Below are 94338 nucleotides of genomic sequence, written 5' to 3'. Positions count from 1 at the left end.
ATGTCGTCGTCGCTGACCTGCGGCTCGTTGCCACCACCACGGGCGGTCGCGGCGCCGGCCGGCTGCACCTGCTCGCCGTCGCGGTCACGGCCGCGGCGGCGGTCCCGGAACCGGCTGCGGCGCCCGCGCCGGCCGGTGCCGTCGTCGTCGCCGTCGTCCTCGGCCTGGTTGAAGCTGCCGCGCTGGTTGCGGTCGCCGGCGGCGCGGTCGCCGCGGTCGCCGCCGCTGTTGCGGTCGGTGCGCTCCGCGGTCCGCTCGCCGGTGCGCTCGGCCCGGTCGTTGCGCTCGGCCCGCTCACCACGCTCGGTGCGCTCGCCGCGTTCGGCGCGCTCACCACGCTCGGCCCGCTCCGGGCGCTCGGCCCGCTCCGGACGCTCGGCGCGCTCGGCCGCGCGTTCGGTGCGCTCGGCGCGCTCAGGACGCTCGGTCCGCTCGGCGCGCTCAGGACGCTCGGCGCGCTCCACCCGCTCGGCGGTGCGCTCGGCCCGGGCGCTCCGGGTGCGGGCCGGACGCTCGGCGGCCTCGGCGGCGGGCTCTGCGGTCGGCTCGGCGGCCTGCTCCACGGCGGCGGGAGCGGCGGGGGCCTCGGCGGCCGACGCGGCCGACGCGGTCGCCCGCGGCTCCGGCGGCCCGGCGGCCCTGGTGGCCCGGCGAGGGGAACGGGCAACAGGAGCCTCAGCCGCGCCCTGCGTGGCGGACGGCCAGTCCTGCTCCGACGGCTCGGCGGTCCGCGCCTCGGCCCGGGCGGCCCGGGCGGGGGCGGCCGTGGCGGCAGGGGCAGCCGAAGTGGTGGCAGCGGCGGCGGGGCGCGACTCGCCGGCCTGACGCTCCTGGATGGCCGTCACCAGCTCACCCTTGCGCATCCGCGCGGTGCCGGAGATGCCCAACGAGGCGGCCAGGCTCTGCAGCTCAGGCAGCAGCATGCCGGACAACCCGGTGCCTGAGCGGCGCCGACGCGTCGCCCCGGCCTCGGCGCCGTCGGCCTCGACCGCGGCGCGGTCGCTCGAGACATCCGACGTGACGTCGGTGGTGTCGCTCAATGGATTCCTTCCCTCGTTAGGCCGGGATGCCCGGAGACGAGACACGGTGGCCGGGCGGCCCGGGGGCTCCCGCCTCGCTGCGATCGAGCGGAGCGGGAGGTGTTGCAGCGCTGTGCGGGTGAGCCGGGCGCCACCATCTGCGGCCTGGCCCAGCCGTGCGCGCGCGACCACATGAGACGCGGGTTGGCGGCCGGGCGTGCGCAAGGGGTGCCACGGAAATCGGAGCACGCCGCCCCGCATGAGATCGCCGCACGGAGCGGCTGCGTAGGACTAGAGAGTAATCAACTCACCTAGCCAGCGGCAACAGGGTCCCGATCGGCGTGTTCCAGCGTACCCCACACCAGGTCAACCCCGACGAGGGCACCCACCAGATCGACATCGAGCGGCAATACCCGCCAACCCGGCGACGGCGACGGCGCCCAGCCGCCCGTGGCGAGGGCCAGGACGCTCGGGCCGGCGCCGGAGATGACGGCCGCGACGCCCGCTTTCCTCAGCGTCGCGACCAGCTCGGCGCTGCCGGGCATGGACGGTGCCCGATACCCCTGGTGCAGCCGGTCCTCGGTCGCCACGAACAGGTGCGACGGATCGACGGTGATCGCATGGACGAGCAGCGCGGCCCGGCCGGCGTTGAGCGCGGCGTCCGCGTGCGGCACGGTCGCCGGGAGCGCGGCCCTGGCGACCTCGGTCAGCCCGCGCTCCTGCGGCACGAACACGTAGGGGCGGATCGAGGCGGCGGGATCCACCCGTACCGCCGCCGCACCCGAATCCTCGGTCCAGGCGATCGTCATGCCGCCCAGCAGGCACGGCGCCACGTTGTCCGGGTGCCCTTCGAGCTCTGCGGCGATCCGGAGCAGGTCATGGCCGCCGAGCCGCTCGGCACCGTCGCTCACGAGGGCGCGGGCCAGGGTCACCCCGGCCACGATCGCGGCCGAGGACGAGCCCATCCCGCGCGCCTGCGGGATGTGGTTGCGGCAGCGCAGGGCCAGCCCGGCGGGCCGCTCCCCCAGCTCGTCGAACACCCGCCGCATGGCCCGCACGACCAGGTGGCTCTCGTCGCCCGGCAGGTCGCCGGCGCCCTCGCCGATGACCTCGACGGTCACCCCGTCGCCGGCGACGCGCGCCTCGACCTCGTCGTGCAGCGACAGTGCCAGCCCGAGCGCGTCGAAGCCGGGTCCGAGGTTCGCGCTCGTCGCGGGCACGCGGACGGTGACCGGGGTGGACAGCAGAGCCATACGGATAATGAGATCACGGCTTCCGGACGGGCCCCTAAGGTGGGCCGGTGCCGCCCACATTGTCGATCCTGGCCCGCAACCGCGACTTCCGCCGCCTGTTCTCCGCCGACCTGATCGGGCTCGGCGCCGACTGGTTCGTGCAGATCCCGCTGCTCTCACTCCTGTTGCAGCTGACCGGCTCCGGGCTCTGGGGCGCGCTGATCCTCGCCGCGGACGTCGGTGTCATCGCGCTGCTGCAGCCCTACGCGGGGGTGATCGCCGACCGCTTCGACCGGCGCCGGATCCTCATCACCGCCGAGGTCGCGATGGCCGTCGCCACCCTCGCGCTGCTGGTCGTGCGGACCGCGGCGACGGCGTGGCTGGCGGTGCTCGCCGTCGCGGTGATCGCCGTGGCGAAGGCGTTCTTCGTGCCGGCCGCCTCCGCCGCCCTGCCGAACGTGGTCGACGCCGAGGACCTGCCCGCGGCCAACGCGCTGTCCGGCTCGGCGTGGGGCACGATGCTGGTCGTCGGCGCCTCGCTGGGCGGGATCGCGTCGGCGGTGTTCGGCCCGTACTGGTGCTTCGCCGTCTCCAGCGCGCTGTGCTTCCTGGCTTCGGCGCAGGTCGCCCGGGTCCGCCGTCCGCTGCAGGCCGCCCGGCCGGCGGTCCGGCCGGAGATCGGCGAGGCGGTGCGATACATCCGCAGGCACCCGAGGGTCGCCTCGCTGGTCACGGTCAAGGCCGCGGTCGGGCTGGGCAACGGCGTGCTGACCACGTTTCCGCTGCTCGCCGCCCTGTACGGGGTAGGCCCGCTCGGCGTGGGACTGCTGTTCGCGGCACGCGGGCTGGGCGCGCTGATCGGCCCGTTCGTGCTGCGCCGGGTGCTCACCCACCCGTCGTGGCTGCTGCCGGGCCTGGCGGTGTCGATGTCGGTGTACGGCCTGACGTACCTCGCCGTCAGCACCTCCCCCTGGTTTCCGCTGGTCCTGGTCGGGGTGACCGTCGCGCACCTGGCCGCCGGCGGCAACTGGATGATGTCCAACTTCGCGCTGCAGACCGAGGTCCCGGACGCGCTGCGCGGCCGGGTCTTCGCCACCGACGTCATGCTCGCCCTGCTCGCGGTCGGGGCGTCCCAGCTGATCGTCGGCGCGTTCGTCGACCGCGTCGACCCACGCCTGCTGATCGCGGTCTGCGGCGCTGTGACGCTCGTCTACGCGATCGGATGGGCGGCGGTCACTGTGTTCGGGCGCCGTGCGCTATCGTAGTGATATCACTCCGATAGCTACTTCGTTTGGGAGGCTGTCATGGAAAGACGAGCGTTTCGCGCGCCCGGGTTCCTGATCCTGCTCGTCCTGCTCGCGCTGATCGGCGGGGTGGTCGCCGTCGTGGCCGGACAGCCCGAGGACACCGCCGGCGTGCTCGTCGCGCTCACGGTCACCCTTGCCGTGCTGCTCATGACGGGCTTCACCGTCGTCAACCCGAACGAGTCCCGGGTCGTGCAGTTCTTCGGCCGCTACATCGGCACCATCCAGACCGCCGGATTCCACTGGACCGTGCCGTTCAGCTCGAAGCGCCGCGTCTCCCTGCGCGTGCGCAACTTCGAGACGGCCCGGCTGAAGGTCTCCGACGCCGACGGCAACCCGGTGGAGATCGCCGCCGTGGTCGTCTGGCGCGTCGTGGACACGTTCAAGGCGTCCTTCGGCGTCGACGACCACATCTCCTACGTCGCCGTCCAGGCCGAGGCCGCCGTGCGGCACCTGGCGACGAGCTACCCGTACGAGTCGCACGACGACGGCCGGACCAGCCTCCGCGAGGGCACCGTCGTCAGCGAGGAGCTGACGACCGAGCTCGGCGAACGCGCCGTCCTCGCCGGCGTCGAGATCCTCGAGTCGCGGATCACGCACCTCGCGTACGCCCCGGAGATCGCCCAGGCCATGCTCGCCCGCCAGCAGGCCAGCGCGATCGTCGGTGCCCGCTTCAAGATCGTCGAGGGCGCCGTCGGTATGGTGCAGAGCGCCCTGGACCGCCTGCGCGAGCTGGAGGTCGTCGAGCTCGACGAGGAGCGCAAGGCCCAGATGGTGGCGAACCTGCTCGTCGTGCTCTGCGGCGACCGCAACGTCCAGCCGGTCGTCAACACCGGCTCGCTGTACAGCTGAGGTCTGTGGCCGTGGCCGAACGCAAGAAGCTGCTCCTGCGCCTCGACCCGCAGGTCTACGACGCGGTCGCCCGGTGGGCCGCTGACGACCTGCGCAGCGTGAACGCGCAGATCGAGTTCGCGCTGCGACTCGCCCTGCGCCAGGCCGGCCGTGCCCCCCGCCCCTCTGCCGCCTCCCCCGACGCCACCGACGCCACTGACCCGGCCGACTTCCCGGACTCCGACGAGGACCCCGCCTCCAGTTGACCTTGGAGACTTTGACTCGCTCTGACCAGTCAAAGTCTCCAAGGTCATCGCGGCGGGCAGGGCGGGCGCGGGTAGCAGTTGACCTTGGACACTTTGACACCCTGGGGCCTGACAAAGTGTCCAAGGTCAACGTGGGCCAAGGTCAACGTGGGCCAGCGCTCGGCCCCGCCCAGCCCCGCGCCACAGCGACCGTCGCGTCACGGCCGCAGGTCGTGTCGCGGCCGTCCACGGCCGCGGGCTTGTTCACGACCGAAGGTCGTGGCTGCGCGACTGTTCGCGGACCTGCCAGGGCCAGGGCCAGCGAAAGCTGGGCCCCGGCCCGGTGTCTGGCGGGAGCGACGGTCCGCACCACCGCGGACCCGAGCCTGCCAAATCGGAAGCAGCAGTCCGGACCGTCACAGGCCCGGGCCGCAACATCAGGCCAGATCGAGCGCCTTCGCTGCGGCGAGCGCGTCGGCGGGGATCGTCGTCGGCGCGGGTGCCGTCGAGATCGCCCACTCGGGGTCCTTCAGCCCGTGACCGGTGACGGTGCAGACGATCGTCTGCCCATGCTCGATGAGCCCCTGGCCGCTCGCCTGCAGCAGGCCCGCGACGGAGGCCGCGCTGCCGAGCTCGACGAAGACGCCGACGGAGCGGGCGAGCAGCCGGTACGCCTGCAGGATGTCGCGGTCGGTCACCGCCTGGATGACGCCGCCGGACTCGTCGCGGGCGTCGACGGCCTTGGTCCAGGAGGCGGGGTTGCCGATGCGGATGGCGGTGGCGATCGTCGAGGGTTCGCGGACGACGGCGCCGTTGACGATGGGGGCGGCGCCGGAGGCCTGGAAGCCGAACATGCGCGGGCGGCGGGTGGCGTTGCCGGCCGTGAAGTCCTCCTGGTAGCCCATCCAGTAGGCGCTGATGTTGCCGGCGTTGCCGACCGGGAGGCAGTGGATGTGCGGGGCGTCGCCGAGCCCGGCGACGATCTCGAAGGCGGCGGTCTTCTGGCCCTCGAGACGGTCGGGGTTGACCGAGTTGACCAGGGAGACCGGGAAGTCGAGGGAGAGCTTCGACGCGAGGGCCAGGCAGTCGTCGAAGTTGCCGGAGACCTGCAGGAGGCGGGCGCCGTGGACGAGGGCCTGGGCCAGCTTGCCGAGGGCGATCTTGCCGGTGGGGACGAGGACGGCGCAGGTGATGCCGGCGCGGGCGGCGTACGCGGCGGCGGAGGCCGACGTATTGCCGGTGGAGGCGCAGATGATCGCCTTCGCGCCCTCCTCGACGGCCTTGGAGACGGCGACGGTCATGCCGCGGTCCTTGAAGGAGCCGGTCGGGTTCGCGCCCTCGACCTTGAGGTACACGTCGCAGCCCGTGCGGGCGGACAGCTCCGGCGCCGGCAGCAGGGGCGTGTTGCCCTCGTGCAGGGTCACCACCGGGGTCTGCGGTCCGACCGGTAACCGGTCCCGGAACTCTTCGATCAATCCACGCCACATGGCGCTACTCCCCTTCGACACGCAGGACGCTCGCCACGGCGCGAACGATGTCCAGGGCCCGCAGCTCGGCGACGGTGGCCGCGAGGGCGCGGTCCGCGGCGGCGTGCGTGACGATGACCAGCACGGCCTGGTTGCCGCGGCCCGACTGGTGCACGGTCGCGATGCTGACCCCGTGCTTGGCGAAGACGCCCGCGACGGCGGCGAGCACGCCGGCCTTGTCCGCGACGTCCAGCGAGATGTGATACCGGGTCAGTGCGTCGCCGATCGGGCGGATCGGCAGGTCGGCATACGCGGATTCCGATGCGGCGTGGGTACCGGCGAGCCGGTTGCGCGACACGGCGACGAGGTCGCCCAGCACCGCGCTGGCGGTGGGGGCGCCGCCCGCGCCACGGCCGTAGAACATGAGCTGACCGGCGGCCTCGGCCTCGACGAAGACGGCGTTGAACGCGTCGCCGACGCCCGCGAGGGGGTGCGTGCGCGGGATCATCGCCGGGTGCACGCGCACCGAGACCGCGTCGTCCTGCTTGGTGGCGATGCACAGCAGCTTGATCGTGCAGCCCATGGCCTTGGCGCTGGCCATGTCGGCGGCGGTGACCTCGGTGATGCCCTCGCGGTGCACGTCGGCGGCGGTGACCCGGGTGTGGAACGCCATGGACGCCAGGATCGCGGCCTTGGCGGCGGCGTCGAAGCCCTCGACGTCGGCGGTCGGGTCGGCTTCGGCGTAGCCCAGCGCGGTGGCCTCCTCGAGGGCCTCGGCGAAACCTGCGCCGGTGCTGTCCATCGAGGACAGGATGAAGTTGGTGGTGCCGTTGACGATGCCGGTGACGCGGGTGATGCGGTCGCCGTGCAGCGAGTCGCGCAGGGGGCGCAGCAGCGGGATCGCGCCCGCGACGGACGCCTCGTAGTACAGGTCGGTGCCGGCCTCGGCGGCGGCCTTGTGCAGCGTCGCGCCGTCCTCGCCGAGCAGCGCCTTGTTGGCCGTGACGACGCTCTTGCCGGCGCGCAGCGCCTCGAGCAGCCAGGTGCGGGCCGGTTCGATGCCGCCGACGACCTCGACGACCACGTCGACGTCGTCGCGTTTGACCAGGCCGAGCGCGTCGGTGGTGAACAGCGCCGGGTCGATCGGCAGGTCACGGGCCCGGCCGGCGCGGCGCACGGCGACGCCGACGAGCTCCAGCGGCGCGCCGATGCGGGCCGTCAGGTCCCGCTCGTGCTCGTGGAGCAGCCGGACGACCTCCGCGCCGACCGTCCCGCAGCCAAGCAGCGCCACCTTCACACTCATGGTCACCCCACGTCCAGTTTGAGCAGGTCGTCCTCGGTCTCCCGGCGGACGATGACCCGCGACTCCCCGTCAACCACCGCCACCACCGGCGGACGGGGGACGTGGTTGTAGTTGCTCGCCATGCTGCGGCAGTAGGCGCCCGTGCCCGGCACCGCAAGAAGATCTCCGGCGCGAACGTCGGCCGGCAGGAACTCATCCTTCACGATGATGTCCCCGGCCTCGCAATGTTTTCCCACCACGCGGGCGAGAATCGGCGGTTCGGTGGAGGCCCGGCCGGCCAGGGTCGCCGAATACGCGGCGTCGTAGAGCGCGGTGCGGATGTTGTCGCTCATGCCGCCGTCGACGGAGACGTACGTGCGGATGCCGTCGACGTCCTTGACCGTGCCGACCTCGTACAGGGTGAACATCGCCGGACCCACGATCGCCCGGCCCGGCTCGATCGACAGGTGCGGCACGCTGAGCTGCAGCGCCGCGCATTCCTGCTTGACGATCCGCATCAGGTCCGTGGCCAGGTCCCGCGGCTCCGCCGGGGTGTCCTGCGTGGTGTACGCGATGCCGAACCCGCCGCCGAGGTCCAGCTCGGGCAGCTCGATGCCGTGCTTGTCGTGGATGGCGGCCTGCAGCTGCAGGAGCCGGCGGGCGGAGACCTCGAAGCCGGACGTGTCGAAGATCTGCGAGCCGATGTGGGAGTGCAGGCCGCGCAGTTCGAGTGCCTGTTCGGTGATGATCCTGTCGACCGCGGCGGCCGCGGCGCCGCCGGAGAGGGAGAAGCCGAACTTCTGGTCCTCGTGGGCGGTGGCGATGTACTCGTGGGTGTGCGCCTCGACGCCGACGGTGACCCGGACCATGACCTTCGGCCTGGTGCCTGTCTGCTTGGCGATCGTGGTCAGGCGGTCGATCTCGTCGAAGGAGTCGACGATGATCCGGCCCACCCCGGCCTCGACGGCCCTGGTGAGCTCGGCGACCGACTTGTTGTTGCCGTGCAGGCCGATGCGCTCCGGCGGCATGCCGCCCCGCAGCGCGACGGCAAGCTCGCCGCCGGTGCACACGTCCAGGGACAGGCCCTCCTCGACGAGGATCCTGACGATGTGGGTGGCGATGAAGGCCTTGCCGGCGTAGAAGACCTCGGCGCCGCCGAAGGCCTCCTTGAACGCCCTGCAGCGGCTTCTGAAGTCTTCCTCGTCGAGGACGTACGCGGGGGTGCCGTGCTGTTCGGCGATTTTCCGGATATTCACCCCGCCGACGGCCATTTCGCCACCTGCTGTGCGCTCGACCGTTCTGGGCCAGAGCTGGGGCACGAGGGCGTTGACGTCCTGCGGGGTGCGCAGCCAGGAGGGGCCGCTGAAGCCCAGGTCCCCGTGCAGCGCTCCGGCCTCATGTGCACGCATTTGCTTACATCCGTTCCGGTGCTGAGACGCCGAGCAGGTCGAGCCCGTTGACGATGACCTGGCGCGTCGCGTCGTTGAGCCACAGCCGCGCCCGGTTGGTCTCCGTGATGGGCTCGTCGCCCTGCGGCAACACCCGGCAGTTGTCGTAGAAGCGGTGGTAGGACCCCGCGAGCTCCTCCAGATAGCGTGCCACGCGATGCGGCTCGCGCAGCTCCGCGGCCGTGGCGACCACCGCCGGGAAGTCACCGAGCGCCTTGAGCAGGTCGAGCTCCTTGTCGTGGACCAGCAGCCCCGGCTCATAGGTGTCGGTGCGGTGCAGCCCGAGCTCGGCCGCGTTGCGGGCGACGGAGGCGGTGCGTGCGCCGACGTACTGGACGTAGAAGACCGGGTTGTCGTTCTTCTGCCGCGTGATCACCTCGATGTCGAGGGTGAGCGGCGAGTCGGTCGAGGAGCGGGCGAGGGAATACCGCGCGGCGTCGACCCCGACGACCTCGATCAGCTCGTCGAGCGTGATCAGCGTGCCGGCGCGCTTGCTGAGCCGGACCGGCTCGCCACCGCGCAGCAGGCTGACCAGCTGGCCGATCAGCACCTCGATGTTCTTCTCCGGGTCGTCGCCGGCGCAGGCCGCGATCGCCTTCAACCGCCCGATGTATCCGTGGTGGTCGGCGCCGAGCATGTAGATGCAGCGGTCGAAGCCCCGCTCACGCTTGTTGATGTAGTACGCGGCGTCGGCGGCGAAATACGTCTTCTCGCCGTTGGACCGGATCAGCACCCGGTCCTTGTCGTCGCCGAACTCGGTGGTGCGCAGCCAGATCGCGCCGTCGGCCTCGAAGATGTGGCCCTGCTTGCGCAGCTCGTCGAGGGCGTGCTCGACCGCGCCGCCGTCGTGCAGGGTCTTCTCGGAGAACCAGACGTCGAAGTGGACGCCGAACCGCTCCAGGCTGTCCTGCATCTCCTTGAGCATGGCCTTGTAGCCCTCGCCCTGGAACGCGATTGCCTGCTCTTCCTGGCTTTTGCTCGTAATATCCGGATTTTCCGTGGTGATTTTTCGTGCAATGTCCTGAATATACTCGCCCGGATACCCGTCCGGCGGCGTCGGCTGGTTGTTGGCCGCGGCCTTCACCGACTCGCCGAAGCGGGCCATCTGCACGCCGGCGTCGTTGATGTAGTGCTCGCGGGTCACCTCGGCGCCGGCCGCCGACAGGATCCGGCCGAGCGCGTCGCCGACCGCCGCCCAGCGGGTGTGCCCCAGGTGGACCGGCCCCGTGGGGTTCGCCGAGACGAACTCCAGGTTGACCTTCTCCTTGGCGAGGGTGTCGCTGCGCCCATACGCCCGGCCGGCCGTCACCACGATCCGCGCCAGCTCACCGGCCGCGGCCGCCGACAACCGGATGTTGAGAAACCCGGGCCCGGCGATCTCCACGGCATCGATCCCGGGAGTTTCCTGCAAGTTTTTCGCGACCGCCGTGGCGAGCTCGCGCGGGTTCAGCCCGACCTTCTTGCCCAACTGCAGGGCGATATTCGACGCATAGTCACCATGCTCCGGGTTTCGCGGTCGCTCCACGCTGGTCGTCGCAGGAAGAACGGACGCGTCGAGGTCACGCTCAGTAAGCGCCGCCCGGGCGGCTTCGAGGACTGCTACGGCGAGTTCAGCGGGAGTCACCGACAAATGTTATCGGGGGTAGACTCCGGTACTTGGCGGCGGCCCGTTCTGCTGGTCACAATGCGGGACGGCCGCTCCGGCGGTGTTCACCGACCCCGCGTCCCGCCCGACCCCCCGACCGTTGACCAGACGAGGCCCGATGAGCGAGCACAACGCTGAGCGTTGCGAGGCGACGACATGAGCATGAGCACCCAGCACGGCGGCGGCAACCGCAAGCCGTCGACCAAGCCCGTGGCCGGCGCCAAGCCGAAGCAGGGCGGCGACGAGGAGCCCTTGGATCTCGACGAGACCACCTCCGACGAGGCCTCGGCCGCGGCCGAGGAGGAGGACGCGCCGGTCTCGCTCGGCAAGCCGAAGGCGAGCCCCCGCAAGTCCGCCCCGGCGCGCAAGACCGCCCCGGCCGGGAAGCGCCCCGCCGGCCGCCCGGCCGCGCGCAAGGTCGCCCCGGTGAAGGTGAAGCAGGGCGCCGCATGGGGCCCGATCATCCTGTTCTCGGTGGTCGGCCTGCTGGCCCTCGGCATCGTGGGCTTCGCCGTCTACCAGGTCAACGAGAACGGTCTCACCGTCCAGCAGCGCGCCGATCGCATCGACGGCATCAAGGACTTCCGCAAGATCAACAAGGCCTACACCGAAGAGCGCAGCCACGTCTGGGGTCAGCAGAAGTACGACCTGAGCATCGCGAACCCCCCGGTCTCCGGCAACCACAACCAGAACTGGCAGCGCTGCCTCGGCGACGTGTACACCGCACCGATCGCCACCGAGCACGCCCTGCACGCGATGGAGCACGGTTCGGTCTGGATCACCTACCAGCCCAACCTGCCGGCCGACCAGGTCGAAGCGCTCGCGAAGAAGGTCCGCGGCAAGGACTTCCTGATGATGAGCCCCTACGAGGGCCAGGCCAAGCCGATCTCCCTGCAGGCCTGGGGCTACCAGCTGCAGGTCGACAAGGCCAGCGACGCCCGCGTCGACGAGTTCATCAAGGCGCTCCGCCAGAACGCCAGCCTCGAGCCCGGCACCCCCTGCTCCAGCGGTGACATCATCACCGAGACCGGCACCGTGCCGCGCGACCTCGGCAAGGACGCCACCCAGCAGCAGCCGGGCACGGGCGGCTGAGCACCGACCCATGTTCGGACAACTCACGGCGCGGGCACGCCTGACCCTGGGCGTGCTCGCCGCCGTTCTCCTCCTCGCCGTGGGCGTCTCCGTCGGATACCTCATCCCGACCCTGCGCGCCCCCGGCGAGGACTCCGTCGACGCCGGCTTCGCCCGCGACATGAGCGTCCACCACGCTCAGGCGGTCGAGATGGCCATGTTCGCGTACCGCCTCGGCTCCACCGACGACATCCGCACCCTGGGCTACGACATGGCCACCAGCCAGCAGTGGCAGATCGGCCAGATGCAGACCTGGCTGACCCACTGGCACCTGTCCCCCAACACGGACAACGCCCCGATGTCCTGGATGCCCGACGGCAAGAACGCCCTCCAGCCGGACGGCCGCATGCCCGGCATGGCCTCCCAGGACGAGCTCAAGAAGCTGAAGTCCGCCACCGGCAAGGACTTCGACACCATGTGGTGCCAGCTCATGCTCCGCCACCACCTGGGCGGCATCCACATGTCAGAGACCGCCGCCGAGAAGGCCTCCACCACCGAGGTCCGCGACGGCGCCGAGAAGATGCGGGTGTCCCAGCAGTACGACATCACCGCCCTCACCGAGAAGCTCAAGGACCTCGGCGCCGAACCCCTCCCCTCCTGACTCAGGCGCCACAGCGGATCTGTTATTCTTTGCGAGGCCGCAAGGCCCCCGTAGCTCAGGGGATAGAGCACCGCCCTCCGGAGGCGGGGGCGCAGGTTCGAATCCTGCCGGGGGCACACTTCTTGAAGTGGCTCTGATCAGCAAAAACGAAGCCCTTGACCAGCATTTCTGTGGTCAAGGGCTTCGCTCGTATGTCCGGCTGTCACCGGCTTAATCTCGCCATGATCGGCGGTCCGCCCCCAATACGCCCCCAAGCGGGGGCGGCCCTGGGGAGGTCAGTAGCCCAGCGCTGCGCTGACCCGTCGACGGAGGATCTCCGTGCCTTTGTCGAGGCAGGAGGCATAGATCCGGAACAGGATCTCCACCGACTGGCCGGCCCACAGAGCGACGTCGGTGGGCGGCACGCCACCGTTGAGCCACGTCGAGACGGCCGCGTGCCGCAGGTCGTAGGGACGCTTTGCCAGAGGCGTCTCCAGGATCTCCGGAGGGAACACGTACTCGCGGGCCAAGCGCCAGGTCGTGGTGATGGTTCGCTTGGGCAGCTCGTTGCGGTTGCGCTCGCCGACGAACAGCCGGCCGCCGGCCCCGGTGCCGAACTCGTCCAGGTGCCAGTGGATGAGCGCGGTCAGCTCGGGCGGGCACGGCGCGATACGCCGCTCCCCCACCTCGCGTTGCTTGAGTTGCCGTCGGTCGCGGTTCTCGCCGCTGTCCGTCCATTCCTTGCCCGCGTGCGGTTCGGCCTCGCCGAATTCGAACTCGCCCCACCCCTCTTTCGGGAGATGAAGATTCGAGCGCTTGAGTGCAACGGCTTCCTCGGGCCGCATTCCGGCGAAGTACAGGCATCCGAAAAATGCGGCCAGGTGAGCACCGGCCGGAACTTTGTCTCGCACCGCGTTGATGAGCGTCCGTGCCTGAACCGGGTTCGGGACCGCGCGTCGATCGACCACCTGAACAGGCTTTGGCGGCTTCCATTTCAGCGCCGGAATGGGGTTCGCGTCCAAGAGCCTGAGTTCGACGGCGTACTCAACGCTCGTGTTGAGAATCTTCCGGCGACGGCTGATGACGCTGGGCGCGGCGGCCTGGCCGTCGAGACGGACCGCAAGCGAGTTCAGCAGTGGCCGGAGCACCTTCGGATCGGCGAGCGCGGACACCGGTCGGGTATTGCGGCTAACCCACTTCAGGGCGTCGGCCACGTCCTGAGGCTTCTCCTCGGCGCCGCGTTGTTGCGTGTTGAACGCCCACCGGCTGAGCGCCTTGCGGATCAACTTATCGTTGGGCTTACCCCGGGTCGTGGTGAACAGCGCGGGCGTGATCGCCGTCATCGCCTCCGCATGCGTCCGGCGGGTGGTGGCTGCGACGTGCGGCCACTTCATGTCCACGAACTTGCAGGCGAACTCGTACCAGGACATCGTGTCGTTCCTGAGCGACGACACCGGACGGCCGGATGCGATATCGAACGCCTCACCCTTGCGGGCCGCCGTCACCAGTTCGGACCGGAAGCTCTCGGCGAGCGCCGCCGTCTTGAACGGCTCCTTCCGGCGCCGGCCGTCGACCACCCAGACCACCTTGTACGTGGTCGTCTCGGTGCCCTTGTAGACGTCGATTGCCCAGATCCGTACGTCGAAGGTGGTCTTCATCAGGCGGCCACGTCCTCAAGCGATTCGAGCCAACGGTCGAGTTCTGCGCGCCGGACGCGGAGGTCACCGTTCGGGAGCTTCACGCACGGGGGCGCCTTCCGCTTGGCACGCCAGTCGTAGAAGGTCGAGCGGGACACGCCCAGCTCGGCGCAGACGTCCGGGATGGTGAGCAGTCCGCGGCCGGCGCGGGCACTGAGGTTCGTGGGCATCGGCAGTTCCCCCGTTGCGATGTCGGCCGGTTGGGTAGTGGCGCGGCGGTCGGCACGGGCCGTGACAGAACTGCCAGAACTGACAGAACGTCGGCCGGTCGTGGGTTGTGTCGGTTGTGGCAGTTCTGTCAGTGGGGTCAAGCGGCCCGCCGGTGCGCGTCGAGGGCGTGGACGGTGCCGGCCGGCCGGTGCACGTCGGGGTGGACGAGGTAGCTCGGCGAAGGTGGCCGGCCGCCTTTGGCTGACCGGGCCGGCGGGTCGAGCTGCCGGACGTAGCCATGCGCGTCCAGCACGCCGAGCGGTCCGTCGAGGTCGGCAACGTTGGCGAATTGGGCACTCTTGACGGCGCGGTACAGGTCCCGCTTGGTGAAGGCCGTCGTCCCGGTGCGCTCGATCCAGCCGAGGATCGTTTCCGCGTTGCGAGTGGTGGGGTCGGCACCCATGTCATCGAAGGCGGCCAGGGCGTGGGCGGCGTAGTACTCGCCGATGAGCGCAGCGCGGTCGAGGGTGGCGGCGTCGATCGGTTTGCCCCAGCCGTCACGGAGGTGCTCGCCGAGGTGAATCAGCCCAGCGATACGGACCACGGCGCCGGTGTACTTGCTCCCCCAGTCCACGATGTGTCCCCAAGGACCGCCGGGACGGAGCCGAGGCTCCACCGCCCGTTGGATGTCGAGCACACGAGCGTTCGCGTCCGGGGTAAGCGGCAGGACCGCCGGGTCGGTCCAGTCGGCGAGGGTGAGGACGAGCGTGGTCAGGTTCGCCGCGTACGTCGCCGCGACCGACGCCGGAACCGGGTCGACATCGACGTTGCGCCAGCCGACCGTGTTCACGGGGACCGCGAACAGGAGTCGGGCGAGGAGACCGAGGCCACGGAAGCCCGGCATCTGGGCAATGTCGCGGAGGATCTCGGGCTGCACGGCCAGGCCGAGGGTGAGCGCAGGCCGGTCTACGTGGTTGGCGTCGCGAGACAGCCGGCCGACGCGCATCATGTCGCCGGCGTGCCCCTTGAGGAACACCTCCAGGTTGGGCGTCCCGGAGTACCGGCCAGCGATGGTGGCGAAGATGCCACCTTCCGGGGAGAGCACAGCGAGCCGGCCACCTTGGGCAGCGAGCAGCGCGGCGGCGGTCTCGCTGGTGATGTCGTCGGCGACGAGCTGCGGCAGCGCCGGAACGATCACCTCTGCGGCTTCCTGCGCAGCGGCGGAGGCCTCAGCGAGCAGCGCCCCGCGATCGTCGGAACTGGCGGCGGCGTTGGCCGCGCGTTCGGCCGTCTTGCCCGCGACCTTCGCCGCCAACTCGGCCTCCACGATCGCCGGCCGAGCGAGTTCCACCAGTCGACGTTCCGCGTCCAGCAGCGGACCGATCATCGCAGCGAACACCGCCGACTTCCGGGAACCCGGCGGGAGCACGACGACCGTGTACAGGTTCGTCGGCTCACGCCACGAGCCGCGCACCTCCACCTCGGCCCGTCCGCCGGCAGCGGTCGACAGCGCGGCCAGGGCGATCGAGCCGGCGGCGTCGACCGGGGTCTGGGTGAACTCGGCGACGGCGAACGCCATGTCGGCCACCCAGCCCGGCAGTGCCTCGGCCGGGAACGCCGGCAGGTGCCGGCCGGTGCCGAGCGGGATCAGCGTTGGCCAACCCCCGCCGGTCGCGGTGTCGAGCATGCTGCGGCCGGCGGCCACCACGTCGGCCACGTCGGCGCCCGACGTGGCGAGCTGGGCCAGTTGCGCGCCCAGCTCGACCACCTGTCGGCGCCGGGCGTGGTCGGCGACGATGCCCGCGTAGTGGCTGGCGTTCGCGGCGCTGGGCGTGGCCTGCATGAGGGTGTGCAGGTAGGCGGCGCCGCCGACCTTGCCCAAGTCGCCGCTCTCGGTGAGGTACGCGGCGATCGTGATCGGGTCGACCGGTTGCCCGGCGGCGTGTCGGTCGATGAGGATCTGCCACAGCACGGCGTGCGCCGGGCGGTGGAAGTCCTCCGGGTTGAGCGTGGCGGCCAGGTCACCGACGACGTGCGGGGCAAGCAGTGCGGCGCCGAGGACGGCTTGCTCGGCCGCGTGGTCGTGCGTTTGTCGGGTCACGTTGGCGACTCCTCTCAGTCGAAGGGCTAGGCGACGCGGCGGGCCGGGCGGGCGCTGGCGTACCCGGCGCGGGACAGGACGGTGTCGAGATCGTTCGTCAGGGCCACGAGTTGTTGCCTGGCAACGGGTTCCGCGCTGGCGAGCGCGACGGTGAGGCGGACCTCGGCGTGTTCGCGGCCGTCGCTGCCCTGGACTCGGGTCAGGACGACGCGGCCGAGGCCGGGAGCGTCGAGGGTGACCGGCTGAGCGCGGTGCTCGCCGAACCCGCATCGGTGCCCGCCAGCGCACCACTCCGGGTGCTCACCGGGCCGCCGGCTCATCGGGTGCCCTGGCGGTGTTCGCTGCGCAGGTACTCGTACACGCGGCGGCCGATTCGGACGCGTCGGCCGGTGCCGTCGCAGCGAGGGCAGAGCCGGAACATGCGCCGGAAGAACGGGTTGCGGAGCTTGCCGGTGCCCTTGCACCGGCGGCAGTTGCCGAACGGAAAGGCGGCGCAGGCCAGGACGTACAACAGTGCGTAACCGGCGATGGCGAGGGTGGCTAGCAGGGCGAGGGAGTCCACGAAACGCCTCCACGGAGCAGTTTGAGGGCATGAGGGGTCGGCGCTGCTAGGTACTAGCGCGCTGATCAGGTGCTGGATTGAGTGCTAGCGGGGGTGCTAGGTCTAGCAACGCGGGCTGCTAGACCTAGCAGCGATTCAGGCGGCTTGATCCCCGCGTCGCCGGTTACGATCGGCTACCGCGTCCGCGATTGCGGACCGCTCCAAGCCGCGCCGGTTGGCGGATTTGCCGGTGTCGGGGTCGCTGCCCCACACCTGCGACGTGCTGATGCCGTACGGCTTGAGCGCCGCGCTGAGCTGCTCCCGCGTGAGGTCGCCGTAGACGTCGGGCCGCAGCCCGGCCAGCCGGGTCACGAGGGTTTCCGTCCAGACCTTCGGCTCGTCGGCGCGGATCACGGCGAGCGTGTCCTCCAAGACCGTCTCCCGCCGGACCGTTGTGGCCTCGGCCGGTTGGACGGTCAACGTGCCGGCGGCCTGCCGGGCGGCATAGGCCCGTGCAGCGAGCTTCTCCACGGTCGGGCCGTCGAGGTAGAACGTCCTCACGATCTGCGCCTCGTCGGCCGCGCCGACCAGGTACCCCACGCCCTTGTCCTTCTTGGCGAACATGGTGGCCCGGATGCCGTTGCGGTAGCTGGACGTGCCCAGGACCATGTCGTTCTCCAGTTGGCCCATTACCCGCAGGCAGTACCGCGTCCCGACGTTCGCCGAGACACCCGTGGGAAGGCTCTTGGCGTCCGGGCGTTGGGTGGCGAGCAACAGGATCACGCCCAGGGCACGGCCGAGTTTGATGATCTTCTCGGCGAGTTCGCCGGCCTCCTTGCCGAACTCCGGATGCGCGAACAACTCCTGACACTCATCGAACCCAGCCACGAGCCAGTGCAGGCCCTTGATCCGGCGGGCCAGTTCGGGGGTGACCTTGTTGTCCGGGCAGACGTCCTTCGGCAGACCCTTGATGATCGCCGCGCGTTTCTGGCACTCCGCCCGCAGTTCCCGTAGCGCGATGAGGCCAGCCTCGGCGGTGTCGTCGTCGGCGCCGGATGCGTACCGTGTGCAGACCTTGGCGAGAGTGTCCAGGCCGCCGGTGCCCTTGAACTCGAACCCCCACAGTTCGGCGATCGGGTCCAGGGCGGTGACGAGCATCGGCAGTTGGATCGCGGCGGTCTTGCCGTAGCCGGGGATCGAGCCGATCAGGACGTTGGTGTACGGCAACTCCAGGTGTACGAGCCGGCCGCGTGGGTCGGTGCCGAACGGGAACGGTTTGGACATGTCCACCGTGGCCGCCTTCAGCAGCGGCCACACCGGCTGACGGGACGCGGCCATCGGCTCGTCGCCGACCCACAGCACGATCCGGGACGGGCTGATGTCCGCGTTGCCTTCCGGCCAGACGCACCCGAGGGGACGGCCGAGACCGGACGCGAGCTTGTCCCGCCGATCCATGACCTCGCCGACGGTCACGCCGGGCGGGAGGTCGGCGTCGGCGCGCCAGCCGGGTCCGTCGCGGGTAATCGGCGCCGGGAACCCGATCGCCCTCGGGTTCTTTGCCAGGGCCTGGTTGATCCCGGCAACGCCGAGGACAGACAGCGCCCGGACCACAATGTCCGACGTGAGCGCCGCAACCCGAGGCCGGACCACCGCCGTGTCCAGCAACGGCCGATCAGCGGGCGCGCCGGCCACACCGAACACGACGACCGCGACCGTGGTCACGGCCCACGTCCACCACTGCGGCCCGGCCGCCAGCGCGGCGGCGCCGATCAGTAGCCCAACGAGGACGAACACGGCGACGATCCCGCGCCACCGCACCCGCCGATCCCGCTGCCGGGACAACTTGAGGTATGCCTCGGCGTCTTCGGTACGGACGGTGGCCTGGCGGACGGCTTCGCCTTCCAGGTCGAACAGCCAGCGGAAGAACCCGCCGATGGCCTTGACCAGCCCGACCGGCGACCGGAACGCGAGCTTCAGCGCGTACTTCGGCAGCCGCAGCGCGTGGTACGCCGCGACGTGTCCGACGTAGCCGGTGACCCATTGCAGCGTGTACAGCAGCTCGGCGCGCGACCGCAGCCACCCGGGCAGCACCGGCCGGCGCTCACCACGTCGCATCGTCGTGCCGAACCGCGGCTTGTCCTGCGCGGCGGGCGAGTCGACCAGGGTCGGGCTGTCGTCATCGAGCGGGAGCTGTACGACGTCGGCGAGTTCTTCTTCGTGTCGTTGCCAGTCGATTGGGGGTTGTTGGGGGTCTTCGCTGTGCATGATGAGGGTTCCTCCATGTGAGGGGCCGGAGCGCGGCCGAAGGTTCCTAGGCCAAGGGGCCGCGCTCCGGGCAGAGCTACAGGTGACGACTCGTCGCGTAGATCGCTGATCGCATGCCGCGCACGGGGGTCATGCGGCTTGGAGGGTCGGCGCGGGCGGTGTCGACACGCTGTCGACAGCCTGTCGACGGTGGCGCTTCACGGTCGCCTCACTCAGCCCCAGCCGAGCTGCGATCGTTGCGTCGCTTGCCTTCGGGCTCCGGGCGACCGCCGAGGCGACTCGCGCAGCAGCCGACGGCTGACGCTTCGGCGCTGGCTTCTGAACCACCTGTACAGGCTCGACGGCCGGCGGTGCGGGTGCTTCTACCTCTGGCGTCTGCTCGATCGGCGGGATCGGGTCGATCTCCACAATCGGCGTCCGCACATCGACCGGCGGCGTCTCGGCAGTGGTCCGCCGTGCGCCGGTGGCGATGAGCGCGCCGGTCGCCATGACCATCAGCCCGTCGACCGCGAACGGGCCGAGGAACACGGTCAGGTCGTCTTCGCCGTAGTGCGCCAGCAGACCGGACAGGTGCCGGTACGACACCAGCGCCGCGACCGCCGCGACCGGCAGCAGCCCGAGGAACCGCAGCGCGGCCCACCGCTTGCCGTTCGGCCACGCGACCCGTGCCAGCACCTCGACGGCGACGAACACCGCGAGCGGCCAGAACACCGCACCGGCGACCGCGCCGACCTCCGGCGTCCAGTCGGCGTCACTGCCAGCTGGCGGGACGAAGGAATGCGCGACGTTCGCCGCGACGGATACGACGCCACCCAGTGCCGCACCCGCGTACGCCCAACCACGTCCGGACTTCGTCATGCCGCCACCGCCTGCACGGTCGCGCCAGCAGCCCGCAGCTTGAGCAGCTCCCGCATGACCCGCGCCTCGGCGCGGCGCACCCGATGCCAGTCGATGACGGTCGGGCCGGGCTCAGCCGTGATCAGCAGGATCTCGGCCTGTACCAGGTCAATCTCCGCGTCGATCAGGTCCGACTCTCGCTCGATCTCGGCGAGATCCTCAGCAGTGGGCTCGACCCACTCTTCGGAGTACCTCACAACCATCTCCCTCATGTTGACTCACTTGGCTAGGCAAGTGCCGTGAGATGAAGGTAGATGCACTTGGCTAGACAGGTCAAGAGTTGAGATCGAAGTTTTCTAGTCTGGCTAGCCAGGCTGTACAGTTTGGCCATGCCAGACGACCTGGACTACCTTGGCGAACTCGACCCCGACGACTCCACCGGCGCCGCAAACCAGATCGCACGCCAACTCCGTGCAGCGATCCTGACCAAGCGCCTCTCGCCCGGCGAGAAGCTCCCCTCACAGCCGGACCTGTCCAAGCACTACGGCGTCGCCCGCGAGACCGTGAAGCGCGCCCTCGACTCGCTGCGCGGCGAGCGGCTCATCGTGTCCAGGCAGGGCAGCGGCGTGTTCGTCCGCGCGCAGACCCAACGCCCAGTCGAGCTGCGCCCGCACCTGGAAGCGGCTTTCGAGAACCAAGACGTCCGGATCGACTTCGCAGGCTTCTCAGGCGAGACCCTGCAAGGCGCGCTCGCCGAAGTCCTCGACCGCGTTCGCGCCGGCCAGCTCGCCCCGAAGACCATCGCCATCCGCGTCCTGGTCTCCGACATGGGCGTCCCCCAGGCACTGCCGGCCCGAGCTGAGACCGGCGCCGATGACCCGATCGTCCGAGAACGAGCGGAGCGCATCGCGCACCGCTCCCTCGACGGCATCGTCGACCAGGTCCACGAACTCGGCGACCTCGGCCTGGTCCAGACCGCCACCGTGCAGGTACGCCTGCACTCCGCATCGCCGCTCTTCAAGCTGTACGTCATCAACGACAGCGAAGTGTTCTTCGGCTTCTACCCAGTCACCGAACGGACCGTCGCCTACAAGGGCGAACCGATCGCCATCTATGACCTCATGGGCAAGGACGTCCCGCTCTTCAACTACGCCGTCAGCGAGGAAGACACCTCCCACGGCACCCAGTTCGTAGCAGCGTCCAAGCAGTGGTTCGACTCCATCTGGGACAGTATCGGCAGGGAGTACCAAGGATGACCAGCGACCTCCGCGTGCTCCTGGACCGCAGCCGCGCCATCCTCCTCGACTTCGACGGCCCCGTGTGCAGCATCTTCGGCGGCTACCCCGCCCCGATGATCGCCGCCGAGCTGCTGAACCTGCTTGACAGTCGTGGGGTGGAGGTCGGCAACGACATCCGTATCGAGACGGATCCGATGGAGGTGCTCCGCTGGTCCGCGACGCTCGGAAAGCCGGAACTCACTCGCGAGGTCGAAGACGCGCTGTGCCGCGCCGAGCTGCTCGCCGCAGACTCGGCCATCCCTGAGCCGTACGGCCGCGAGGTCATCGTCGCAGCTCGCGAGGCCGGCAAGCCGGTTGCGATCGTCAGCAACAACTCCGCCGGCGCGATCGAGGCGTACCTGGACGCGCACCGCCTCAGGCAGCACATCGCCTATATCGCCGGCCGCGCCCACGCCCAGCCCGACCGGATGAAGCCGAACCCGGAGCCGATCTGGCGAGCCACCACCGCGGTCGAGGTCCAGTCCGCGGAGTCCGTGCTGATCGGCGACTCACTGTTCGACATCGAGGGTGCCCAGAACGCCGGTGTGCCGGTCATCGCCTACGCCAACAAGCCACCCAAGGTGCAGCGCTTCACCGACGCTCACGCCGACATCGTGCTGACCAGCATGGGCGACATTGCCGCCGCCCTGCTGCCATCAACTCGCCAGTGGTAGACGCTCGACCTCACTCGACCGGGCATCACGAATCGCGTCGGTGACCTGAACTACCAGGTGCAGCGCTTGGTCCAGGGTGATGTCATGCGGCAAATCCGCCCCTGATCGCGTCACAAACGTGATGCCGATTAGCGACCGCTCTCCGCCCAACAGCCGCTCGACGTTCACCCCACAGCCGGCGCGATCATCAAACGGCACCGTGCACTCCGGCGCAGACTCGGCAAGCACCATTTCACTGTCGTCGAGGCGTTCCATCAGCACTCCTTCGCGCGCCCAGCCGGCGGGACCGCCGGTATCCAACCAAGAAACCGCCGGTCCAGCCCGGGCAGCTCGGCAACGCCGAGATCCTCGGTCGCCTCGGCGTACCGCACCGTCATCAGCGTCAGCGGGACCTCGGGCGCGTCCGCGAACTTCGCCACCAACTGCCGGCGCTGCGTCTGGCACGGCCACGCCCCGCCGCAGCGCCGGCAGACCCAGGTGGGCCGCTCCGGCAGATGGACCATCGTGCGCACGTCGTTGTCTCGCTCCAGCCGAGACGCCAGCAACCGACCATGCGCAGCCGTAGCAGCAGCCAACCGCAGCGCCCCGCGAACGGCATCGAGTGGCTGACCACCTGCGCCGAAGCGCACCTGCCTACGCCCGTCATCAACGACCAGGACCACGTCACCGCCCAGCCGCAACGACTCGACGGCGATCACGCTCAGATCCAGGACATATTCCGGTGCCTGCTGGGCAGACTCTGCGGTCTCGACAGCCACGATCTCTCGCACGACACCTCCACCTGCCGCGTCGCAAGGTCAGCCGGACACCGCCGACCGCCAGGCAACAGCTCAGGTGCTGGTGCAGCATGCCGATCTACAGGCCAACCGAGGCACCTGCGGTGCCCTGCCGCAACCGTACTGCTGTACGTACCTGTACGTCTAGATACGTAGCTGAAGGATCGCCAATGTCCCTGCATATCTACCTTGCTGGCATGGTCGATCCAGACGGTCCCATACCTGTCTACGTACAGATCGCCGACATCATCCAGCAACGCATCGAGGCCGGCGAGCTACAGCCCAATCGTCCCATCCCGAGTGAACTTGCACTCCAGCAGGAGTTTGGCGTGGCCCGAGGTACGGCCCGACGAGCTGTGGAACTGCTACGCGACCGTGGTCTCGTATTCACGGTCCCGCAACGGGGCACATTCGTCGTCGACGGGCCACCCAGACATCAGTAGCTCAACACCAGTACCGGCCCGTTCGCACCGACTAGCCGGGCACCGAGGAGTACCCCGTTTAGGGGGTCCCCTTGGAGGCGATGCACGGTAAAATGACGGACCTGCATCCGCCTATCCGCCGGAGTTCAAATGACATACCACTACGAAATGCTATTGGACGAGCATTTCCAAATGATGTGTCAGTCGCTGCTTATGAAGTCGTATCCTGGGCTTCAATGCATGCCAGTCGGTATGCCGGACGGCGGACGGGACGGCACAGATGGGTCGACAGCGTCCGGGCCGATAGTATTCCAGGTGAAATTCGCTCGGAATCCGTACGCGGTCGAGGATCCCGTAAAATGGGTCACAGACGCTATCGACAGAGAAGCCTCTAACATCCAGCGTTTAGCCCTCCGCGGAATGAACCGCTACATACTCATCACAAACATGCGGGGAAGCTCGCACCTGGACGTGGGGCGCATCGATCGCGTCCAGAAATACTTAGATGCTCAGGTGCCAGTGCCTTCTCAATGCTGGTGGCGTGACGATCTTGACCGCCGGCTCGATTCTAGCTTTGACGTCAAGATGAGACACCCAGCGTTGTTGGATGGCCAAGATCTTACGCGGCTCCTATTTGAAGCGGCCACGGCTCACGATCGTTCTAACATGCAGGACGCGATTAGTGCTTACCTTCTCGATCAGAGCGATCGTGACTGCAAGGTACGGTTCAAACAAATCGACCTCCCAGCGACCCATGTGTTCGATCTGTTCGTCGATGTTCCGCTCGGCCTCGCTCGACGCCAGCACAGGGAAAAGGTAACTTACACCGCCGTCACTCTACAGGCGCTGTCAAACTCCATCGTTCGCTCTTACGAGACCTACGCGGAAAAGCCAGAGTTCGTTCAAGGACAGCTCCCGCTAGAAATTTTTGCGCAGCCAATTGTTGATGAGTTCGAGAGAAACGCGAAATACTCGGTAAACACTGACGGCCTCTTCGTTGAGGGCCTCAGCAAGGAGGGCGCGCCATCATACTTTGAGGGCGTGCTGGGCGGCGGAGAACTACTGCTTGACAATGAATTCCTGCGACGGGTGCCCTGCGTACTGATTGAAGGAGCCCCAGGACAGGGAAAGTCGACCCTTACACAATATGTAGCGGAAGTTCATCGAACGAGACTCCTAGGCGCGATCCAAAACGGTAGCAGACATCTAATCTCGCAACACGCGGCCAGCGGACTCCGGCTCCCGATCCGCCTGGAGCTACGGGATATAGCCAAATGGCTCCGCGGTATACACCCCTGGGAAGGCGATGGCGAGGGCCATCACAGTTTGCCAGTGACACTGGAAGCGGCGATTGCCGGCCACTTACACAAGTACTCCGGTGGCTTTGATTTCGACGTGTCGACGGTCCACAAACTGCTGCGCGAAATTCCAACGATACTTCTGCTTGACGGCCTAGACGAAGTGGCAGACTTGCCCGATCGACAGTTGGTTGTCGAACACGTTATGGCACTGGCGACCCGTATTCCAGCGCGTTCGTTCAATCTTGCGATAATTGTTACAAGCAGGCCAACCGCCCTTCCTGGAGCGCCCAGCCTCTCTTCCGAACGATTCCCTCGCCTCGCATTGCAGCCGCTTGACGCGGATCTGGCCTTTCAATACGCGGACAATTGGTGCGACGCAAGGTCCCTCGGAGAGAAAGAATGGGGCGAAACCGTCTCGGCACTGCGAGACAATCTTGGCTCACCACACATAGCCGAACTTGGCAAGAACACAATGCAACTATCAATTCTACTGAATTTACTATATCTCACCGGCTCTAGTTTGCCAGACAAGCGTACCGAACTCTACGACGAGTACATCAAGGTCTTTCTCAATCGCGAGTCTCTCAAGAGCGAGTTTGTTCGCAAGAATCGAGACTTGCTACTCCAAGTGCATTACTATCTGGCATATTATCTACACGCTTCAGCCGAGAAAGGTGGGGCGAACGGGCGGATAGGAACCGACGATCTCAAGAGAATACTAGGTTCCTTCCTCAGGCGCGAAGGCAGGACGACCGAAATCCTGGACAAGTTGCTAGTTGAAACATTCGAGCGCATCGTTGCCATTGTATCCCGAGTCGAAGGCACATATGAGTTCGAAGTCCAGCCATTGCGTGAGTACTTTGCAGCGCGCTACCTGTACATCAACACACCATACTCCCCACCAGGCCGGCCACGTCGTGGTACACGACCTGAGCGGTTTGATGCACTCGCCATCAATCCACACTGGCTAAATGTAACGAGATTCTTTGCCGGCTGCTTCGACAAAGGTGAACTGCGCGACCTTGCTGAGCGCGTTTGCGCCCTGACAGACGATGAGTCAAAGCGGTATTCACAGTACGGAAGATCGGTCGCAGTCTTACTTCTGAAGGATTACGTATTCGCTCAATCCACGCGAGCAACCGAGGAGGTGATCGATGCCGTATACAACGGTGATGGTCTTCGCTGGTCTGGCATCTCGGAGCTTGCTAAGGAAACCGACTCGGCAACTAAAAAGCCCCAGGAGATCCTTCCCGCCGAAGCGGGGGGAAAGTATCTTGGCGACAAGGCATGGGAAGTACTCAGGAAAGAACGCCGCCCAAGTCAACGGATGTTGGAGATTGCTCACATTGCTCGCCTTCAAATCAACCGGTCCACGCTGCTGGAACGGTGGCAGGAGGAGCTTCGTAGGTTAAAGAGCCGAAGCGTGGACTGGCTATCTATCGCATTTTCGCTCGACCTAATCGGCGCCCTGACTCAATCAGATCTTGCGACAGTCATATCTCGCTGCAACAGCGAGCGCGATAGGTCACACGCACTTTGGCTAATCGCCATAGGAGGCGGCTCGACCACGAATCTCGGAGATAGCCTGCCGGCAGAAAGCTCACGAGTAATTCTTGCCGACCGGGGGCCTCGGAATACAATTGCCTCATCGGCGTTGACCTCACTCGCCGCAGCTACAGAGCCGATCAAGTGGTCAACCTGTTTGTCATACGGATTCAACATATTTAGCCCAATCGCACGCCCAAATTTCGTCGACGATGCAGATCTGATCGAATTTTCCCTTCGAATCGACAAGCTCCGAGCGTCTCCCATCTGGACGCAGCTCGATCCATGGATAGAAGCGACGACACTGCTGGATGAGAAGTTCGGTAGGACATTTCGCTCAATCGACCTAGCGGTCATTTCTGGCGGCATTCGTAATGCCAGCGAGCGCGGCGGCGGCGCCAACGACCTCCTAGACGAGTGGACCCCAATGCCCCAAAGAGTACGGGCAGCTCGCCGTCATGCCTTCGACGTGGACTGGTGGCGCGACACCGCTTCCAGAGTCGAGTCCGACGAGGACGGCGTACTGTCGATGCTCGCACTCTATGCTTGGGCCGATCAAACAACGATCGGACAGCTAGTCGAGGATATAGACACCGTCATTAGACGGCTCAGCAGTCACGCAAAAGCCTATCTGCTCAAAGCGCGACTCTACACAGGCACGTACTCTCGACGTGCAAGGACTCCACTAACCACGTTTGACTCTTCTCCTGCCGCGCTCAAAAGACTCCATACTACGACCCTCTGCCTACTACTTCCTCGTCTCAGTACCACCTTGGTAGACAACAACATCTTCCAGAGATTGCACCGCGATGTGAACCAAGTCGGCGCCCTTGGGCACATTCTCGGCATTGCCGTACAGAGGTACACCAAAGGAAAGTTGACCATAGATCAACTCATTGCGATAGCCACTGAGTGCCATAGAGGCAACGCTCCTTACATGGCGCATTGGTACGGAGTGAGGGACACCCTCAAGATCCCTCCGGACGACGCCCGCAAGATCCTTCGTAGTTCATGGAACATGCCGCGGGAGCTACTGACGGTTGCGAGCGAGTGCGCCTGGCTGCCAACCCCGGTCGAACCGATTATCGACATCGCCACGCGTGAGGGGTGGTTCGATGAGCTGGGCGAACGGCGACGCTGGTGATCATCTGTCTAGTGCGGATGCGAATCATGAGCCGGATCTTGCCGACTACCTGTTCGTCGGCTCTGCGCCATGTGGAAGATCCAAATGACGGTGCCCCTAATACACCCCTAAGCTTCGTTCTTGTGAAGACCTCTCGGCGGTGTTTCGCCTGGTCAAGGGCTATCCACCACCACCGGACCATATTTCTCTCCGGAGGCGGGGGCGCAGGTTCGAATCCTGCCGGGGGCACACTTCTTGAAGTGGCTCTCACCAGCAAAAACGAAGCCCTTGACCAGCATTTCTGCGGTCAAGGGCTTCGCTCGTATGTCCGGCTGTCACTGGCCTTTCACGGCCCTGATCGGCCAGGCACGTCCAATACGCGTCCTGAGTTTCCCGTGGCTCAGTGGCCCAGTGCTGCTGCCATCCGGCGCCGTAACTCCTGCCCTCCCCCGTCGAGGCACTTGGCGTAGCTCTTCAAGAGCACCTCGACGGAGTGGCCGGCCCACTCTGCGACCTGTATCGCCGGAATCCCCCGTTGAGCCACGTCGACACCGCCGCGTGGCGCAGGTCGTACGGCGAAGCCGCCAACGGCGACGCGATGACCTCGGGCGTGAAGGCGGCCTTGCGCACCGCGCGCCACATCCGGTTGATCCTCGGCGTCGTGGAACGAACCCATCATCCGATAGCAATGCGCCAGCAGTTCCTGACGCGGTGGGCTGGTCAGGCGGACGAACTCGTCACGGCACCTCCTGCAAGCCTTTGGCAGTCAGCAGATAGGCCGGATCCGGGTGATCCGGCGAGGTGCTGAGGCGGACGACGGCCTGACCCACCTGTTCAGGTGTCAGCACCGGCCGCCGGGCCTCGACAAAGTCCGCCAGGTCGACGCCTTGCTGCTTCGCGTACGCCCGCATACCGGCCTGTCCGAGCGCCGTCTCGGGCGTCAGCTGGGGAAGCACGGCGACGAAGCGAATGCCGAGCCCGGCTTCCTGCGACTCCTGCCCGGCGTACGCCGTGATGAAGCGGACCGTGGCCTTCGCACCGGCGTACCCACCGCTCAGCGGTGAACCACGCAGCGCGGCCCCGCTGGACATGGTGACGACCGTGCTTCCAGCCGCCAACGGGACCCGCAGCGCCGTCCGCGACCAATGAAATGCCTGCTGTGTGTCAACCTCCCAGTTACGGCTGAACGACTGCCAGGTCTGCTCACGCAGCGACCCCATCCATGGCGTCGCACCCGCGTTGAGCACCAACGTGCGCGGCCGGTGCCGCTCGAGGACTTCCGTGGCCACGGCCGCATCCGTGGCATCAGCCTCGACCGGGACGAAGCCGTCGCCGAGGAGCGACCCGACCTCTGTCAGGTCGGAGACGGACCGGGAGACGCCGACGACGGTCGCGCCGGCCGCACGCAGCGCCACCGCGACGGCTCGGCCGAATCCGCGGCCTGCGCCGGTCACGACGGCGGTGGTCCCGGCCAGGTCAATCTGTGAAGTTCGCACCCAGCAGAGACCCGGCCGGGGCCGGAAACTCATCGCGTCTCCCGCAACCTCCGCCGCCGGGCTGCCGCTCGGCGGCCCGGGCCTTCGGGGCGGAACGCCCGCCTTGACCAGCGCCAGCACGATGAAACCCGCATTGCGAGCCGGACGGTGCGCGCGGGAAAGCTCAGCGTTTTCTCAAGATTGATTCGCCACGGCGCGGGTCCGAATGGGCGATCGTTAGGCTGCAAACGGTGTGACGCAGAGCAATGTTTCTCCCTTTACCACACCGTTCAACAAGCAGATCACGGCGCTGGGAAAAGCACCTGGCCAGCGCTTTCGACCGACCACCAGGTAAGGATTCACGACATGGATGGACCTCGACGCTGGGCGCTCGCCCTCGCCGCCACCGCCGGTGCGGCAGCGAGCCTGCTGGCCCCCACCGCCGCATCCGCCGCGTACTACGGCGAGGAGACCAACTACACCGCGATCACCAGCGGCCCGACCGGCGAATATGTCTGCGTCGACCACACCGGCGTCAACGTCTGCTTCAAGCCCTACGGTGACGAGCTCTACGTCCGGGACCTCAGAGCGGACGGATACGCCGCGGTGCTCGAGTGGAACATGCCGGAGAACGGTAGACGCGGGTCGTGCGTCAACAACTTGGGCTCAGGCACCTGGGGACTCTGCAACAAAGACTTTCCCGAGTTTACCCGCATCTATTTCAACGCCGCACGATACAACCGTGGAAACCTCGTCGACCGCGGCTGGGAGCAGGTGTGGAGCACCTGATGATCCAGCCGTGGATCTCGACGACCCGACCGTCCGGCAAACACGACAGTTGAACCGATGGTGCGGAACGCCCGACGCCTTGCGCTGGCGGTCCCACCACGTTCTCCGCGTGGCGATCGCGTCGCCACGCGGAGATCTGCTTCGGGGGTCAGCCCCGCAGGGTGGCGATGGCCTTCTCGATACGCCGTTGACGCGTCTCGGCCTGCTTCGCGCTCTCGATGGCGCGCACATGCTCGCGCTTGTGGCTGAATGCAAGGTTGTCGTACGCGGCGCGGGCGACCGGGTCGTCGTCCAGCGCCTGGGCGAAGTCCGCGGGCTCGACGACGACGCGCGGCTCGGTGTCCAGCTCCAGCTCGACCTCGACCTCCTCGCCGGTCGCGACACCGGCGGCCTGCCGGTTGGAGTTGCTGAGGCCGAGCAGGTGGCGGCCTCGCATGATGGCGACCCGGCTCTTCCAGGAATGTCCGTTGATCGTGATGGTCACCGGCGGCCGCGCACCCCCACCGAGCGACTCCACCAGCTCGGCCGGGACCTCCAGTCCTCGCATGGGCTCGGGCGGCTCGACGAGGGTACGAAACTTCACGGCATGCTCCTTATTCCGCGTAGGGCTGGTCCTTGGCCTGGGCGCTGTAGCCGATGCTCCAGATGTAACCATCCGGGTCCGCGAACGTGCCGCCGTATCCGCCCCACGGCGCCGCGGCCGGGGGCTTGAGGATCGCGGCGCCGGCCTTCTCGGCCTCCGCGAGGATCTCATCGACCCGAGCCTCGCTGCGCACGACGTAGGTGAGGGCCATTCCGCTGAAGCCGCTGCCCTCCGCACTCGTGCCCATCTCGGCGGCCAGACCCTCGCGGCCGTAGAAGCCGATGAGCGGACCACCGTCCAGGGCGAAGAACGCCGAAAGGCCGTAGTCCCGCTCGATCGTCCAGCCGAGACCCTCGGTGTAGAACCGCTTGGTCCGGTCCATGTCTCCGACGCCGAGAAGGATCGAGCTCACGCTTGCTTTCATGCCTGGTCTCCTTGGTGGAAGGTGCGGGTGCAGCACCTGGTGACGCCAGTCTTCAAGGAGGCCGGACGCCGATCAACGACGCCTTCGGCATGGTGCGATGAGTGCGGCTAATCGCGGGTGAGCGTCGCCTCCCGCTGCTCGAGGATGGCTTTGACGAACGAGGTGAGCATGACCGTCTCGGCATTGGTACGCCACAGCAGGCCCCACTCCAGGGGCGGTGCATCGGGTATCGCCACGAACGACAGACCCGACCGGCTGTAGTGGTAACGGTCGCCGGCCGCCCAGTTGCTGGCGAAGAAGGCGCCCTTGCCGGATGCGACCTGCGCCCATGCCGTCTCCCACTCGGCGACCGCGGGGCCGCGTGGGATCGGCCGCCCGCTGGGCGTCTGCGGCGGAAGGTGATGGTTGACCCAGTAGTCCGGCGGTCCGGCGACGGTCACCATGCACACGTCGGCCAGGTCTTCGATGCTGATGGCCGGGCGCTGGGCGAAGGGATGCCCGGAGGCGATGACGAGCATGCGCGGCAGCGAGAAGATGACCGGCCCGACAGTCAGGTCCGGCTCGGCTGCCGGACGGATGGTGAGCTGAAGGTCGAGCTGGCCCGCGTGGAGGCCGCCGAACGGATCGCTGAGCGGCACCTCGCGGATCTGGATGTCACAGTCAGGATTCGCGACACCGAACGCCGCCGCTGCCGCCAGAACAAGGTCCCCGGACCAGGCCGCCTGCACCCCGACGCGCAGCACACCGGCTAGGCCTCGCCCGGTCGCCGAAGCTCTGGCGACGGCGTCCTGGATCTGCCGATACCCGGGCACCAGGTCCGATCGGAGCTGAATGCCGAGGTCGGTCAGCCGCACCACCCGGTTGTTGCGATCAAACAGCGGAGCGCCGAGCTTGCGCTCCTGCTGCTTGATCGACTGACTGACCCGGGACTGGGTGAGGTGCAGCCGCTCGGCGGTCCGCCCGAAATGCAGCTCCTCAGCCAGCGTCAAGAAGATCTCGATTTCGCGCAGTTCCATCGCAAAGCCACAACCTCGTCAGTAGCAGAACTCATCGCCACCATACCGATGGTTGATCAACCGCCAAGCGTCAGAGCAGGTCGAACGACTCCCACGGGCCGATCGCCGTGCGGTTGGCGATCAGTGCTGCCGCGCCGGCGTTCTCGGCGCACACGTAGCGGCCGTTGGCGACCGCCCGGAGGGAAGCGCTGCCGTCGGCGTTGCGGACCAGGTCGAACGTCTCGGCGGTGCCGATCGTGGTGCTGCTGGCAATGAGCGGGGAGCCACTGGGCGCGGTCACGTAGCGGCCGTTCGCGTGGGCCTTCAACGCGACCCGTCCACCGCCGAGATCGATGCGGTCGAACTGCTCCCACGGCCCGACCGCCGTGCGGTTGGCGATCAGCGCAGCGTTGCCGCCGTTCTCGGCCGTCACCAGTTTGCCGTTGGCGCGGGCGCGGAACGTCACCACCGTGGTGGGTGGCGGTGTGGTCGTCGAGCCGAACAGGGACAGGTTGACGGCGTTGGCGATCGCCTGCAGGCCGGCCTCGTTCGGGTGCAGGTGGTCGCCGGTGTCCAGGTTGGGCAGGAACCAGGTCGGGCGGGCCGGGTCGTGGGTGGCGTTGTCCTGGTCGATCACGCCGTCGCAGCCCGAGGACGCGCTCCGCACGAAGGCGTTGTACGCGCCCCGCGACGTCTCCGCGGCCGCCGACCAGCCGCCCGAGCCCTGGAACGGGGTGAGCGTCGAGCACAGGAACTTGACGCCCGCCGTGTGGGCCCTGGCGATGAGCGGCTTGACCGCGTCGATCAGCTGCTGGCCGGTCGGTGGGTTGGTGCGGTTGCTGCCCAGGTCGTTGATCGGGTCGTCGGAGAAGATGACCCACTTGACGCCGGCCTGGGACAGGACGTCGCGGTCGAAGCGGTTGGCGGCGGACTGGCCGGCGCCGTCGGCGAGCAGGCGGTTGCCGCTGATGCCCTGGTTGAGCACGCCGATGGTGCGGCCGGACTGGGCCAGGCGGACGGCGAGGTCGTTGGGCCAGCGGCGGTTGGCGTCCGTGCCCGAGCCGATGCCGTCGGTTATCGACGCGCCGAGCGTGGCGACCGCGCCGGTGGCCGCGGTGTTCTGCACGTCGAGGTTGGTGAGGAAGAAATAGTTGGTGCGGGTCTGCGCGCCGCTCAGGGTCGCGTTGCCGGCCGCGTTGCCGGGGACCACGTAGTTGGTCTGGCCGCCGAAGTCGTGCACGGTCGCGTTGCCGGTCGGCTGCGGGAGGTGGAAGCTCACGGCGACGTCGGCGAGCGCGTCGACCGTGAACGGCGCAGCGTCGCTGGTGGCGCTGCCGCCCACCGGGATGGTGACCGAGGCCGAGCCGCCGAAGGTGACGGCGCGGTCGCTGGCCGGGTCGATCGAGGAGCCGGACGTGCGTTTCGCGAGGTGCACGTTGGTGATCGTGACCGGCTGGGTGCCGAACACGTTGGACAGGCGCAGGCGGGCGGCGGTGCCGCCGATGCTGGTGCGCACGATCTGGCGGAGCGTCTGGTTGTTGAAGGTGGTGCCGCTGCTCTGGGGGGACGCCGCCCAGGTGCCGGTCCAGGCCACGTCGGCGGTGGCGGTGGAGGGCCCGATGAACGGGACCAGGACTGATGCGCCGGCGATCGCCAACACGGCGATGAGCTTCCTCGTCTTCATGGCTCGCATTTCTCTGCGTCGATACCGTCGGGAAGCGCGACCCGCCGTGGCCGCACTCCCCGACCGTAACGCAGGTTGCCTGACAGTTCACCGAGGCATAGAAGAATTTAAGGATCCGGAGTCCACCGGGTACGCCCGGATGACGGTCTGCGTAAATGTGGCGGTGGTGGTCCGCAGGGAGACGAAACCCCTCGCCGGAGGGTGCAGGGTGGCGGTCCAACCGGTGCGGGTCTGGCGCACGGGTGCCACGGACCAGGTCGTACCGTCGTCATAGGAGACCTCGACGGTGAGCCGGCGGATGACCGGCCGGGGCACACCCGGCTGCGTCTCAACGGCAATGGGCAGGTCGGAAGACCCGGGAACGGGCGCGTACCGGACCGCGGCGAGCGGCAGCAGCACGGGTGCCGTCCCGGCCACGTGTGACGACTGGAACGTCCACTGCGCCGTGACCCTGGTCGCGGGTCCGATGCCGTCGCCGCGCACGTCGGCGACCTCGAGCCGGTAGCTGCCCGGCGCCGCCGGCACCAGGAAGCGGCCCGAGTCCGTGGACTCTCCGATCAGGACGTCGCCGCGGTACAGCGAAACCCGGGTCGAACCCGCCAGCAGCAGCGATCCGGCGTGCCCGGCCCGGTCGCCGTACAGGGGAAGCTCGACGTCGATCTCGTCACCGGTGCGGCTGGCCCACTGCCACGTCGTCGCCGGCGTCTGGCCGAAGGCGGGGCCGAGCGGGCCGGTGTTCCACTCGTCGGTGGTGTGCTGTCCGCGCCGGTATTCGGTCGGGCCCTGATACAGCCGGCCGCCGTCGCTCGGCCACAACTCCGACGTCCATCGGGTCGCGGTCGTGCGGTACTCGACCCGGGTGCTGGGCAGCGTCGTCGGCACGACCAACGCGCTGCTGTCCATCCGTGGGGTGAAGGACGGGTACACCTGCCGTTGGGCCGAGGCGCCGGGCAGCGTGGTGCCGAAGTGCTGGTGCACGGCGGCGAAGTCGTCGGCGTGGTACGCCTTGACGAACCCGTTCGGGACCCGGCCGGGCAGGGACTCGGCGACGGTGTACAGGTACGGGCTGTCGGTGAAGTCGCCGCTGCCGTCGGGCCGCGCCCACTGCGCCGTGACACTGCCGACGAGCGCAGTCGGGGCGGCCGGCGGGCCGACCTGCCCCACCCGCACCCGGCTGAGGTCGTCGCCCATGAGCAGCGTGCCGACGCCGTAGTCGAGGTAGCTGGGGAACACCGTGTATCCGGTCTCGACGAAGCCGAGACGCGCCGAAGGCTCCGGCACGCTGAGCCGCACCGGCCGGGCGGCGCGGGCGTCCAGGACGACGGTCGTGTCACCGGTCAGGTCGACGACGGGCACGCCGAGCAGCGTCGTGCCGGCGTCGTCGTCGAGGTAGCTGCCGATGGTGTAGCGGCCCTTGGGCAACCGCAGCGTCGCCGTGCCGTCGGCACCGGTCGCCGGCCACTCCCAGATCGCGCGGTCCCAGCCGGTGACGGCGGAGTAGGCGCTCGCCGCGCCGCCACCCCGCCGGTCCAGATGGTGCAGGGTGAGCGTAACCAGGTCCCCTTCGGCGGAGCCGGATGCCGAAGCAGCGGCACCGGTACCGGAGACGGCGAACCCGCGGCGGTCCACGGCGCCGGCGGCGATCCGCGGCAGCACATCGTGCGGGATGACGAGCACGCTGTCGGCGGTGCGTTGCACGATGAACCGGATGCCGGCCCGCCCCGGTCCCGGCCGGACCGACAGGTCGCGGCCCGTGCCAGTGCCGAGGGTGACCCGGTCCCCCGTCGGCAGCGTCACGGTCCTGGCGGTGGCCGGCCGCCCGTGACCGGTCTGCGCCGGAGTCGTACCAGCGGTGCTGTCCGTCGTGACGACGACCGCGAGGCCGGCAATGAGCACGGCCAAGGCGGCGAAACGGGATGGTGGGCTCACAGGCTGCGCCTTCCGATCGGAGATGTCGAAAGGCAATGCACCGGAGGCGACGGTTCTTACCGAAAAGCAGCGGGGCCCTCGACCAACCGGTCGAGGGCCCCGTCAGTCACACAGCGGTCAGGGCAGCAGCTTCCAGGGACCCCACTGGTCGCCCGGGGGCTGGTTGCGGGTCCACCACTTGGCTTCGTACTTCTTGCCCTGGTAGAGCACCACGTCGCCGGTGACGAAGATGCGCGACGCGGTCCAGATGGCGGTGCCGTCGGGAGCGGTCGAGATCTGCTGCCACGGGCCGTACGGGTCACCCGGGGTCTGGTTCTGGGTCCACCAGCTGGCCTGCCAGACGGAACCCTGGTAGGTGACCTTGTCGCCGTTCAGGTAGACCTTCGAGGCGCTCCAGGCCGGGAAGGCCGGCGTCACCGGCGGGTTCAGGCCGACGACGACCGGGTCGTGGTCGGAGGCGGCGAACGGGTCGCTGCCGTTGAACAGCAGGGTGGCGTTGTAGTTGTAGCGGCTGTACGAGTAGGCGATCGCCTCCTGCGCGTTGATCTGCCAGACGTCGGCGCCGGTGACCAGGGCGCGGGCGGCCGCGTTGGCCAGCACGTGGTCGAGGGAGCCCTGCAGGCCGTTGAAGGAGTACGTCGACTCGGACGGGTCGTACGTGGAGCCGAGGTCGCTGTAGCCGGCGGCGTACAGGACCTGCATCGGGTCTTCCTGCGTGTAGGAGTTGAAGTCACCGACCAGGAAGATGCGGTCGGTGCCGAGGGACGCCGCCACGGACGAGGCGAAGGCGCTGGTGTCCTGGGCCTCGCGGACCCGGGTCGCGTTGAACGAGCCCTGGTTCACCGCCGGTGAGGACGTGTCCTCGGCGTCGCCGGGGTAGAGCGGCGTGCCGCTGCCCTTCGACTTCCAGTGGTTCGTGACGACCAGGAAGGCGTCGGCGTCGGTGGCGCCGATCTTCTTGAAGCCCTGGGCGAGGGGTTCACGGGCGATCGAGAACGGCTGGCCGGGGCCCGAGGATGTGGTGAGGATCGTCGAGGGTCCGACGAGCGCGACCTCGGCGGGCTTGTAGATGAAGGCGCTGCGGATCACGTCCTCGTCCGCGAGGGCGGGCAGGACGGCCGGCGAGGGCACGTACGCCCACACCGTGCTGCCGGCGGCCGCGTTGAGCGCGTCGACCAGGGTGGCGAGCGCGGCATCTCTACCACGGCCGAACTTGGCCGAGTTCTCGACCTCTTCCAGCGACACGATGCTGGCGCCGAGCCGGTTGATGCCGGTCACGATCTTCGCCTGCTGCCGCTGGAAGCTCGCGTCGTTCGCCGCGCCACGGGGGCCCGAGCCGGTGCACGTGTTGACCGCGATGCGGTTGCCGGCCCGGTCGTTGTAGAAGGTGCACGTGCCGAGGCCCTGCTGGACGTACAACTCCCCGGTCATGGGGAAGTAGTTCTCGACGTTGAACGTCGCCAGCCGGACCGTGCCGCCGACGTTGGCGGGCTGCTGGTTGCCGGTGCGGGTGTCGCTGAAGGTCGCGACCGCGGCGCCGTCGTCGGTCACTCGTTGGGTCGGCTGGAAGTTCCAGAGGGAGAAGCGGTACTCGAGGATCACCGGCTGGTGGAAGGTGACCTTCGAGCCGATGCTGACGGCGTTGGTCGAGGTGAACCACGGCAGCGGGATGCCGGTGTTCGCGGCGGCGCTGTAGTTGACGCTCGCGCCGTCGTCGAGGGTCACCGTGCGGGCCGCGGCGTCGGCGACGGCGGCCTGCGCCGCGGCGCTCCCGGGCGGGCCGGCGTCGGTGGGCTGGCGCAGCGGTGCGTCGCCGGAGGCCAGGGTGAAGGAGCCGTACCAGTTGGCGTCGTAGTTGTCCGCGACGGTGAACGTGCCCTGCGGCACGACAAGCTCACCCTCGTGGGTCTCCTTCTGCGCGTCCGTCGTCAGCGAGGACCACGGGATCGCACCGGGCACGACGGCCGGGAACGGGGTGGTGAGCTTCGTGACCGTCGGGGCGCTGAGCTCGGTGGTGCCCTGGAACTCGACCACGTTGCCCGTGACCCGCACGCTGTCACCGGTGCTGACCTGCCCCGCGGCGACGGAGCCGAAGACGAAGATCGCGTCGGAGGCACCGGGGGTGGCGTCGGTGCTGCCGCCACTGCCGCCGGTCTGCAGGAAGAAGCCGTTGAAGCCGCCCGTGGCGTACACGGCGGTCACGACGCCCTCGGTCGTCACGGTCTGGCCGACGAGGGGCGAGGTGTCGGTGTTGGTGCCCTGGATCTCGGCGACCGGCACGACCGTCGTCGTGGTGGTGACGGTGAAGGTGAACGTCGCCGAGCCGCTCGCGCCGCCCGACTCGGTCGCGGTGACCGTCACCGACGAGGTGCCGGCGGCGGTCGGCGTGCCGGAGACCACCCCGTCCGTCGCGATCGACAGACCTGCGGGGAGTCCGGCGGCGGTCCAGGTGTACGGCGCGGCGCCGCCGGACGCGGCGAGGGCCAGCGGCGCGATCGCCGTGCCGGTCGTCGCGTTCTGCGGGCCGGGGTTCGTCACCGTGACCGTGGTGGGGCCGCCGTCGGACGCGGCGTTCTGCGGCACCGGCGTCGCGGTGTGGAAGTCGGCGGCGTTGCTGTCGGTGTCGGCGCCGGCCGCGTCGCGCTGGTAGCTCAGGACGAGGGAGTTGCCGGCCGCGGCGGTGCCCTCCGGGGCGTTGCTGGTGCCCCAGCCGATCCGGTCGATCACGGAGGCGTCGGTCGGGAGCACGCCGGTCGCGCTGGCCGCGATGTACAGCGTCCCGCCGCCGGCACCGGGGTTGACGCTGCTGCCGGTGAACAGGTCGGGCGTGGGCAGCGGCGCGCCCGGGTTGGTGGTGGCGTTGTTGCCCGGCAACATGATCAGGAAGTGCCCGTGCGCGGCGACGGTGCCGGTGAGCGTGAACACCTGCGCGCCGCTCGGCACGACGGTGCTGGTGGGCGCGCGGTACTGCAGCGTGTTACCGGTCAGGTTCACGGGGCTGGACGTCGGGTTGTAGAGCTCGACGAACTTGTTGAGGAAGCTCGCACCGGACGAGCCGCCGTTGACGTACGCCTCACTGATGACCAGACCCGTGCCGGCCGGGTTGGCGGCGGCCGGGTCGGCGAATAATGGCCAGGCCAGCCCGGCTGTGGATACGGCTAAGGCAACGATGGCGCGGGGAATCAGCGCACGGGACATTGACCCGGACCTCCAGGTATCGAGACGGCGACCATATGACGCTAGGCGCTCGGGGGCCTGCTGTCGCCGGACGAGAGCTGAACGGCGGGTTTCAACGAGGGTCTACCCCTGGCTACGGAGCCGCTCGATGAACGATCGCTGCTTCACGATCGGCTTCGCCGCCGCCGGCGCGATCAATCCACGGGACCGCAGGTCCGCCCAGATCCACGGTGGACACAGGCCCCGGTAGCTGCGGAACTCCTCCAGCGGCACGCTGGTCGGTTTCAGCTCCAGCCAGCTCTCCTTGGTCAGCACCCCGCGGCAGCGCTCCAGCGGCAGCGGCAGGTAGCCGTCGAACCGGGACTTGTCCTGGCTGGTGATCCTCAGCACCGCGGCGTCCTCGCCGTCCACGCTCAGCACCAGGACGGGCCGGTCCTTGCCCTCTTCCTCTTCCTCTTCTTCCTCTTCGAACCTCACGAACGCGTTCCACACCTCGTGCGCGGCGGGGACCCGGACGGCCCGTTCCTTTGCCGCGGGGCGGTGCTTCACGCCAAGATCCGGCCGGAACCGTCGCAGCGCCCCGATGGTGAGCACGGCCGCCGCCAGCACCAGCAATGGGAGGACCAGCAGCATGATGGCGACGGTGGTGGTGGATGCGGTACGGGGGCTGCCCGCCACCGGCACGTGATTGACCGATGCCCAGGCGCCGACCAGCCCGATCGCCGCGACGATCACCGCGGCGCGGACGAACAGGTGCACGACCCCCTCGATGGCCGCCCACTGCCAGACGGCGATGCACACGACGAGGGCGCCGACCGTGACGGCGCCGCCGGTCCAGAAGTGGAAGACCCGGAAGCCGAGCGCGTACGCGACACACTTCGCGAGCGTGCACCCCGCGAGCAGGATGCCGGCGCGCAGGAAGATCTGACCGATCGTGTTCTCACCGACCGTGCGGAAGCGCCGGCCCAGCACCAGCGCGACCACCGGCGCCGCCACCAGCCCCGGCCAGATCTCCCCGGCACCACGGTGGCCGAGCAGCACGTCGGCGGGCAGCCCGATGACGGCCGCGCCACCGAACCAGACCGCGACCACGATCGGCAGCAGCACGAACCCCAGCGGCGTGAAGAACAGCGACCGGTCCTCCCAGGCGATCACGCACACAAGGGTGAAGCCGATCACCGCGGCGATGAACAGCAACGCCGCGCTCCCGTTGAGCAACCCGGCCGCGACAGTCATGCACGTCCCTCCCCGACACGGTCCGCCCCAGCGTGCCACAGCGGTACGGTCGGAACCATGACGGACCGTCCGGTGCCGCCGCGGCGCGGGCAACCCCGGCGGCGCACCGCACCGGCGGAAGATCAAGGCGACGATCGCCGCTGTGGACACCGACGGCCGCGTCACCCACACGTTCGCCACGCTCCGGGCATCGGTGGCTGGCGCCCGGCCGTCGGCGCTGGGCGACGGGCTGCTCGACGTCACCTTCGACGCCGGGATCGGCGGCGCGATGCCGGTCGGCGCGTGGGACATCTGGGAGCGCTGGCGCACCCTGGGCCGCCCGACCGAGCCGGGGCTGTGGACCGCGTACGACCGGGATCTGCGGCACCAGTGGCTGGGCGCCGCGCTCCGGCACCACCGGCACGGCGAACCGGACCGGCCCGCGGGTACCACGTATCACCTGGACGGCCGGCACGTGACCGACATCGAAGGGTTCTGGTGCGCGATCGGCGAGGCCGTCAACGGCCCCGGCGGTTACTTCGGCTGGAACGCCTCGGCGTTCGACGACTGCCTGCGCGGCAGGTGGGGCGCGGCGACCCCGTTCCGCCTGGTGTGGCACGACGCCGAGGCGGCCCGGACCCACCTCACCCTCGACGACCCGATGGGGTGGTTCGAGGAGCACCACGTGGAGGTGGTGCTGCGCTGATCGGCGGCCGTCCCCGGCACACGGCGATACAGTCGGTGCTCAGGAGCCAGGAGGTGGACGCCGGTGTCGAGCATCAATGAGTACCTGACCTCCGAGGTCGTCGTGGACTACTCCGACGGCCTGATCAACCGGCGCGAGGCGCTGCGGCGGCTGTCGATGCTCGGGGTCGGTCTCGCCGTGGCCGGGGCGATGCTCGCCGCCTGCTCGCCGGCCGGGACGCCCGAGCCGTCCGGGCCCGCCTCCACCGGGCCGTCCGGGCCCGCACCGGCCGGGCCCGCGCCGCTGCCCACGCAGGCGATCACGTTTCCCGGCCCGCAGGGGACGCTGCAGGGCGCCTTCGCCGCCGCCGCCGAGCCGCGCGGCTCGGTCCTGGTGATCCACGAGAACCGGGGGCTCACCGACCATATCCGCTCCGTCGCCGGCCGGCTCGCCGCCAGCGGTTACTCGGCACTCGCGATCGACCTGCTGTCCGAGGAGGGCGGCACCGCGAAGTTCACCGACCCCGCCGAAGCCACCGCCGCCCTCGGCGCGGTGCCACCCGCCCGGTTCATCGCCGACCTGAGAGCCGGCGTGGACGAGCTGCTGCGCCGCACCCCGGCGAAGCCCCCCGCGGCGATCGGCTTCTGCTTCGGCGGCGGCATGGTCTGGCAACTCCTCGCCGCCGGCGAACCCCGGCTGCGCGCGGCGGTCCCCTTCTACGGCCCGTTCCCCGACAACGCCGACCTGTCCGGCTCCAGGGGCGCGGCCGTCCTGGGCGTCTACGCCGAGCTCGACACCCGCGTCAACGCCACCCGCGACGCCGCCAAGGCAGCCCTGGAGAAGGCCGGCCTGCAGCACGAGATCGTCACCTACCCCGGCGCCAACCACGCCTTCTTCAACGACACCGGCCAGCGGTACGACCCCACCGCCGCGACCCAGGTGTACCAGCGCCTCCTCGACTGGCTCGGCACCAACCTCAGCTGAGTGCCCGCCACGCGACGGTAGCGGGCACTGCGGCGCTTCGGACGTGCGGACTCAGTCGAGCGGGAAGGCGACGTCGCACACCTCGTCGGACGGGGCGGCGGCGCCGAAGTCGGCGAAGTACACCTCGCGTGGTGCTGGGCTCACCGGGAGGCCCTGCGAGGACACCCATTGGCCGACGGCGTCGAAGGCGGACAGGATCTGCGGGTAGCCGACCTGGGCCTTGGTGATGCGGGTGTACGCCTCGCGGTGCGCGGGTTCGACCCGGGTCGCCGCTTCGACGGGGCCGGTCGGGTCGACGGGGAGGCAGATCTCGACGGGGCCGTCGCTGTCCTCGTTGACCTCGCCGTGGTAGATGATGAAGCAGGGGCCGACGATGCCGTCCCCGTGCCCGGCGGCGGCCTTCAGCAGGCGGCCGACGGCCTCGTCGATCCAGGCCGGCAGGTCCTGGACCTTGACGTGCCGCTGCTCGGTCAGCACGGTCTGCTCCGGCACGTCGCGGACCTTCACGTCATACATGGTGTACCCCTCCGGGTTGTCGAGCAGCCGGTGGCGCAGGTGGGTGACGATCGCACGGCGCACGGCCGTGGCGTGTTCCTGGGCGGCCCAGTAGTCGCCGATGAGGGCGGCCTGGGTCGGCGGGTCGTCCGCCGCGACGATCGTGGCGATGGTGGCCAGGGGCATGTCGATGCGGCGGAGCCGGGCGATCAGCCGCGCCTGCTCCAGCTGCTGCTCGCGATACCAGCGGTAGCCGTTGTGCTCGTCGACGGCGGCGGGCAGGAGGAGGCCCTGCCGTTCGTAGAGCCGCAACGCCTTCGGTGACAGCCACGACCGCCGCGCGAACACCCCGATGGTCACCAGGTCCTCGTCCACCCGTGCTCCTTCCGGGTCGGGCCGGTCGGCCCGACGCACTCCACGGTCGACCTTTCCCATGGGGCAAGGTCAAGCGTCGCGCGGCGACTCGAGCTGCCGTTTCAGCCGGTCGAGGGTGATCCGCATGCCCTCGCGGTTGGCCGCCGGTCGGGCGTTGGCGACCTTGCCGGTGAACACCCTGCCGAGGATCATCGCGCCGCGGACCCGCTGATCGATCCAGTACTGGCTGACCTGCGTGCCGCCGTCGGCCGGGGCGAGCCGGAACCCCCAGCGGGCCACCGGCAACCCGAACGTCGTCACGTCGAACGCGAACTCGGCGCCCGGCTCCGCCGCGACGACCCGGCAGGTGGTGAACCAGACATACGGCCCGCGCCGGTTGAACCCGACGAACCGTCCCGGCAGCCGCCCGGGTGAACGGCTCAGCACCCAGGTGGCGAAGCACTCCGGGCTCAGTCTCGCCATCCGGCGGACGTCGGCCACGGCGTCGAACACCGCGCCGGGCGGGGCGGCGACCACGATCCGCTCGACAACCTCGTCAGCCATGCCGCCCAGGTTACCGAGCGGTGACCGGCGTCACGGTCGGGCCGGCTCACGGATCGGTCGGCCGTCTCGTCCTGGGGGTGAAGCGCGCCGGGACCCGGCGCCCAGTCAGAAGGAGCCGGCCATGCACCGGATCGTCGTCCTCGGAGCCGGGTACACCGGCATGATCGCCGCCATCCGCGTGGCCCGCCGCACCCGGCGACGGGACACGCAGGTGACCCTGGTCAACCCGTCGGACCGCTTCACCGAGCGGCTGCGGATGCACCAGACCGCCACCGGGCAGACCCTGACCGACCGGCGCATCCCCGACCTGCTGCGGGGCACCGGCGTCGAGTTCGTGCGGGCCCGCGCCGAGCGGATCGACACCGTGCGCCGCGAGGTGAGCGCCGGCGGCCGCACGATCGGCTACGACACGCTCGTGTACGCGATCGGCAGCGTCGCCGACACGGTCACGGTCGAGGGGGCTCAGGCTTACGCGTACACCTTGAACACCGTCGAAACGGCGGGACGGCTGGCGAACGTCCTGGCCGGGCGGCCGGACGCGGTGGTCGCGGTCGTCGGCGGCGGGCTCACCGGGGTGGAGGCCGCGACCGAGATCGCGGAACGGCACCCGGCCGCGCGGGTGGTGCTCCTCAGCCGCGCCGCGCCCGGCCCGCTGATGTCCGCGCGCGCCCGCGCCCACCTCGACCGGGCCCTGACCCGCCTGCGCGTCGAGGTGCGGGCCGGGGTGGACGTCGTCGCGGTGCGGCCCGGCGCGGTCGAGCTGGCCGGCGGGGAGGTCGTCGCCGCCGACGCGACGCTGTGGACGACCGGGTTCACCGCGTCGCCGCTCGCCGCCGAGGCGGGGCTCACCGTCGACGAGCACGGACGGATCGTCGTCGACGCGACGCTGCGGTCGGTGTCGCACCCGGACGTCGTCGCGATCGGTGACGCCGCCGCGATCCGGCAGCCGTGGGGCACGGTCCACGGCACCTGCCAGAGTGGCATCCCCAGCGGGGCGCATGCCGCCGACAGCATCGCGCGGGTGCTGGCGGGCAAGGCGGCGAAACCGTTCCGGTTCGGGTACATCCACCAGCCGGTGTCCCTGGGCCGCAAGGACGCGGTCATCCAGTTCACGCACGCCGACGACACGCCGCGGCGGTGGTTCCTGTCCGGGCGGGCCGCGGTGATCTACAAGGAGCTGGTGACGAGCAGCCCTTTGCCGTCGTACCGGATGTCGCGGCGCTTCACCGTGCCGGCCGCCTTTCTCTCCTCACGCGGTTAGTCCTTCTCGTCTCACGCGGTTAGTCCTTCTCGTCTCACGCGGTTAGTCCTTCTCGTCTCCCGGGGTCAGTCCGTTGAGTTTCTCGGGGTTCGTCATCAGGTGGATCGAGTGGACCAGGCCGTCGATCAGATGCAGGACGACGGCCGTCGACGGGGTGCCGGCGGAGTACACCACGATCGCCGGCCCGCCGTTGACCTGCTCGAGCCGGATGCTCGGGGCGTCGGGCAGCCGCCCGGCGAACGTCAGCAGCGCCCGCGAGACAAGCTCCAGGCCCACGATCACCTTGCGCGGTGCGGGTGCCAGGCCGCCGCCGTCGCTGACCAGCTCCACGCCCGGCGCCAGCACGGCGATCAGCTCCCGCAGGTCCCCGCCGGCGCACGCGGCCAGGAACCGCTCGGTCACCTCGGTGCGGGTGGCGAGGTCGGTGTCATACCGGACGCGGTGCTCCTCGACGTGGGCGCGGGCCCGCACCGCGGTCTGCCGGACCGAGATCTCGCTCCTGCCGACGAACCCGGCGATCTCCGCGTGGGAGTAGCCGAACGCCTCGCGGAGCACGAACACGGCACGCTCCAGCGGCGACAGCGACTCGAGCACCAGCAGCATCGCGGTGGACACCGAGTCGGCGAGGGCCACCCGCTCGGCGACGTCGGGGGTGGTGAGCATGGGCTCCGGCAGCCAGGGCCCGACGTACTGCTCCCGGCGGGCCTGGGCGCTGCGCAGGCGGTCGATCGCGAGACGGGTCGTGACCCGCACCAGATACGCCTCGGGGTCCTCGACGGTCGCCGGGTCGACGGTGCTCCACCGCAGCCAGGTGTCCTGCACGACGTCCTCGACGTCGCCGACCCGGCCGAGCACCCGATACGCGACGGCGTTCAACCGGCCGCGGTGCCGGTCGAAGACCTCGGCCGCGATCATTGCTGCAGGATCGACAGGATGTTGCCGGCCGGGTCCTTGAACCAGGCGATCAGCGGCCCGCCGGCACGGTGGATGCCGTGCTCGTCGGTGGTCTCGTACTGCTCGAACACCACGCCTCTGGCGCGCAGCGCCGCGGCCGTGGCCTCGATGTCGGCGACCGGGAAGTTGAGCACGGTGAACGTGGCCGGCTGGTGGTCGGGCTTCGGGTAGACGAGCACGTCCTTGTCGCCGGCGAGGCGCAGGTGCAGCATGCCGTTCGCCTCGTCGACCTTCAGGCCGAGCGTGTCGCCATAGAACCGCTTGGCGGCCGGGATGTCGCCGGCCGAGAACCCGCTGAACGCCTTCGAATCCGTGAGCATCTCCTGTTCCTACCACTGTTCCTGGCTTTTCTTGTCTTTTCTTGTCGGGGGGTCTGGTTACTGTGGCGCGGTGATGACATGGACCGCGCCGCCGGCGTCGCCCGCGCCGCCTCCGTTCCTGCCCCCGCCTGCTTCTCTCGAGTGGCGGGACAGGGTCGCGGTGAGCCCGTGGCTGCGGTCGGTCCTGCACCCGCGCCGCGGCGGGATCGTCACGCCCGTCCGGCCGCTCGCCGGTGTCGAGGAGGCGTGGGCGGGGCTGCGCCGCGGGGTGTGGTCCGAGGACCGCGCGATCAGCGAGCGTGGCTATGCCTCACGGGTCTGGGAGCTGGTCACCTCGTCGTCGGCCGAGGAGCGGGCGGTCGGCCTGCGCCTGCTCGACCCGGTGCACCGCATCGGCACCGCCGAGGAGGACCGGCGGCTGGTCGAGACCTGCCGGGCGCGGTTCGAGTACCTGTCCGGCCCCGCGCACGAGTGGCTCGCCGACTTCATCGTCGCCGCGCACGGGCTGGTCGAGGGGTGCCGGCGCATCCTCGGCGGCCTGCACGTCGAGCTGCCCTATGTCGGCGTCGGCGTCTTCGGCCGGCTCCGGCAGCTGCTGGTCCTCGCCGACGAGCCGACCTACGCGCAGGCCCGCGACGCGTTGCTGGAGGTCCGCGACCGGCTGGCGGCCAGGCACACCGGCGGCCTGCGCGCCGACCTGTTCTGGGTCACGTCGTTCCTGCTGCCACTCGGCCCGCTCGCCGGCGACGAGGAGCGGCGCGCACACGGCGCCGCGCTGCGGTACATGGTCGAGTTCGGCCACGGCGACACCCACGCGTGCGGGCTGGCCGCCGGTGACCTCGACACCCTGGAGCGGTTCCTGGCGGCCAACAAGCGGCGGGTGCGATGGGAGTTCTTCGGCGCGTCCGGCGGCGGGATCTACCTGGCGAGCATCCTGGAGATCGCCGGCGCCGCCGCGGGCCCGGTCCTGGCCGGGATGAAGCCGGCGTACCCGTTCGAGGACCACGCCCACCACAACGGCGTGTGGTGCGGCCTGCTCGCCCACGTCGACGATGATGCCGCCCGCGATGCCCTCCGGCGCGAGCGTGAGGCCGGCCACCCGTGGGCGACGCTGGGCCCGCTCACCGATCCGGCGGCCTTCGAGCCCGGCACCGACCCCTCGACCGTGACCCCCGTGCCGGAGGGCGTCCCCCGCGACTACGTGCCGCCGGCCGCCGCGCACCCCGTCTGGCTGGGACCGACCGTGCCGGCCGCGTCGGCGCCGGACTTGGCGGTCTCGCCCGCGGCCGCCTTGGCGGTCTCGCCCGCGACGGCCTCGGCGGGCTCGCCCACGGCCGCCTTGGCGGGCTCGCCCGCAGCGGCCTTGGCGGTCGTGCCGGTGCTGCGCTGGCGCGACGAGGAGCGGGAGGCCGCTGATCGGCAGAGCACCTACGAGGACGGCGTCCAGTGGGACGGCGTGCCGATCAGCCGGTGCGACACCGCGCAGGTGACCGCGTGGCTGGAGCACCGCGAGCACTGGGCGCTGCCGACCACGCTGCCCATGCTCGCCCTCGCACCACTGTGGACGCACGAGCGGTTGATGGCGCTCGGCTTCGAGCAGCACCACTACTGGGTCCGCTTGGTGCCGCTGCTGCTGCTCCGGCACGGCACCGGTCACGTCGCCCCGCTGCTCGCCGCCTTCGCCGACCCGCGCAGCGTGGAGCCCGCCCTGCAGGCGGCGCAGCCGGTCGGCCACGTGTCGCTCACCGCGCCGGTCGTGCAGGCGTTCGCCGGCAAGAAGCTGCGCCGCCTCGCCCGCTCCTGGCTGCTGCGCCACCCCGCACACGCCGCAGCGGGCGCCGTCGCGCTGTGGTCATCGACACCGAAGGACGCCGCGGTCGCCCGGGTGCTGCGCTACCTCGACGCACAGGGCCAGCGGCCGCTGCTCCTCACCCAGGCCGGCGCTCTTGCCGATGCTGCCGGCGGCTCCCTGGTCAACGACCTGACGGCATTGCTCGACCAGGACCCCGGGGTCGCCACGAAGCTGCCCGCGTATGTCACGTCGGCGCCGCTACCGCCGCTCGTCGCGTCCACCGCCACAACCGGCGGCACGGTCGCGGACGTCAGAACGGTCGCAGCCGGCCCAGGCACGGACGTCGGAGCAATCGCGGGCGCCATCGCCAAACCAGGCACGCTCTCCGATGCCGGAACAGTCGCGGACGCCACCACCCCAGCGGCCACGGACAGAACGGGCGCGGACGTCGCAGCGCTCACGAGTGTCGGACCGGTCACGGACGCCACCACCCCAGCGGCCACGGACAGAACGGGCGCGGACGTCGCAGCACTCACGGGCATCGGACCGGTCACGGACGCCACCACCAGAACGGGCACAGACGCGGAGGTCGCAGCGGACGGGGCGGTCGTGGACGGGGCGGTCGTGGACGGGGGCGTCGGAGCAATCGCGGATGCCGGTGCTGTCGAGGGCTTGCTGGTGCGCCTCGCGGTGTGCGATGCCGACTCGGTGCACCCCGGTGTTCTCGCCGCACGTGAGGCGTGGACGCCTGAGTCGCGGGCCGCGTTCGCGCTGGAGCTCTACGAGCGCTGGCTCGCCGCCGGCGCGCCCGCCGCCGACGGCTGGTGCATGCAGGCCGTCGGGCTCATCGGCGATGACGCCGGCGCCCGACGGGTCGCCGCCGATGCCAAGCACTGGCCCGGTCAGGGCGCCAGCGCCCGCGCGCAGGCCGCCCTCGACGCGCTGCGGCACCGCGGCACCGATGCCGCCCTCATCGAGCTCAACCTGCTCGCCGAGAAGTCGAGGTTCCCGGTCTTCAAGAGCGTTGCCCGCCAGCACATCGAGGCGATCGCCGACCTGCGCGGCCTCACGCCGGACGAGCTTGCCGACCGGCTCGTGCCGACCCTCGGCCTCGACGACGACGGCGGCACGGTCGACACCGATGCCGGCACGTTCCGGATCGCCTTCGACCACCAGCTCCTGCCCGTCGTCCGCGACGCCGCCGGTCGGGTGCACGCCGACCTGCCCAAACCGGCCCGCGGCGAGGACAAGCAGCGGCACAAGCGGGCGAAGGACCGCATCGCCGCGCTGCGCAAGGAGGCCCGTGCCTCGGCGTCGCTGCACGTGTCCCGGCTGGAGCGGGCCATGTGCACCGGCCGCCGCGTCCCCGCCGACGTCTTCCTCGACCGCTTCGCCACCCACCCGTGGATGAGCCACCTCGCCCGCCGCCTGGTCTGGGGCGCCTTCGACGGCACCACCCTCGTGTCCACGGTCCGCGTCGCCGAGGACGGCACCCTCGCCACCGTCACCGACGAGCCCGCCACCCTGCCACCCGGCGCGACCCTCGGCGTCCTGCACCCGCTCGAGTTCCCTACCGGCACCACCGCCACCGCCACCGGCGAGCCCGCAAACCTGCTACCCGGCGCGACTCCCGGCATCCTGCACCCGCTCGAGTCCCCCACCAGCATCCTCACCACGAACACACTGGTGACCGGCACCGTCACCGCCGGCACGATCGACGCGGGCACCCTCCACACGGGCACCCTCGCCGCCGGCACGATCGACGCGGGCACCCTCGACATGGGCACCCTTGCCGCCTGGGCTGAGGTCTTCGCCGACTACGAGCTGCTCCAGCCCTTCGAGCAGCTCGGCCGGCCGTTCTATGAGCTTGCTGCTGTTGAACGCACCGCCGCGGCCATTGATCGGTTCGAGGGTCACAAGACGACGTATGCCGTGCTGCGCGGGCTGGAGCGGCGAGGCTGGATCCGGTGGTACGACGCCGCCGTGCAGATGGCGAAGCCGCTCGGTGGTGGCGTGCATGCGGTGTTGGAGACCGATCCTGGCTGGCATGCCTCGGACACTGTCGACTCGGCGCTGCCGCAGACGGTCGGCTCGGTGGTCCTGGCGGGTGCCGGTAACCGCACGTTTGCTGACCTGCCGCGGGTTGCCTTCTCCGAGCTGATCCATGACCTGCGGATCGTGACCTGAGCCCAAACCGCTGATGGTGTGATCTTGAGCCGTTGCGCTGGCGGGGATCTGCGGTGCTGCGGCGTTGACTTGCGCCCCGCCGCACTGGTTGCCCTGCGTCGCGGTTCGCGTGGGGTTTCGTCCAGGCCTTCAGGTATTCGCCCACACGGCGGCGGACTTGATGGCTCCGCCCGGACGCGTCAGCGTCCGGGCGACAGGGTGGCGTGGGCACGACCCGTGCCGTGGTCGCGGTGACGCCAAGCCAGGTCCACGCTCGCACGGTCCAGGTCTGTCGAGGTCATCATTCGGTGCTACGACACCGCTTTTGGCAAAAACGAAAACCATCGATCACTGGACTGGTCGGTACCAGGGCTCCGAAAACAGAAGCCTTGAACTACCTGGTGGATTACCCCCGTTGGAACACCAGCGATCCACCAGGTACCGAGAAAGCACCGGGTTGTTCGACGAGACGGTGTGGCACCACCGAATGACGACCTCGACGTACCTTGATCTGTCGAGTGCGGGCCTGGCTTGGCATCACCGCAACCACGGCACGGACCGGGACCACGCCACCCTGTCGCACGGACGCGTCAGCGGCCGGCGGAGCCATCAAGTCCGCCGGCGTGTGGGCGGATATTTGCAGGACATGACGCCACCACCTGCGGTCACTCGGTACGCAGCACCTCCGCGATGGTGAGCCGAGCGGCCGCGCGAGCCGGGACCAGTGCGCCGAGGACCGCGATCACGGCGCCGGTGACGGCCAGGAGCAACAGCATCCCCGGCTGCCACACGTCGAGCAGCGCGCGAGGGACGTCGACCTTCGCCGCGCTGGTGGCCAGCGGCACGACGAACCGGTGGGCCAGCACACCCACGGGGACGCCGACCAGCCCGCCGAGCAGGCCCAGGCCGGCCATCGACGTCACCGTCATCACGACCACCTGTCGCGGCGTCATACCGATCGACTTGAGCATGCCGAGGTCGCGGCGGCGCTCGCGGACGTTGAGCAGCACGGTGTTGAGGACGCTCAGCGCGGCCACCACGCCGAGCATCAGCGACAGTGTGGTCGACAGGCTGATCATCGAGACGGTGAACGTGTTGACGCCCGCGTTGTCCCAGGCGTTGAGGCCGGGGTCGGCCGCGCGGACCGACGCGAGATACGCGGGGATGCCGGTGCCGGGGGTGACGGCGATCTGGAACATCACGTCGTGGTTGGCGATCGGCTCCTGCGGGTCCAGCCGTTGCAGGGTCTCCCAGGCGGTGAGCAGGCCGGGGTCGCCGATCGAGGCGCTCATCGTCTCGCCGACGACGGTCACCTCGGTGCGGTGGCCGTCGAGTTCGAGCGTGAGCCGGTCGCCGATGTGGATGCCCCGCTCGTGCAGCAGCGCCGACGGCACGACGACCTCGCCGGCGCCGCGCAGCCAGCGGCCCTCGACGAGCGCTTCCTTGAACCCGACCTCGTCGCGGTCGCCGCGCAGGAAGACCACCCGGATGGCTCGGGCCTGCCCGACGACGGCGACCTCCTTGTCGAGCACGGCGGTGACGTGCCGGGTGCCGGGCAGGGACCGCAGCAGCCGCTCGATGTCCTCGTCGGAGCGGGTTGTCGTGCCCTGCTGGAACTCCGGGTTCAGCGCCCGGACCGCGATCGGCGCGGTCTCGTTGCGGTCGGCGATGCTGGAGTACCGCGCGACGGTGGTGGCGAGACCGCCGGAGAACGTCACCGTCGTCACGCCGAGCACGACCGCGGCCACGGTCAGGGCGGTGCGGGCCGGCCGGGCGAAGGGCAGCCCGAGCCCGAGGCTCACCGACCGGGGCAGCCGGGCCCCGCTCAGCCACCGCTGCGCCCGCAGGCCCCGGCCGCTGCGGGGGGCGCTACCGGCGCTGATCGCCTCGGCGGCCGGGAGCCGGCGGGCCCGCAGCGCCGGCAGCAGCGCGGCGAGCAGCACCACGACCAGGATGCCGGCGGCCGCCGTGACCTGCACCCCGAGGCCGTTGCCGACGTCACCGTGGAAGCCGAGGCCCTGGAAGGCGTTGGACAGCAGTGGGCGGGCCGCGTATTCGCCGGCGACGCTGCCGAGCACCGCACCGACGACCGCCGGGACGGAGACCATCGTCAGGTAGACCGCGACGACCTGGACCGGGGTGAAGCCGAGGGCCTTGAGGACGCCGATGTGCCGGTAGCCGGAGACGACGGCCCCGCTGACGACGTTGGCGACGACCAGGACGGCGACGAGCAGTCCGAGGATCCCGAAGACGATGAGGAACGGCACGTAGGCGCCCGGGCCGGCCGCCACCGCCTCCTTGATCACCAGGTAGGAGCTGGTGGCGAGCAGCCCGCTGGAGGGCAGTGCGGCGGTGAACGCGTCGACGGTGGGTGCGGCGGGTTCGCCGCGCAGGCGGTACAGCACCTCGACCGCGGTCGGGTGCAGCTGCGCCATCTGCGCGGGGGCGACCCATGCGTCGGCGGTGCGGCTGACGCTGTATCCGAAACCGACCACCGTGAGCGCGGTGCCGTCACGCAGGTGCATGACGGTGCCGACCTGCGACGGCGGGTGGTAGCCGGCCGCGGGCGGCAGGTCCGCGATCACGACCTCGCCCGGTGCGGTCGCCCAGCGGCCGTCCCACACCTCGACCCGGTCGACCGGCCCGGCGGGGTCGGCGCGCCCGACGACGGTCAGCGAGTCGGGCAGGTAGATCATGCCCGTGTCCGTCGGCGCGGGCAGCACCACCTGCTCGAACGGCCCGGCGACCGCCACGGCGCCGGGCGGCGCGGTGGTGGGCCCGGCGGCGCCCGGCTCGTAGACGGCGACCACGTGGGCGCCGGCCTGGTCGTTGAAGACCTGCTCGAACGGCGCCGTCGACGCGACCAGCAGCCGCAGCGCGACCACGAGCGTGGCCGCCGAGAACAGCACGACAATGCCGATGACGACGGTCTGCAGCTTGCGCCGCCGCACCGCGGCCCGGGCGGCCCGCCACACCGCGCTCATGCCGACACCTCCGCTACGCCCCGGCGCCGGCCCGCGCCTGCGCTGAGCCCCTGGATCGCGGCCCCTCCGCTACGCTCCGAACCGCTCATGCCGACACCCCCGCTACGCTCCGGCGCCGGCCCGCGCCTGCACTGAGCCCCTGGATCGCGGCCCCTCCGCCACGCTCCGAACCGCTCATGCCGACACCCCCGCTGCAGCATGCCGACACCGGAACGCAGTGACGGGAACGGTGTGAACCAAACTCCGGGCCGCTCACAGCGTGCGCTCCAGGCTGCGCTCGCCGACGATGCGGCCGTCGGCGACGGAGACGACCCGGTTGGCGCAGCGCTCCGCGAGGCGCTCGTCGTGGGTGACCAGCAGCAGTGTCTGGCCGATCTGGTTGAGGTCGAGCAGCAGGTCCATCACCTGCTCGCCGGCGTGACTGTCCAGCGCGCCGGTCGGCTCGTCGGCGAGCAGCAGCGCCGGGCGGTTCATCAGCGCGCGGGCGACCGCGACCCGCTGCCGCTCGCCGCCGCTGAGCACCGCCGGGTAGGCGTTGCGCCGGTCGGCGATGCCGAGCTCGTCGAGCAGCTCCAGGGCACGCCGCCGGGCCTGGCCCGCGGAGACGCCGGTGAGCTGGGCGGCGAGCGCCACGTTTTCCAGGGCGGGCAGGTCGTCCAGGAGGTTGAAGAACTGGAAGATCATGCCGATCCGCTTGCGGCGGAAGAGGGCCAGCCCGGTCTCGGTGAGCCGGCTGAGGTCCTCGTCGTGCACGACGACGTCGCCGGCGCTCGGCCGGTCCAGGCCGGCGATCATGTTGAGCAGCGTCGACTTGCCGCAGCCCGACGGGCCCATGACGGCGACGGCCTCGCCCGCCCGGATCTGCAGCGACACGCCGTCCAGCGCCATGGTGTCGCCGTATTCCTTGCGCACCCCGTCGAGCCGCACCACCACACGTCCCTCGTCCACGCTCATCCCAGGGACTCCACGCTCATACCAAGAAGCTCCACGCTCATACCAAGAAGCTCCACGCTCATACCAAGAAACTCCGCGCTCATACCCAAGAACGTAGGGCCGGTCACGGCGTCGGCGCGTCGTTCCCCAGATCCACTCACGGCGGGCAAACGTCATCCCGTGGGAGTACGCGACGCGGGAAGCCGTCTGCGAAGGTTGGCAGATGTGGACCTCCGCAGTGCTCGGCGTCGCGCTCGCGGCCGCGTGCGTCGTGGCCGCCGGGCTGGCGCTGGCGCTGCGGCGCGGCCGGCGCCGGCACACGCAGGCGCTCGGCGAGCGCGGCTGGCTGCTGGAGCGGGAGCGGGAGCTGGCCGCGCGGGCCGCGGTCGACGCGGAGCGGGCCAGGATCGCCCGGGAGCTGCACGACATCGTCAGCCACACGGTCAGCGTGATGGTCGTGCAGGCGTCCGCGGCCCGGGAGGTGCTGACCACGATGCCCGGCGAGGCGTCGACCGCGCTGCGTGCCGTGGAGGACGCGGGCCGGGGCGCGCTGACGGAGCTGCGGCACCTGCTGGGCCTGCTCGCCCCGGGCACCGCCGGCGGGGACGATCCGGAGGACGGCGGCGACGCCCTGGAGCCGCAGCCCAGCCTGCACCGGCTGTCGGCGCTGGTGGACCGGGTCGCGTTCGCCGGGCTGCCGGTCGAGGTCCGGATCTCCGGCGAGCCGCGGCCGTTGCCCGCCGGGGTGGACCTGACCGCGTACCGGATCGTGCAGGAGGCCCTGACCAACGCCCTGAAGCACGGCGACGGCGGCAAGGCCGAGGTGACGGTCCGCTACGCCGAGCGATCCCTGCGCGTCGAGGTCCTCAACTCCGGGCCGAGCACGCTGAAGGCCGACCCGCCCAGCCGGCCGAAGGGGACCGCCGGGCGCGGGCTCGCCGGCCTGCGGGCCAGGGTCGCGGTCTACGGCGGCGACCTCGACGCCAGGCGAAGGCTCGGCGGCGGCTACCGCGTCCGCGCCCGCATCCCCCTGGACCCGCCATGAGCCCTGGGGGCCCGCCATGAACGAAGTACGGCCCACGGTCCTCATCGTGGACGACCAGGAGCTGATCCGGACCGGGTTCCGGCTCATCCTGACCGCCCGCGGCATCGACGTGATCGGGGAGGCCGCGGACGGTGCGCAGGCGGTCGAGGCCGCCCAGCGGCTGCGCCCCGACGTGGTCCTGATGGACATCCGGATGCCGGTCATGGACGGCCTGGAGGCGACCCGGCGGATCCTGGAGCTGCTGCCCGACTGCAGGGTGCTGATGCTGACCACGTTCGACCTGGACCGGTACGTGTACGCCGCGCTCCGCCTCGGGGCGAGCGGGTTCCTGCTCAAGGACGTGACCGCCGACCACCTCGCCGGCGCGGTCCGCCTCGTCGGCACCGGCGACGCGCTGCTCGCCCCGTCCATCACCCGCCGCCTGGTGGAGCGTTTCGCGGCGCAGGACGAGCCGGCGAAGGCGCCCCAGCCGACCGGCGAGGCCCTCGCCCCGCTGACGCCCCGCGAGCGGGAGGTGCTCGCCCTGATGGGCCGCGGCCGGTCCAACGCCGAGCTCGCCGCCGACCTGTTCCTCAGCGAGGCCACCGTGAAGACCCACGTGGCCCGCATCTTCGCCAAGCTCGCGTTGCGGGACCGGGCGCAGGCGGTGGTGGTGGCGTATGAGACCGGCCTGGTCACACCCGGGGACAAGTAGTCCCCGGATGAGCTGAGCCTTCATCCACCCGGCCGCCGGCGCGACGCTGGACGGCATGACCCTCGATCTCACCGTCCCGGACCTGACCGGCAGGCTCGCGATCGTCACCGGCGCCAGCGACGGCCTCGGCCGGGCAATCGCCGGGCGGCTCGCCGCCGCCGGTGCCGAGCTCCTCCTGCCGGTGCGGGACCTCGCCAAGGCCGAACGGACCCTCGCGCACGTGCCCGCCAAGACGCTGCGACGGGCCGACCTCGCGTCGCTGGACGATGTGCGAGCGTTCGCCGAGCGCGTCGACCGGCCCGTCCACCTGCTGGTGAACAACGCGGGTGTCATGGCGCCGCCGGCGAGGCAGACCTCCCGCGACGGGCTGGAGCTGCAGTTCGCCACGAACCATCTGAGCCACTTCGCGCTCGTGCACCACCTGCTGCCGAGACTGCGGGAAGGCCGGGCGAGGGTCACGTCGGTGGTCAGCTTCGGCGCGCGCGACGGCCGGATCGCCTGGGGCGACCTGCAGAGCGAGCGCGGCTACCGGCCGATGCGCGCCTACAACCAGTCGAAGCTCGCGCAGCTGCTGTTCGCGCTGGAGCTCGACCGGCGCAGCACCGGCGAGGGCTGGGGCATCACGAGCAACGCCGCCCACCCCGGCCTCGCCTCGACCAACCTGCAGGCGGCGACGCCGCTGGACCGCTGGTTCAAGCGCCTGTCGCGGGCCGGGATCCTGGTGCAGACCGCCGACCGGGGCGCCCGGCCGGCCCTGTACGCGGCGACCAGCCCGCACGCGCGGGGCGGCGGCCTCTACGGTCCGGGCGGTCTCGCGCACCTCGCGGGCGCGCCGGTGGAGCAGCGGCTGTACCGCAGCGCCCGGGACCCGCGGGACGCCGAACAGGTGTGGGCCGTCAGCGAGAAGCTCCTAGGCTGAGCGGCATGGACCGGGCACAGTTGGCGGCCTTCCTGCGCACCCGGCGGGAGGCTCTGCAGCCGGAGGACGTCGGGCTGCCCCGCGGCCCGCGCCGCCGCACCGGCGGCCTGCGGCGGGAGGAGATCGCCGCGCTGTGCGGCATGTCGGCTGACTACTACGGCCGCATCGAGCAGCAGCGCGGCCCGAACCCGTCGGAGCAGATGCTCGCCGCCCTGGCCCGCGGCCTGCGGCTGACCGTGGAGGAGCGGGACCACCTGTTCCGGCTCGGCGGTCACCTGGCGCCGCACCGCTTCGCCCGCGCCGACCACGTCAACCCGGGCATGATGCGGATCCTGGACCGGCTCGACGACACCCCGGCACAGGTGATGAACTCGCTCGGCGAGACCCTCGTGCAGACCCGCCTCGCGGTCGCGCTGTTCGGCGACGAGACGGCGTTCGAGGGCCCGGCCCGCAGCGTCGTGCACCGCTGGTTCACCGATCCTACGTCCAGGAAGGTGTATCCGGAGGAGGACCACCCCACGCACGCGCGGGTGTTCACGGCGCTGCTGCGGGAGGCGTACACCCGCGAAGGCCGAAACGGCAGGGCCGCGACCCTCGTCGGATCGCTGCTGACGGCCAGCCCCGAGTTCGCCACGGCCTGGGCGGCGCACGACGTCGGGGCGCGCCACACGGAGCTGAAACGGATAGCGCATCCGGAGCTCGGCGTCCTGGAGCTGTACTGCCAGACGCTGCTCGACCCGGACCAGTCGCAGGCACTGCTGGTGTTCACCGCGGTCCCAGGCACCGACAGTGCGGAGAAGCTGGCCCTGCTGCGGGTCATCGCCGCATAACACAGCGACGACGACCCGCAGCAAAGCGATCAGCCCACGGCGACCAGGCGGAACGACTGTGCCACGCCGCCGGTGCAGGCCCACTGCTGCAACAGCCCGCCGTCGGCCGTGGAGACGTCCCGGACGTCCAGGCACTTGGCGCTGTTGCGGGCGGTGAACCGGAACGCGCCACCGCTCAGCGAGGCCGGCAGCCACTGCTGGTTGGTGCCGCCGCCGTAGCCCCACAGGTGGACCTGGGCGCCGTCACCGGTCGCGCCGGCGCCGCCGTTGACGTCCCAGACGAGGTTCGGCGCGAACCGGTTGACGACCTGGTAGTAGCCGTTGCTGGTGGGCCGGAACTGCCACTGCTGGTTGGTCGCGGCCGCGGCGCCGCACGTCCACTGCTGCAACGCGGTGCCGTTGGCGGTGCCCCAGCCGGCGTCGTCGAGGCACTTGCCGCTGTTGGTGTTGATCACCTGGTACCACTTGCTGGGGTCGATCGAGGTCGCCGGCGGCTGCGACGTGACGGGCGGCTGCGACGTCGGGGTGACCGGGCCGCCGGGCCAGGTGAAGGTCGCCATGGAGCCGCCCGGCAGGTTGTAGCCGAACGACGAGCCGCCGAAGGACACCTGGAAGTTCTGGGCGCCGCCGGAGTTCACCGCGACGAGGACGATCGAGCCGTCGGGGTTGCGGAAGGCCACGTTCTCGATGCCGCCCTGCCCGTAGCCGGTCGACTCGATGCGGACCGCGCCGGGCTTGACGAACTTCGCGAGGTGCCCGAGGACGTAGTACTCGGCGTTGTACGTGATGCTGCCGCCGTTGACGGTGACCACGCCCATGCAGTTGGTGCAGCTGCCGATGACGGGGCCGTGCGACGGGTTGAGCGCCAGGTTCCAGGTCGTGACGGTCTTCGCCCAGTTGCGGGTGGCGCCGATGGCGAGGTTGCGGCCCTGCCACAGCAGCGAGTCGGCGAAGGTGTTGCCCGACTCGACGCCGGAGCACTCGGTGAAGAAGATGTCCTTGTTCGGGTACGCGTTGCGCACCGTGCTCTGCCCGCTCGGGTCGCCGCCGTAGCAGTGCCACGCGGTGCCGGCCGTGTTGTTGCCGGTGGCGGCGAGGACCTGCTGCGGGAATGATGTGTTGTCCCAGTTGTGGTCCCAGGCGAGGATCTTCGTGCCGAGCCCGGCCGCGGACAGCTTCGGCGCGAGGTTGTTGATGATCGCCGCCTGCTGCGACGGCGACATCAGCATGCCGGGGTAGCCGGGCGGGGAGAACTGCGGCTCGTTCTGGACGCTGAGGTACTGCACCGGCACGCCGGCCGCCTGGTACGCCTGGACGGACTTGACCAGGTAGTTGGCGAACGTGGCCTCGTAGCTGGTGCTCAGCGAGCCGCCGACCAGGTTGTTGTTGGTCTTCATCCAGGCCGGGGCGCTCCACGGCACGACCATCGTGGACAGCGACGGGTTCAGCGACCGGGCCTGGGTCAGCAGCGGCAGGATGTACGCCTGGTCGTGCGCGACCGAGAACCGGGTCAGGTTCGGGTCGGCGGCGCCGTCGTCGTAGGTGTAGAAGTTCAGCGAGAAGTCCGACGCGCCCAGCGGCTGGCGCAGGAAGCTCAGGCCGATCCCGCTGGACGGGTTGAACAGCGCGTTCATGACGGTGTTGCGGGCCGAGGAGTTGTAGATCAGGTTCGCGGACGAGTCGGTGAACGACGCGCCGAAGCCGACCATCGACTGGTAGGTCGTGTTCGGGTTGACGGTGATCGTCGAGCCGCTGCCGGCGGTGCCGAACGCGACGTCGGCCTTCCTGGTCAGCTGGTTCGCGCGGTCCGGTGTGGTCAGCCAGACGCTGGCGTTGGTGGCGGCGAGGGCGGGCGACGCCTGGGTGACCACGTACGCGGTGCCGGCGGCGAGCAGCGCGCCGGCGGCGCACGTCGCCAGGAGGCGTTTCCTGGAGCCGGGGTGTGTCATGCGGGGTCCCTTCTGGGGGTTGGGAAAGACAGGCGGGGCGGGCGGGCCCCGCCTGTCCCCGGGGTTATGCGTAGAGGCGCAGGTCGGCGAGGCTCCACCAGCTGCCGCTCGTGCCCGTGTTCGTCACCCGCAGGTAGCGGGCGCGGGCCTTGACGTCGACGTTGGTGAGCTGGCCGGTGCCCTGCCCCGACGCGACCACGCGCCAGGAGGTGCCGTCGTCGCTGACGGCGAGCTCCCAGGAGCGCGCGTAGTCGCCGATGCTGCCGCCGCTGTCGATCGCGACGCGGCGGAAGCGCTGCGAACCGCCGAGGTCGACCTGCAGGTACTGGCCGGGCTCCTGGGCCTGGCCGGCGGACCAGCGGGTCGAGGCGTCCTCGTCCACGGCGAGCTTCGCGTCGGCGGACGCGGGCAGCGACGTGGCGGTGGCACCCCGCAGCGGCAGCAGCCGCAGCCCGTCGTCGAGCACCCGGTTGCGGGGCCAGGTGAACGTGGCGAGGGAGCCGCCGGGCAGCGTGTAGTCGAACGTGCGGCCGCCGGCGGCGACGGTGAACGTCCGGGGGTCGTCGTTCTCGTTGTGCACGACCAGCGCCGTCGAGCCGTCGGGGTTGCGGAACGCGACGTCCATGATCTGGCCGTTCCAGCCCGTGGTGCCGAACGAGGTGCTGGCGATCCGGACCGCGCCGGGCTTCACGAACCGCGACAGGTGCCCGATCGTGTAGTACTCGGCGTTGGTGGTGAAGGTGCCGTCCGGCTGCACCGTGATCAGCCCGGTGCAGGTGTCGCAGCCGCCGAGGTGCGGACCGCCGGTCGAGTCGAGGGCGATGTTCCAGTTGACCGCCGACTTCGCCCAGTTGCGGGTCGTGCCGATCGCGATGGTGCGGGCGTGCCACTTCAGGGTGTCGCGGAAGAACTGCGCCGGCGGGTCGGCGGCGCCGTGCGAGCCGGAGCACTCGGTGAACCAGATGCCCTTGGCCGGGAACGCGTCGTGCAGGGCGGTCTGCGCGGACGGGTCGCCGTAGTAGCAGTGGTACGCGGTCCCGGCGAGCCACTTGCCGGCCGGGCTCCGCAGGAGCTGGTACGGGTAGTCGGTCTCCGGGTCCTGCCCCGGCGGGACGTTGACCACGTCGTTGGGGTGGGTCTGCCAGTTGTGGTCGTACCCGATGATCTTCGTGCGGGGGCTGAAGATCCGCAGCAGCGGGCCGAGGATCTCGATGACCTTCGCCTCCTGGGCGACCCGCATGGCGGTGGTCGGGTAGCCGTTGGCACCGCCGTTCTGCGGCTCGTTCTGCACCGTGACGTAGTCGACCGGCACACCCGCGGCGGCGTAGGCGAGGACGAAGCGGGTCAGGTAGGCGGCGTAGGCGGCGTAGATCTTCGGGTCGTCGATGAGCGAGCCGGCGACCAGCGAGTCGTTGGTCTTCATCCACGCCGGCGGGCTCCACGGCGTCGCCATGATCTTCAGCTGCGGGTTGAGCTGCTTCGCCCGGCGCAGCAGCGGCAGGATCTGCTGCTGGTCACGGGCGATGCTGAACTTCGACAGCGTCCAGTCCTTCTGCCCCGGCGGCACGTCGTCGAGTGAGTAGTGGCTGCTCGCGGCGGTGAAGTCGGACGAGCCGATCGGCTGGCGCAGGAAGCTCACGCCGTCACCCGTGGCCGGGTCGAACAGGGCGCGCATGGCCTTCTCCCGCTCGGCGGGACTCAGCCGGTAGAGCACGGCGGCGGAGGAGTCGGTGATCGACGCCCCGAAGCCGTCCATGGTCTGGTACTCGCGGCTCGGGTCCACCGTGACCGTGGGGTTCGGGTTCCCGCTGACCGGCCGGCCGAACGCGACCGGGGCCCGCTCGTGCATGAGCTCGGCGCCGTCGACGGTCGTCACCCACACCCGCGCGGACACGGACTCGGCCGCCTGCGCCTCGGTGAACCCTGTGAGTCCCACGGCAACGGCGGCACCGATCGCCACCAGCCGTAACACCTGTCGTGTCATCGCTGTCTCTCCCGGAGATCCGGATGTAACAAATGAAACATGAATGTAACGAAGCGGAGGACAGCACAGCATCGGCCCCCACCGATTGTCAAGACCACCTCAGGTGGTTGACCTATACCGGTGAGGGCCGTGGGACTGGCAGGACGACTACCAGATGAAACGGGCGATGAAACAGAAAGGAGCGTGGTCAGCCGCGGCGCAACAGGCGGCCGACGGCGGCCATCATCTCGGTCGCCATCTCCTCGCCCTTGCCGTCCTCGGCGCCGTGCTGCATGCAGTGCCGGGTGTGGCCGTCGAGCAGGCCGAGGGCGACCTTGTCGAGGGCCGCCTGGATCGCGCTGATCTGGGTCAGCACGTCGATGCAGTAGCGGTCCTCGTCGACCATCTTCTCCACGCCGCGGACCTGGCCCTCGATGCGGCGCAGCCGGCTCTGGAGCTGATCCTTCGTCGCGGTGTATCCGCGGGGCGTGGCGGTGGTCATGCCAGCCATCCTAGCGCACACCCCCCGGGGGTATGCTAGGTTCGCCGGAGTACCCATGGGGGGTATCCGTATCCAGCGTTGTTGAAGGAGCCGACATGGCCAGCACGACCTACGCCGTCAAGGGGATGACCTGCGGGCACTGCGTGCAGGCGGTGACCGCCGAGGTCGGCAAGGTGGCCGGGGTGACCGCGGTCCAGGTCGACCTGGAGTCCGGCGCGGTGACCGTGACCAGCGACGGTCCCGCCGACGAGCCGGCCGTCCGGGCCGCCGTCGACGAGGCCGGCTACGAAGTCGTCGGCAGCCGAGCATGAACGCCCGGGTGCGGCTCGGGGTGTTCGCGGCCGTCCTCGCCGTGGTGTTCGGGGCGGCCTTCGGGGTGGGGCGGCTGGTCGGGCCCGACGCCGTCGCCGAGAGCCCCCCGGCCGGCGGCAGCCACGCCGGGGAGGGCGGCCATGGCGGCGAACCGTCCGGCGAGGGCCACTCCGGGAGCGGTCACGGCGTGGATCCGTCCGGCACGGGCTCCTATGCGATCAGGCTCGATCCGTACACCTCCGGCAGCCTGAGCTTCAAGGTCATCGGACCGGACGGTCGGGTCGTCACGGCATTCGACCCGGTGCACGAGAAGCCGCTGCATCTCATCGTGGTGCGGCGGGACCTCTCCGGGTTCCAGCACGTGCATCCCGACCTGGCCGCGGACGGGACGTGGCGGGTGCCGCTCGCGCTCACCGACGGCGGGCCGTGGCGGGCCTACGCGGACTTCACCGCGACCGGCGGGCCGGCCACCGTCCTCGCGACGGATCTCGACGTTCCCGGCGCGCAGCACCCGGCGCCACTGCCGGCACCGGTCACGACGGCCGTCGTCGACGGCTACACGGTGCGGCTCGACCTGCACGACGGGGTGACCTTCGGCGTCTCGCTCGACGGGCGGCCGGTGACCGACCTGCAGCCGTATCTCGGCGCGGCCGGGCACCTGGTGGCGATCGCCCAGCAGGACCTCGCCTACCTGCACGTCCACCCGACGGCGCCGGCGACCCGCGGGCCCGACGTGGGGTTCGCGGTCGAGGGCGCGGCGTCCGGCACCCACCGGCTCTACTTCCAGTTCCGGCACCGCGACGTCGTGCACACGGCGGAGTTCACCGTGACCGGGATCGGGGGCGGGCATGCCCACAACTGAGCTCACGATCGGCGGGATGACCTGCGCGGCGTGCGCGGCCCGGATCGAGAAGAAGCTGAACCGGCTCGACGGTGTCTCGGCGAGTGTCAACTACGCCACGGAGAAGGCGCGGGTGGTGTTCCCGCCGTCGCTGGTCGTCGCGGATCTGATCGCCACGGTGGAGCAGACCGGGTATTCGGTGGTCCCGGCCGCAGCATCCGAAACTTCGGATGCCGCGGATCCGCTCGACGCCGCCCGGCAGCGGCTGCTCGTCAGCGCCGCGCTCGCCGTGCCGGTGATCCTCCTGGCGATGGTGCCGGCGTGGCAGTTCGAGTCGTGGCAGTGGGCGTCGCTCACCCTCGCCGCGCCGGTCGTGGTGTGGGGCGCCTGGCCGTTCCACGTCGCGGCGCTGCGCAACCTGCGCCACGGCGAGGCCAGCATGGACACGCTGGTCTCGGTCGGCACCCTCGCCGCGTTCCTCTGGTCGCTCTACGCGCTGTTCATCGGCGACGCCGGCATGCCCGGGATGCGCCACCCGTTCGAGTTCACCGTCTCCCGCGGAGCCGGCGCCGACGCCATCTACCTGGAGGTGGCCGCCGGGGTGACGGTGTTCATCCTCGCCGGCCGCTACTTCGAGGCGCGGGCCAAACGCCGGGCCGGGGGCGCCCTGCGCGCGCTGCTGTCCCTGGGTGCCAAGGATGCCGCGGTGCTGGCGGCGGACGGCGCCGAACACCGCGTCCCGGTCGAGCAGCTGGCGCCCGGCGACCGGGTCGTCGTCCGGCCGGGCGAGAAGGTCGCCGCCGACGGGGTCGTGCTCGACGGCACGTCCGCGGTCGACGTCAGCATGCTCACCGGCGAGCCCGTGCCGGTCGACGTCGGGCCCGGCGACGCGGTCGTCGGCGGCTGCCTCAACACCGCCGGGCGGCTCGTCGTCCAGGTCAGCCGCACCGGCGCCGACACCCAGCTGGCCCAGATGGCGCGGCTGGTCGAGGAGGCGCAGAGCGGCAAGGCCGACGTGCAGCGCCTCGCCGACCGGATCGCCGCCGTCTTCGTGCCGATCGTGATCACCCTGGCCGTTGCCACGCTCGGATTCTGGCTCGGCACCGGTGGCACGGCGGCGGCCGCGTTCACCGCCGCGGTCGCGGTGCTGATCATCGCCTGCCCCTGCGCGCTCGGGCTGGCGACCCCGACGGCGCTGCTCGTCGGCACCGGCCGCGGCGCCCAGCTCGGCATCCTGATCCGCGGCCCGGAGGTCCTCGAGTCGACCCGGCGCGTCGACACCGTGCTGCTCGACAAGACCGGCACCGTGACCACCGGCCGGATGTCCGTCCTCGACGTGCGCGGCCACGCGGACACGCTGCGCCTCGCCGCCGCCGTCGAGCACGCCTCCGAGCACCCGATCGCCCGGGCGATCGCGGCCGCGGTGCCGGACCGGCCCGCCGTGGCATCGTTCACCAGCCACGCCGGGCACGGCGTCAGCGGCATCGTCGAGGACCGCACGATCTGGGTCGGCCGGCCGTCGTTCCTGGCCGCGCAGGGGCTGACGCCGCTGGACCTTCCTCCCTCTTCAGCGACTGTCGTGGGAGTCGGTTGGGACGGAGCCGTCCAGGGGTTCATCCTGGTCGGCGACACGATCAAGCCGTCGTCTTCTGATGCGGTACGCCGGATGCGTGACCTCGGGCTGCGCCCCGTGCTGCTCACCGGTGACGCCTCGCCCGTCGCCCTCGCGGTCGCCGCTGAGGTCGGCATCGAGGCCGGCGACGTGATCGCGGAGGTGCTACCGGCCGGGAAGCTCGACGTCGTGCGGCGCCTCCAGGGCGAGGGCCGGGTCGTGGCGATGGTCGGCGACGGGGTCAACGACGCCGCCGCGCTCGCCCAGGCGGATCTGGGCCTGTCGATGGGCACCGGCACCGACGCGGCCATCGAGGCGAGCGACCTCACGCTGGTCCGCGGCGAGCTGACCGCGGTGCCCGACGCGATCCGGCTGTCCAGACGCACCCTCGGCACGATCAAGGGCAACCTGTTCTGGGCGTTCGCCTACAACCTGGCCGCGGTGCCGCTGGCGGCGGCGGGGCTGCTCAACCCGATGATCGCCGGTGGGGCGATGGCGTTGAGCTCGGCGTTCGTGGTCGCGAACAGTTTGCGCCTGCGGCGCTTCACGGCGCTTCACTGACGGGGTCCCGGCCTTCGGCCTGGGCTTGGTGTTGGCCTTCGCCTAGGCCTTGATCGTTGCTTTCGCCGGTGCTGACCGCGTCTTCGCCGTCTTCGCCGTCCTCGCCGTCCTCGCCGTCTTTGCTGATCGCGGCGAGGAAGCGTTCGGCGGCGGCGGCGTTCTCGTAGCGCCAGGTCAGCAGGATGCGGCCGAAGCCGGTCTCGGCGTCGCGCTGCCGCTCGATCGCGGCCCGCACCCTCGTCACCGTCTCCCGCTGGGCGGCGACGAGGGGGCCGGCCGGCAGGTCCCGGCGCAGCCGGAGGGCGAGCTTGACCAGCAGCTCCGAGCGCATGTCCCGGACGTGCCCGACGGGCCGCTCCAGCCACTCCCCCACCGCCTGCGCGCCGGCCGGGGTGCTGGTCAGGATCGACCGCCGCGGCCCACGGTGGCCGGCCTCGGAGCTCTGCACGCGGACCAGGTCGAGGGCGCCGAGGCGGTCGAGCGACCGGTACACGATCGGCCGCGGCACGTGCCAGGCCCGCCCGACCGCACCGTCCTCGGCGGTCAGCGCGGCGATCGCGAACCCGTGCGTCGGCCCCTCGTCGACCACGGTGAGGACGATCCATTCGGCCAGCGACAGCACGCCCTTGAGCGTACGTGCCCGGCTGGGTAGTCTCACTGTGACTACTCGGCGGAGGGAGCCCGGCCCATGCGCATCCACGCGCCGATCGGCCAGATGCTCACCGACGGCGAACGGGTCCGCTGCCACCTGTGCGGGCGGTGGTTCCTCTCCGTGGCCAGCCACCTCCGGGTGCACGGCTGGAGCAAGGCCGACTACATCGCCGAGTTCGGCCTGGAGCTGGGCAACCCGCTCAGCGGCCCGGCGACCCGGGAACGCCGCGCCGCGGCCCTGCTCGCCCGCCGGGTCGAACCCGCGATCCGGCACGCGCAGCAGCTGGCCCTCGCCCGGTCCCGCAGCGGCGCCCTCGCCCTGGCCGCGGCGCAGGCCGCCCGGGGCCGCCCACACCCGGCCGAGCGCCGCGCGAAGACTCTCGCCACGCTCGCCGGCATCGATCCGCAGGCCCGCGCGGAGGGCACCCGGCGGCGGGCGCGGCAGCACCGCGAGCGGCTCACCCGCGAGGTCGCGACCCGGTTCGGGTTCACCACCTTCGAGGAGTACCTCGCCGACCGCCTCGGCGCCGGCATGAGCATGGCCGCGATCAGCCGCGAGGCCGGCCTGCACAAGGACTGGGTCTCCCGGCACGCGCCCCCGGCCGTCCCCGTGGTGCGGGGTGGTGCCGACCGGCTCTCACCCGCCGCCCGGCGGCTCGGGTTCGCGGACACCGCGGCGTACCTGACGGCCGCCCACGTCGAGCAGCACCGCAGCGTCGCTTCGATCGCCGCCGAGGCGGGCGTGACCAGGTCGACGGTCCTGGCCGCGCTGCGCCGGCACGGCATCGACGCCGTCCCGCACGCGACGAAGCGGCACCTCGCGGACACCCGCGGGCGGGCGGTGGCCGAGTCCCTGGGGTTCCCGTCGCTGCGGGCCTACATCACCGACCGCCGGGATGCCGGGCTGCCGTGGACCGCCCTCGCCGCGGAGACCGGCCTCCCCGCGACAACATTGCGCCGACATCTTGCCGTAACAGATTCTACATATTGACTGTTGTCGATATTACCTGAGTCTTGAGACGGTTTACTCAACGGGGTTGACGAAAGCCATTCACGTCAACCAGCATCGCAGGCGATCACTTCCCCGATCACTGAAAGGACGAGGTCCTTGACTGAGACCCCGCTCTGGTTGCAAGGCCGCACAGCCGTCGTCGAGGCCGCCGACCCGCAGGAATTCCGGGACGGCACCCCCGACTACCACCTGTCGCACACAGTGATGCCCGAGCAGCGGACCCACCATTTCGCCCCGGACTCCCTCGAGGCCATCGTCGAGCGGATCGTGCAGGTCTTCGAGATGGAGGTCTCGCACAAGAAGGACCCCGCGACCTGGGTCTCGATGGTCACCGAGCACTTCCGGACCAACGTCAACGGCGGCCCGTGGGCAACCGCGCAGGACATCGCCGACATCGGCAGCTACAACATCCTGATCGGTGACAGCGCGTTCTACAAAACCGGCCAGGAATCGTTCGAGTCGTCCCACCACATTTTCCACCAGGCATTTCCGACGGGCTTCTACTGGGAGGTCCTGGAGGTCCTGAGCCCCCCGCCGGTCGTCACGTTCAAGTGGCGCCACTGGGGTGCGTTCACCGGCGAATACCACGGTTTCCAGCCCAACGGCGAGACCATCGAAATGTTCGGTATCAGCGTCGCGAAGGTGAACGACGACCTGAAGCTGCTCGAGGTCGAGCACTACTACGACCCCAACAACTTCCTCGGCAAGCTGACCGGCGGCTGCCCGGTCGCGCACTGACACTCCCCCGTGCCCCGCGGCGGCCGGACGCGTCGAGGCGTGCCCGGCCCCCGCGCGCGGGGATAGCATTGAGAGTGAGCCAACTCTTCGAGCATTACATCCACGCCGGCGCGATGACCCGCAACGCGGACGCCCTGGCCGACCTGTTCACCGACGACGGCATCTACGAGGCCCCGCTCGTCCCGCCCGGCGGCGCCTTCCCCCACCGGCTTGAGGGCCGCGACGCGATCCGCGCCGGCATGGCCGCCTGGTATGCCCTCCCCGTCAAGGACCCCGGCACCGTCGACTTCGGACGGTCGCGCCACGTCCTGCACACCACCACCGATCCGGACGTCTTCATCGCCGAGATCGACGCCGCGTTCACGGACGCGGACACCATGTCGCTGGTCCAGATCTTCCGCGTCCGCGACGGCAGGATCGCCCACCTCCGCGACTACTTCACCCTGTAGCCCCGCAGCCACCGGCCGCGGAGGGGTCAGCGCAGCAGGGCGGCGAACTCCTCGCGGCCGAAGGCGGTGCCGGCGATGCCCCAACCGCCCTCGGCGGCCTCGGTGAGCAGGACCCAGGTGCGGGCGGGCTGGGACGGGTCGGCGCTGACCTCGGCGACGATGCGGGTCGCGTCGGCGACCAGGGCGCGCTGGCCCTCGCGGGTCAGCGCGCCGGGCGGGGTCAGCACCTGGACGCGGACCGTGCGGGCCTCGTCGGTGGCGGCGGTGTGCACCGACGGGGCGGGCATGCGGTGGAGGTACGCCCCGGTGTTGTCCAGGTGGGCGGGGCCCGGCTCGGCGACCCCCTCGGCCCGCAGCAGCGCGGCGGTCAGCTGGGCGGCGAGGGTGCGATCACTGCCGGCAGGGAAGAGGTCGGCGGGGGCGTAGACGTCGATCATGGGCATGGCGAGGCTCCGTCCTGGACTATGCTGGTCGTCATAGAACGTAGATTATGCCGACCGTCATAGTCAAGGGAGTGCGTGATGGCGGGTGACGTCCGTGGGCGGATGGTGGAGGGCGCGGCACTGCTGCTGGCGAAGCAGGGGTTGCAGGCGACCTCGTTCTCGGAGGTGCTGAAGGCGACCGGGGCACCCCGGGGGTCGATCTACCACCACTTCCCGGAGGGCAAGGACCAGCTGGTCGGGTCGGCCCTGGAACTGGTGGCGGGGCGGATGCTCGACGGGCTGGCCCAGCTGGAGGGGCGCGGGGTCGTCGAGGTCACCGAGCACGTCCTGCACCTGTGGCGGACCGTGCTGGAGCGGTCGCGGTTCAGCGCTGGGTGCGCGGTGCTGGCGGTGACGGTCGCGGCGGAGCCCGGGGAACTGCTCACGCACGCCGCGGAGATCTTCCGGGCCTGGCGGTCCCGGCTGGCCGGGCTGTTCGCCGCCGGCGGGCTGGCCGCGGAGCCGGCGGCCCGGTTCGCGGCGACGGTGATCGCGTCGACGGAGGGCGCGGTCGTGATGAGCCGGGCCGAGCAGAGCATGGAGCCGTTCGACCTGGTCGCGGCCGACCTGCTGGACCAGGCCCACCGACTGTCCACATAGGTCCGACAACCCGAAAACCAGCGAGGGGGAGCCCCGAAGGACTCCCCCTCACCGCAGTGGAGACGCCGGAACTACTCGGCGGTGAACGTCACCCGGCGACGGCGGCGCAGGGTGGCGACCAGGGCCACCCCACCGACGACCAGCGCGGCACCGGTGCCGACCAGCGGCATCGTGCTGCTGGAGCCGGTGACGGGCAGGTTCGGCGTGGGCGACGCCGACGGGCTCACCGACTTCGACGGGGACGGCGACGTCGACGCCGACTTCGACGGAGACGGCGAGGGAGACGCGGACGGCGACTGCGACGTCGAGGGCTTCGGGCACGGGCCGTCCAGCTGGATCCAGCCACTGGCACCCGTGGCGCGGAAGTTGTCCGACCACCGAGCCTTGTAGTTCAGCTTCACCGCGGTCGCGGGCCGCTCGACCACGGAGGTGAACGAGATCTTGGTGAGCGGGGTGCCGTCGGGGCGGGCCGCGATCTTGGTCGGGGTCGGCAGCGGGGTCTTCGACAGGCTCTTCGTCGCGTCCTTGTTCGTCTCCAACGTGATGTCACCGAGCGTGACCTCGCCGTTGTAGTCGTTGGTCAACGTCCAGGTGATCTCGTACTTGCCGTCGACGGACACGCACACCGCGGAGCCGGTCACACCCGTTGTGTGAGCACTGGCGGGCGAAGCGAACATAGTCGATAGCCCGACGGCCACGGTCGCGGCAGCGGCACCAACCGCAACCCTCCTGAACAGCATGTTTCCCACAACGACTCCCGCCTCACGAAACTTGACGTCCGACAACATACGGCCGGGCGGGGGGAACGCGACACCCGTTGCGGGGCGGGGATTTTGGGACTCATCCCGATTTGTTCGATTCATCCCGGAAAATGTTGAAGATCGATTTCCACCGTGGTGACGGTAGGCGATCGGGTCAGTGGAAATGTGCTACCACGCTTACGCTGGCGAGGCATGAGACGGGGATCCGCACTGCTCGCGGTCGCGCTGCTCGCGGCCTGCACGTCCGAGCCGAAGCCAGTGCCGCCGGTCGCCTCGCCGGTGACCGCACAGGCCGGCGATCACACCCTGACCGTCACCGTGGGTGACAAGGAGCGCACGTTCCTCCTGCACGTGCCGGCCTCGTACGATCCGGGACGGGCCGCACCGGCGGTCGTCGCGCTGCACCATCGGCCCGGCAGCGGCACCGCGATGCGCGAGCTGACGGGGCTCGACGCCAAGGCCGACGCGGAGGGGTTCCTGGTGGCGTACCCGGAAGGCGTCGGCGGGCAGTTCAACGCGTTCGGCTGCTGCGGCGCCCAGGACGACGTCGGGTTCGTGAAGGCCGTCGCCGGCCGGCTCGTCGAGAGCTGGCACGCCGACCCCCAACGGATCTTCCTCGCCGGGGTCTCCAACGGCGGCGACCTGAGCTTCCGGACCGCGGTCGAGGCCCCCGGCGTGTTCGCCGCGATCGGCGTGGTCAGCGGTGGTTTCGCCGGCGGGCGGACCGAGGCGGCGGACTACCGGCCGAGCTCCCCGGTGTCGGTGGTGACCCTCATCGGCGCCGACGACCCGCAGGCCACGACCTTCCGCACCGGCGTGGACACCTGGCGGGGCCGGCTCGCCTGCTCCAAACCAGCCGAAGCCAGATCCGAAGCACCACCAACGACACCAGCGGGCGTACACCTGACCACCACCCGCTGCCTGGACGGCAGCGACGTGGACGCCTACGTCATCGACGGCGGCGCCCACGCGTGGTTCGGCGCGCCGGCCGGCGAGCTCAAGGACACCGCCGCGAAGATCAAGGCCACCGACGTGCTCTGGTCGTTCTTCGCGGCACACCCGCGTCGGCGCTAACCTTCGCTGATCGACCACCCGCGCGAGGACGAGGACGTCGCCGTGAAGACCATGCTCGACTTCCTGTCAGGGCTGGCGGCATCGCGGCTGGCCGAGCTCGCCGCCGCCCACCGACCCGACGGGCCGGCACCGCACGGTCCGAAGGCACTTGCCGAGCTGCTGCTGGACCCCGGCACGGTGACCGGGACGATCGCCGCGCTGAGCCTGCCGGAGCTGCAGGTCGCCGAGGCCCTGTCGCTGCGCGCGGCCGGGACCCGGCGGACCGACCTGGCGCACCTGCTCGGCGTGGCCGCCGGTGACGCCGACCTGGGCATGGTGCTCGGCCGGCTCGAGTGGCACGCGCTGGCCTGGCCCGACGGCGAGTGGATCCGCACGGCGCCGATCCACGAGGTGATCGTCGGCGGCTACGGGTTCGGCCCGTCGGCCCGCCTCGAGCTCGCCCAGCTGAGCCTCGACCGGCTGCAGCGCATCGCGTACAACCTGGACGCGCCGGTCGGGCGGGACCGCGCGGCGCTGCTCGACGGGGCCTGCGCCGCGCTCGCCGACGCGGCGACGGTCCGGGCGAAGTTCGCCGCCGCGCCCGAGGCCACCAAGGACCTGCTCCTCGCGCTCGCCGAGGGCGACCCGTTCTACTTCGACCCGCGGCAGATGGGCGCCCTGCGCACCAACCGGCCGACGGCACTGCGCTGGGCCGTGGACCACGGCATGGTCATGTGGAACCCGGCCGGCATGGCCGCCGTGCTCCCCAGCGAGGTGGGGGTGGTGCTCCGGCAGGACCAGGAGGACGGGTTCCGCGCCGACTTCGACCCGGCGCCGCCGCTGCAGGTGCCGGTCGAGGTCAGCGTCGAGATGGTGCAGCGGGACGGCGCCGCCGCGATCCGCGCCGCGCTCGCCCACGTCACCGCGCTGCTGGAGGCCTGCGGCCGGGCGCCGGTGCCGATGCTGAAGGACGGCGGGGTCGGCACCCGCGAGCTGCGCCGGCTCGGCAAGGCCATCGGCGGCGACGACCTCGAGATGCGGCTGTGGCTCACCCTCGCGGCCGTCAGCGGCCTGATCGGCATCACGGACAACCGGATTGCGCCGTCGGCGTACTACGACGACTGGCTGAAGCTCGACCCGCCCGCGCAGTACGGCGAGCTGCTCACCGCCTGGCTGATGATGGACGCCGCGCCGCTGGACACCGGCGCCCCCGCGTTGCTTCGGACCGAGCGCGACGAGGCCGTGAGCGTGCTGCGGCGCAGCCTGGTGTCGCTGCTCAACGGCCTGCCCGACGGCTATGCGCTGCCGTCGCTGGACGGGATCAACGAGCTGCAGATGTACCTGCGGCCGCTGCTCACCGGCGCCGACCCCGAGGAGGCCTACCCGACGACCTGCCTGCTGTGGCGGGAGCTGGAGCTGATGGGTCTCGGGGCCCTGCACGCGCCGACGAGCCTGTGCCGGGCCCTCGCCGCGGAGGCCGGGCTGGACGGCACGCCCCACCGCCCCGCGCTGCTCGCCGAGCTGGAGCGGCTGATCCCGGCCGCGCAGCGCACGGTGCTGCTGCAGAGCGACCTGACCGCCGTCGCGACCGGCGCCCCGGCGGCGGCGCTCGCCGAGCTCCTGGACCTGACCGCCGACCGGGAGTCCCGCGGCGGCGGTCACACGTGGCGCTTCTCCGAGTCCTCGGTGCGCCGGGCGTTCGACACCGGCGCCACCGCCGACGCGCTCCTCGCGGCGCTGCGCGAGGCGGCCACCGGCGGTCGCGTCCCGCAGCCGCTGCAGTACCTGGTCACCGACCTGGCCCGGCGGCACGGCGCGGTGCGGGTCCGCCCGGTCGGCTGCGTGCTGCGCAGCGAGGACACGACGCTGCTCGCCGAGCTGACGAGGGTGAAGAGCCTGGCCAAGCTCGGCCTCACCGAGCTCGCCCCGACCGTCTACGCCAGCGCCCTGCCCCCCGAGCAGACCCTGGCCGCGTTGCGGGCGGCCGGCTACGCCCCGGCCGGCGAGCACCCCGACGGCACGATCGCCTTCGATCAGGTCAGGAAGCACCGGGTGCCGACACATCAGGACAGCTCCTGACCGCATCTCGCCGTAGCGTCCCGGGTGTGATCCTCACCAGGCGCCAGCTGAACCGCACCTACCTGCAGCGCCAGCTGCTGACCACCACCGACGCCGAGCCCGACCCGCGCCCGGTCGAGGAGGTCGTCGCGCACCTCGTCGCCGTGCAGGCCCAGGAGGTCGACGCACCCTACGTGGGCCTCTGGACCAGGACCCGCCAGCCCCGGCACGAAAACCTCACCGAGGCGCTCACCGACGGGCGGGTCGTTCGCGGCGGGCTGCTGCGCCGCACCCAGCACCTCACCGCCGGCGCCGACTACCGCTGGCTGAAGCCCCTGCTACGGCAGCGGCTGGGCACCGGCGGGATGTCCCCGTTCGCCGCCGAGTTCGCCGGGCTCGACCCGGCCGACATCGGCGCGGCCGGCCGGGACATCCTGCGCGGGCAGACCATGACCCGCCCGAAGCTGGCCAAGCAGCTCGCCGAGCGGTTCCCGGGCCGCAAGGGCATCGCCCTGGCCTGGGTCGTGCAGCTCCAGGAGAACCTGATCCACCCGCCGCCGTCCGGGGTGTGGCGCCGCCGCGGGCACGTGACCTGCGCGCTCGCCGAGGACTGGCTGGGCGGGCCGCTGGAGGAGCGCCCGGAGGTGTGGACGCTGCTGTCGCGGTACCTCGCCTCGTGCGGCCCGGCGAGCGTCGCGGACCTGCAGAACTGGTCGGGGATGAAACGGCTCCGGGACGACGTCGAGCGGGAGCGGCACCGGCTGCGGGTCTACCGCGACGAGCGCGGGCAGGAGCTGTTCGACCTGCCGGACCTGCCGGTCGGCACCGGCGAGGAGGAGGTGCCGGTGCGCTTCCTGCCGGAGTTCGACAACCTGGTGCTCAGCCACGAGGACCGGACCCGGATCATCAGCGACGAGGACCGGGCGCGGGTGTGCCCGGGCTACTCGATGGTGCACCCGACGTTCCTGGTGGACGGGTTCGTCGCGGGGCTGTGGTCGGTGACCGCCACGGAGCTGACCGTGACACCCTTCCGCCGGCTGTCCGACGCCGACGCGGCGGCGGTGCTGGACGAGGCCGGCCGACTGCGAGCGTTCCTTCAGGTCGACGTGGCCGTCCGGCTGGACCGGCCCTGAAGCGACAGGCCCCGCAGGGCGAGACGAGCGGCGCCGAGGGCCGGGTCGTGGGCCGTGCCGATCTCCCCGCCGCGTGCGCGGAGCGCCTGGAGCACCCCGGCCCGTACCGGCGTGTCGCCGGACAGCAACCCTCCACCCAGTACCACCGCCGCATCGGGAGCGTCGAGAGCGTCGAGGGTCGCGATCAACCGCTCGACACCCGCGCCGACGATCGTGGTCGCGGCCGGATCCCCGGCGGCGGCGAACTCGCAGACGACCGGGGCGAGCGCCGCGAACGAGCCGAGCGGCAGCCGCTGGGCCCAGTGGACCAGGTCGTCGGCGGAGGCGGCACCGGCGTGCAGCGCCACCCGGACGGCAAGACCTGACGAGGACCAGTGCCGGGCGGTGTGCCGGACCGCTTGGAGGCCGAGCCACAGCCCGGAGCCCTCGTCGCCGAGGAGCCAGCCGAGGCCGTCCACCACGCGCTCGATCCGCGGTCCGTCGATGAACGCCGCGACCGCGCCGGTGCCCGCGATGAGCACCCGCCCCGACGTGGCGGTGGTGCCCGCGGCGAACGCGGTCACCACGTCGGCGACGACCTCGACCGGGCAGGTCAGGCCGATGTCCGTCCACTGGTCGGTGAACGCGGTGGCGACGCCGGGGTCCGCGAGGATGCTGACCCCGGCGACTCCCACCACGCCCGCGACGACCCCGCCCGGGTCGTGCGGGCCGAGTGCCTCGCGGACCGCCTTGCCGATCGCCACCGCGGCCGCCGACCCGACAGCGGACGGGTTGCCGGGACCGGCCGTCCCGCGCCCCAGGACCGTCCCGTCCGGCGCGACGACGACCGCTTTGGAGGCCGTCCCGCCGGCATCGACCCCAAGGATGAGCACCATGGCACGATCGAACCATGGAAAATGGTTGTTGACTAGAAGTTGAAGTGGTCGTAATTTTCATCGCCAAGACGCAACGATGAAAAGGATGACCGGAGTGACGGGTGAGAGCGGCGGGCTGCTAGGGCGGCTGCGCATCGAGGGGCCGACCATGCCGGAGGCCCTCGCGAAGATCGCGGAGATGATCCTCAGCGATCCTGAGACGGCGGCGCACGCGAGCATCGTCGACCTCGCCGAGCGGTCCGGCACGTCCACGGCGACCGTGACCCGGTTCAGCCGGACGCTCGGCTTCAAAGGCTACGCCAACCTGCGGGTCGCCATCGCGACCGAGACCGGGCGCGCCGAACAGGCCCGCTGGGAGACCGACATCAGCGGCGACATCGCGCCCGACGACCCCCTGGACGGGGTGCTCGACGTGATCACCGCCGCCGACACCCGGGCGATCCAGGCGACCGCGTCGGGGCTCGACGTCGCGGCGGTCGAACGGGTCGCGGCCGCGATCGCGACCGCCGGCCGCGTCGAGATCTTCGGGCTGGGCAGCAGCGGCACCGCCGGCCGGGAGATGGCGTTCCGGCTCGAGCGCATCCGCGTCCCCGTCTGGTACCGCTCGGACACCCACACCGCACTGACCAACGCGGCGCTGCTCGGCCCCGGCGACGTCGCGATCGGCCTGTCGCACTCCGGCCGGACCCGAGAGGCGATCGAGACCCTCGCCGAGGCCGCCGACCACGGCGCGCTGACGGTGGCGGTGACCTCCTTCGGGCGCTCGCCGCTCGCCGAGGTCGCCGACGTGGTGTTCACGACGTCGGTCCACGAGACCACCTTCCGCGTCGCGGCCCTCTCCGCACTGCACTCGCAACTGCTGGTCCTGGACCTCATCTACGTGGCGGTCGCGCAGCGCACCTATGAGCGGACCGCCGAGGCCCTCGAGCTCACGGTGCGCGCCGTCGACGCGCACCGGGTGCCCGACACGACCAACAACCGCAAGCGACCACGGAGGGAAAAGCCGCTGTGACCAGCATCGGAAGTGGAACCTACGTCGAGGTGATCCGCGCCGCGATCGACCACGTGAGCAGCACCCAGGTCGAGCAGGTGGCGCGGGCCGCCGACCTGATGACCGCCACGCTGCAGGCCGGCGGGGTGATCCAGGCGTTCGGCTGCGGGCACTCCGAGGCCCTCGCGATGGAGATCGCCGGCCGGGCCGGCGGCCTGGTGCCGACCAACCGGATCGCCCTGCGCGACATCGTCCTCTACGGCGGCGACGCCGCCGGCGTCCTCGGCGACCCGCAGCTGGAGCGCACGCCGAGCGTCGCGCACCGGCTCTACGATCTCGCCCCCGTCAAGCCCGACGACACGTTCGTCATCGCCTCCAACTCCGGCGTGAACGGCGCCGTGGTGGAGATGGCGCAGCTCGTCAAGCAGCGCGGGCACGCCCTCATCGCGATCACGTCGCTGGAGCACTCGGCGCGCGTCGACTCGCGGCACGAGAGCGGCATGAAGCTCAGCGACTTCGCCGACGTGGTCCTCGACAACGGGGCCCCCTACGGCGACGCGTCGCTGCCCCTGCCGGGAGGTGGCGCCGTCGGCGCCGTCTCCTCGATCACCGCGGCCCTGCTGGCCCAGCAGATCGTCACCGAAGTGGTGGCGCGCCTGTTGGCACTCGGCGTCACGCCGCCGATCTACCTGTCCGACAACGTTCCAGGCGGGCGGGAGCACAACGCAGCACTCGAAGCGCGGTACGCCGGGCGCATCCGGCGTACCGCTTAGGAGAGAAGGCCCAGTCATGAACCCATCACCCTTCGCCCAACCGTACCCGACCAGACGCACCGTCCTGCGCGCGGCGGTGGCGGCAGGCGCGACGCTGCCGCTGCTCAGCGCCTGTGTGACCGGCGGCAAGGACGACAAGCCGGCGAGCGCGGCCGGCGCGAAGAGCGCCACGAACCCGCTGGGCGTCAAGGAGGACGCGGCCCTGGAGGTCGTCATCTTCAAGGGCGGCTACGGCGACGACTACGCGAAGAAGGCCGAAGGCCTCTACACGCAGAAGTATCCGAAGGCGACGATCGACCACAAGGGCATCCAGAAGGTCGGCGAGGCGCTGCAGCCGCGGTTCGTCGCCAACACCCCGCCGGACGTCGTGGACAACACCGGCGCCGGGCGGCTCGACCTGGCCGCCCTGGTCGGCGCGAAGCAGCTGTCGAGTCTCAGCGAGCTGCTGGACGCACCGTCGTTCGACGACCCGGCGGTCAAGTTCAAGGACACGCTGCTGCCCGGCGTGGTCGAGGACGGCACGTTCGACGGCGCCCCGCTGGTGCTCAACTTCACCTACACCGCGTGGGGCATCTGGTACTCCAAGCCGCTGTTCGCGAGCAAGGGCTGGACGTACCCGAAGACGTGGGACGAGATGATCGCCCTCTGCGCCACCATCAAGGCCGCGGGCATCGCGCCCTGGACGTACCAGGGCAAGTACCCGGAGTACATGAACGACCCGCTGCTGAGCATGGCGGCGAAGACCGGCGGCGCGGACCTCATCAAGGCCGTGGACAACCTGCAGCCCAACGCGTGGAAGGCCGACGGGCTCAAGGCCGCCGCCGAGGCGTTCGCGGAGCTGGCCGCGAAGGGCTACATCATGACCGGCTCGGAGGCGCTGTCGCACACCGAGGCGCAGGCCGCGTGGTGCCAGGGCAAGGCCGCGTTCATCCCCTCCGGTTCCTGGCTGGAGGCCGAGCAGAAGGACGTCGCGCCGAAGGGCTTCGACATGGTGATGGGCGCCGTGCCGGCCCGCACCGGCTCCGACAAGTTCGGCGCCGCCGCGATCCAGGCCGCGAGCAGCGAGTCGTTCATCGTGCCCTCGAAGGCGAAGAACATCGCCGGTGGCCTGGAGTACCTGCGGATCCTGTTCTCCAAGCAGTCGGCGCGCAGCTTCGCCGAGTCCGCCGGGACGCTGCCCGCGATCGCCGGCGCGACCGACGGGCTGACGCTCAGCAGCGGCCTCGGCTCGACCCGCGACGCGGTCAACGCCGCCGGCAAGGAAGCCTTCACCTACCGCTTCCGCACCTGGTACGCGCCCCTCGCCAAGGCCGTGGACGACGCCACCGGCGAGCTGATCAACAAGCGCGCGACGCCCGCGGAGTGGGCCGACCGGATCCAGAAGGCCGCTGACGCGCTCGCGAAGGACAGCTCCGTCAAGAAGTACACCCGCTGATGAAACACGGTCGGCTCCGGTTCCTCATCGGTGCGCTGCTGCCCGCGCTGGTGCTGCACGTCGTCTTCGTGCTGTCACCGTACGGGCAGGCGTTCTACCTGTCGCTCACCGACTGGACCGGCGTGGCCGGCGAGGCGCACTTCGTCGGGGCGGGCAACTACGCCCGCCTCGGCGGCGACTCCCTGTTCCTCGACGCCGTGCGCAACAACGCGGTGATGCTGATCTGCGTGCCGCTGGTGACCATCGCGCTGGGCCTGTTCCTGGCCAGCATGCTGCACCTCGGCGGGCGCAGCGGCCGGTCGTCCATCCGCGGGGCGGGCGCCTACCAGATCGTGTACTTCTTCCCTCAGCTGCTGTCGCTGGTGATCGTCGCGGTGCTGTGGCAGTTCGTCTACAACCCGACCAACGGCCTGCTCAACGGGGCGTTGCGGGCGGTCGGCCTGGACGGCCTCGCCCGCAGCTGGCTGGCCGAGCCGAAGCTGGCCCTGCCGGCGATCATGGCGGTGCTGGTCTGGTCGTCGGTCGGCTTCTACATGGTGCTGTTCAGCGCGGCGATCGACGGGATCCCGAAGGAGCTCTTCGAGGCGGCACTGCTCGACGGCGCCGGCAGCTGGGCCACGTTCCGCAGGGTGACCCTGCCGCTGGTCCGCGACACGGTGCAGGTCTCCTTCGTCTACCTGGGCATCACGGCGCTCGACGGGTTCGCCGTCGTGCAGATCATGACCGTCGGACCCGGCGGACCCGACGGCGCGACCGAGGTCATCGGGCTCTCGCTCTACCGGGCCGCCTTCTTCTACGGCAAGTTCGGCTACGCCTCCGCGATGGGGGTGACGCTGTTCTTCGCCACCCTGACCTTCGCGGTGCTGGCGCTGCGTTCGGGTCGCAAAGAGCGGCTGGAGCTGTCATGAAAAGGGTCCCCATCCACCTGGCGATGCTGGCCTGGGGAGTCGTCACCGCGCTGCCGCTGCTGTGGGCGATCGTCAGCTCCTTCAAGACCGACAACGACATCCTCAACGACCCGTGGTCGCTGCCCACGGAGCCGCGGTGGGGCAACTGGAGCCGCGCCTGGAGCCAGGCGAACATCGGCCGGTACTTTTTCAACAGCCTCATCGTGGTCGGCGGCGGCCTGCTGCTGACGATGCTGCTCGGCTCGATGGTCGCCTACGCCCTGGCCCGGTACGAGTTCCGCGGCAACCGGCTCATCTACTACGTGTTCGTCGCGGCCATGTTCTTCCCGGTGTTCCTGGCCCTCGTGCCGCTGTTCTTCGTCGTGGAGCAGCTCGGCCTGCTCGGCACCTACCAGGGGCTGATCCTGGTCTACGCGGCCTACGCGGTGCCCTTCACCGTCTTCTTCCTGCACGCGTTCTTCAAGACGCTCCCCTCGGAGGTGGCGGAGGCGGCGTTCCTGGACGGCTGCTCGCACGGCACGGTGTTCTTCCGCGTCATGCTGCCCATGGCCCGTCCCGGTCTCGTCGCCGTCGGCATCTTCAACTTCCTCGGGCTCTGGAACCAGTACCTGCTCCCCCTGGTTCTCAACCCCGACCCCGATCGGTATGTCCTGGCGCAGGGTTTGGCCGCCCTGTCGGTCAGTCAGGGGTATCGCAGCGACTGGAGCGGTCTGTTCGCCGGTCTCACCATCGCCATGCTGCCGGTGCTGATCGCCTACGTCGTGTTCCAACGGCACATCCGAGCCGGTATGACCGCCGGCGCGGTCAAGTAAGGTCCATCAACTCCTTTCCCCTCAAGGAGGACTGTGCCCATGTCCATCGGTAAACGTCGATCTTTGGCGGCTGCGGCCGGAGCCGCGCTGCTCGTCGGGGTCGGCGTCGTCGCCGTGACCGCGGCCACCGTCGGCACCGCCAGCGCCGCGGCGAACAACTGCGGGTACCTGTTCGACGACTTCAACTACAGCTCGTCCTCCGATCCCAATCTGACCGGCCACGGGTGGGTGCCGCGTACCTACGCCGGCGGTCCCGGCGTCCCGGGCGCGACATGGTCGGCCAACAGCATCACCTTCCCGACCAACGGCGGTCAGAAGGTGCTGCAGCTGCAGGCGTCGACGGACGGCACCGGCGGCGGCACCAACCAGGCCGAGCTGTACTCGGCGCAGAAGCGGTACTTCGAAGGCACCTACGCAAGCCGGGTCCGCTTCACCGACACGCCCGTCAGCGGCAACGACGGCGACCACATCAACGAGACGTTCTTCACCATCAGCCCGCTCAACGGTGACCTTGACCCCACCTACAGCGAGCTGGACATCTCGGAGTACCTGCCGAACGGCGGCTGGGGCGAGACCGGGCCGATCAACTACCAGACGACCTGGTACACGTACCGCGGCGACCCGTGGTTCGCCGACAACGTGCACTCGGAGCAGCGCTCCAGCCTCGACGGCTGGCACGACCTGGTCGCCACCGTGGCGAACGGGCACGTCATCTACTACATCGACGGCGTGCAGGTCGGCGACCACTCCGGCAAGTTCTACCCGCGCCAGACGATGACGATCAACTGGAACCTCTGGTTCATCGACACCGCGACGCACACCGGCGGCCTGTCGACCTACATCCAGCAGGTCGACTGGGTCCTGTTCGCCAAGAACCAGGCCCTGACCCCGGCGCAGGTGACCGCGCAGGCGGGCGCCTACCGCTCGGCGGGCAACAGCTTCACCGACACGGTCGACTCGGCGGGCCCCTGCGTGACGCCGAGCGGCTCTCCGACGCCGTCGAAGTCGCCCTCGGCGTCGCCGTCGCCGTCCACGTCCACCCCGCCGGCCACCAGCTGCACGGCCGCGCCGGAGTGGTCGATCAGCGCGGTGTACACCACGGGCCAGACGGTGAAGCACGAGAAGAGCAAGTACGGCGACCCCAACGGCCCCGCCTCGGGCCAGGGCAAGCACCTGTGGCGCGCCAAGTGGTGGACGCAGGGCTCCGAACCCGGCTGGACCGCCAACTGGGAGGACCTCGGCCACTGCTGAGGCCGTTTCCTGAGTAGGTAATGCGACAGGGCCGGCACCGAACTGTGGTGCCGGCCTTCTCGTGTTCCCGAGCATGGCCCGTTTCCTGTTCGCGTCCATGCCTTCCGCCGGACACACGAACCCGCTCAAGCCCATCGCCCGCGCGCTCGTCCAGGCGGGGCACGCCGTCGACTGGTACGCCGGACTGCGCCTGCGGGACGGGGTCCTCGCGACCGGCGCCGCGTTCGTGCCGATGCACCCGGAGCTCGACCAGCACGGTGACTCGTTCAACGACGACCACCCCGGCCGCGCCGGCAGGACCGGCCTGGCCGGCATCAGGTGGGACCTCAAGCACCTGTTCCTCGACCCGGTCCCGCGGCAGGTCGCCGAGCTGCACGCGCTCGTCGCCGGGCAGCGGTACGACGCGCTCGTCGCCGACATGGGGTTCGTCGGCGCCGCCGCCTTCCACGAGCTGACCGGCGCGCCCTGGGTCTCGGTCGGGATCAGCCCGCTGCCGATCCCGAGCCGCGACACCGCGCCCTTCGGCACCGCCCTGCCGCCGTCCGCCACGTTCGCCGGCCGGCTGCGCAACCGGGCCCTCTACGCGCTGATGGACCACGTCCTGCTCCGCGACGTGGGCAAGCACTGGGCGGCGATCCGCGCCCGGCTCGAACTGCCGCCGACGGTCGCGTCGCCGCTGTCCAACATCTCGCCGATGCTGCACCTGCAGAACGGGGTCGCCGCCTTCGAGTACCCGCGCTCCGACCTGCCGCCGCAGGTGCGGTTCGTGGGCTCGTTGGACGCCGGACCGGCCGCGGACTTCACGCCGCCGCCGTGGTGGTCCGACGTCACCTCCGGCGGCCGCCCGGTCGTGCACGTCACGCAGGGCACGGTCGCCAACGCCGACCTGTCCGCCCTGGTCACCCGCACGATCCGGGTCCTCGCGGGCGCCGACGTGCTGGTCGTGGCGACCACCGGCGGTGCCGACCCGGCCGTGCTCGGGCCGCTGCCGGCCAACGCGCGGGCCGCCGCCTTCATCCCGCACGGGGCGCTGCTGCCGCACACGAGCGCGATGGTCACCAACGGCGGTTACGGCGGCGTGCAGACCGCGCTCGCGCACGGCGTGCCGCTCGTCGTCGCCGGCGTCACCGAGGACAAGCCGGAGGTCGCGGCCCGGGTCGCGTGGACCGGCGCGGGCCTGCGCCTGCGCTCGGCCGCGCCGGCTGACGAGGACCTCCGCGCGGCGATCGACCGGGTGCTGACCGAGCCGTCGTTCACCGCCGGGGCGGCCCGGCTCCGCGACGCCTACGCCGCCATCGACACCCCGGCCACCCTCCTCGCCCTGGTGGGCGCGGTGGCCGGCAGCGCGGCCGGCCGCACCTGACGCTCCCCGGGTTCGAGGTCGTGCCGGCAGCGCGTCACCCGCCGAGCGCCCACTGGCCGACGCCGTCGTGGTAGGCCGGCTCCTGCGGGCTCGTCACGCCGCCCAGCAAGGCCACCAGCGTCCCTTCGAGGTCGTCGAACGCGTCCTCGTCGACGCGCATGAAGACGGCCATCTCGCCGGCGCCGAAGCAGGGGTTCACAGCGCGGCGGCCCGGTCCAGCAGCATGGTCCGCTCGCGCTCGTTGCGGGTCATCGCCGCGGCCCGCTCGAACTCCGCGCGGGCCTCGTCGTGGCGGCCGAGCTTCAGCAGGAAGTCGGCGCGGACCGTCGGCAGCAGGTGGTAGTTGCGCAGCGACGCGTCGGTGCGCAGCGGGTCGAGCACGGCCAGGCCGGCGGCGGGCCCGTCGGCCATCGCGACGGCGACCGCCCGGTTGAGCTCGACGATCGGGGACGGCGGCAGCTCGGCGTAGAGCGCGGCGATGCGGTGCCAGTCGGTGTCCGCGGCGGTCGCCGCGCGGGCGTGGCAGGCGGCGATCGCGGCCTGCAGCGTGTAGGTGCCGCCGCCGAGCCCGGAGCTGCTGGAAGGGCGTGACAGCTCCTCGGCCTTGTCCAGGGCGGCCAGCCCGCGGCGGATGAGCAGCCGGTCCCACCGGCCGCGGTCCTGTTCCAGCAGGACGATCGGCTCGCCGGCCGGGCCGGTGCGCGCCGCCGAGCGGGACGCCTGGATCTCCATGAGCGCGACGAGGCCGTGCACCTCCGCCTCGGCCGGCATGAGGCCGGCGAGGATCCGGCCGAGGCGCATCGCCTCCTCGCAGAGGGCGGGCCGCATCCAGTCGTCGCCCGCGGTGGCCGAGTATCCCTCGTTGAAGATCAGGTAGATGACCTCGAGCACGGAGGCGAGGCGCTCGGCGCGGGCCACGGCGTCGGGAAGCTCGAACGGCACCTTCGCGTCGGCCAGGGTCTTCTTCGCGCGGCTGATGCGCTGGCCGACGGTCGCGCCCGGCACCAGGAACGCGCGGGCGATCTCGTCGGTGGACAGCCCGCCGAGCACCCGCAGGGTCAGCGCCACCCGGGACTCGGAGGTGAGCACCGGGTGGCAGGCCGTGAAGATGAGCCGGAGCAGGTCGTCCTCGATGGTGTCCTCGCCGACGGCGTCGAACTCCCCGTCGACGGTGTCCGGCTGCAGCAGGTCGGGCATCCGCGCCTCGAACCGCTCCCGGCGCCTGATCTGGTCGATCGCGCGTCGCTTCGCGGTCGTCATCAGCCAGGCGCCGGGGTTGCGCGGCACGCCCTCGGCCGGCCACTGCTCGAGCGCGGCCAGGAGGGCGTCCTGGGCCAGCTCCTCGGCGAGGCCGACGTCACCGACCAGGCGCGCGACCCCGGCGATGACCCTGGCCGCCTCGATCCGCCAGACCGCCTCGATCGCGCTGTGGGTGTCCGTAGTCACGCAGCCAAGGTAACCCTCAGCCGTGCTCGCCGACCCTGCGGACCTCGACCTCGACCTCGTCGAACAGCGCGGCGAAGCGCTGGCCCCACTCGACGGCCTCGGCGTGGTCGCGGACCTGCACGATCGCGAACCCGCCGATGACCTCCTTGGCCTCGGCGAACGGCCCGTCGACGACGGTCTGCTGGCCGTTCTTCACGGTGATCGTGGCCGCGCCCGCGGAGCTCGGCAGCAGCCCCTCGGCGGCGAGCAGCACGCCCGCCTTGTTGACCTCGGTCATGAACTCGCCCATCCGGCCCAGGAACTCCGGGGTCGGCGACCACTGGGTCGGGTCGGCGTCGTTGAGCTTGTGCATCAGCATGTACCGCATCGCGAATCTCCCGTTTGTAGGTGCTGTCACCAACGCGTCGAACGGTGCCGGCCGGCTTCGACATGATGCTGGAAATAGCTCAGCTCGTCCGCCGCGTCCCCGATCTCGCGGCGCAGGACCGGGTCGAGCCCCTCCCGCGCCAGCAGTTCCCCGGCGAGTCGCAGCGATCGGCCGGAGTACCGGGGGAAAGCCTGCCGCACCAGCAGCATCGCGAACAACTGGTAGCGGCCGGCCACCATGGCGGGCGCGTCGGCGAAGAACCGCTCGACGTAAGGGTCGGTGAGGGCCTCCTGGCCGGGCTGCCAGAAGCCGGCGGCGGCCGCGAGGGCGGTCCTGGGCCGCTCGTCGCGCACGATCCGCTCCCAGGCGTCGGCCTTGGCCGCGGCGTCGGGGCGGGCGGCGCGGCACGTGGCGGCGTGCAGGGCACCGCCGGTGCTCGGGTCGCGGCGCTCCTCGGCGGCGATGTCGGCCTCACCGGCGCCGCCGAGCGCGACCAGCCGGCCCAGCACCTGCCACCGCAACTCCTGCGTCACGACCAGCCCGGGCGGGCCGGCCGTGACGTGGGTCAGCACGTCGTCGGCATGGTCGTGCCCGCCGTGCCCAGTGTGCCCAGGGTGCCCTGGGTGGCCGGCGTGCCCGGTTTCGGCGGCCGGGGCGTCGGTGAGCACGTTGACCGGGTCGTCCGCGAGCCAGTCCGCGAGCACCGCGACCTGGGCCGGCCCCGCGACGGTGATCAGCGCCGTGGCGAGGGCGAACTGCCGCCCGCTGCGCGGTTTCGCCGCCGACAGCCCGGCGCCGCAGATGGCGGCGAGCGGGCCGAAGGGCACCAGCCCGCGCCCGGCCAGGCTGTCCCGGGCGAACGCGAGGACCTCGACCAGCACGCTGGTCTCCGCCTCACCCGCCAGGGCGGCCTCCAGCAGCGCCAGGAACTCCTCCGGCGGCAGCTCGCCGTCGTGGGTCGCGTCCATCGCCGCCGTCCACAGCTGCGCCCTGGCGAGCGGGTCGGTGACCGCGGGCAGGACCGACGGCAGCGCGGCGCGGCTCGCGGCGTCGAGGCGCACCTTGGCGTAGGTGTCGTCGCCGTCGTTGAGCAGCAGGACCGCCCCGGCGGGCGGGTCCCCCGGCAGGTCGGCCGCGGCCCCGTCGAGGGTGACGGCGCCGCGGTGGACCACGGTGCCGGCCCGGTCGTACGCCGCGACCCGGAACCGGTGCGGGCGCAACGGCTCCCCGTGCTGCTCGACCCGCCCGGCGACGGGGCGCAGCGTGTTGACGCCGGTGGTCCGCAGCCACAGGTCCGCCCAACCGGTGAGATCCGTGCCGGACACCTCACCGAGCACGGCGAGGAAGTCGGCGAGGGCGGCGTTGCCGAAGCGGAACCGCTCGAAGTAGACGCGCAGCCCGGCGAGGAACACGTCGTCACCGAGCAGCACCGAGAGCTGCCGCAGCGCCGCGGCGCCCTTGGCGTAGGAGATGCCGTCGAAGTTCAGGAACGCCGCGGTGGTGTCGGCGACGTCGTCCGGCGCGACCGGATGGGTCGAGGGCCGCTGGTCGGCGAGCATGCCCCAGCGCTTGCGCCACACGACGAATCCGGCGGCGGCGGCCGGGTAGCGGCCGGTCTCGGCGGCCACCCGCCAGCCCATCAGCTCGGCGAACGCCTCGTTGAGCCAGATGTCGTCCCACCACCGCAGGGTGACCAGGTCGCCGAACCACATGTGCGCCATCTCGTGCGCCATGATCACGAAGCGGCGCTGCAGCTCGTAGTCCGGGGCGGCGGTCCGGAACAGCAGCTCCTCGCGGTAGTTCACCATGCCCGGGTTCTCCACCGCGCCGCCGGCGAAGTCGGGGACGAACGCCTGGTCGTACTTGCCGAAGGGGTACCGGATGCCGAACAGCTCGTGGTAGCGGTCGAAGCTTGCGGCCGTGGCGGCGAACAGCGCATCGGCGTCGCCGTCGAGCTGCGGCGCGAGGGACCGGCGGCACAGCAGGCCGAGCGGGATGCCGTCGTGTTCCGCGGTCCGGACGTGCCAGGGCCCGGCGAGCACGGTGAACAGGTACGGGGCGAGGGGCGGGGTCGGCTCGAAGGCCCAGTGCCCGTCGTGGGCCTCCCGCAGCGGCGCGTTGCCCCGCACCGTCCACTGTGGAGGAGCGGTGACGGTCAGGGTGATGGGCGCCTTCAGGTCGGGCTGATCGAAGCAGGCGAAGATGCGCTGCGCCTCGTCGAGGGGCGCCTGCCCGTAGAGATACGTCGCGCCGTCGGCGGGGTCGACGCTGCGGTGCAGCCCCTCACCCGCGGTGGAGTACGCCGCGGTGAACGTCACCTCGAGCCGGTTGGCGGCGAGCAGCCCGGCCAGCGGCAGGCGGTTGCCGTCGAGGGCGTCCGGGGCCAGCTGCCGCCCGTTGAGTGTGATGCGCTCGAGCCGGGCGTCCTTCACCTCGACGAATGTGGTGGCGCCGGGGTCGGTGCAGCGGAACTCGACGACGGTGCGGGACGTGAACGTCGACGGGTCGGTGACATCGAGGGCGACCTCGTAACGGTCCACCCGGAGCAGTCTGGCGCGGGCCTCGGCTTCGAAGCGGGTCAGGCTGGGCATGCCACCGAACCTACCCGGGCACCCCGGCCGGGTGCGGCGAGACGGGCGCGGCGGCCGTGACCCGGCCGGCGAGCAGCGCGCCCGCGACGGCCGGGAGCAGCGCGATCAGGAAGGCGGCCAGGTAGGCGACCGGCCCGGCGGTGACCAGCGCCGCGAACACCGACCCGCCGACCGCGAGGACCACGGTGGTCAGCAGCGAGTCGGCGACCGACAGCGCCGAGCTGTTGACGCCCTGCTCCCCCGGCGGGGACAGCTGCAGGACGAGCGCGGCGACCGTCGGGGACGCCAGGCCCATGCCGAACCCGGCGACGCACCAGCCGGCCACCACGACCGCGACGGGGACGGCGGGGGCGACGAGCGCGACCGCGGACAGCACCCCGAGGGCGATGCCGGACAGTCCGACCCGCAGCCGGGTGGCCGGGGTGAACCGCTGCCCCTGCCGGGCCTGGATCCAGGACCCGGTGGACCACAGCAGCGCCCCGGCGGTGAGGGTGAGCCCGGCGAGGGACGGGGTGAGGCCGCGCTCACGGGTGAGCAGCAGCGGGATGAACACGTCCGCCTGCATGAACGCGGCGCCCGCGAACCCGCGCACCAGGATGACGCTGGGCAGCCCGCGGCCGCCGGTGAACGTCCCCGCGGGCAGCAGCCGCGGCCCGCAGACCGCGACGACCACCAGCCCGGCGCCGATGGCCGCCAGGTGTCCGCTCTGCCCGCCCCAGTGCAGCAGAAGGACCCCACCGGCGACGCCGAACGCCCACGGCACGCGGCTGTTCGTCGGCGTTTCGGCGACACCGTCGATCGGACGCAGGTGGGGCTGGATCACCGCGGCGACCGGCAGGGTCGCGATGGCGATGAGCAGGAAGACCCAGCGCCAGCCGAGGTGCTCCACGATGAGCCCGGCGACGGCGGGACCGACGACGGCCGGCAGCACCCAGGCGGCGGAGAACGCGGAGAAGACCTTCGGGTGGGCGGCGGCGGGGTATGCGCGACCGACGACGACGTAGAGCGCGACCGTGATGAGCCCACCGCCGAAGCCCTGCACGAGCCGGCCGGCGATGAGCGTCCAGATGTCCGGGGCGAGGCCGGCGAGGAGCAGGCCGAGACTGAACAGCACGACCCCGACGAGGGTCGGGACGGCCGGGCCGCGGCGGTCGCACCAGGTGCCGGCGGCGACGGTCGCGACGATCCCGGTGGCGAACGGACCGCCGAACGCGAAGCCGTAGAGGGCGAGGCCGTCGAGGGCCTGCGCGACGGTCGGCATGGCCGCCGTCACGGCCACCGCCTCGAAGGCGACGAACGTGACGAGCGTGACCATGCCGACCGTGAGCGCGTTGCGTTTCTGCACGTGGATACCGTGCTACTTCAACAGCACTTCAGGTCAACCCAGCGGCGCCTCGACCACCCACGTGGTGTCCGCGACGTAGTTGGCCGGGTTGTCCGAGGGCCGGGCGCCGCCGTTGGAGGCGATCCAGAGCTCGGTGGCGTAATGCCGCAGGTACAGGTCCGGGAAGTTGTAGGACTGGAACCGCACCCCCGCCTTGGCGCAGAAGGTGGCGTCGGCGGCGAAGACCGCGGAGCCGTCGCTCGCCGCGAGCTTGATCCGGTAGTCGTTGTGGCGCAGGTACCGGCCGGGGAAGTTGCGCGACTCGAAGGAGTAGCAGGTGTTGTCGGCGAGTCCGGGCACGATGTCGAACGTGGCGTCCTGCCGGTCCAGGGTGGTGCTGATCTGGCTCAGGACGCCGAGGCTGGACTGGTGCCGCACGTACCGGTCGGTGAAGCCGGGCGTGGTGGCCCGCACCGAGTGGAAGCCCGCGGCGATCGTCACGTCGCTGCGGAACCAGGGGGTGCCGATCCGCCAGGTGGTGTCGGCGGCCCAGTTCGTGGCGCTGTCGTAGGCGTTCGTCCCGCCGTTGGCGGCGATCCAGACCTCCGAGTTGTAGTGCCGCAGGTAGCGGGTCGGGAAGTTGTACGACCGCAGCGAGATCCCCTCACCCGAGTTGCCGTCCGCCGCGCAGAAGGTGGCGTCCGCGGCGAACAGCGACGAGCCGTCGTTGGCCGCGAGCTTGACCCGGTAGGCCTGGTGCCGCAGGAACTGGCCGGGGAAGTTGCGCGACTCGAGGGAGTAGCAGGCCGCGCTGGCCAGGCCGGGCCGCAGCACGAAGGACGCGTCCAGCTTGTCGCTCGCGGAGCTGGCCGTGCCGATGACCGACGTGACCCCGAGGTTGCTCTGGTGGCGCAGGCTGCGGTCGGTGTACCCGGGAGTGGTGACCCGCAGCGAGACGCCCTGGTTGACCGGCAGGACCGGGGTGGCCCCGCCCGTGGTCGACAGCTGGATGACGGTGACGGAGTTGGCCGGGAAGTTGTGCGTGAAGCTCGCGCCGGCGCCGCGGGTCGTTGTCGTCGGCACGATCGCGGTCGGGCTGGTGATGGAGTTGCGGCCGTTCGGGTCGCCGGTGAGGGTCGTGACCGTCGCCGTGCCGCCGACGCTCGCCGCGCCGGTCACGTTCACCTGCGTGTCCACTGTGGATGCGGACCGGTTGACGACGGTGACGTACACGGCGCCGCCGGTGGTGCGGGTGGCGACCTGGGTGAGGCCCGTGCCGCCGCTGAGCGTGGTCGGGACCACGTGGTCGCCGACTCCTGTGCCGAACATCTTCTGCACGTAGTAGGACGGCGAGCCGAACGAGCTGACCGCGTTGAAGCCGATCAGGTTCGACGACCACTGCCAGTTGTCCACCGAGGTGAGCGCCGGCGCGTAGGCGCCGCCGATGACGAGGTCGGCGTTGCGCACCATGCCGGTCATGAACGCGGCCTCGGCGAGCGCGCCGGACAGCGTGCCGGTCGGGTTGCTCGAGGTGCCGTTGGTGACGCCGTACTCGCCGACGAGGACCTTCGGGCCGTTGCGGTCGGCGCCGTCGTAGCGGGTGGCGAGCGCGGCGAAGGCGTCGGGGTCGTTGTTGTAGTAGTGGTCGTCGATGACGTCCATCGGCCGGCTGGTGACCGCCCGGGTCGCGATGATCTGCAGCTGCGGGTAGCGGGCCTTGATGGCGTCGTAGAGCATCGGGTACCGGTAGGCGTTGTAGCTGTCCGTGCCGTCGAACCAGTCCTCGTTGCCGATCTCGACGTAGCGCAGCGGGAACGGCGCCGGGTGCCCGTCCGCGGCCCGCCGGGCACCCCACGTGGTGCCGGTGCCGCCGGTGACGTACTCGATCTCGTCGAGCGCCTCGTCGACGTACTGCTGCATCTCGTTCTGCGGGGTGACACTGCCGTTGAGCGTGTATCCGGCGAACACCCCGAGCATCGGCTCGGCGCCCGCCTGCTCGGCCATCTGCAGGTAGTTGAGCAGGCCGAACTGGTCGGTGGACCAGTAGCCCCAGGCGTCGTTCTGGTGACCGGGCCGCTGCTCGACCGGCCCGATGGTGTTCTTCCAGGCGAACCGGTTGGCGATGACGGCGCCCTCCAGGTAGTTGCCGCCCGGCACCCGGAAGAAGCCGGGATTGGTGTCGGTCATCAGCTGTTGCAGGTCCCGGCGCAGGTTGCCGGTCGGCTGGAAGGTGGGGCCGATCGCCTGCACGACGTTGAGCCAGACCTGCTGCCCGGCGCCGACGCCGTTGGCGGCGACGACGAACCGGTTGGCGCTCGACACGGGCGCGCCGGCGCCGGTGGTGAGCGTGGTGGTGAACTTCTGCCAGCCGGTGCCGAGGCCCGACACGCTCGACGTGGCGTGCACGGTGCCGCCGGTGCTCTCGATCGTGACCGTGAGCGGGCCGGTGAAGCCGGCGGTGGCCCGCGCCCAGAACGCGACCTGGTAGGTCGTCGACGGCCGGACCCCGATGCCGTAGAAGCCGCTGTTCGCGGCGCCGACCCGCTGACCGGCGCCGTTGGTGCCGACCGTGAGCCGCAGGGCGCGCTGGTTGGCGGCGTTGAGCGGGCCGGCGGTGTCCGCGGCGATGCCGCCGCTGCCCCCGCCGCCGGTGATCAGCGACCAGGAGGAGGGCGGATTGGCGTTGCCCTCCTTCATGGTGCTGTTGCGCACCACGTTGGCGTTCAGGCCACCCTCCATCGAGTGGTTGATGTCCTCGATGATGTGGCCGAACTGGTACGGCCCGACGGCGGTGGTGGTGTGTCCCGCGTCGACGGTGAGGGTGGCGGTAGCGGCGTGCGCCGGCGTGACGGACACCACCGCAGCCATCATTGTTAGCGCTAACACAACGGGCATGCGGAACTTGACCATACAAAGTCTCCTAGGAGCTGGCGGGCTCTTTTGCCAAGCCTCACCTTTAGCCCGGCATCCAGTCAAGTCCCTGGATGTTAGCGGTCACGTCCCGGGACGCATTTCATCGCCTGTTGACATGCACTCCCGACCGGGGTCAACATGTGTTGGCCAACAGTTGTTGACCTACGCTCGTTGACCTATCGAGGGAGATGCCATGAAGACCGTCGTCGTCGGTGCCGGGCCGACCGGACTGCTGCTCGCCGGCGACCTCGCCGCCGCGGGTGTCGAGGTGACCGTCCTGGAGCGCCGCACCACCGACTCCAACCTGACCAGGGCGTTCGGCGTGCACGCCCGCACCCTCGAACACCTCGACGCCCGCGGGCTCGCCGACGACCTGGTCGCGACCGGGACGCCGGTGGCCCGCCTGCGGCTGTTCAACCGCATCAAGGTGGACCTCGGGACGCTGCCGACCCGGTTCCCGTTCCTGCTGATCACCCCGCAGTACCACGTGGAGCGGCTCCTGGAGCGGCGCGCACTGGACCTGGGCGCCCGCATCGTGCGCGGCGCGACCGTCACCGGCGTCGAGCCGCACGCCGTGCTGGCCGGCACCTCCCATGAGGCGGACTTCATCGTGGGCGCCGACGGCGTGCACAGCGCGGTCCGCGAGGCGCTCGGCATGCCGTTCCCGGGCAAGGCCGTGCTGCGCTCGATCATGCTCGCCGACGTGCGGCTCACCGACGCGCCGTCCGACGTGCTCGCGGTGAACTCGGTCGGCGACGCGTTCGCGTTCGTCGCGCCGTTCGGCGACGGCTGGTTCCGGGTCTTCGCCTGGGACCGGCTCGCCCAGCAGCCGGACAGCGCGCCACTGTCCCTCGACGAGGTCCGCGAGGTGACCCGGCGGGCGCTCGGCACCGACTTCGGCATGAAGGAGGCGCGGTTCCTGTCGCGGTTCCACAGCGACGAGCGGCAGGTCCCGCGGTATCGCTCGGGCAACGTCTTCCTGGCCGGCGACGCCGCGCACGTGCACTCGCCGGCGGGCGGGCAGGGCATGAACACCGGCCTGCAGGACGCGGCGAACCTGGCCTGGAAGCTGGCCGCCGTCGCGCAGGGCTGGGCACCCTCTGGGCTGCTCGACTCGTACCAGACCGAACGCCACCCGGTCGGCGAACTGGTGCTGCGCAGCAGCGGCGGCCTGATCCGCCTGGCGATGCTGCACTCACGCTTCTCGCGGGCCGGTCGCGACCTGCTCGGCGGGGCGCTGCTGCACGTGCCGACGATCATGCGCAAGGCCGCCGGCACCGTGTCCGGCATCGGCATCGACTACCCCGGCGCGCCCCGGCAGCCGGATGCCCTGCTTTCGACGGGTTCGCGGGTGTACGAGCTGCTGCGGGCGGGGCGGCACGTGCTCCTTTCGCCCTCTCCTGTTTCTGGTTACGAGGACCGCTTGGTCCATGGGGTGAACGACCGTTTTGTCCTCGTCCGGCCGGATGGACACACCGCCTGGACGGGCACAGAGCGGGACCTTCCGGTCGCGCTGCGGCGCCATCTCGGCCCGCCCAGGTGATCCGCGACACCACGCTCTTGACATGGGAGCGGTGATCCATGTGTCATGCCGATCACAAAGCGGTTCTCGGCGGGTTGCCGCCGCCGTCCGGCCGTCATCACGGTCCGGATTGCGGCGCACACGGGGACGACGGATTCGCTTGCGAGACGTGCCGGGCCCCGCGCCGCCACGGGGGGCCCGGCACCTCGCTTCATCCGTGTCTGATGTTCGGCTTGTCGCCCGCCTTCTCCACCACCACGAACTGGCCCATCATGCCCTCGTCCTCGTGCCGCAGGACGTGGCAGTGGAACATGTACGCGGTCGTCGGGTCGGCGTAGTCGGCGAACCTGGCGATGATCTCGTAGCGCTTCCTCGGCTCCAGGAACAGCGTGTCCTTCCAGCTCCGGAACTCCGGCTTCCTTCCGTCCACGGATAGCACCTGGAACTGCACGTCGTGGATGTGGAAGCTGTGCGGCGTGCCGTGCCCGTTGGCGACGCTCCACACCTCGACGGTGTCCTTGACGACGACGGCGTCGACGCGGTCCATGTCCATCCGGTCGTCGTTGATCTCCCGCCCCTGGAACGTGAACGTCCGCCGCTGTGCTGCTTGGCTCGGGTCGAGCTTCTCGATGCTTGTCAGCGTCGGTGGCAACGTTTTCTGGGTGATTTGTCCGCCTGCTCGCAATTGGAGGACGTCGAACGCGTCCCGACCGCCCTGGAACCGGCCCAGGCCGGTGGGCGCGGTGCGCAGCTCGACCCGCTCACCGGGCCGCAGCGCCACGACGACCTCGGCCCGCTCCCCGACCGACAGCCGGACGCTGCTGGTGGCGTACGGCGCTTCCAGGAGGCCGCCGTCGGTGCCGACCAGCTGCATCGGCCGGCCGTCGGACATGGTGAAGTCGTAGACCCGCGCGGTGCTCGCATTGAGCAGCCGGAGCCGGACCAGGCTCGTGCGCACGTCCAGGAACGGCCCGGGCGTGCCGTTGACGAGGATCTCGTCGCCCAGGATGCCGACGTCGCTGAGGAACCGGTCGCTCATGCTCAGCTGCCCGCCGTCGAAGTTCTTGTCCTGCACGATGACCGGGATGTCGTCGACGCCGTACTCGTGTGGCAGGTCTTCTTCGTTTTCTTCGTTTTCGTCGATCAGAAACATTCCGGCGAGGCCCCGGTACACCTGACGTTCGGTGAGGTCGCTCGGGTGGGGGTGATACCAGAGCGTCGCCGCCGGCTGGTCCACCGTCCAGGCGGCCTGGTAGTCGCCGCCGACCGGGATCGGGTGGTGCGGCCCGCCGTCGACCTTCGCCGGCAGGTGCATGCCGTGCCAGTGCACGGTCGTCGGCTCGTTGAGCCGGTTGTGGACGTTGACCTTGACCTTCTGGCTTTTTTGGGCTCTGAGCGTCGGGCCGAGGTAGGCGCCGTTGTAGCCCCAGGTCCGGGTGCTCGCGCCGTGGCCGAGGTCGCTGTCGCCGGGCCCGGCGGTGAGGTCGAAGACCCGGGTGCCGTCCGCGTCGACCGTCGACTCGGCCAGCGGCGGGATCTTGAGCGGCCGGTCGAACGCCACCTTGCCGACGGTGTCGACGCCCCCACTGGTCAGAAGCCAGGTGACCGCCGCGACGCCGCCCCCGCAGAGCAGGAGCAGCACCCCGAGCCCACCGAGAAGCCACCTACGCACCGTCGTCCCCCTCCATAAGTAGCTCTGCTACATGTAGCTTGCCTGCTGTCGAGGGTTCTGACATTGGGGGTTGTCCCTGAGGTTTTCCCGGATCTGGTCCCGGCACTGCGAGGCGATACTGGGCGGGTGGTTATCGACACCTACGTGACCTCGCTCGGCGCCGCCCTGCGCGGTCCCCGCGCCGCGAAACGCGAGCTGCTGACCGAGGTGCGCGACAGCCTGCACGACGCCGCCGCGCACTACGAGTCCACCGGCCTGCCCGCCGCCGCCGCGGCGTCGCTGGCCGTGGACGAGTTCGGCTCCGTCCACGAGCTCGCCCCCGACTACCAGCGCGAGCTCGCCGTCTCCCAGGCCCGCCGCACCGCCCTCTTCGTCGCCGCCGCGGTCGCCGTCCAGCAGGCGATCTCCGAGTTCGCCTGGCGCTCCGCCGCCACCGGCTGGACCTGGCACCCCGGCAGCGGCTACCTCTTCCTGGCCCGCACCGTCGACTACGCCGGCTACACGGTGGTCGTGGTCGGCCTGCTCACCGCCCTGGCCTGCGGCGTCGGCAGCCGCTACGTCAACGCCGGCCGCACCTTCGTCCGCACCACGGGCATCGCCGCGATCGCCATCTGCGCCTTCTTCGTCCTCGGCGGCGCTGCCCTCTCCCTGCTCAGCCCCGCCTGGCACACCACCGCCACGAACACCTCCCCCTTGGCCCTGACCACCTCCGCCATCACGGCCGCCACCCCACTGTGGATGGTCCTGTCCGGCCTCCGCTGCCTACGCGCCGCCTCCCCCCGCCCAACCCTCTCCTGACCCCCACACCACCCACCCGCACTGCCTCTCACCGCCCCGCACCGCCCCGCACCGCACCGCCCCGCACCGCCCCGCCCGCGTTCTGCCCCGCGCTGCCCCGCACCGCACCGCACCGCCCACCCGCGTTCCGCCCGCCCGCGCTGCCCACCCCGCGCTGCGCGCTCGTGTCCGCCGCGGTGGTGGCGGTGGCCGGCCTGCACGCTTCGGCCGCGCCACCGTGGCGTCCTGTGGTCCACGTATGCGGTCGTGATGCCCCCTCCCGGCTGGACCGAAGTCGTCCCGTGCCCGTCGGGACCGCCGGTCCGCGACATCGATCTGTGCAGGGTCTTGTCCAGCGCGCGATGCCGCAACGAAGGGAATCCGGCAACGACCCCACGTGCCCGGCGCACGATCCGGCGCTGCCGAGGCCCGGATCAGCCTCTTCACCCACGTGTTCCTGGCCGGAAGTGGGCCTTCCTGGCAATCAAGGTCGCGGGC

Annotated in this window: 81 protein-coding genes, 1 tRNA gene and 1 pseudogene; 38 read left to right on the top strand and 45 right to left on the bottom strand. The window is 70.7% G+C overall.

Annotation, left to right across the window (positions count from 1 at the left end; genetic code table 11):
- Together Dsi01nite_RS50115 and thrB are read right to left on the bottom strand one after the other, a co-directional pair.
- Window positions 1–1040, bottom strand: a 1040-nt coding sequence (locus tag Dsi01nite_RS50115; RefSeq protein ID WP_203853574.1) for a Rho termination factor N-terminal domain-containing protein, incomplete at its 3' end; no start/stop codon positions are given.
- A gap of 290 nt (window positions 1041–1330) precedes the next feature.
- On the bottom strand, window positions 1331–2278 hold the full coding sequence (gene thrB / locus Dsi01nite_RS50110; RefSeq protein ID WP_373318951.1) for a homoserine kinase: 948 nt from the start codon (window positions 2276–2278) through the stop codon (window positions 1331–1333).
- 41 nt (window positions 2279–2319) lie between these two features.
- Between thrB and Dsi01nite_RS50105 the strand changes: the two genes are divergently transcribed.
- From Dsi01nite_RS50105 to Dsi01nite_RS50095, 3 genes are read left to right on the top strand one after another with little or no spacing between them, the layout of a single operon-like run.
- Window positions 2320–3516 (top strand): MFS transporter, encoded by a 1197-nt coding sequence (locus Dsi01nite_RS50105; RefSeq protein WP_203853572.1) that lies wholly within the window; start codon window positions 2320–2322, stop codon window positions 3514–3516.
- A gap of 39 nt (window positions 3517–3555) precedes the next feature.
- Window positions 3556–4407, top strand: a complete 852-nt coding sequence (locus Dsi01nite_RS50100) for an SPFH domain-containing protein (protein ID WP_203853571.1) — start codon at window positions 3556–3558, stop codon at window positions 4405–4407.
- An 11-nt stretch (window positions 4408–4418) separates the two neighbouring features.
- Window positions 4419–4652, top strand: coding sequence for a type II toxin-antitoxin system antitoxin (locus Dsi01nite_RS50095; RefSeq protein ID WP_203853583.1), 234 nt, complete (start codon window positions 4419–4421; stop codon window positions 4650–4652).
- Between the two features lie 416 nt (window positions 4653–5068).
- Here the strand turns inward: Dsi01nite_RS50095 and thrC are convergent, their stop codons facing one another.
- Genes thrC through argS form a run of 4 tightly spaced genes read right to left on the bottom strand, consistent with a single transcriptional unit; the run spans window position 5069 to window position 10451 of the window.
- A complete protein-coding gene (gene thrC, locus Dsi01nite_RS50090; protein WP_203853570.1) occupies window positions 5069–6118 on the bottom strand; it encodes a threonine synthase in 1050 nt (349 codons plus the stop codon).
- Window positions 6119–6122: 4 nt separating this feature from the next.
- On the bottom strand, window positions 6123–7394 hold the full coding sequence (locus Dsi01nite_RS50085) for a homoserine dehydrogenase (protein ID WP_203853582.1): 1272 nt from the start codon (window positions 7392–7394) through the stop codon (window positions 6123–6125).
- Between the two features lie 8 nt (window positions 7395–7402).
- Entirely contained in the window at window positions 7403–8788 is a 1386-nt protein-coding gene (gene lysA / locus Dsi01nite_RS50080) for a diaminopimelate decarboxylase (RefSeq protein WP_203853569.1), read from the bottom strand.
- A gap of 4 nt (window positions 8789–8792) precedes the next feature.
- A complete protein-coding gene (argS, locus tag Dsi01nite_RS50075; RefSeq protein WP_203853568.1) occupies window positions 8793–10451 on the bottom strand; it encodes an arginine--tRNA ligase in 1659 nt (552 codons plus the stop codon).
- Window positions 10452–10628: 177 nt separating this feature from the next.
- Here argS and Dsi01nite_RS50070 point away from each other — a divergent pair, with 177 nt between their 5' ends.
- The 3 genes from Dsi01nite_RS50070 to Dsi01nite_RS50060 all read left to right on the top strand — a co-directional run bounded on the left by Dsi01nite_RS50070 (window position 10629) and on the right by Dsi01nite_RS50060 (window position 12320).
- Window positions 10629–11564, top strand: coding sequence for a thioredoxin-like domain-containing protein (locus tag Dsi01nite_RS50070; RefSeq protein ID WP_239136961.1), 936 nt, complete (start codon window positions 10629–10631; stop codon window positions 11562–11564).
- Between the two features lie 10 nt (window positions 11565–11574).
- Complete coding sequence (locus tag Dsi01nite_RS50065) at window positions 11575–12204, top strand: DUF305 domain-containing protein (protein ID WP_203853567.1); 630 nt, start codon at window positions 11575–11577, stop codon at window positions 12202–12204.
- A 44-nt stretch (window positions 12205–12248) separates the two neighbouring features.
- Window positions 12249–12320: transfer RNA gene (locus tag Dsi01nite_RS50060), tRNA-Arg, on the top strand.
- 159 nt (window positions 12321–12479) lie between these two features.
- Here Dsi01nite_RS50060 and Dsi01nite_RS50055 read toward each other — a convergent pair.
- The 8 genes from Dsi01nite_RS50055 to Dsi01nite_RS50020 form a co-directional block, all read right to left on the bottom strand.
- A complete protein-coding gene (locus tag Dsi01nite_RS50055) occupies window positions 12480–13841 on the bottom strand; it encodes a tyrosine-type recombinase/integrase (protein WP_203853566.1) in 1362 nt (453 codons plus the stop codon).
- The gene (locus Dsi01nite_RS50050) at window positions 13841–14050 is read right to left on the bottom strand and encodes a helix-turn-helix transcriptional regulator (protein ID WP_203853565.1); all 210 of its coding nucleotides are present in this window, start codon (window positions 14048–14050) and stop codon (window positions 13841–13843) included. Before Dsi01nite_RS50050 ends, Dsi01nite_RS50055 begins: the two co-directional genes overlap by 1 nt.
- Window positions 14051–14187: 137 nt before the next feature.
- Window positions 14188–16131 carry a DUF3987 domain-containing protein gene (locus tag Dsi01nite_RS50045; protein WP_203853564.1) on the bottom strand — a complete coding sequence of 648 codons (1944 nt, stop codon included), beginning with the start codon at window positions 16129–16131 and terminating at the stop codon, window positions 14188–14190.
- A gap of 26 nt (window positions 16132–16157) precedes the next feature.
- Window positions 16158–16451, bottom strand: coding sequence for a hypothetical protein (locus Dsi01nite_RS50040; RefSeq protein ID WP_203853563.1), 294 nt, complete (start codon window positions 16449–16451; stop codon window positions 16158–16160).
- A complete protein-coding gene (locus Dsi01nite_RS50035) occupies window positions 16448–16693 on the bottom strand; it encodes a hypothetical protein (RefSeq protein ID WP_203853562.1) in 246 nt (81 codons plus the stop codon). The genes Dsi01nite_RS50040 and Dsi01nite_RS50035 overlap by 4 nt, the downstream gene beginning before the upstream one ends.
- 135 nt (window positions 16694–16828) lie before the next feature.
- Window positions 16829–18937, bottom strand: coding sequence for a P-loop NTPase family protein (locus Dsi01nite_RS50030; RefSeq protein ID WP_239136959.1), 2109 nt, complete (start codon window positions 18935–18937; stop codon window positions 16829–16831).
- Between the two features lie 129 nt (window positions 18938–19066).
- Window positions 19067–19648, bottom strand: coding sequence for a hypothetical protein (locus tag Dsi01nite_RS50025; protein ID WP_203853561.1), 582 nt, complete (start codon window positions 19646–19648; stop codon window positions 19067–19069).
- Window positions 19649–19791: 143 nt separating this feature from the next.
- Window positions 19792–20031 carry a DUF6284 family protein gene (locus Dsi01nite_RS50020; RefSeq protein WP_239136957.1) on the bottom strand — a complete coding sequence of 80 codons (240 nt, stop codon included), beginning with the start codon at window positions 20029–20031 and terminating at the stop codon, window positions 19792–19794.
- 132 nt (window positions 20032–20163) lie between these two features.
- Between Dsi01nite_RS50020 and Dsi01nite_RS50015 the strand changes: the two genes are divergently transcribed.
- Both Dsi01nite_RS50015 and Dsi01nite_RS50010 read left to right on the top strand, forming a co-directional pair.
- Entirely contained in the window at window positions 20164–21030 is an 867-nt protein-coding gene (locus Dsi01nite_RS50015; RefSeq protein WP_203853559.1) for a GntR family transcriptional regulator, read from the top strand.
- On the top strand, window positions 21027–21725 hold the full coding sequence (locus tag Dsi01nite_RS50010) for an HAD family hydrolase (protein WP_203853558.1): 699 nt from the start codon (window positions 21027–21029) through the stop codon (window positions 21723–21725). The genes Dsi01nite_RS50015 and Dsi01nite_RS50010 overlap by 4 nt, the downstream gene beginning before the upstream one ends.
- On the opposite strand, the gene Dsi01nite_RS50005 is transcribed toward Dsi01nite_RS50010, so the two are convergent.
- Together Dsi01nite_RS50005 and Dsi01nite_RS57990 are read right to left on the bottom strand one after the other, a co-directional pair.
- Window positions 21708–21980: a hypothetical protein gene (locus tag Dsi01nite_RS50005; protein ID WP_203853557.1), complete on the bottom strand. Its 273-nt coding sequence runs from the start codon at window positions 21978–21980 to the stop codon at window positions 21708–21710. The two genes, Dsi01nite_RS50010 and Dsi01nite_RS50005, sit on opposite strands and share 18 nt — an antisense overlap.
- The gene (locus Dsi01nite_RS57990) at window positions 21980–22495 is read right to left on the bottom strand and encodes a hypothetical protein (protein ID WP_239136955.1); all 516 of its coding nucleotides are present in this window, start codon (window positions 22493–22495) and stop codon (window positions 21980–21982) included. Before Dsi01nite_RS57990 ends, Dsi01nite_RS50005 begins: the two co-directional genes overlap by 1 nt.
- 77 nt (window positions 22496–22572) lie before the next feature.
- Here Dsi01nite_RS57990 and Dsi01nite_RS49995 point away from each other — a divergent pair, with 77 nt between their 5' ends.
- Both Dsi01nite_RS49995 and Dsi01nite_RS49990 read left to right on the top strand, forming a co-directional pair.
- Window positions 22573–22944: a GntR family transcriptional regulator gene (locus Dsi01nite_RS49995; RefSeq protein WP_373318950.1), complete on the top strand. Its 372-nt coding sequence runs from the start codon at window positions 22573–22575 to the stop codon at window positions 22942–22944.
- A gap of 294 nt (window positions 22945–23238) precedes the next feature.
- On the top strand, window positions 23239–26913 hold the full coding sequence (locus tag Dsi01nite_RS49990; RefSeq protein WP_203853556.1) for an NACHT domain-containing protein: 3675 nt from the start codon (window positions 23239–23241) through the stop codon (window positions 26911–26913).
- Window positions 26914–27292: 379 nt separating this feature from the next.
- Here the strand turns inward: Dsi01nite_RS49990 and Dsi01nite_RS57985 are convergent.
- Together Dsi01nite_RS57985 and Dsi01nite_RS49985 are read right to left on the bottom strand one after the other, a co-directional pair.
- Window positions 27293–27537: pseudogene (locus tag Dsi01nite_RS57985) on the bottom strand (site-specific integrase); the annotation flags it as partial.
- Window positions 27538–27629: 92 nt separating this feature from the next.
- Window positions 27630–28508, bottom strand: coding sequence for an SDR family oxidoreductase (locus Dsi01nite_RS49985; protein WP_203853555.1), 879 nt, complete (start codon window positions 28506–28508; stop codon window positions 27630–27632).
- A gap of 225 nt (window positions 28509–28733) precedes the next feature.
- Between Dsi01nite_RS49985 and Dsi01nite_RS49980 the strand changes: the two genes are divergently transcribed.
- Window positions 28734–29156 (top strand): hypothetical protein, encoded by a 423-nt coding sequence (locus Dsi01nite_RS49980; RefSeq protein WP_203853554.1) that lies wholly within the window; start codon window positions 28734–28736, stop codon window positions 29154–29156.
- A gap of 148 nt (window positions 29157–29304) precedes the next feature.
- Here Dsi01nite_RS49980 and Dsi01nite_RS49975 read toward each other — a convergent pair whose 3' ends face one another.
- From Dsi01nite_RS49975 to Dsi01nite_RS49945, 7 genes are all read right to left on the bottom strand, one after another.
- Window positions 29305–29739, bottom strand: a complete 435-nt coding sequence (locus tag Dsi01nite_RS49975; RefSeq protein ID WP_203853553.1) for a YdeI/OmpD-associated family protein — start codon at window positions 29737–29739, stop codon at window positions 29305–29307.
- 10 nt (window positions 29740–29749) lie between these two features.
- Window positions 29750–30163 carry a VOC family protein gene (locus Dsi01nite_RS49970; protein WP_203853552.1) on the bottom strand — a complete coding sequence of 138 codons (414 nt, stop codon included), beginning with the start codon at window positions 30161–30163 and terminating at the stop codon, window positions 29750–29752.
- A gap of 107 nt (window positions 30164–30270) precedes the next feature.
- On the bottom strand, window positions 30271–31179 hold the full coding sequence (locus Dsi01nite_RS49965) for a LysR family transcriptional regulator (RefSeq protein ID WP_203853551.1): 909 nt from the start codon (window positions 31177–31179) through the stop codon (window positions 30271–30273).
- Between the two features lie 70 nt (window positions 31180–31249).
- Window positions 31250–32842 (bottom strand): GDSL-type esterase/lipase family protein, encoded by a 1593-nt coding sequence (locus Dsi01nite_RS49960; RefSeq protein WP_203853550.1) that lies wholly within the window; start codon window positions 32840–32842, stop codon window positions 31250–31252.
- An 87-nt stretch (window positions 32843–32929) separates the two neighbouring features.
- Window positions 32930–34771 (bottom strand): hypothetical protein, encoded by a 1842-nt coding sequence (locus tag Dsi01nite_RS49955; RefSeq protein WP_203853549.1) that lies wholly within the window; start codon window positions 34769–34771, stop codon window positions 32930–32932.
- 117 nt (window positions 34772–34888) lie between these two features.
- On the bottom strand, window positions 34889–37969 hold the full coding sequence (locus Dsi01nite_RS49950; protein ID WP_203853548.1) for an ExeM/NucH family extracellular endonuclease: 3081 nt from the start codon (window positions 37967–37969) through the stop codon (window positions 34889–34891).
- Between the two features lie 102 nt (window positions 37970–38071).
- Window positions 38072–39184 carry a hypothetical protein gene (locus Dsi01nite_RS49945; RefSeq protein WP_203853547.1) on the bottom strand — a complete coding sequence of 371 codons (1113 nt, stop codon included), beginning with the start codon at window positions 39182–39184 and terminating at the stop codon, window positions 38072–38074.
- Between the two features lie 142 nt (window positions 39185–39326).
- On the opposite strand from Dsi01nite_RS49945, the gene Dsi01nite_RS49940 reads away from it, so the two are divergent.
- Together Dsi01nite_RS49940 and Dsi01nite_RS49935 are read left to right on the top strand one after the other, a co-directional pair.
- Complete coding sequence (locus tag Dsi01nite_RS49940) at window positions 39327–39869, top strand: barstar family protein (RefSeq protein WP_239136953.1); 543 nt, start codon at window positions 39327–39329, stop codon at window positions 39867–39869.
- A 63-nt stretch (window positions 39870–39932) separates the two neighbouring features.
- Window positions 39933–40832: a dienelactone hydrolase family protein gene (locus tag Dsi01nite_RS49935; RefSeq protein ID WP_203853546.1), complete on the top strand. Its 900-nt coding sequence runs from the start codon at window positions 39933–39935 to the stop codon at window positions 40830–40832.
- 51 nt (window positions 40833–40883) lie between these two features.
- Here Dsi01nite_RS49935 and Dsi01nite_RS49930 read toward each other — a convergent pair whose 3' ends face one another.
- Together Dsi01nite_RS49930 and Dsi01nite_RS49925 are read right to left on the bottom strand one after the other, a co-directional pair.
- Window positions 40884–41702 (bottom strand): MerR family transcriptional regulator, encoded by an 819-nt coding sequence (locus tag Dsi01nite_RS49930; protein ID WP_239136950.1) that lies wholly within the window; start codon window positions 41700–41702, stop codon window positions 40884–40886.
- Between the two features lie 69 nt (window positions 41703–41771).
- Window positions 41772–42245 (bottom strand): SRPBCC family protein, encoded by a 474-nt coding sequence (locus Dsi01nite_RS49925; RefSeq protein ID WP_203853544.1) that lies wholly within the window; start codon window positions 42243–42245, stop codon window positions 41772–41774.
- 121 nt (window positions 42246–42366) lie between these two features.
- On the opposite strand from Dsi01nite_RS49925, the gene Dsi01nite_RS49920 reads away from it, so the two are divergent.
- Complete coding sequence (locus Dsi01nite_RS49920) at window positions 42367–43506, top strand: NAD(P)/FAD-dependent oxidoreductase (protein ID WP_203853543.1); 1140 nt, start codon at window positions 42367–42369, stop codon at window positions 43504–43506.
- A gap of 42 nt (window positions 43507–43548) precedes the next feature.
- Here Dsi01nite_RS49920 and sigJ read toward each other — a convergent pair whose 3' ends face one another.
- Together sigJ and Dsi01nite_RS49910 are read right to left on the bottom strand one after the other, a co-directional pair.
- Window positions 43549–44421 (bottom strand): RNA polymerase sigma factor SigJ, encoded by an 873-nt coding sequence (gene sigJ, locus Dsi01nite_RS49915; RefSeq protein WP_203853542.1) that lies wholly within the window; start codon window positions 44419–44421, stop codon window positions 43549–43551.
- Window positions 44418–44780: a VOC family protein gene (locus tag Dsi01nite_RS49910; protein WP_203853541.1), complete on the bottom strand. Its 363-nt coding sequence runs from the start codon at window positions 44778–44780 to the stop codon at window positions 44418–44420. Before Dsi01nite_RS49910 ends, sigJ begins: the two co-directional genes overlap by 4 nt.
- A 73-nt stretch (window positions 44781–44853) precedes the next feature.
- On the opposite strand from Dsi01nite_RS49910, the gene Dsi01nite_RS49905 reads away from it, so the two are divergent.
- Entirely contained in the window at window positions 44854–48759 is a 3906-nt protein-coding gene (locus tag Dsi01nite_RS49905; protein WP_239136970.1) for a DUF4132 domain-containing protein, read from the top strand.
- A gap of 644 nt (window positions 48760–49403) precedes the next feature.
- On the opposite strand, the gene Dsi01nite_RS49900 is transcribed toward Dsi01nite_RS49905, so the two are convergent.
- Together Dsi01nite_RS49900 and Dsi01nite_RS49895 are read right to left on the bottom strand one after the other, a co-directional pair.
- Complete coding sequence (locus tag Dsi01nite_RS49900) at window positions 49404–51722, bottom strand: ABC transporter permease (RefSeq protein WP_203853539.1); 2319 nt, start codon at window positions 51720–51722, stop codon at window positions 49404–49406.
- A gap of 252 nt (window positions 51723–51974) precedes the next feature.
- The gene (locus Dsi01nite_RS49895; protein WP_203853538.1) at window positions 51975–52676 is read right to left on the bottom strand and encodes an ABC transporter ATP-binding protein; all 702 of its coding nucleotides are present in this window, start codon (window positions 52674–52676) and stop codon (window positions 51975–51977) included.
- 202 nt (window positions 52677–52878) lie between these two features.
- On the opposite strand from Dsi01nite_RS49895, the gene Dsi01nite_RS49890 reads away from it, so the two are divergent.
- Genes Dsi01nite_RS49890 through Dsi01nite_RS49875 form a run of 4 tightly spaced genes read left to right on the top strand, consistent with a single transcriptional unit; the run spans window position 52879 to window position 56143 of the window.
- On the top strand, window positions 52879–53700 hold the full coding sequence (locus Dsi01nite_RS49890; RefSeq protein ID WP_203853537.1) for a sensor histidine kinase: 822 nt from the start codon (window positions 52879–52881) through the stop codon (window positions 53698–53700).
- 16 nt (window positions 53701–53716) lie between these two features.
- Window positions 53717–54394, top strand: a complete 678-nt coding sequence (locus tag Dsi01nite_RS49885) for a response regulator (protein ID WP_203853536.1) — start codon at window positions 53717–53719, stop codon at window positions 54392–54394.
- A 55-nt stretch (window positions 54395–54449) separates the two neighbouring features.
- Window positions 54450–55313 (top strand): SDR family oxidoreductase, encoded by an 864-nt coding sequence (locus Dsi01nite_RS49880; RefSeq protein ID WP_203853535.1) that lies wholly within the window; start codon window positions 54450–54452, stop codon window positions 55311–55313.
- Between the two features lie 5 nt (window positions 55314–55318).
- Window positions 55319–56143: a helix-turn-helix transcriptional regulator gene (locus Dsi01nite_RS49875; RefSeq protein WP_203853534.1), complete on the top strand. Its 825-nt coding sequence runs from the start codon at window positions 55319–55321 to the stop codon at window positions 56141–56143.
- Between the two features lie 29 nt (window positions 56144–56172).
- Here Dsi01nite_RS49875 and Dsi01nite_RS49870 read toward each other — a convergent pair whose 3' ends face one another.
- The 3 genes from Dsi01nite_RS49870 to Dsi01nite_RS49860 all read right to left on the bottom strand — a co-directional run bounded on the left by Dsi01nite_RS49870 (window position 56173) and on the right by Dsi01nite_RS49860 (window position 60557).
- The gene (locus Dsi01nite_RS49870; protein WP_203853533.1) at window positions 56173–58092 is read right to left on the bottom strand and encodes an RICIN domain-containing protein; all 1920 of its coding nucleotides are present in this window, start codon (window positions 58090–58092) and stop codon (window positions 56173–56175) included.
- 64 nt (window positions 58093–58156) lie between these two features.
- Complete coding sequence (locus Dsi01nite_RS49865; RefSeq protein ID WP_203853532.1) at window positions 58157–60076, bottom strand: discoidin domain-containing protein; 1920 nt, start codon at window positions 60074–60076, stop codon at window positions 58157–58159.
- Between the two features lie 187 nt (window positions 60077–60263).
- Window positions 60264–60557: a metal-sensitive transcriptional regulator gene (locus Dsi01nite_RS49860; RefSeq protein ID WP_203853531.1), complete on the bottom strand. Its 294-nt coding sequence runs from the start codon at window positions 60555–60557 to the stop codon at window positions 60264–60266.
- A gap of 95 nt (window positions 60558–60652) precedes the next feature.
- Here Dsi01nite_RS49860 and Dsi01nite_RS49855 point away from each other — a divergent pair, with 95 nt between their 5' ends.
- The 3 genes from Dsi01nite_RS49855 to Dsi01nite_RS49845 are packed head-to-tail and all read left to right on the top strand — an operon-like array spanning window position 60653 to window position 63883.
- Window positions 60653–60868 (top strand): heavy-metal-associated domain-containing protein, encoded by a 216-nt coding sequence (locus tag Dsi01nite_RS49855; RefSeq protein ID WP_203853530.1) that lies wholly within the window; start codon window positions 60653–60655, stop codon window positions 60866–60868.
- The gene (locus Dsi01nite_RS49850; protein WP_203853529.1) at window positions 60865–61731 is read left to right on the top strand and encodes a DUF8832 domain-containing protein; all 867 of its coding nucleotides are present in this window, start codon (window positions 60865–60867) and stop codon (window positions 61729–61731) included. The genes Dsi01nite_RS49855 and Dsi01nite_RS49850 overlap by 4 nt, the downstream gene beginning before the upstream one ends.
- Window positions 61718–63883 carry a heavy metal translocating P-type ATPase gene (locus tag Dsi01nite_RS49845; protein WP_203853528.1) on the top strand — a complete coding sequence of 722 codons (2166 nt, stop codon included), beginning with the start codon at window positions 61718–61720 and terminating at the stop codon, window positions 63881–63883. The genes Dsi01nite_RS49850 and Dsi01nite_RS49845 overlap by 14 nt, the downstream gene beginning before the upstream one ends.
- Here the strand turns inward: Dsi01nite_RS49845 and Dsi01nite_RS49840 are convergent.
- Complete coding sequence (locus Dsi01nite_RS49840) at window positions 63867–64505, bottom strand: PadR family transcriptional regulator (RefSeq protein WP_203853527.1); 639 nt, start codon at window positions 64503–64505, stop codon at window positions 63867–63869. The genes Dsi01nite_RS49845 and Dsi01nite_RS49840 overlap by 17 nt on opposite strands.
- A 66-nt stretch (window positions 64506–64571) precedes the next feature.
- Between Dsi01nite_RS49840 and Dsi01nite_RS49835 the strand changes: the two genes are divergently transcribed.
- The 3 genes from Dsi01nite_RS49835 to Dsi01nite_RS49825 all read left to right on the top strand — a co-directional run bounded on the left by Dsi01nite_RS49835 (window position 64572) and on the right by Dsi01nite_RS49825 (window position 66733).
- Window positions 64572–65525 carry a hypothetical protein gene (locus Dsi01nite_RS49835; RefSeq protein ID WP_203853526.1) on the top strand — a complete coding sequence of 318 codons (954 nt, stop codon included), beginning with the start codon at window positions 64572–64574 and terminating at the stop codon, window positions 65523–65525.
- A gap of 117 nt (window positions 65526–65642) precedes the next feature.
- Window positions 65643–66284, top strand: a complete 642-nt coding sequence (locus tag Dsi01nite_RS49830) for a nuclear transport factor 2 family protein (protein WP_203853525.1) — start codon at window positions 65643–65645, stop codon at window positions 66282–66284.
- Window positions 66285–66358: 74 nt separating this feature from the next.
- The gene (locus Dsi01nite_RS49825) at window positions 66359–66733 is read left to right on the top strand and encodes a nuclear transport factor 2 family protein (protein WP_203853524.1); all 375 of its coding nucleotides are present in this window, start codon (window positions 66359–66361) and stop codon (window positions 66731–66733) included.
- A gap of 26 nt (window positions 66734–66759) precedes the next feature.
- On the opposite strand, the gene Dsi01nite_RS49820 is transcribed toward Dsi01nite_RS49825, so the two are convergent.
- The gene (locus Dsi01nite_RS49820; protein ID WP_203853523.1) at window positions 66760–67176 is read right to left on the bottom strand and encodes a tautomerase family protein; all 417 of its coding nucleotides are present in this window, start codon (window positions 67174–67176) and stop codon (window positions 66760–66762) included.
- 78 nt (window positions 67177–67254) lie between these two features.
- On the opposite strand from Dsi01nite_RS49820, the gene Dsi01nite_RS49815 reads away from it, so the two are divergent.
- Entirely contained in the window at window positions 67255–67815 is a 561-nt protein-coding gene (locus tag Dsi01nite_RS49815; RefSeq protein ID WP_203853522.1) for a TetR/AcrR family transcriptional regulator, read from the top strand.
- Window positions 67816–67886: 71 nt separating this feature from the next.
- Here Dsi01nite_RS49815 and Dsi01nite_RS49810 read toward each other — a convergent pair whose 3' ends face one another.
- Window positions 67887–68456 carry an LPXTG cell wall anchor domain-containing protein gene (locus Dsi01nite_RS49810; protein WP_203853521.1) on the bottom strand — a complete coding sequence of 190 codons (570 nt, stop codon included), beginning with the start codon at window positions 68454–68456 and terminating at the stop codon, window positions 67887–67889.
- Between the two features lie 312 nt (window positions 68457–68768).
- Between Dsi01nite_RS49810 and Dsi01nite_RS49805 the strand changes: the two genes are divergently transcribed.
- From Dsi01nite_RS49805 to Dsi01nite_RS49795, 3 genes are read left to right on the top strand one after another with little or no spacing between them, the layout of a single operon-like run.
- Window positions 68769–69650: a CE1 family esterase gene (locus Dsi01nite_RS49805; RefSeq protein WP_203853520.1), complete on the top strand. Its 882-nt coding sequence runs from the start codon at window positions 68769–68771 to the stop codon at window positions 69648–69650.
- A 51-nt stretch (window positions 69651–69701) separates the two neighbouring features.
- Window positions 69702–71708 (top strand): helicase-associated domain-containing protein, encoded by a 2007-nt coding sequence (locus Dsi01nite_RS49800; protein ID WP_239136967.1) that lies wholly within the window; start codon window positions 69702–69704, stop codon window positions 71706–71708.
- 26 nt (window positions 71709–71734) lie between these two features.
- On the top strand, window positions 71735–72820 hold the full coding sequence (locus Dsi01nite_RS49795) for a winged helix DNA-binding domain-containing protein (RefSeq protein ID WP_203853518.1): 1086 nt from the start codon (window positions 71735–71737) through the stop codon (window positions 72818–72820).
- Here the strand turns inward: Dsi01nite_RS49795 and Dsi01nite_RS49790 are convergent.
- Window positions 72784–73695 carry an N-acetylglucosamine kinase gene (locus Dsi01nite_RS49790; protein ID WP_203853517.1) on the bottom strand — a complete coding sequence of 304 codons (912 nt, stop codon included), beginning with the start codon at window positions 73693–73695 and terminating at the stop codon, window positions 72784–72786. The two genes, Dsi01nite_RS49795 and Dsi01nite_RS49790, sit on opposite strands and share 37 nt — an antisense overlap.
- 85 nt (window positions 73696–73780) lie before the next feature.
- On the opposite strand from Dsi01nite_RS49790, the gene Dsi01nite_RS49785 reads away from it, so the two are divergent.
- From Dsi01nite_RS49785 to Dsi01nite_RS49755, 7 genes are all read left to right on the top strand, one after another.
- Window positions 73781–74707 (top strand): MurR/RpiR family transcriptional regulator, encoded by a 927-nt coding sequence (locus Dsi01nite_RS49785; protein WP_373318949.1) that lies wholly within the window; start codon window positions 73781–73783, stop codon window positions 74705–74707.
- A gap of 29 nt (window positions 74708–74736) precedes the next feature.
- Window positions 74737–75459 (top strand): sugar isomerase domain-containing protein, encoded by a 723-nt coding sequence (locus Dsi01nite_RS49780; protein WP_239136963.1) that lies wholly within the window; start codon window positions 74737–74739, stop codon window positions 75457–75459.
- 16 nt (window positions 75460–75475) lie between these two features.
- A complete protein-coding gene (gene ngcE, locus Dsi01nite_RS49775) occupies window positions 75476–76894 on the top strand; it encodes an N-acetylglucosamine/diacetylchitobiose ABC transporter substrate-binding protein (RefSeq protein WP_203853516.1) in 1419 nt (472 codons plus the stop codon).
- Window positions 76894–77802: a carbohydrate ABC transporter permease gene (locus Dsi01nite_RS49770; protein ID WP_203853515.1), complete on the top strand. Its 909-nt coding sequence runs from the start codon at window positions 76894–76896 to the stop codon at window positions 77800–77802. Before ngcE ends, Dsi01nite_RS49770 begins: the two co-directional genes overlap by 1 nt.
- On the top strand, window positions 77799–78614 hold the full coding sequence (locus tag Dsi01nite_RS49765; protein ID WP_203853514.1) for a carbohydrate ABC transporter permease: 816 nt from the start codon (window positions 77799–77801) through the stop codon (window positions 78612–78614). Before Dsi01nite_RS49770 ends, Dsi01nite_RS49765 begins: the two co-directional genes overlap by 4 nt.
- A gap of 39 nt (window positions 78615–78653) precedes the next feature.
- Window positions 78654–79865, top strand: a complete 1212-nt coding sequence (locus Dsi01nite_RS49760) for a glycosyl hydrolase (protein WP_203853513.1) — start codon at window positions 78654–78656, stop codon at window positions 79863–79865.
- A gap of 73 nt (window positions 79866–79938) precedes the next feature.
- Window positions 79939–81228, top strand: a complete 1290-nt coding sequence (locus tag Dsi01nite_RS49755; RefSeq protein ID WP_203853512.1) for a glycosyltransferase — start codon at window positions 79939–79941, stop codon at window positions 81226–81228.
- A 34-nt stretch (window positions 81229–81262) separates the two neighbouring features.
- On the opposite strand, the gene Dsi01nite_RS49750 is transcribed toward Dsi01nite_RS49755, so the two are convergent.
- The 6 genes from Dsi01nite_RS49750 to Dsi01nite_RS49725 are packed head-to-tail and all read right to left on the bottom strand — an operon-like array spanning window position 81263 to window position 89815.
- A complete protein-coding gene (locus tag Dsi01nite_RS49750) occupies window positions 81263–81427 on the bottom strand; it encodes a hypothetical protein (protein WP_203853511.1) in 165 nt (54 codons plus the stop codon).
- Window positions 81424–82674: an RNA polymerase sigma factor gene (locus tag Dsi01nite_RS49745; RefSeq protein WP_203853510.1), complete on the bottom strand. Its 1251-nt coding sequence runs from the start codon at window positions 82672–82674 to the stop codon at window positions 81424–81426. Before Dsi01nite_RS49745 ends, Dsi01nite_RS49750 begins: the two co-directional genes overlap by 4 nt.
- A 16-nt stretch (window positions 82675–82690) precedes the next feature.
- Entirely contained in the window at window positions 82691–83041 is a 351-nt protein-coding gene (locus tag Dsi01nite_RS49740; RefSeq protein ID WP_203853509.1) for a YciI family protein, read from the bottom strand.
- 26 nt (window positions 83042–83067) lie between these two features.
- Window positions 83068–85632 (bottom strand): aminopeptidase N, encoded by a 2565-nt coding sequence (pepN, locus tag Dsi01nite_RS49735; RefSeq protein ID WP_203853508.1) that lies wholly within the window; start codon window positions 85630–85632, stop codon window positions 83068–83070.
- 10 nt (window positions 85633–85642) lie between these two features.
- Entirely contained in the window at window positions 85643–86977 is a 1335-nt protein-coding gene (locus tag Dsi01nite_RS49730; RefSeq protein WP_239136948.1) for an MFS transporter, read from the bottom strand.
- Between the two features lie 33 nt (window positions 86978–87010).
- Window positions 87011–89815, bottom strand: coding sequence for an AbfB domain-containing protein (locus Dsi01nite_RS49725; RefSeq protein WP_203853507.1), 2805 nt, complete (start codon window positions 89813–89815; stop codon window positions 87011–87013).
- A 247-nt stretch (window positions 89816–90062) separates the two neighbouring features.
- Between Dsi01nite_RS49725 and Dsi01nite_RS49720 the strand changes: the two genes are divergently transcribed.
- A complete protein-coding gene (locus Dsi01nite_RS49720) occupies window positions 90063–91412 on the top strand; it encodes an FAD-dependent monooxygenase (RefSeq protein ID WP_203853506.1) in 1350 nt (449 codons plus the stop codon).
- Between the two features lie 190 nt (window positions 91413–91602).
- On the opposite strand, the gene Dsi01nite_RS49715 is transcribed toward Dsi01nite_RS49720, so the two are convergent.
- Window positions 91603–93063 (bottom strand): multicopper oxidase family protein, encoded by a 1461-nt coding sequence (locus Dsi01nite_RS49715; protein WP_203853505.1) that lies wholly within the window; start codon window positions 93061–93063, stop codon window positions 91603–91605.
- A gap of 126 nt (window positions 93064–93189) precedes the next feature.
- Between Dsi01nite_RS49715 and Dsi01nite_RS49710 the strand changes: the two genes are divergently transcribed.
- Entirely contained in the window at window positions 93190–93861 is a 672-nt protein-coding gene (locus Dsi01nite_RS49710; protein ID WP_203853504.1) for a permease prefix domain 1-containing protein, read from the top strand.
- The last annotated feature ends 477 nt before the right edge of the window (window positions 93862–94338 follow it).

The sequence above is a fragment of the Dactylosporangium siamense genome, from assembly GCF_016862795.1.
Classification (GTDB): domain Bacteria; phylum Actinomycetota; class Actinomycetes; order Mycobacteriales; family Micromonosporaceae; genus Dactylosporangium; species Dactylosporangium siamense.
This window is presented reverse-complemented; position numbering and strand designations above follow the sequence as displayed.

What these genes read in the sequence shown, in the direction of transcription:
- sigJ (WP_203853542.1), bottom strand. Translation starts at nt 44,421, where the DNA reads ATGATCGCGGCCGAGGTCTTCGACCGGCACCGCGGCCGGTTGAACGCC.
- Dsi01nite_RS49855 (WP_203853530.1), top strand. Translation starts at nt 60,653, where the DNA reads ATGGCCAGCACGACCTACGCCGTCAAGGGGATGACCTGCGGGCACTGC.
- Dsi01nite_RS49740 (WP_203853509.1), bottom strand. Translation starts at nt 83,041, where the DNA reads ATGCGGTACATGCTGATGCACAAGCTCAACGACGCCGACCCGACCCAG.
- Dsi01nite_RS49920 (WP_203853543.1), top strand. Translation starts at nt 42,367, where the DNA reads ATGCACCGGATCGTCGTCCTCGGAGCCGGGTACACCGGCATGATCGCC.
- Dsi01nite_RS49950 (WP_203853548.1), bottom strand. Translation starts at nt 37,969, where the DNA reads ATGTCCCGTGCGCTGATTCCCCGCGCCATCGTTGCCTTAGCCGTATCC.
- pepN (WP_203853508.1), bottom strand. Translation starts at nt 85,632, where the DNA reads ATGCCCAGCCTGACCCGCTTCGAAGCCGAGGCCCGCGCCAGACTGCTC.
- Dsi01nite_RS49755 (WP_203853512.1), top strand. Translation starts at nt 79,939, where the DNA reads ATGGCCCGTTTCCTGTTCGCGTCCATGCCTTCCGCCGGACACACGAAC.
- Dsi01nite_RS49925 (WP_203853544.1), bottom strand. Translation starts at nt 42,245, where the DNA reads ATGGCTGACGAGGTTGTCGAGCGGATCGTGGTCGCCGCCCCGCCCGGC.
- Dsi01nite_RS50040 (WP_203853563.1), bottom strand. Translation starts at nt 16,451, where the DNA reads ATGAGCCGGCGGCCCGGTGAGCACCCGGAGTGGTGCGCTGGCGGGCAC.
- Dsi01nite_RS49945 (WP_203853547.1), bottom strand. Translation starts at nt 39,184, where the DNA reads ATGACTGTCGCGGCCGGGTTGCTCAACGGGAGCGCGGCGTTGCTGTTC.
- Dsi01nite_RS49875 (WP_203853534.1), top strand. Translation starts at nt 55,319, where the DNA reads ATGGACCGGGCACAGTTGGCGGCCTTCCTGCGCACCCGGCGGGAGGCT.
- Dsi01nite_RS49805 (WP_203853520.1), top strand. Translation starts at nt 68,769, where the DNA reads ATGAGACGGGGATCCGCACTGCTCGCGGTCGCGCTGCTCGCGGCCTGC.
- Dsi01nite_RS50050 (WP_203853565.1), bottom strand. Translation starts at nt 14,050, where the DNA reads ATGCCCACGAACCTCAGTGCCCGCGCCGGCCGCGGACTGCTCACCATC.
- Dsi01nite_RS50005 (WP_203853557.1), bottom strand. Translation starts at nt 21,980, where the DNA reads ATGGAACGCCTCGACGACAGTGAAATGGTGCTTGCCGAGTCTGCGCCG.
- Dsi01nite_RS49900 (WP_203853539.1), bottom strand. Translation starts at nt 51,722, where the DNA reads ATGAGCGCGGTGTGGCGGGCCGCCCGGGCCGCGGTGCGGCGGCGCAAG.
- Dsi01nite_RS49790 (WP_203853517.1), bottom strand. Translation starts at nt 73,695, where the DNA reads ATGGTGCTCATCCTTGGGGTCGATGCCGGCGGGACGGCCTCCAAAGCG.
- Dsi01nite_RS49770 (WP_203853515.1), top strand. Translation starts at nt 76,894, where the DNA reads ATGAAACACGGTCGGCTCCGGTTCCTCATCGGTGCGCTGCTGCCCGCG.
- Dsi01nite_RS49765 (WP_203853514.1), top strand. Translation starts at nt 77,799, where the DNA reads ATGAAAAGGGTCCCCATCCACCTGGCGATGCTGGCCTGGGGAGTCGTC.
- ngcE (WP_203853516.1), top strand. Translation starts at nt 75,476, where the DNA reads ATGAACCCATCACCCTTCGCCCAACCGTACCCGACCAGACGCACCGTC.
- Dsi01nite_RS49760 (WP_203853513.1), top strand. Translation starts at nt 78,654, where the DNA reads ATGTCCATCGGTAAACGTCGATCTTTGGCGGCTGCGGCCGGAGCCGCG.
- Dsi01nite_RS49870 (WP_203853533.1), bottom strand. Translation starts at nt 58,092, where the DNA reads ATGACACACCCCGGCTCCAGGAAACGCCTCCTGGCGACGTGCGCCGCC.
- Dsi01nite_RS49885 (WP_203853536.1), top strand. Translation starts at nt 53,717, where the DNA reads ATGAACGAAGTACGGCCCACGGTCCTCATCGTGGACGACCAGGAGCTG.
- Dsi01nite_RS49850 (WP_203853529.1), top strand. Translation starts at nt 60,865, where the DNA reads ATGAACGCCCGGGTGCGGCTCGGGGTGTTCGCGGCCGTCCTCGCCGTG.
- Dsi01nite_RS50070 (WP_239136961.1), top strand. Translation starts at nt 10,629, where the DNA reads ATGAGCATGAGCACCCAGCACGGCGGCGGCAACCGCAAGCCGTCGACC.
- Dsi01nite_RS50065 (WP_203853567.1), top strand. Translation starts at nt 11,575, where the DNA reads ATGTTCGGACAACTCACGGCGCGGGCACGCCTGACCCTGGGCGTGCTC.
- Dsi01nite_RS49905 (WP_239136970.1), top strand. Translation starts at nt 44,854, where the DNA reads ATGACATGGACCGCGCCGCCGGCGTCGCCCGCGCCGCCTCCGTTCCTG.
- Dsi01nite_RS49890 (WP_203853537.1), top strand. Translation starts at nt 52,879, where the DNA reads ATGTGGACCTCCGCAGTGCTCGGCGTCGCGCTCGCGGCCGCGTGCGTC.
- thrC (WP_203853570.1), bottom strand. Translation starts at nt 6,118, where the DNA reads ATGTGGCGTGGATTGATCGAAGAGTTCCGGGACCGGTTACCGGTCGGA.
- Dsi01nite_RS50055 (WP_203853566.1), bottom strand. Translation starts at nt 13,841, where the DNA reads ATGAAGACCACCTTCGACGTACGGATCTGGGCAATCGACGTCTACAAG.
- Dsi01nite_RS50015 (WP_203853559.1), top strand. Translation starts at nt 20,164, where the DNA reads ATGCCAGACGACCTGGACTACCTTGGCGAACTCGACCCCGACGACTCC.
- lysA (WP_203853569.1), bottom strand. Translation starts at nt 8,788, where the DNA reads ATGCGTGCACATGAGGCCGGAGCGCTGCACGGGGACCTGGGCTTCAGC.
- Dsi01nite_RS50010 (WP_203853558.1), top strand. Translation starts at nt 21,027, where the DNA reads ATGACCAGCGACCTCCGCGTGCTCCTGGACCGCAGCCGCGCCATCCTC.
- Dsi01nite_RS50100 (WP_203853571.1), top strand. Translation starts at nt 3,556, where the DNA reads ATGGAAAGACGAGCGTTTCGCGCGCCCGGGTTCCTGATCCTGCTCGTC.
- Dsi01nite_RS49815 (WP_203853522.1), top strand. Translation starts at nt 67,255, where the DNA reads ATGGCGGGTGACGTCCGTGGGCGGATGGTGGAGGGCGCGGCACTGCTG.
- Dsi01nite_RS50030 (WP_239136959.1), bottom strand. Translation starts at nt 18,937, where the DNA reads ATGCACAGCGAAGACCCCCAACAACCCCCAATCGACTGGCAACGACAC.
- Dsi01nite_RS49785 (WP_373318949.1), top strand. Translation starts at nt 73,781, where the DNA reads ATGACCGGAGTGACGGGTGAGAGCGGCGGGCTGCTAGGGCGGCTGCGC.
- Dsi01nite_RS49860 (WP_203853531.1), bottom strand. Translation starts at nt 60,557, where the DNA reads ATGACCACCGCCACGCCCCGCGGATACACCGCGACGAAGGATCAGCTC.
- Dsi01nite_RS49820 (WP_203853523.1), bottom strand. Translation starts at nt 67,176, where the DNA reads ATGCCCATGATCGACGTCTACGCCCCCGCCGACCTCTTCCCTGCCGGC.
- Dsi01nite_RS49865 (WP_203853532.1), bottom strand. Translation starts at nt 60,076, where the DNA reads ATGACACGACAGGTGTTACGGCTGGTGGCGATCGGTGCCGCCGTTGCC.
- Dsi01nite_RS49720 (WP_203853506.1), top strand. Translation starts at nt 90,063, where the DNA reads ATGAAGACCGTCGTCGTCGGTGCCGGGCCGACCGGACTGCTGCTCGCC.
- Dsi01nite_RS49910 (WP_203853541.1), bottom strand. Translation starts at nt 44,780, where the DNA reads ATGCTCACGGATTCGAAGGCGTTCAGCGGGTTCTCGGCCGGCGACATC.
- Dsi01nite_RS49845 (WP_203853528.1), top strand. Translation starts at nt 61,718, where the DNA reads ATGCCCACAACTGAGCTCACGATCGGCGGGATGACCTGCGCGGCGTGC.
- Dsi01nite_RS49800 (WP_239136967.1), top strand. Translation starts at nt 69,702, where the DNA reads ATGCTCGACTTCCTGTCAGGGCTGGCGGCATCGCGGCTGGCCGAGCTC.
- Dsi01nite_RS49880 (WP_203853535.1), top strand. Translation starts at nt 54,450, where the DNA reads ATGACCCTCGATCTCACCGTCCCGGACCTGACCGGCAGGCTCGCGATC.
- Dsi01nite_RS49995 (WP_373318950.1), top strand. Translation starts at nt 22,573, where the DNA reads ATGCCGATCTACAGGCCAACCGAGGCACCTGCGGTGCCCTGCCGCAAC.
- Dsi01nite_RS49895 (WP_203853538.1), bottom strand. Translation starts at nt 52,676, where the DNA reads ATGAGCGTGGACGAGGGACGTGTGGTGGTGCGGCTCGACGGGGTGCGC.
- Dsi01nite_RS49835 (WP_203853526.1), top strand. Translation starts at nt 64,572, where the DNA reads ATGCGCATCCACGCGCCGATCGGCCAGATGCTCACCGACGGCGAACGG.
- Dsi01nite_RS49970 (WP_203853552.1), bottom strand. Translation starts at nt 30,163, where the DNA reads ATGAAAGCAAGCGTGAGCTCGATCCTTCTCGGCGTCGGAGACATGGAC.
- Dsi01nite_RS49960 (WP_203853550.1), bottom strand. Translation starts at nt 32,842, where the DNA reads ATGAAGACGAGGAAGCTCATCGCCGTGTTGGCGATCGCCGGCGCATCA.
- Dsi01nite_RS49965 (WP_203853551.1), bottom strand. Translation starts at nt 31,179, where the DNA reads ATGGAACTGCGCGAAATCGAGATCTTCTTGACGCTGGCTGAGGAGCTG.
- Dsi01nite_RS49980 (WP_203853554.1), top strand. Translation starts at nt 28,734, where the DNA reads ATGGATGGACCTCGACGCTGGGCGCTCGCCCTCGCCGCCACCGCCGGT.